The organism is Amycolatopsis ruanii (genome assembly GCF_003385175.1).
Classification (GTDB): domain Bacteria; phylum Actinomycetota; class Actinomycetes; order Mycobacteriales; family Pseudonocardiaceae; genus Amycolatopsis_E; species Amycolatopsis_E thermalba.
This window is the reverse complement of the sequence record NZ_PQHY01000003.1, coordinates 55,257-169,303: the sequence shown is the minus strand read 5'-3', so window position 1 is coordinate 169,303 and position 114,047 is coordinate 55,257. Positions and strand designations below refer to the sequence as shown.

Genomic DNA, 114,047 nt, shown 5'->3' with positions numbered 1-114,047 from the left:
TCCTGGAGCTGGCGGTGGAGAAGATGGCACGGCGGTTCCCGGGACTGGCGGACGCGTCGATCGCGAGCACCTACGCGGGGTGTTACGACGTGACGCCGGACTTCAACCCGGTGATCTCCCTGACGCCGGTCGGCGGGCTGGTGGTGGCGGCGGGGTTCAGCGGGCACGGGTTCAAGATCTCGCCCGCGGTGGGGGCGCTGGTCGCGGACCTGGTGGTGGACGGGAAGAGCGGGGACCCGGACGTGCCGGAGACGGATTTCCGGTTGTCGCGGTTCGCCGAGGGCGCGTTGCTGACCAGCCCGCACCCGTATGTGGGGGCGGGGGAGATGCGCTGAGTATCATCGGTGGATGGGCGGGCAGTCGTGAGCAAGGACGAGGCACCGGCCGGGCCGGCCGCGGTGTGGGTGGACAAGCCGGCGCCGCGGCAGGGCAGGCTGGAGCGGGCGATCGCCGGGCAGGTGCGCCAGCTGCGGCACGCCCACGGCCACACGCTGGCCGAGCTGGCGGCGCGCACGGGCATCTCGGTGGCGATGCTGTCCAAAATCGAGAACGCGACGATTTCTTGTAGCCTGACGACGCTCGACCGCCTGGCCGACGCGTTCGACGTGCCGGTCACCGCGCTGTTCCGGGCAGCCGACACCCAACGCGAGGCGGTCTACACCCCGGCGGGCGCCGGAGCGCGAATCGTGCAACGCGGAACGCGGGTGGGCCACGACTACACGTTGCTCGGTGCGCTGCGGGGGCCGCACAAGCGGATGGAAGCGCACATCGTCACGCTGACCGAACGGAGTGAGGAGTTCCCGCTCTTCCAGCACCCCGGAACGGAGCTGCTGTACATGCTGGAGGGGGAGATGGTGTACGGCCACGGAGAGGCCAGCTACACCATGCGCCCCGGCGATGCGCTGCAACTGGACGGTGAAGGGGTGCACGGACCGCGGGAGCTGGTGAAGCTGCCGATCAGGTTCCTGTCGGTGGTGGCGTATGGGGAGGTGGCACCGGAGGGGTGAGCCCGGTCCGGTGGTGACACACAACCGGCGGGCGGGAACGGGAGTGGCACGGCAGTCGGCTGGCCGTGCGGCAGCCGAGTGCCGGCGGCCGGCAACGGTAGTGGTCCGGCAGTCGGCCGGCCGCGCGGCAGCCCTGCGAACCGGCGGCCGGCAACACAAGCGGCCCGACTACGCCCCGGGGCCGCGCGGCAGCCTTGCGAACCGCAAGCCGGCAACGCAACAGCACCGACTACCCCAACCAGACCTCCCCCGCCCCCGATCCACAGCCGGTCTTTGGTCGCCGATCAGGCGTGTCAAGGTACTCTTTCCCGCCTTGACACGCCTGCTCGGCGACTGAAACACAATCAGGCATCGGGGGCGGGGGTGGTCGGAAGGTGACCGTTCGGCGCCGTGAGGCGCTTCCCGCCCGCAGGGCGGACTCCCCGCCTGCCCAAAAGCAAGACTAAAGATCAAAAGATGTCCTCGCCGGACGGGCAGGCTCCGGGATGACGGGGGACCGTTGTTGTCTCACCTCGGGCAGGTGGTCGCCGGGTGGTCATCCCGTCGCCTTCCGGTTTGTGCATATCACCTTGAGCCAGGGCCGCAAGGTTGGCATGGTCGGCCGCCGGTTGGCGGCCCGGGTTGCGGCCCTGGCTCAAGGTGATCGTCACGTGTCAGGCGACGGGATGACCACCCAGCTTCGTGGGTGCACTGCACGGCGCTGGCGCGCCGTCAGCGCCGGGCGCAGCTGAAGCTGCTCGCTGTGGCTGGATCACCGCCTCGGTAGCGGGGCCAGGCCGGGTACTCGCACAGTGGGCGGGTCCGGCCCGTTGCCGCGTCGGTCACCACTGGGGTCACCGGCGCCGCCTGGTGTTCGGTCCAGGTTTCCAACGCGGTCAGCGAGTCCCAGGCGGCTGGGAACGCGGCTCCCACATTGGCGTGGTTCGCGCCGGGGACGAGGTAGAACCGCGCGAAGGAATCCGTTGCCCGCTTGCCCAGCGTGCGTTCCACGCGCTGGAAGTAGTCTACTGTGGACCGATGGCTCACCAGCTCGTCCGCCGTGCCGTGCAGCAGCAGGAGTTTGCCGCCGGCCCGGGCGAACGGGCCCAGGTCCGCGTTGTTCACGTCCTGCAGCGCGGTCAGCTCGCTGATCCGCTCCCGCCACGGGCCCGGGCGGCGCGGGTCCAGCGTCAGCGCGTCGAAACCGGGGTTCCGCGTCACGAAGTACCGTGCCCACTGGTCCCAGAATTGCACCCCGTACCCCGCGGCCGCCGGCATCGGGGTGGCCGGGGCGACCGTGCCCATGCCGAGCAGTGGTGTCGTCATCGCGGCGCCGGACAGGAACGGGAAACCGGGGTAGCCGCGCTCGCCGCTCGCCACGCGGTACTTCCACCGCAGCGGCTCCGAAAGCGCCTTCACCGCCCCGATCTGCACGTCCGACAAACACGCGTCACCCGTGTCCGCCCCGCCGGGGCAACGCAGCACCCGCGGGTCGAACCGGCACCCCGCCTCGTCCGAGACCACGCCGTCGCGCAGGCCATCCTGGCCGTCACAAGCCCGGATCACGCTGCGGTACAACAGAGCCTGCTTCGCCGGGTTCGGGAACGCGCCCGGCTGGGACAACACCTGCGCCTGGTAGCCGAAGAACAAATCCAGGCTCGCCGCGTTCCACGCCGGGTACACCGAGATCACGCCGTCGAAATCGGCCGGCCACCGTTGCGCCACGGCCAGCGCCTCCCGGCCACCGGTCGACCCGCCCGCGAAATAACTGTACGACGGGCGCGCCGAATACCGCTGCGCGATCACGAACACGGCCGCGTCCCGGGTCTTCTTGAGCGCGTCGCCGGAGAAGTTGCGCACCGCCTCGTCGTTCACCCCGAACGAGCCGTCGAGCGAAGGAGCCGGGACGTGCGTGGGCGAGGCCTGGTGGCCCGAATCGCTCGCGAAGGTCGCGTAGCCGCGGGCCAGCGGAGTGGCCCCGCCCACCGGTCCAAAGGGGACGTTCCCGGCCACGTTCGGGATCGTGCCGTTGTACCCGCCGCCCCCGAACATCAGCGCCTTGCCGTTCCACTCCGCCGGCAACGCGACCCGCATCCGGATGTCCGGCGCCGCCGGATCCACCGGGTGCAGCGCCGCGTCCACCTGGCAGTACCCGCCGGTGACCTGCGCCGCGGTCACCGTGCCGCCGCTGGTCGGCAGGCCGATCGCGGCGGCCGGGATCGCCAGCCCGGCCAGCTCCGTGCACCGGGCCACCGGATCCGCGTGCGCCGGTGCGGCCAGTGCCGCGGCCGCCAGCGCCGGAACGAGCACGGCAACAGACCTTCTCATCGACGATCCCTCCCACCGTTGCGAGATCGCCAGGGTAGGCAGCGGGCGGGACGACTCACCATGTCGGCGCACCACACCGTCGGTCAGGGCGTCATGTGCTTGATCGACACGACGGGCCCACGAGCTGGTAGCTCCGCGTCAGGCCGGATCCGTGAAGCGCGGCGCCCGCTTCTCGAACGACGCCGTCACCGCCTCGACCTGGTTGGGGCTGCCGATCAGCGCCGTGATCTCCCGCTGCTCGGCCGCGAAGCCGGCCTCGGGGTCGCGCGGCAGGTCCAGCAGGCGCTTGGCCGCGCGGATGGCGTCCGGGCTGCGTCCGGCGATCGACCGGGCCAGCTCCAGCGCCTCCGCCCGGGGATCGCCGGCCACGCGCGTCGCCAGGCCCAGCGCGACCGCCTCCTCCCCGCTCACCACGCGGCCGGTGAACGTCAGCTCCTTCGCCACGTCCCGGCCGACCAGCTCGGGCAGCACCTGCGTGCCGGTCATGTCCGGGATCAGCCCCCACTTGATCTCCAGGACCGACAGCTTCGCGTCCGGCGCGACGATCCGGATGTCCGCGCCCAGCGCGACCTGCAGCCCGCCGCCCAGCGCGTGCCCGGTGATCGCGGCGATCACCGGCACCGGCAGCTCGGTCCACACGTGGGCCGCCCGCTGCCCGGTCGCCTTGGCCGGCCCGTCCGACGGCGGCAGGTCGACGTCCGCGCTGATCCGGTCGCCGGAGCGCATCGCCTGGAACGCGGCGAAGTCCAGGCCCGCGCAGAAGTCCGGCCCCTCGCCGGACAGTACGACAGCCCGCAGCCCCGGCTCGGACTTCAGCCGCTCCCCGGCGCGCGCCAGGGCCGCGAACATGGCGGGGTCCAGGGCGTTGCGCTTGTCGGCACGGTTGAGCCGCACATCGGCGACGCCCTGGCTGATCTCGATGCTGACGCGGTCCATGGCGCCAGTCTCACCCGGAGGGGGTGGCGGGGACAAGATCACCCCGCCACCCCACCGCGGTCAGCGGCCCGCGATCAGCGCGAGGTCCGCCAGCAGGATCCGCTCCAGCTCCGGCGCGAACCCGGCCCGGCGCACCGCGTCCGCGGCCTGGTCGAAGTGCCCGGCGTCCAGGTGCCGCAGGATCGTCGCCGTTTGCTCGGGGCGCGCCCCGGCCTCCGCGACCAGCACCCGCACCCCCGTCACGTCGACCACGACCTCGAACTTCGCCGACGCCGACGCCGTCCCACCCGGACCGGTCGCCGTCGCCACGAGTTCGTGCGTGCCCGCGGCCAGCGACCGCGGGTCCAGCGGCGCCGCCGGGTCGATCCGCGCGCCGTCCAGCGTCACCGAGACGGCCGAAGCGTCCCGCGCCGACACCGCGACCGGCGCCGGCACGTACCGCCGCAGCTGGCCCGGCACCGAGACCGTCACCGAGGGCGCGGCCTGGCCCGAGCGCCACCCGGCCAGCTCCCCGGCCCGGTCGGTGATGATGGCGTCCACCCCGGCGTCGGCCAGCTTCCGCCGGGTCGCCGCGTCGTTCACGGTGTAGGGCATGACGGCGATTCCCGCCGCGTTCAACCGGGACACCGCGTCCGGCCGGGTCAGGAGCGCCGCGGCGGACGGGTTGTAGGTCACCACGCCGAACGCCTTCGCCGTCGCCACCGGATCGGCGTCCACCGCACCCCGCAGCAGGCCCAGCGGGATCTCCGGCGCGATCGCGCGAGCGTCCCGCAGGACCTGCTCGTCGAAGCTCTGCACCAGCACCTGCCGCGTCATGCCGCGGCTGCGCACCTCGTCCAGGATCCGCGCGGTTTCCGCGCGGGTCTCCGGGCCCTTGATCTCCAGCAGCAGCGTCGATCCGCTGGTGCGGATCAGGTCCAGCACCTGCCCGAGCGTGGGCACCTTCTGCCCGGCGAACGCCGGTGAGAACCACGCCCCGGCGTCCAGCGCGGTCACCTGCGCGGCGGTGAGCGTCGAGATGTCGCCGGTGCCCTCGGTGGTCCGGTCGACGGTGTTGTCGTGCATGACCACCGGCACGCCGTCGCGCGTGGTCTGCGCGTCGATCTCCACGTACTCGGCGCCCGCGCGGACCCCGGCCTCGACCGCGGCGAGCGTGTTCTCCGGCGCCACCGCGGAGTAGCCGCGGTGGGCGACCGTGAGCGGCAGCGCGCCGTCCGGCTGGGTCACCGGCAGCGGGTCGAGCTGGGTGACCACGACGTCGTCCACGCTGATCTTCGCGCCGTCGGCGATGAACCCGAACACGCCCGACGCGCTGCGCCGCAGCTTCGTCGTGCTCAACACGGTCGTGCCGTCGAAGCTCCAGGTGGCGCGGCTGCCGTGCACCTCGATCGCGACGCGGATGTCGCGCCCGGTGCCGGCGTCGTGCGGCGCGGCGGCGGTGTCGGTGACGTTCCAGGTGCTGGCCTCGGTGCGCTGCGCGAACTCGATGCCGTTGGTGGCGGTGGAGGCCGACCGCATGATCGCCTGGCTCCACGGCACGGCCCCGTCCGGCGCGGTGTCGAGGACGAGGCCGGCCCAGCGGCTGGAGTTGGTGATCGCGTCGAACCGGATGGTGGCCTCGGCGCGGAAGTCCTCCAGGTGGGTGCCGAAGGTGATCCGGGACAGCGTGCCGGGCGCGGTGTTGGTCAGCTTCCCGCCGCTGACCTGCCAGGTGCCGGCGACCGGGGTCCACCCGGCGGGCAGCGCGGCGCCATCGAAGGACTCGCGGACGACGACGTCGCCGGGCTCGCCGCCGCCGAGTGTGGGGACCAGCGCGGCGGCGAGGCCGAGGGCCAGCGCGGCCGCCACCGGACGGTGGGGAGTGCGTCTCATGCGCCGGACGCTATGTCCGGATTGTGGCCGGATGGTTGATCTTTGCTGGCCGTCCGGCGACGATCAGCGCACGACCCGGGCCGAGCCGCGCTCGATGAGTTCCGCGCTCAACCGCACGGTTTCCCGGGGCCGGTCCGGGTCCGCGATCCGCCGCAGCAGCAGCTCCACCCCGGCCGTGCCGACGTCGTCGGCGGGCAGCCGGATCGTGGTCAGGCCCGGCTCCAGGTAGGCGGCGAACGGGTGGTCGCCGTAGCCGAGCACGCGCACGTCCTCGCCGACGGTCAGCCCGCACTCCCGGACCGCCTTGTAGACCCCGAGCGCGAAGTAGTCGTTGCCGGTGACCACCAGGTCCGGGTGGTGCTCGCGGGTGATCAGCCCGGCCGCGAGCCGGTGGGCGTCGTCCGGGCGCCACGGCAGCGCCGCGTCCCGCGTCCGGTGCCCGGGCACCTTCAGCACCAGCGAATCACCGCCGAGCGCCCGCCGGAACCCGGCGATGCGCGCGGCCACCGTGCTGATCTCCAGGTCCTCCTCGAACAGCCACGCCGGCCCCGGCCCGGCCACCCGGGACACCGCGTCCGCCACCGCCTGCTCGACGTCGATGCCCACGAAGTCGAACCCCAGCTCCGGGATGTCGCGGCTGAGCAGCACCACCGGCAGCCCGGCCGCGGACAGCTCCGCCCACACCCCGGGCCGGTGCTGGATCGGCACCGCCAGCACCCCGTCCACGCCGAAGCGCAGCAGCTGCTGCACCGCGCGTTCCTCGTTGTCCTCGTTCTCCTCGGTGACCAGCAGCAGCACCGAGTACCCGGCCACCCGGCACTGCCGCTCCACCGCGGAGATCAGCGCGGCGTAGAACGGGTTCGACGGGTTGGTGATCACCAGCGCGAGCACCATCGTGGTGCCCGAGACCAGCGACCGGGCGTGGCTGTTCGGCACGTACCCCAGCCGACGGGCCTCGGCCACGATCATCTCCCGGGTGGCCTCGCTGACCTGGTCCTTGCCCGACAGCGCGCGCGACACCGTGTTCGCGGACAGACCGACCCTGTCCGCGACGTCACGCAACGTGACCCGCCGAGCGCGCACCACCAGCCGACCTCCGGATCAACCCTTGCCAACAAGATAGATGCGCAGTTTCCCGGTCGCGCCGGGACCCACGGTGCAGCTCACCCGCAGCCACTGGCCGAACCCGCTCACCGGCCAGGTGATCAGGCCGGGGGAGTCGATGCGGTGCTCGGCCTCGTCCAGCGGGCACCAGTGCAGCCCGTCGGGGGAGATCTCGGTGCGGAAGACCAGCGGGCCGTCCGCCTCCAGCGCCTGCACGAAGAACCGGGCCTCGGCCGCCCACGGGAGTTCGTACGGTTCGGTCGCGAAGTCCTCGCGCACCACGGTGTTGCGTTCCAGCACAGCCGTCATCGTCGAGCGCATGTCGTGCCTCACCACTCCACCGAGATCAGGACCGAGTCCAGGAACAGGAAGTTGCGCACGCCGCAGTGCGTGCGGACCGAGAAGTAGAAGTTGAGCAGGTTGTCCAGCGTGCCGTAGCGGTCCGGGTACGGCGGCACCGGCACGTCGCGCATGTCCATCACGCGGTCGTTGAGCTGGAGCTCCACATTGGACCGCGTGCTGGTGTCGATGTCCCACCGCAGGTAGTGCCAGTTGATCTTGGTCGGCACCTCGTTGACGCACATCTCCAGCGGCTCGCCGAAGGTGCGCCAGTCGTCCGGGTCCGGCGCGGTGAAGTCGGCGGCGTAGGGCAGGGCGAACTTGCCCTCCTGGTGGTCGCGCGGCGTCGGCTCCGGCACCACCGGGTACATCCAGCGGTTCGTCATCTCGCCGTCCAGGTTGGTGTTCTGGTAGCGGATGACGTTGTGGTAGCGCAGGCCGCCGTCCGAGCAGATGTCGGTGGCGACGGTGAACGCGCCGAACTGCGACTCCGACGGGTGCCGGTTGCCGTCCCAGTGCACCGACGCGGGCGCCTCGTGCCCCACGGTGGCCTCGGCCTTGAACGCGAAGTGGGTCTCGATCCGCACGCGGCCGCGGCCGGCCATCGTCAGGCGGCGGATGCCGGTCGCGGTGTGGCCGGGGTAGGGGCGGGTCGCGAGCTTGAGCGCGTAGTTGCCGCTCAGCGTCCCGTGCGTGCCCACGTCGAAGAACGTGCACGAGGACAGCTGCGGCGGGCGGAAGTCGCGCATGTGGTCGTCCACGGTGTCCAGGTCGCCGCGCCCGTCGTAGTTGCCGAGCAGCTCGGTCCAGCCGTGCGTGGTGGAGTCGAACCGGTCGAAGCACAGCACCCGGGACAGCGGGTTGTACTTCGCCAGCGCCGTCTCATTAACGTTCATGGAAGTCAAAGCGGTTCCTTGTCTCTTGACCGCAGGGAAAGCGAACTCGTAGCCTGTCGCCACCATGAACGTTAATGTAGACGTTCGCGAGACGCAACGAAGGGTCGGCGATGAGACTCCGGATCAGCCGGGCCACGGTGGGCTCGACCGTGGGCACGGCACTCGAGTGGTACGACTTCTCCCTCTACGGCACGGCCGCCGCCCTCGTGCTGCCGCAGGTGTTCTTCCCCTCCGGTGATCCGGTCGTCGCGACCCTGTCGTCGCTGGCCACGTTCGCCGTCGGCTTCTTCGCCCGCCCGGTCGGCGGCGTGATCATCGGCATCCTCGGCGACCGCGTCGGGCGCCGCACGATGCTGTTCGTGACCCTGATGGTGATGGCCGTGGCGTCCACGCTGATCGGCCTGCTGCCCAGCTACGCCACCGCCGGCGTGTTCGCGCCGGTCGCGCTGGTGCTGCTGCGGGTGGTGCAGGGCCTGGGCGCCGGTGGCGAGTACGCGGGGGCGATGCTGCTGTCCGCCGAGCACGCCGAGACCAGGGCACGCGGCATCAACGCCAGCGCGCCGACGCTGGGCAACGCGGTCGGCTCGCTGGTGGCGACCGGCGTGTTCTTCCTGACCTCGGCGCTGATGTCCGATGCGGACTTCACCGGCTGGGGCTGGCGGATCCCGTTCCTGCTCAGCTGCCTGGTCGGCGTCGCGGGCGTGATCGTGCGGCTCAAGGTGCCGGACAGCCCCGAGTTCGAGCGCGCCAAGAAGGAGGGCCACAGCACGCGGGCGCCGCTGCGGGCGCTGTTCGCCACGTCCGGGCGGAAGATCCTGCCCGGCATGCTGATCTCCGTCGCGCCCAACGTGATCAGCTACCTGCCCTCGGTGTACGCGCTGAGCTACCTGTCGAAGGAGGTCGGCACCGCGGCGTGGGTGGGGCTGCTCGGCATCGTCATCGCCAACGCGCTCAAGGTGGTCACCGTGCCCACCGCGGGCTGGCTGTGCGACCGGTTCGGGCGGCGGCCGGTGATGATGACCGGCGCGACCGCGGCGGCGCTGCTGTTCTACCCGTTCTTCTTCCTGCTCGACACCGGCACGCCGGTGGTGATCTGGGCGGCGCTGGTGATGCTCTACACCCTGTGCAACGACCTGACGCTGGCCTCGCAGGCGACGATGATGTCCGAGCTGTTCCCGGTCGGCTACCGCTACACCGGCGTGACGTTCACGCGCGAGATCGCGGGCGCGCTCGTCGGCGGGTGCATCCCGTTCGTGGCGGCCGCGCTGACCTCGGCGTCCGGCGGGCAGACCTGGCCGATCGCGCTGGTGTGCGGGCTGTTGTGCCTGCTGTCGGTGCTGGGCGCGCGGTTCATCGCCGAGCCGGAGCACCTGCGCCGCCGCGACGCCTCGCCGGTGCCGACTGCGGCGGGAGGGTGACGCCCGGCACGCCGGCACGTACCATGACGCCAACCCGACCGGACGTTCGGTAATTCGAGGCGAGGAGGCCGAGGTGGGCGCGTTCCCGATGACGCTGGACGCCGGCACCACGACGAGCCTGGAGTCCTGGCGCGACCTGCTGGCCCGCGCGTTCGTGCCGCTGGACGTCGTTTCGATCGGGAACCGGTTCCACGGGCGGGTGGCCGCCCGCCCGATGGCCGACCTGCAGGTGTCCGTCGTCAGCTCGACGCGCCAGGTCACCCGCCGGACCCGGAGCCTGATCCGGCGCGGGGCCGGCGACCTCTACAAGGTGGGGCTGCAGCTGCGCGGGCACGGCGTCGTCCAGCAGGACGGCCGCACCGCGCGGCTGGCGCTCGGCGATCTGACGGTGTACGACACGAACCGGCCCTACGACCTGGTCTTCGACGACGACTTCGAGATGCTGGTGCTGGTCGTGCCGCGGCGCCGGCTGAAGCCGCGGGCGCCCCGGGTGGACGATCTGACCGCCGTGACGATCCCCGGCTCGGGTGGCAGTGGCGCGCTGACGTCGGCGTTGCTGCGGGGGCTGGATCCGCGGGTGGCCCAGCCCGGGCCGGAGGCGGCTTTCCTGTCCGATGCCGCGGTGGACATGCTGGCCGCGTGTTTCGCCGCGCAGGGCGAGCCGCCGGCGGACACGGTGGTGACGGCCGCGCAGCGCTACATCGAGGAGCACCTGTCCGACCCGGGGCTGTGCCCGGCCGAGGTGGCCGCCGCGGTGCACGTGTCGCTGCGCCAGCTGCAGAAGCTGTTCGAACGCCGCGGCGCGACGATCACCGGCTGGATCCGGGACCGCCGGCTGGAGCGGTGCTGGCACGACCTGGCCGACCCGGCCCTGGCGACCCGCCCGGTGGCGGCGATCGCGGCGTCGTGGGGCCTGGTCGACGCGGCGCAGTTCAGCCGCACCTTCCGCGCCCGGTACGGCCGCACGCCGCGGGAGCACCGGGCGCAGCTGGTGGCGGGGTAGCGGACGCCGGTGTTCGTGCAGCGGGTCCGGCTGGCCCCGGACGCGGACGGCGGGCGCTACCCGTTCACCCTGCCCGCGGTGGCGCACCTGTCCCGCTCCGGCGGCCTGCCGCTGGCACCCGGGGTGACCTTCCTGGTCGGCGAGAACGGCAGCGGCAAGTCCACCCTGGTCGAGGCGCTGGCGGTGGCCGCGGGCTTCAACCCCGAGGGCGGCAGCCGGAGCTTCCGGTTCGCGACCCGCGCGAGCGAGTCCACCCTGGGCGACCACCTGGTCCTGACCTGGGGCGCCGTCAAGCCGCGCACCGGGTTCTTCCTGCGCGCCGAGTCGTACTACAACGTGGCCTCCGAGATCGAGCGCCTCGACCGCGACCCGGGATCGCCGCCCCTGCTGCCCGCCTACGGGGGCGTTTCGCCGCACGAACGCTCGCACGGGGAGTCGTTCCTGGACCTGGTGACGCACCGGTTCGGTCCGCACGGCCTGTACCTGCTGGACGAGCCGGAGGCGGCGCTGTCGGTGCGCGGGTGCCTGGCGGTGCTGGCGCGGCTGGCGGAACTCGCCGAGCAGGGCAGCCAGATCGTGGCGGCCACGCATTCCCCGATCCTGCTCGCGCTGCCCGGTGCCACGATCTACGAGATCGGCGACAGCGGGGAGATCGAGCAGGTCGATTACGAGGACGCCCTGCCGGTGCGCCTGACGCGGGATTTCCTCGCCGCGCCGCAGCGGTACCTGCGGTATCTCCTCGCCGGGGAGTGAGCCGGTGCGCGCAGGCACAAGAGCCGTGCGCGCAGACGCAAGACCGGCCGGTGTGACGTGCCGCATCCTCGGGGCAGGCGACCCGTCCGGGTCGTGATCGACGCCGATCGCCGAGGAGCACCGCCCGTGACCACCACCGAGACCTTCCCCAGCCAGCTCTTCCTAGCCGGCCAGTGGCGCGACGGCACCGGGGGCACGTTCGCCGACCTCAACCCGGCGACCGAGGAGAAGCTGGCCGACGTCGCCGCCGCGTCGCCGCAGGACGTGGATGCCGCCGTCGCCGCCGCCCGCGCCCAGCTGTCGGGGGAGTGGGCCGCCCTGCCCGGCTCGCAGCGCGGCCGGATCCTCAACCGCGTCGCCGACCTGATCGACCGCGACGCCGAGCTGCTGGCCCGCCTCGATGCCCTCGACATCGGCAAGCCCCTCGGCCAGCCGGCCGTGCTCGACATGCCCAACGCCGCCCGCACGTTCCGCCACTTCGCCGGCTGGGCCGACAAGATCACCGGCCAGGTCATCCCCACCGACGGCTACCTGGGCCGCCCCACCCACTCCTACACCCGCCGCGAACCCGTCGGCGTGATCGCCGCGATCATCCCGTGGAACACCCCGCTGATGATCACCGCGTGGAAGCTCGCGCCCGCGCTGGCCGCCGGCAACACCGTCGTGGTCAAGCCGCCGGAGGACGCGCCGCTGTCGATCCTGCACCTGGCCAAGCTGCTGAAGGAGGCCGGCCTGCCCGACGGCGTGGTCAGCGTCCTGCCCGGCCTGGGCGAGGTCACCGGCCAGGCGCTCGTCGACCACCCGGACGTCGACAAGATCAGCTTCACCGGCAGCCCCGAGGTCGGCCGGCACGTCGGCGTCGCCGCGGCCCGGTCGTTCAAGCGCATCACCCTGGAGCTGGGCGGCAAGTCACCGCAGATCATCCTCGCCGACGCCGACCTCGAAGCGGCCATCGGCGGCACCGCGATGGGCCTGTTCTTCAACCAGGGCCAGGTCTGCGCGGCCGGCACCCGCGTGCTCGTGCACCGCTCGCTGTACTCCGACGTGGTCGACGCCCTCGCCGGCGCCGCCAACCAGCAGGTCCTCGGCGACCCGCTCGACCCGGCCACCACGATGGGCGCGCTGGTCAACAAGAAGCAGCAGGAGCGCGTCCTCGGCTACATCGAGAAGGGCCGCGCCGAGGGCGCCCGGCTCGTCGCCGGCGGCGGCCGCCCCGAGCGGCCCGGCTTCTTCGTCCAGCCGACCATCTTCGCCGACGTGCACAACGACATGACGATCGCGCGCGAGGAGATCTTCGGCCCGGTCGGCTCGGTGATCCCGTTCGACGACCCGGAAGAGGCCGTCCGCATCGCCAACACCACCACCTACGGCCTCGCCGCCACCATCTGGACGCGTGACGTCAGCGCCGCGCACACCCTGGCCGGGCAGGTCCGCGCCGGTGCGGTCGGCGTGAACGGCTGGGCGCCGATCGACGCGGCCCTGCCGTGGGGCGGCATGAAGTCCAGTGGCGTCGGCCGCGAGCTGGGCTGGAGCGGAATCCTCGCCAACACCGAGGAAAAGGTCGTCACCGTAGTCCTTTGAGGACACTTCGGCTCGAGGAGGAGCGAAGCATGCCCATCACCACCAAGGTGTCCCTGGTCCGCCAGGCCCCCGGCACCTACGAGACCGCCACCGTGGAGCTGGACGACCCGCGCCAGGGCGAGGTCACCGTCAAGCTCGCCGCGTCCGGCCTGTGCCACTCCGACGACCACGTCGCCACCGGTGACGTGCCGGTCGCCGTCTACCCGTACGTCGGCGGGCACGAGGGCGCCGGTGTCGTCACCGCGGTCGGGCCGAACACGCCCGGCTACGAGGTCGGCGACCACGTCGTGTTCTCGTTCCTGCCCGCGTGCGGCAAGTGCGAGTTCTGTGCGCAGGGGCTGTCCAACCTGTGCGACCTGGGCGCGTCGCTGCTGACCGGGGCGCGCGCGGACGACCCGGCGAGCTTCCGGATGACCGAGAACGGCAACCCGGTCGGGCAGCAGTGCGGCATCTCGACGTTCGCCGAGTACACCACCGCGTCGGTCGACTCGGTGGTCAAGATCGGCAAGGACATCCCGCTCAAGGCCGCCGCGCTGGTCGGCTGCGGCGTGCCGACCGGGTGGGGTTCGGCGGTGAACTCGGCGAACATCAAGCCCGGCGCGACGGTGATCGTGATGGGCATCGGCGGGATCGGCGCGAACGCCCTGCAGGGCGCGGCGCACGCCGGCGCGAAGACGATCATCGCCGTGGACCCGGTGCAGTTCAAGCGCGACAAGGCGAAGGTGTTCGGCGCGACGCACGCGTTCGCCACGATCGAGGAGGCGGCCGACTTCGCTCGGTCGCTGACCAACGGGCAGGGCGCGGACGCCACCATCGTCACCATCGGTGTCGTGCAGGGTGATCACGTGGGCCAGGCGCTGGCGTCGATCCGCAAGGCCGGGACGGTCGTGCTGACCGGGCTGGGCAACATCACCGAGGCCGGGGCGCCGATCGCGCTGGGCGACCTGACGCTCATGCAGAAGCGGCTGCAGGGCTCGCTGTTCGGCGAGTCCAACCCGCGCCGCGACATCCCCAACCTGCTGCGCATGTACCAGGCGGGCCAGCTCAAGCTCGACGAGCTGATCACGACGGAGTACCGCCTCGACGAGGTGGCGCAGGCGTACGAGGACATGCACGCCGGCCGCAACATCCGCGGCCTGGTGGTCTTCGACTGAGACGGCGGACGGCCCGGCGCCCGACGGGGGCGCCGGGCCGTCCGTGTTCACCCGTTGACTTCGGCGATCAGTTTCGCCAGCGCTTCCGCGGTCAGCGGGCTGCCCGGGAAGGCGGACATCCGGCTCAGGGGCAGGCTGCCCACCAGCGAGATCGTCGCGGGGTCGGCCACCAGCCGTCCGATCGGGCCGCTGCCCGCGGCCGCGGCGAAGGCCTGTCCCAGCAGTTCGGCGCCGCGTGGGTCGGCGAACCATTCGGCCACTGTGGACTCCCCGGTCAGCGGTACCCGCACGTCGTCGCCGGTCACCTCGGCCATCGCCGTCGTGTGCAGGTCGCGTGAGGACGAACCGACCGCGCAGTGGTACTCGCCGCCCTCGACGATCCACCGGTGCAGGCGCGTGTCCCAGTAGGCCAGGTCCTCGCGGGCGATGTGCAGCACCACCTCGGCCGTCTCACCCGCCGCGATCGGCACGCTGGCGAACGCTTTCAGCTCCCGCGGTGCGCGGCGCACGCGCGAGCCCGGCACGCTCACGTACACCTGCACCACTTCACGCCCGTCCCGGTCGCCGGTGTTGGTCACCGGCACCCGCACCTCGATGCCCGCGTCCGTCGCGGTCGCGCGCGCCTCGCCGTACTCGAACGTGGTGTACGACAGCCCGAAACCGAACGGGTAGGCCACCTCCAGCTCGCGGGCGTCGAAGCCGCGGTAGCCGACGTGGATCCCCTCGCCGTAACGCACGTGCCCGTTCTCGCCGGGGAAGTCCAGGAAGGACGGATGGTCGGCGAGCCGGACCGGGATGGTCTCGGCGAGCCGTCCGGACGGATTGACGCGTCCGAAGAGGACGTCCGCGATCGCGCTGCCGCCGGCCTGGCCGAGCAGCCAGCCCTCCACGATCGCCGGCACCGCGGCCTCCCACGGGCGGGTCAGCACCACGGTGCCGTTGGACAGCACCACGACCGTGCGGGGATTCACCGCCGCGACGCGCTCGATCAGTTCGCGGTGCGTCGCGGGCAGGTCCAGGCTTTCCCGGTCGGCGCCCTCGGTTTCGTGCTCGCTGCCCACGAAGACCAGCGCGACATCGCTGTCCGCGGCGAGCGCGACCGCCTCGTCCACGTCGTCGTAGCCGGGGGCGAAGCGCACCGGCGCCGATCCGGCGAGCGCGGTGAGGGCGCCGTCGAGCCGCGTCGGCGTGATCTGCGAGCTGCCACCGCCCTGGTAGCGCGGGGTGCGGGCGAACTCGCCGAGCACCGCGAGCGACTGGCCCGCCCGCAGCGGCAGCACCCCGCCCTCGTTCTTGAGCAGCACGATCGCGCGTCCGGCGATCTCGCGGGCGAGCGCGTGGTGGGCGTCGGCGTCGTACCCGGCCGGCTCCCGCTCGCCGGCGCGCTCGACCAGCGCGCGCACCCGGTCCGCGGCCGTCCGCAGGGCCGCGGGGTCGAGCCGCCCGTCCGCGACGGCCTCGGCCAGGGCGCGGTCGCCGGTGTCGTCGGGGCCGGGCATGGTCAGGTCCAGCCCCGCGGCGACGGCGGCCACCCGGTCCGCGACCGCGCCCCAGTCCGACACCACGACACCCTCGAACCCCCACTCGTCGCGCAGGACCTCGGTCAGCAGCCAGCGGTTCTGGCTCGCGTGGACGCCGTTGATCCGGTTGTACGAGCACATCACGGTCCACGGCCGCGCCTGCGTCACCACCCGCTGGAACGCGCGCAGGTACATCTCGCGCAGCGTGCGCTCGTCGACGTCGGCGCTGATCCGCATGCGGTCGGTTTCCTGGCTGTTGACCGCGAAGTGCTTCAGCGACGCGCCCACGCCGCGGCTCTGCAGACCGCGCACCCACTCGGTGGCGAGCACGCCGGTCAGCAGCGGGTCCTCGGCGAAGTACTCGAAGTTGCGGCCGCCCAGCGGGGTGCGCTTGAGGTTGATGCCCGGGCCGAGCAGCACGGCGACGTCCATCGCGCGGCACTCGTCGCCGAGCGCCTCGCCCATGCGGCGCAGCAGATCCGGGTCCCAGGTGGAGGCCGTCGCGACGGCGGGCGGGAAGCAGGTGGCCGGGCGCCCGGTGACCACGTCGTGCTCGCTCGCCTGCAGGCGCACGCCGTGCGGGCCGTCGGTGACGGTGATCGACGGCAGGCCGGCGGCGGGGGTGGTGTGCCAGAAGTCGTTGCCGCTGGTGAGGGCCGCCTGGTCGGCGACGGTGGGATCAGGCTCCACGTGGCGTCCTTACCTAGTACCTAGTAGGTACTCGGTAACCTAGGATGCCGGCATGGCGGCAGTCAACACACGGCGGGAGCGGACGCGCCTGCCCGCGGCGCAGCGGCGCCGGCAGATCCTCGACGTGGCGACGCGGCTGATCGGGGAGGGCGGGTTCTGGGCGCTGTCGATGCAGGACGTGGCCGACGCGTGCGGGCTGACCGTGCCCGGGCTGCTGCACCACGTCGGGTCGAAGGACGGGCTGCTGCTGGCCGTGCTGGACCACCGGGACGCCGAGGACTTCCGGTCGCTGGCCGGGCAGCTGGGCCTGTCCGAGGGGGCCGGGGGCTGGCCGCGGGGGATCTCGCTGGCCGAGGCGTGCGAGGCGCTGGTCCGGCGCAACGCCACGCAGCCGGAGATCGTGCGGCTGTTCTCGGTGCTGCAGGCCGAGTCGCTGGCGCCCGGCCACCCCGCGGCGGCCTACTTCGCCGCCCGGCAGGAGCGGGTGCTGGCCGAGTTCACGGCGATGGTGACCGGCCGCGTGCCCGATCCGGAGTCGCTGGCGCGCCAGGTGATGGCGGTGATGGACGGGCTGCAGATCCAGTGGCTGCGCGATCCGGCCGGCATGGACCTGGTGGCGGAGTGGCGAGCCGCGGCGGCGCGGTTGTTCGCGGGGCCGTGAGGGCGGTGAGGGCCATGCCGGTTGTGAGCGGTGGGCCGCCGGGGGTGGCGGCCCACCGAACCGGTCAGCCCACCGCCACGGGCGTCTCCGCCGTCGCGCGGGCTGCGGCTTCGCGCTCGGCGCGGCCCCACGTCTCGCGCGTCAGCAGCGCCGACACCAGGCCCAGCGCGGAGTAGGCGAGGAACAGCAGCGCCGGCCCGAGCCAGCCCAGCCACAGGAACAGCAGCGTCGTCACGAACGGCGTGACCCCGGAGATCATCGCCGAGATCTGGTACGCCAGCGACGCCCCCGAAGAGCGCGTCTTCGCCTGGAACAGCTCCGGGAACCACGCGCCCTGGGCCCCGGCGAGCGCGTTCTGGCACACCGCGTACGACACGACCACCGTGACCACGATCGCGATGATCGACGCCGTGTTGACCAGCAGGAACATCGGGATCGCCCACAGCGCGCCGAACAGCGTGACCCACAGGTAGACCGGGCGTCGCCCGATGCGGTCGGTCAGCCCGCCCCACGCGACCGTCGCGCCGATGCCCACCGCCGAGGCGATGCACAACGCCATGATCGTCTCGCCGCTGGAGGCCAGCTCCGCCGACTTCAGGTACGAGATCATGTACGTGATGGCCACCGCGTAACCGGCCGTCTCGGCGATCCGCAGCCCGATGCCGCGCAGCACGTTGCGCCAGTCCTCCCGCAGCACCTGCACGATCGGCGCCTTCACGATGTCGCCGCTGTCGCGCACGTCCTCGAACACCGGCGACTCCGGCACCTTGGCCCGCACGATCAGGCCGACGATCACCAGGATCAGGCTGGCCAGGAACGGCACCCGCCACGCCCAGTCGCCGGAGAGGTTCACCGACACCAGGAACACCAGGTTCGCCAGCAGCAGCCCGATCGGGAACCCGGCCTGCACGATGCCGGTGAACGCGCCCTTGCGGCGCCACGGCGCGTGCTCGTAGGTCATCAGGATCGCGCCGCCCCACTCGGCGCCGTAGGCCACCCCCTGGATGATCCGCACGGTCACCAGCAGCGCCGGGGCGAGCACGCCGGCCGTCTCGTACGTCGGCAGCAGGCCGATCGCGAACGTGGCCAGTCCCATCACGATCAGGGACGCCACCAGCACCGGCTTCCGGCCGATCTTGTCGCCGAGGTGCCCGCCGATGATGCCGCCGATCGGCCGCGCGACGAACCCGACACCGAGCGTGGCGAACGCCGACAGCGTGCCGATCACGGGCGAGGCGTTGGGGAAGAACGCCGGTCCGAAGTAGAGGGCCGCGGCGGTGCCGAAGCCGATGAAGTCGTAGCTCTCGATCACGGCCCCGGCGGTGGAGCCCCAGGCGACGCGGCGCGCATCGGGCGTGCCGTGCACCGGGCCGCGCATGGTGAGCGCTTCGCTGCGCATTGTCGATTGCCTTCCTGTCAGGGGCCACCACGACCCTACGTCGTCGTGCCCGCCTGTTAACAATGCAGGACATCGTGCGTTGCTGAGGCAGGTATGTCAACAGTGCGCTTCGGCATCTACCTGCATGTCACCGGCGAATTCTGCGGAAACCTTGCCTGTTGACACTTCTCTGTTAACATTCCCGCTCATGAAACGAACCGGATGGCCGGGCTGCTCGACGATCAGCTTCCGGCACCTGCCACTGCCGTCGGCGCTGGCGGTCATCGCGGAGTGCGGGTTCGGCGAGATCGACCTCGGCGCGCTGCCGGGGGTCTGCGACCACGTGCCCTACGACCTGACCGACGACGCGGTGCGCGCCGTCGCCGCCGAGGTGGCGGCCTCCGGGCTGCGGGTCCGGTCGGTCAACGGCGACATCGGTGACCTGAACCGGCCGCACGACGAGGCCGAGCGGGCGGCCCACCTGCGCCGCCTGCTCGACCTCACCGCGGCCTGCGGGGCGGACGCGCTCGTGCTGCCCTGCGGCGCCCAGTCCCACGACCCGGTCGCGACCCTGGACGAGGACCTCGACCTGATCGCCGCCCAGCTGCACGGGGCGGCCGAAGCCGCGGCCGGGCACGGCGTCGCCATCTGGGTGGAGGCCCCGCACTTCCACCGCCTGTGCTGGAACACCGGCCTGGCCGGGCTGCTGGCGGACCGGCTCGACCCGGCCGTGGGCCTGGTGCTCGACACCAGCCACATCGTGGCCTCCGGCGGTGACCCCGCCGCCTACGCCGAGCGGTTCGCCGGGCGCATCGCCCACGTGCACCTGCGCGACGCCACCCCGGGCCACATCAACCACAGCATCGGCAACGGGGTGGTCGACTTCGCGGCCACCTTCGCCGCGCTGCGCGCCACGGGCTACCAGGGCGCCAGCTCCCTGGAACTGGAGACCCGGGACGTCACCGACGACGAACGGCCGGCGGCCGCGGTCAAGGCCGCGGCCTACATCGCCGGCCTGTGAACCCCACGCGAGGAGAAACCGACATGCCTGACACGCAGCGCACCGCCGTGATCACCGGGGCCGGCGCGCCCCGCGGGATCGGCAAGGCCACCGCCGCCCGCCTCGCCCGCGACGGCTGGGCCGTGGCCGTGCTGGACCTGGACGAGCCGGCCGCCAAGACGGTCGCCGACGAAATCGCCGCCGAGACCGGCGCGCCGGTGTTCGCCCACCGGGTCGACGTGGCCGACGAGCCGTCCGTGCTCGCCGCCTACCAGGCCGTGCGCGCCGAGGTCGGCGCCGGACGGTTGCCCGCGGTCGGCGCGGTGGTCAACATCGCCGGCATCACCTCGCCGGTGCCGTTCCTGGAGACCACGCTCGAGCTGTGGAACAAGGTGATGGCGGTCAACGCGACCGGCACCTACCTGGTCACCAAGGCGTTCCTGCCGGACCTGATCGAGGCCGGCTGGGGCCGGATCGTGAACATGTCCTCGGTGTCGGCCCAGCAGGGCGGCGGCGTGTTCGGCCGCACCCCGTACAGCTCGGCGAAGGCCGCGATCCTCGGCTTCACCAAGGCGCTGGCCCGCGAGCTGGGTGACGCCGGGGTCACCGTCAACGCGGTCGCCCCGGGCGCGGTGGACACCGACATCCGCGTCGGCACCACCGACGAGCTGGAGGCCGCCATCGTCAAGGGCATCCCGCTCGGCCGTCAGGCCACTGTGGACGATGTCGCCGCGGTGATCGCGTGGCTCACCAGCGAGGACGCCGGTTACCTGCAGGGCACGACCATCGACATCAACGGCGGCTCGTTCCTCCACTGAGGACGGAGAACGCGATGACCTACCTGAGCAACGATCCGGCGAGCTTCGCCGAAGACGCCCTGGCCGGGTTCTGCGAGCTGCACGCCGGCACCGTGCGGCGCGTGCCCGGCGGGGCGGTGCGCCGCGCCCGTCCGGCGCGGCCCAAGGTGGCCGTGCTGCCCGGCGGCGGGTCCGGCCACTACCCGGCCTTCTACGGCATCATCGGGCCCGGCCTGGCCGACGGCGCGGTGAGCGGCAACCTGTTCACCTCGCCGTCGTCCCAGGACGCGATCTCGGTGGCGCGGGCGGCGCACTCCGGCGCCGGTGTCGTCTTCGCCTACGGCAACTACGCCGGGGACGTGATGAACTTCGGCCTGGCCACCGAACGCCTGCGGGCCGAGGGCATCCGGGCGGAGAACGTCGTCGTCACCGACGACATCGCCAGCGCGCAGCGGCCGGGTGAACGCCGCGGCATCGCCGGGGACTTCACCGTCTTCAAGGTGATGGGCGCGGCCGCCGAGGAGGGCCTGGACCTCGGCGAGGTGGTCCGCGTGGGCCGCAAGGCCAACGACGCGACCCGCACGATCGGCACCGCGTTCGCCGGCTGCACGTTCCCCGGCGTGGACGCCCCGCTGTTCACCGTGCCGGACGGGCACATGGGCCTCGGGCTGGGCATCCACGGCGAACCCGGCCTGCGCGACGTGCCGCGGCAGTCCGCGCGGGAGCTGGCCGGGGACTTCGTGCGGCGGATCCTCGCCGAGAAACCGGCCGGGGCGGGGGAGCGGATCGCGGTCCTGCTCAACGGACTCGGCTCGGTCAAGCACGAGGAGCTGTTCGTGCTGTGGACCGACGTGAGCCGGCTGCTGCGCGACTCCGGCCACACGCTGGTGCAGCCCGAGGTCGGCGAGCTCGTCACCAGCCTCGACATGGCCGGGGTGTCGCTGACCGTGACCTGGCTGGACGACGAGCTGGAGCGGCTGTGGACCGCGCCCGCGTGGACACCCGCCTTCCGCCGCGGCGCCATCACCGTGGACACCGGTGAGGAGGCCGTCGCGGAGGTGACCGACGACGCCCCGCGCTTCGCCGAGGCCTCCGCCGAGTCCCGGGAACTGGCCGCGTCCGTGCTCGACGGGCTGCGCGCGGTCCGGAAAGCCCTGCACGAAGCCGAATCCGAGCTGGGCGCCATCGACGCGGTGGCCGGCGACGGTGACCACGGCCGCGGCATGGTCCGCGGCATCGACGCCGCCGTCACCGCCGCGGAGGCCGCCTGGCACGCGGGCGCCGGGGCCGGTGACGTGCTCGCCGCTGCCGGGGACGAGTGGGCCGCCCGCGCGGGAGGCACCTCCGGGGTCCTGTGGGGCGCCGGGCTGCGCGCGGCGGGCGAGGAAATCGGCGGCGGCGCGATCGACGCCCGCGCCGCCGTGACCGCGTTCGCCGAGCGCGTGATGTCCCTCGGCGGCGCCGAACCCGGCGACAAGACCCTGGTCGACGCGCTGGTGCCGTTCCGGGACCGGCTCGAATCCGGCACCTGGGCCCAGGCCGCGGCGGCGGCCGAGGAAGCCGCGCGCGCCACCGCGGACCTGGTGCCGCGCAAGGGACGGGCCCGCCCGCTCGCCGAACGCAGCGTCGGCACCCCCGATCCGGGAGCCGTGTCGCTGGCCCTGATCGCGCGGACAGTTTCGGACTACCTGGCAGGAGGGACGCGGTGAACTACCGCATCGTGGTCGGCTGCGACGACGCCGGCCTGGACTACAAGGAACAGCTCGCCGCGGACCTGCGGGCCGATCCGCGGGTGGCCGAGGTGATCGACCTCGGCGTGCACCGCGGCGCCGACGACGTGCACCGGCCCTACCCGGAGATCGGGCTCGCCGCGGGCGAGGCCATCCGTGACGGCGAGGCCGACCGGGCCGTGCTGGTGTGCGGCACCGGCATCGGCATGGCGCTGTCGGCCAACAAGGTGCCCGGCGTGCGGGCCACCACCGCGCACGACTCGTTCTCCGTCGAACGCTCGATCCTGTCCAACAACTGCCAGGTGCTCACGCTCGGGCAGCGGGTGATCGGGCTGGAGCTGGCGCGGCGCCTCGTGGCAGAGTGGCTGGGATACACCTTCGACGAGCGGTCCGCCAGCGCGGCGAAGGTATCGTTGATCAGCGAGTACGAACGGTGTTGACGACCAGCCCGGGGAGGGCGCGCGTGGTGAAGGAGCCGAACCGCAACCTGCGGCAGATGGCTGTCGACACGCTGCGCCAGGCCATCACGACCGGCGAGTTCCCGCCCGGCAGCCACCTCGGCGAGGTGCAGGTCTCCGAGCAGCTCGGCATCAGCCGCGGCACCCTGCGCGAGGCGTTCCGCCAGCTTCAGCAGGAGGGGCTCGTCGAGTACGGCGAGCGCGGCCGCGTCACCGTCCGCTCGATCAGCGAGAAGGACATCATCAACACCTTCACCGTCCGGGCCGCGCTGGAGGCGCTGGCCGGCGAGACGCTGGCGTCGAGCTACTACCGCGAGGAGCACTGCCGCCGCCTGCGGGCCGCGGTCGACCGGATGGCGCGCGCCACCCGGGTGTCGCTGGAGGCCCAGATCGAGGCCGACCTCGCCTTCCACGAACTGCTGGTCGAGCTCACCGACAACGACGCGCTGGTGCGCTCGTGGAAGCTGCTCGAAGGACCCATCCGCATGTGCATCATGTACCGCGGCCTGGAACGCGCCCTGTCCAACATGAGCCCGGGCCGTCACCTGGAGATCGTCACGGCGATCGAGTCCGGCGACCCGGTCAAGACGCAGAGCGTGATCTCCGAGCACATGGTCGCCACCGCGCAGGCCCTGCTGTTCGGCACCGTGCGCACCCGCCCGCGCATCGAGATCACCGGCGAGAACTGACTCCTCTTCCCGGGCGGTCGTCCCGCCCGCATCACGGAAGCGATCACTCATGACTGCATCGATCGCGCCGTCGGCCACCCGTGCCGAGCGCGTCGCCGCGGCGGCCCACCGCATGCGGCACCACATCCTGAACATGGGCCAGGCCCAGGGGCAGGGCTACGTCGGGCAGGCGCTCGGCGCCGCCGACCTGCTCGCCACCGTCTACACCGATCAGCTGCGGCTGCGGCCGGAGGATCCGGAGTGGCCGGAGCGGGACCGGTTCCTGCTGTCCACCGGGCACTACGCGATCGGACTGTACGCGGCGCTGGCCGAAGCCGGGGTGGTGCCGGTCGAGGAGCTGGAGACCTACGGCTCGGACGACTCGCGCCTGCCCATGTCCGGCATGGCGACCTACACGCCGGGCATGGAGATCTCCGGTGGCTCGCTCGGCCACGGGCTCACCGTCGCCGTCGGCATGGCGCTCGGCCTGCGGTTGCAGGGGTCCGCCGCGCGGGTGTTCAACTTCCTCTCCGACGGCGAGCTGGACGAGGGCTCCACGTGGGAGGCCGCGATGGGCGCCGCGCACCACCGGCTCGGCCTGCTCACCGCGATGGTCGACATCAACGCGCTGCAGGCCGACGGCCCGACCGCCGGGGTGCTGCGCACCGAGCCGGTCGTGGACAAGTGGGCGGCCGCGGGCTGGTTCGTCCGCCGCGTGGACGGCAACGACATCCCCGCCCTGCTCGCCGCCTTCGACGAGATCGCCGAGCGGGCGCGGCCGGACGGGCAGCCGTCGGTGCTGCTGTGCGACACCCGCATCGGCCGGGGCGTGCCGCTGCTGGAGACCCGGGAGAAGGCGCACTTCATGCGCATCGACGAGCACGAGTGGGACATCTGCCGCGGGCAGCTGGACGAAGGAGCGCGGGCGTGACCACCACCAAGCGGCTGACCACGTCGGCGATGATCGCCTCGTTCGCCGACCCCGGCCAGAAGACGACCAGCGCGCCGTTCGGGCACGCACTGGCCGCGCTCGCCGAGCGGGACAGCCGGGTCGTCGGGCTGACCGCCGACCTCGGCAAGTACACCGACATGCACGTCTTCGCCCAGGCCCACCCGGACCGGTTCTTCCAGGTGGGCATGGCCGAGCAGCTGCTGCTCGGCGCCGCCGCCGGGATGGCCGAGGTCGGGCTGGTGCCGTTCGCGTCGACCTACTCGGTGTTCGCGGCGCGGCGGGCCTACGACTTCCTGTGCCTGGACATCGCCGAGCCGAACCTCAACGTCAACGTCGTCGGCGGATTGCCCGGCCTGACCACCGGCTACGGGCCGAGCCACCAGGCCACCGAGGACATCGCGATCTTCCGCGGCATGCCGAACCTGACGATCGTGGACCCGTGCGACTCGGTCGACATCGAGCAGGCCGTGCCGCAGCTGGCCGCGTGCGAAGGCCCGACGTACCTGCGGCTGCTGCGCGGCAAGGTGCCGACGGTGCTGGACGAGTACGACTACCGGTTCGAGCTCGGCAAGGCCGCCGTGCTGCGCGGCGGGAACGACGTCGTGTTCGTCTCCAGTGGACTGATGACGATGCGGGCCCTGCAGGCGGCGGAGAAGCTGGCCGCGCACCGGGTCGACGTGGCGGTCGTGCACGCGCCGACCATCAAGCCGTTCGACTCGGAGACCGTGCTGCGGGAGATCGCCGGGGACCGGCTGGTGGTGACGCTGGAGAACCACACCGTGGTGGGCGGCCTGTTCGAGACGGTCGCCTCGGCGGCGGTGCGGGCCGGGGTGGCCGGCCGGATCGTGCCGGTCGCGCTCCCGGACGAGTTCCTGGCCGCCGGCGCGCTACCGACGCTGCACGACCGGTACGGGCTGGCCACGGACCGCGTGGTGAAGCGGGTGCTGTCCGAGCTGGGCTGAGTCCGCCCCGGTGCGTCGGGTGAGCGGGGCGCGGCCGGTGGGTCGGTTCCGGGGTGGGGTCGGCTCGTCTGGTGGGCTCGGGCGGCGGTCGGGTGTGGGTGTCCACCGTGGCCGGTTCCGGGTCGGGCCCTCCGGCCGGGCTGGGCTGAGTCTGCGCCCCGGTGCGGTGGGGTGGTCGGGGTGCGGCCAGCGGCGTCAGCCCCCGCCGGCCCGGGACATCCCTTGAACGCCGTGCGCTACCCCCGGACGGGGGTAGCGGCCACGCCGGGGAGTCGACTTGCCCTGGTCGCGCGGGTACCGTGGGGCGACCGACGATGGTGTGGTGCGAGGAGGACGGACGCCGATGTCTGACGCCCGCTCGGTGCTGCATGAGGAGTTGGCGGGAGCCGCCCGCGCGGCCGGGTTGCCCGTGGTGTTCGGCGGCGAGGTGGCCGACCAGCAGCTGCGGTTGTCCGGCTTCGTCGGGACCCGCACGACCGCGCTGCACAACCTGGACGTCCTGCCGGGCGCCGGACTGGGCGGCCGCGTGCTGATGCAGGGCCACCCGATCTCCGTGAGCGACTACGGCAGCGCCCGCACCATCACCCACGACTACGACCGCCCGGTGCTCGCCGAGGGGCTGGCGTCGATCATCGCCGTGCCCGTGCGCAGCGGTGGCCGCTGCCGCGGCGTGCTGTACGGGGCGGTGCGGCGGCCGGTGACGTTCGGCGACCGCGTCCGGGACGCCCTCATGGAGTCCGGCAGGCGGCTGGCCCGCGAGCTGAGCGAACGCGACGAGCTGACCGCCCGCCTGGACTCGCTGTCCCCGGGAGCCACCCGCGAGGAGCTGCGCTCGGTGCACTCCGAGCTGCGGGCCATCGCCGGGGCCCTGCCCGACCCGGAAGCACGCCGCCGGATCTACGCGGCCGCGCAACGGCTCGTCGACCTCGGCGAGGGCAGGCCCGCCCCGGGACCGAAGGTGCGGTTGTCCACCCGGGAGACCGACGTGCTCGCCCAGGTCGCCCTGGGCTTCACCAACGGCGAGGTCGCCGAGCGGCTGTCGCTGTCGCGGGAGACGGTGAAGGCCTACCTGGGTTCGGTCATGCGCAAGCTGGACGCCCACACCCGGCACGAGGCCGTCGTCAAGGCGCGCCGGCTGATGCTGCTGCCGTGAGCGAGCCGGTGGCGCCACGCGGCGCCACCGGCTTCCTCAGGCCTAGACCGCGGTCGGTTCGCCGGCCTGCTCGGCGGTCATCACGGTGCCGCGGGTCTCCTTGAGCGCCAGCGTGGACACCAGCGAGATCAGCCCGGTCACCGCGAGCATCACGCCGACGGCGATGCTGCCGAAGCTCGCGGTCAGGTTGGGCGCCACCAGCGGCGGGATCGCGCCGCCCAGCACACCCGCCAGGTTGTAGCCCAGCCCCGCGCCGGTGTAGCGGAAGCGGGTCTGGAACAGCTCCGGCAGGAACGAGCCGGCCGGCCCGTACGCCACCGCGAAGATCATCAACGTGCCCACCACGCCGATGCCGAACGCGACCGGGCTGCCGGTGTCCAGCAACGGGAACAGCACCAGCGACCACGCCACGCCCAGCGCCGAGGAGTACACGATGACCCGCCGCCTGCCGAGCCGGTCCGACAGCACCCCGGCCACCACGATGACGATCCCGAACACGACCGCCGCCGCGATGCCGATGCCCAGCACCACCGGACGGGTCAGCCCGGTCTTCGTGCCGTAACTGGTCAGGTACGTCGTGCCCATGTAGAAGAACGCGAACAGCATCGTCAGCGAACCGGCGGACAGCAGGATCTCCCGCGGCTGCTTGCGGATCGCCTCCAGGAACGGCAGCCGCTTCGGCCGGTCCAGGTCGGCGGTGCCACCGGCGGCGACGAAGGCCGGCGTCTCGGCGATGCTCATCCGCACGTAGAAACCGACGGCCACCAGCAGGATGCTGACCAGGAACGGCACCCGCCACCCGTAGTCCAGGAACGCGGCGTCCGCGTCGCCCATCACCAGGTTGGTCACCAGGAACGTGCCGCTGGACAGCGCGAACGCGATCGCCGGGCCGAGCTGCGGGAACACCGCGTACAGGCCCCGTTTGGCCGGCGGCGCGTACTCCGCCGTCAGCAGGGTCGCCCCGGCCCATTCGCCGCCGACCGCGAGCCCCTGCGCGAACCGCAGCACGACCAGGATGATCGGCGCGGCCACCCCGATCGTCGCCGCGCCGGGCAGCAGTCCGATGAGGACCGTGGCGATGCCCATCAGCAGCAGCGTGGAGATCAGCGTGCGCTTGCGGCCGATCCGGTCGCCGTAGTGTCCGAAGAGGATCGCGCCGACCGGCCGGGCGATGAACGCGACGGCGAACGTGGCGAACGAGGCCACGGTCCCGGCCGTGGCGCCCAGCGCGGGGAAGAACACCTTCGGGAACACCAGCGCGGCGGCGGTGCCGTAGATGAAGAAGTCGTAGTACTCGATGGTCGTCCCGACGCAACTGGCCACGGCCACCTTGCGCATCGGGACCGCCGGGGTCTGGCTCGACACGGGTTCTCCTCGTCGTTGAGGTCTGATGGGCAGGAATGGTCCGGTATGGACAAACCGGGCGCTACCCCCATCCGTGGGTATCGCCCCGGCGGGGGCCGGCGGCATGATGTCGGGCAGCCCGAGCGAAAGGACACCAAGCGGTGAACGCGACCGATGCCTACCGTGCGAGCAGGGACCAGTTGGTGGCGCTGCGTACCGACCACGCCCGCGCCGTGGCCGAGTTCCGCTGGCCCGAGCTGGGGGAGCGGTTCAACTGGGCGGTGGACTGGTTCGACGCGATCGCCCGGGACAACGACCGCCCCGCGCTGGTGATCGCCGAGGAGGACGGGTCCACCACGGAACGGTCCTTCGCGGAGATGTCGCGGGCCTCCGACCGGCTGGCCGCCTGGCTGCGGGAGCGGGGCGTGCGCCGCGGCGATCCGGTGCTGCTGATGCTCGGCAACCAGGTCGAGCTGTGGGAGTCGATGCTGGCGATCATGAAGCTGGGCGCGGTGATCCTGCCGACCACCAGCGCCGTCGGCCCCGCCGACCTGACCGACCGGATCGCCCGCAGCGGCGCGAAGTTCGTCATCGCCAACGCCGCCGACACCGGCAAGTTCGCCGACGTGCCCGGCGACTACACCCGGATCAGCGTGGGCGAGGCGGACGGCTGGGCCGATCTGCGCGCCGCCGCGGACCTGCCGCACACCCCGGCCGGGCACCCCGGGACCGCGCCGACCGACCCGCTGCTGCTGTACTTCACCTCGGGCACCACGTCCCGGCCGAAGCTGGTGGAGCACACCCAGGTGTCCTACCCGGTCGGTCATCTGTCCACGATGTACTTCCTCGGGCTGCGGCCGGGCGACGTGCACCTCAACATCTCCTCGCCCGGCTGGGCCAAGCACGCCTGGTCGTGCTTCTTCGCGCCGTGGATCGCCGAGGCGACGATCTTCGTCTACAACTACCGCCGCTTCGACGCGGTCGCGTTGCTGGAGCAGCTGCGGACGCGGCGGGTCAGCTCGTTCTGCGCGCCGCCGACGGTGTGGCGGATGCTGATCAACGCCGACCTCGGCGAGCGACCGGCCGCGCTGCGCGAGGTCATCGGGGCGGGTGAACCGCTCAACCCGGAGGTGATCGGGCAGGTCCAGCGCGCCTGGGGCCTGACGATCCGGGACGGGTTCGGGCAGACCGAGACCACCGCGCAGGTCGGCAACACGCCGGGGTCGGCGGTCAAGGCCGGGTCGATGGGCCGCGCGCTGCCCGGCGTGCCGGTCGTGCTGGTCGACCCGGCGAGCGGGCGGCCGCTGGACGGTCCCGGCGAGGGCGAGATCTGCCTGGACCTGTCACGCGAGCCGGTGAACCTGATGACCGGCTACCGGGGCGACCCCGAGCGCAACGCCGAGGCCATGGCCGGTGGCTTCTACCACACCGGTGACGTGGCCACGATCGACGACGAGGGCTACATCACCTACATCGGGCGCACCGACGACGTGTTCAAGGCCAGCGACTACAAGATCAGCCCGTTCGAGCTGGAGTCGGTCCTGATCGAGCACCCGGCCGTGGCCGAGGCCGCGGTGGTGCCCGCGCTGGACCCGGTGCGGCTGGCCGTGCCGAAGGCCTACATCGCGCTCGCGCCCGGCCACGAGCCGACGAAGGAGACGGCGCTGTCGATCCTGCGGCACGCCCGGGAGAACCTGGCGCCCTGGCAGCGGGTGCGGCGGATCGAGTTCTTCGAGCTGCCGAAGACGATCTCGGGCAAGATCCGGCGCGTCGAGCTGCGGTCCCGGGAGGACGAGCTGGGCACCGGCAGCCCCGCCGAGTGGCGCGACGACCAGTTCCCGGACCTGCGGGCCTGAGGCCCGCCTCCCTCGCGCAGTAGGTTGGAGGTGAGCAACCAGTGAGGGAGGACGAACGTGGGTCTGAAAGTCGGCTACAAGGCCTCGGCGGAGCAGTTCGGTCCGCGGGATCTGGTCGAGTACGCCGTGCGGGCCGAGGAGCTGGGCCTGGACTCGGTGATGGTGTCCGACCACTTCCTGCCGTGGCGGCACGAGGGCGGGCACGCGCCGTTCGCGTTGTCGTGGATGTCGGCGGTGGCGGAGCGGACCAGCCGGGTGCAGATCGGGACGAGCGTGCTGACCCCGACGTTCCGGTACAACCCGGCGGTGATCGCGCAGGCGTTCGCGACGATGTCGTTGCTGTCCGGCGGCCGGGTCGTCCTCGGCGTGGGCACGGGCGAGGCGCTGAACGAGATCGCCGTGTCGGGCCGGGAGTGGCCGGAGTTCAAGGAGCGGTTCGCGCGGCTGCGTGAGGCGATCAAGCTGATGCGCGAGCTGTGGACGAGCGACAACGTGGCGTTCGAGGGCGAGTACTACACGCTGGTCGACGCCAAGATCTACGACCGGCCGGAGCAGCCGGTGCCGGTGTACGTGGCCGCGGGTGGCCCGGTGGTGGCGAAGTACGCGGGCCGCGCCGGGGACGGGTTCATCTGCACGTCGGGCAAGGGCATGGAGCTCTACACCGACAAGCTGATGCCCGCGGTGGCCGAGGGCGCCGCGGCGGCGGAGCGGGACGTCGCGGGCATCGACAAGATGATCGAGATCAAGATGTCCTACGACCGGGATCCGGAGAAGGCGCTGGAGAACACCCGGTTCTGGGCGCCGCTGTCGCTGACCCCGGAGCAGAAGCACTCGGTGTCCTCGGCGGAGGAGATGGAGCGGCTGGCCGACGAGCTGCCGATCGAGCAGGTCGCCAAGCGGTGGATCGTGGCGTCGGACCCGGACGAGGCGGTCGCGCAGATCAAGCCGTACCTGGACGCGGGCCTGAACCACCTCGTGTTCCACGGCCCGGGCCACGACCAGGAGCGGTTCCTGAGCCAGTTCGCGGAGGACGTGCTGCCGCGGCTGCGCGCCCTGGGCTGAGGCGTTCGCCGCTCACGGGCTACGTGTCCGTGAGCGGCGCCGCACTCGGGCGACCGGCCGGTCCTGCCGGGGCGGTTCTTGCCGCGGTTCGCCGCTGAGGCCGCGTGCTCTTGGGCTGGAGGCACCCGCCGCTCGCGGGCTGCCTGCTCGTGAGCGGCGCCGCGCACCCGGGACGCCCGCCTGGGCCATCCGCTGGTTGCCCGCCACCCCGTCGCCCGCGGGCCCCGTGTCCGTGAGCGGCGTCATGGTGCGGGCCCTCCTCCGGCGAGAGTAATTTCGGGAATTAGCGAAATGTCGAAGGACGGTGCGGGTGCTCCCTGAGTGCAAGGCCCTGGCGAACGAGACGCGGCTGCGCATCCTGGAGTGGCTCAAGGACCCGGCGGCGCACTTCCCGGCGGCCGGGGAACCGGCCGGGCCGGGGGTGTGCGTCGGGCTGATCCAGCAGAAGGCCGGGACCTCGGCGTCGACCGTCTCGGTGCACCTGGCCATCCTGCAGCGCGCCGGTTTCCTGCTGGCCACGCGGCAGGGCCAGTGGACGTACTACCGGCGCGACGAGGACCGCATCCGCGCCTTCACCGCGACCTGTGACCCGGAAAAGGTGAGCCCGTCATGTCCCCAGTCCTGTCCGTCCTGGACCTCGCGCCGATCGCGCCCGGCCAGACCGCGCGCGAGAGCTTCGCGGCCAGCGTGGCGCTGGCCCAGGCGGCCGAGCGCAGCGGCTACCGGCGGGTCTGGGACGCCGAGCACCACAACATGGCGTCCATCGCCTCCAGCGCGACCAGCGTGCTGATCGGGCACGTCGCCGAGCACACCTCGACGATCCGCCTCGGCGCGGGCGGCATCATGCTGCCCAACCACTCGCCGCTGGTGATCGCCGAGCAGTTCGGCACCCTGGGGACGCTGTTCCCCGACCGCATCGACCTCGGGCTCGGCCGCGCGCCGGGCAGCGACCAGCAGACGATGGTGGCGCTGCGGCGCGATCCGATGTCGGCCGATTCGTTCCCGCAGGACGTGCTGGAGCTGCAGGCCTACCTGAGCGGCAAGGCCGTGCAGGGCGTGCGGTCGGTGCCGCGGCCCGAGGGCGTCGTGCCGCTCTACATCCTGGGCTCGTCGCTGTTCGGGGCGCAGCTGGCCGCACAACTCGGGTTGCCGTACGCGTTCGCGTCGCACTTCGCGCCGGACTCGCTGCACCAGGCCGTCGCGCTGTACCGCGAGCGGTTCCAGCCGTCGGAGCAGCTGGCCGAGCCGTACGTGATCGCCGGGGCGAACGTGTTCGCGGCGGAGGACCACGACGAGGCCGAGGCCCAGCGGACGGTGGCCTACCGGGCGCGCACCCGCGCGATGCTGTCGCAGGGCCGCGCGGGCGCCAACTTCACCGACGCCGAGATCGACGCGTTCCTGGCCTCGCCGCGCGGCCGCGGCCTGGCGGGGATGACGCGCTACACCGCGGTCGGCACCCCGGCCGAGGTGCGGGCCTACCTGGCGGACTTCGCAACCGACGCCCAGGCCGACGAGCTGATCCTGGCGCACCACGCGCACGACGTCGCGGACCGGGTCCGCTCGATCGAACTGACGGCGAACGCCATGACCGCGGTCGCCTAGCGGCCCGCCCCTCCGGCCGCCGGGTAATATCGGCCGGGTTGTTGAGCAGACAGCGACCGGGTGCGGGCCCGGTGCTGTCATCACTGGTCGCTCGCCCCGTATCCGCAGGTGGTAGGGAAGGACGCGACCAGGATGAGCGACGGTGCGGCAGGCCAGCTCGAGCACCTCGACGAGGTGACCCGTGCTCTCGAGGAACTGGCCGGCACGGTCGGGAACACGGACGACTTCGACGCGCTGCTGCGTGTGGTCTGCGAGCAGGTCGTCCGTGTGGTGCCCGGGGCCGACATGGCTTCGATCACGGTGCTCGACGGGTCCGGCGCGCGGTCGGTCGCCGCGACCGACGACCGCGCCGCGCGGATCGACGAGGCCCAGTACGCCGAGGACGACGGCCCGTGCCTGCGCGCGGCGCGAACCGGCCAGGTGGTCCGGGTCGAGGTGAGCACGGCGCGGCAGTTGTGGCCGCGCTTCTCCGCGGTCGCCGCCGGGGACGGGGTGGCGAGCTACCTGGCTTCGCCGCTGCAGGTGCGCGACGAGGCGATGGGCGCGATCAACCTGTTCGGGTTCGGCGAGCACGGGTTCCGCGACGTCGACCAGAAGTACCTGGAGCTGTACGCGACGGTGGTCGACACGGTGCTGCGCCTGTCCCGGCGCGCGCTGCGCACCCAGGAGCAGGTGCGGCAGCTGCGCACGGCCATGCGCACGCGCGGGGTCATCGAGCAGGCCAAGGGCATCCTGATGGCGGCCAGGCGGATCAGCGCCGACGACGCCTTCCAGCTCCTGGTGGGTCAGTCGCAGCGGGAGAACGTCAAGCTGCACACCATTTCGGCGCGGTTCGTCGCCGAGCACTCCGGCCACGAGGTGGACCCGGACGACAGCCTGCCGAACTGAGCGCTCAGGCCGTCGGGGGAACCGCGCCGGTGATGGTGAAGACCCGGTCCAGGCCGGTCAGTTCCAGCGGCCGCAGCACCCCGCGGTTCGTGGCGACCAGGGTCAGGTCCTGCCCGGCGGCCGCGCACTCGCGGGACACCTCGACCAGCAGCGCGAGCCCGCCCGAGTCGAGGAAGCCGACCTGCTGGAGGTCGAGCACCACGGCGCGCGGCGGGGGCACCGGCGCGCCCGCCCGGGCCGCGTCCAGACCATCACGCAGATGGATGACGGTGCCGGCGTCGATTTCACCCGTCACGGTCACGACGAGGGCGTCCGGGCGGTAGGCCCACTCCACTTTCAGGTTCGTCACGGGACCTCCTGGCAAGCTCGTCGGCTCGCGAAGAACAGGGCGGGACGCGGACGACGCGCACCGCGGGCGGGACATGGCGAGCCACAGCTGCTTGTATAACCGTGACCTGGCCGACCTTACCCCATCGCCCGGCTAGGCTTGCCCGGCGCGGGCGGTGGGCCGCGCGGAGGAGACGAGGTTGTCATGAGCGAAACGGTCCTGTCCGCGCCCGAGGTGCTCTCGATCGCGCAGGAGCTGGCCGAGATCGGCAGGCTCGTCGATGACGACGACGTGAGCGCGACCCTGTCCCGCTACGTCGCCCGGGCCGTCGCGCTGCTGCCCGGCTGTGACCGCGCGACCATCACGGCGCGCACCGACGTGGGCACCGCCGAGGTGCTGGCGGCCGCCGGGAAGCCGTTGCCGGAGCCGCCGACCGACGGGTCCGGGCCGGACCCGGTCACCGAGGCGCTGACCTACCGCGAGCCCCGGCGCCTGGACGACACGGCGACCGACCGGCGCTGGCCCGCCTACGGCGCGCACCTGCGGCGGCACGGGTTCGGCAGCGCGCTGACGCTGCCGCTGCCCGGCACGGAGTCCGGGGCCGCGTTCAGCGTGCTGTCCACCGAGCCCGGCCGCTTCGGCGATGGCTCGCACGACCTCGCGCTGCTGTTCACCCTGCACGCGGGGGTGGCGTTCGACAACAGCGCGCTCTACCACGACAACATCCGCCTGCTGGGGCACGTGCAGACCGCCCTGCGCACCCGGACGGTGATCGCGCAGGCCCAGGGCCTCCTGATGCGCCACGACGACCAGTCCGCGGACGAGGCGCTGGCCGCGTTGAAGCGGATGTCGCAGCAGCGGAACGTGAAGTTGCGCGACGTGGCGGCCGCCCTCGTGGCGGCTCACCACGCCGGCCGGCTGGCCGACGTGCTGCACGCGCGCTGACGGCCCGCCGGCCTCCCTCCTCGTCCCAACACCTTGCGGGAGCCGGCGCCGCGGATCACCGCTCCGCGGCGCGCCCGCGGGCCAGGCCGGTCAGCAGAGCCCCGGCCAGCGTCGTGCCCAGCAGGACCACCGTGCCCGCCGCGGCCAGGAACACGTGCCCGCGGTCGGCGAGCGCGAAGATCCGCGTCGGCAGCGTCTGCCAGTCCGGTGGGTACAGCATCATCGTCGCGCCCAGCTCGCCCAGTGACATCGCCAGCGCCAGGCTCGCCGAGGCCACCATCGACGGCAGCAGCAACGGCAGGCGCACCCGCAGCAGGACCCGGACCGGGCCGGCGCCGAGGCTCTCCGCCACCAGCGCGAGCTGCGGATCCGCCCGGCGGCACGCGGCCGACACCGTGCTGTAGGTGAACGGCAGCACGATCAGCAGGTGCCCGAGCAGCACGATCCACCGCGTCCCGTTGAGCAGCACCGGCGGCCGGCTGAACGCGACCAGCAGCGCCAGCCCGAGCACCACCGACGGCACCGCGATCGGCAGGTGGAACAGCGTGTCGGCCAGCCGCCGCAGCCGGGGCGGCGCGGACGCGGCGGCCAGCGCGGCCCACGTGCCCAGCAGCACCGACCCGGCGGAGGCGATCAGCCCGGTCTGCACGCTCACCGACAGGCTCGCCAGGTTCTCCCCGGACAGCGCCTCGCCGAGGTGCGCCGCGGTGAACGCGCCCGGCAGTACCCCGGTCCACGAGCCCGCGACCGCCGCGAGCACGATCATCACCAGCGGCGCCGCCACCACGACGGTGAACAGCACCGCGAACACCACGCGCACGGCGATCCGGCTACCCCGCGTCCACAGCAGCACGGCGGTCTCCCTTCGACAGCGCCCACCGGTGAGCGCGGTAGAGCAGCAGCGAGAACACCACGTTCACCACCGCCACGACACACGCCGCCGGGTAGTCGAACGTCACGATCCCCTTGGTGTAGACGAGAACGGGCAGCGTGGTCACGTCCTTGGCGCCGATGAACAGCACGATGCCGAACTCGTTCATCGCCAGCAGCATCGTCAGGCACGCGCCGGACGCGAGCCCGGGCAGCGCCCCGGACAGCAAGACCTGCCGCAGCACCCGCCACGGGCCGGCGCCCAGGCTCGCCGCCACGTTCAGCTGCGCCGCCGGGATCTGCCCGAACGCCGCGAGCGCCGGCCGCAGCACGAACGGCGTGTAGAACGTGATCTCGGCCAGCAGCACGCCCCACGGCGAGTACAGGAACCCGGCGCCGGGGAAGATCCCCGCGCTGCCGTAGAGGAACGTCAGCGACAACGCGATGAGGAACGACGGGAACGCCAGCATGGTGTCGGCGAGCCGGGACAGCGCCCGGGCGCCCGGGAACGGCACGAACGCGATCACCAGCGCCAGGAACGTGCCCAGCAGCACGCAGCCGGCCGTGGTGCCCAGCGCGATCGCCACCGTCCGCCACGCGGCGCGGAGGAACTCGGCCGACCCGAGCACCTCCAGCCACACCGCGAACCCGGCACCGCCGTCCTCGGCGGTCAGCGACTGGCGGACCACCAGGGCCAGCGGATAACCGAAGAACGCCACCACCACGAGCAGCGGCGGCACCAGCCAGGCCGCTACCCGAGCGGGACGACCGGGCAACCGTCCGGAATGGACACCCCGACCCGCTGCCCGACGCCGGGCAGCCCGTCCACCGTCGCGACCTCCGCGCGGACCGGACAGGACCCCGACGTCAGCTCCAGGTCGAGATCGAGCCGGAAGCCACTGCCACGCCATTGCACACCCTTCAAGGTCGCGGGGAACAGTTCGCGGCCCGGCGCGTGCACGCCGAGCCGGTGCGGCCGCACCCCGAGCGCGACCGCACCGCCGGGGACACCGGTGACCGGTCCGGCGGGCAGCTCGCGCCCGCCGAGCCGCACGGTGACCAGGTCGTCGCCGTCGTGGCGCACGAGTTCGACCGGGATCAGGTTGGCCGCGCCGAGGAAGCTCGCGGTGAACTCGCGCGACGGCCGGTGGTAGAGCCGGCCCGACGGCCCGGCCTCGACCAGCTTCGCGTCCCGCATCACGGCGATCCGGTCGGCCAGCGCGAGCGCCTCACCCTGGTCGTGCGTGACGTGGATCAGCGTGGTGTCCGGCTGCTGCGCCCGCAGCCGCAGCAGCTCGGCGACCATGTCCTCGCGCAGCGCCGCGTCGAGCGCGGACAGCGGCTCGTCCAGCAGCAGCACCGGCGGCCGGATCGCGAGCGCGCGGGCGATCGCCACCCGCTGCTGCTGGCCGCCGGACAGCTCCCGCGGGTAGCGCCGGGCGTAACCGGCCATGCCGACCAGCTCCAGCGTCTCCCGCACCCGCTCGCGGACCTCGGCGCGGGGCAGGCGCCGCGCCCGCAGTCCGAACGCGACGTTGTCGGCCACCCGCAGGTGCGGGAACAGGGCGTAGTTCTGCACCACGACACCGAGGCCGCGGCGCGACGGGGGCAGATCGGTGATGTCCGCGCCGTCGAGCAGCACCCGGCCCGCGCTCGGCCGGACGAACCCGGCGATCGCCTTCAGCGCGGTGGACTTGCCCGAGCCGGACGGGCCCAGCAACGCCAGCGTCTCGCCCCGCCCGACCGTCAGGTCCACTTCGGACAGCGCGCAGGTGCGTCCGTAGTGGACGGACACCCCGCGCAGCTCGATCGCCGGTGTCACCGCCCGACGGCCTTCCGGTAGGCGTCCAGGTCGGCGTCCAGGCCGGCCAGCACCGCGTTCCAGTCCGGCTGCCAGATCTCCACGCCCTGCAGCACCGCCTTGATCCGGTCGGCCTTGGGCCCGCTCACCCCGCCAGCCGCCCGGCCGGGCAGCCCGTAGGCGTCCACGGCGGTCGCCTGCACCTGGGGCGAGAACAGGAAGTCCACCAGCTTGCGCGCGTTGTCCGGGTGCGGCCCGCCCGCGACCTGGCCGGCGTAGTAGGGCAGCGCGAACGTGGACCGGGTGCCGGTCGCGTCGGCCGGGAAGAACACCTCGAACCCGCCGCTCGCCTCGATCTCGGCGAGGTTCATCTGCACGTCGCCGTTGGCCACCAGCAGCTCGCCCTTGGCGACCTTGGGCTGCAGCTTCCCGGTCGACGACGACGGGCCGACGTTGTTGGCCTGCAACCTCGCCAGGTAGTCCAGCGCGCCCTGCTTGCCGAAGACGTGCTGCAGCTGGAGCAGCACCGCGGTGCCGTCGCCCGCCTCGCCGGGGGTGGAGTACTGCAGCTTGCCCCGGTACTTCGGGTCGAGCAGGTCGTCCCAGGTCCGCGGCGCCGGCTGCCCCGTGGTGGCGATGAAGCACAGGTAGTTGTTGATCATCGGCGCGTAGCCGGAGCCGGTCAGCAGGTTCTGCGACGCGGCCCGCTGGATGAACGGCGGCAGCGTCACCAGGACGTCGGCCTGCGGGTTGGCCCGCTCCTTCTCCACGCGCGAGGTGACCTCGCCGGAGCCGGCGGTGACGACCTGGACGGTGATGCCCGTCCGGGCCGTGAACTCGCCGAACCGCTGGGCGTACCAGTCCTCCAGGCCGTCGGCGGTGTAGAGGGTGACGACGTCGGTGCCGTTGCCGCCCGCCGTGCCGCCACAGGCGGACAGCACGGCCATCAGCACGGCGGCGAGCGCGACGCTCAGTTTCCTTCGCACGGGAGCACTCCTAACGCGGTGGGGAGATCGGAGACGGAGTCCAGGACGTGGGTGGCGCCGGCCGCGCGCAGGTCGGCGGCGGTCCCGGCACCGGTCAGCACCCCGGCGGCCACCGGCGCGCCGGAGCGCAGCGCGGTGCGGATGTCGGACGGGGTGTCGCCCGCGACGGCCACCGCGCGCATGTCGGTGACCTCCAGGCGCAGTGCGGCGGTCAGCACGAGATCGGGGAACGGGCGGCCACGCACGCCGGGGCCCGGGGCGAGCGCGAGGTCGGCGAGGTCCTGCCAGCCCAGCGCGTCCAGGATCGCGTGCTGGGTGCCGGCGGCGAACCCGGTGGTGAGCGCGACCTTGACCCCGGCCGCCCGCAGCACGCGGATCGTGTCCGCCGCGCCGGGCAGCGGCACGCAGTGTCCGGTGTGGACGAGTCCTTCGTAGACGCGGCGGAACTCGTCGTTCGCCCGCTGGGCGAGGGTTTCCTCCCCGAGCAGGGCGCGGAACACGGTGATCTTCGACTGGCCCATGGTGCGCCGGACGTGGTCCAGCATCGGCGGGTGCCGGTCCGCGGGCACGCCGACGGCGGTGATCGCCGCGGTGAAGGCCCGCTCGACGAGCCCGTCGTCGGCGACCGTGGTGCCGGCCATGTCCAGCACGACCAGCTCGGGGGTCACAGCCCGGCCTCCTTCGCGGTGTCCTCGGCGATCGCGGGCGCGCACGTCATCCCGACGCCGCCCGGCCCGGTGACCAGCCAGGCGTTGTCGGCGACGCGGGCGCGGTGGACGACCACCGACGGGTCGGCGGACTGCGCGTAGACACCTGCCCAGCGGCGCACGATCCGGGGGAGCGGCCTGCCCAGCAACGCCCCGGCGACCGCGCTCAGGTGGTCGTAGGGCGCCTCCTCGACGTCGAACGGGAACGGCTCGTCGTAGCCGTGCGTGTCGCCGATGGTGAGCCCGCCGTCGCGGCGCTGCACCATGAGCAGCTGCATCGCGTGCGCCGCGGCGACCTCGTTCTGCGGCTGCTCGCGGTTGAGGGCGGTGAGCGCGTCGCCGCGGTAGGCCGGGTAGTAGCGGAAGCTGTCCCCGTCGGCAACCGACGTGGTGAGCGGCTCACCCAGCGGTTCGGTCTGCGCCATCTGCAACCGCACGCGGCGCACGGGCAGATCCGCGGCCAGCTCGCGGACCAGGCCACCGAGCCGGGCGCCGGTGCACAGCAGGACCAGGTCGCCGTCGTGCCGGTCGCCGTGGTCGTCGAGCACGCCGAGCCGGGTCAGCGCGCGGACCTCGCGGCCGGGCAGCCAGGTGTAGCGGCCGCTGGTCGCGAGCGCGGCGCGCAGCGCGGGCTGTGCCGTGCGCGGTTCGACCGCCGCGTCCTGCGGGCACCACAACGCGCCCAGGAAGTCGCCGCGCAGCGCGGGGTTCAGCGCTCGCGTCTCCGTCGCGTCGAGCAGTTTGAACTCGCGGTCGGCCGGCGCCGCGGCGGCGACGGCGTACTCGGCCTCGGTCCGCAGCACGGTGAGGGAGCCGTTCGCACGGAACCCGAGCCCGGGTGTCCGCGCGCCGACCTCCTCCCACAGCCGGCGCGCCCGCAGCGCCGTCTCCAGCTCCATCCCCGGGGCGCGGCCGCTGACCCACACCAGCCCGAAGTTGCGCACGGACGCGCCCCGCGCCTCGCGTTCCCGTTCGATCTGGACCACGTCGTGGCCGCGCCGGACGGCCTGCCAGGCGTGCAGGGTGCCGAGCACCCCGCCACCCACGATGAGAATTCGCACGACGCAACCTTCGCCGCCGGTCGTGAACGGTCCGTGGCTTCGGAGCCAACGCGCGATGAAGATTGGACTGGATGAGTTATCGTTTCGTGATCTAGCTGTCCGGGCCCAGGCGGGTGACGAAGCTGAGCCGGTCACCGCGGAACAGCGACCGCACCCGCTCGAACGGCGTGCCGTCCGGTTCCCAGGACACGCGGTGCAGCAACAGCATCGGCAGGCCGGGCGGGGTGCCGACCAGCAGCGCCTCCCGCGGGGTGGCGAGCACGGTCTCCACGCGTTCCTCCGCGCCGGCGAAGACGACGCCGAGTTCGTCCCGCAGGCACGCGTACAGCGAGCCGGCCGGCTCGAAGACGTCCAGCAGGTCCGGGAAGCGGGCCGAGACCAGGAACGTGGACTCCAGGCCGACGCGTTCCCCGTCGGCGAGCAGCACCCGTTCCAGGTGGACGACCTCCGCGCCCGGCTCGATGTGCAGCTCGCGGGCCAGGTTCTCGTCCGCGGGCAGGTGTTCCAGCGTGATCAGCGCGCGGCCGGGGTCGACGCCCTGCTGTCGCAGGCCTTCGGTGTAGCTGACCAGGGCGAGGCGTTGCACCAGCTTGGGGCCCGCGACGAAGGTGCCGCTGCCCTGGCGGCGGCGCAACCTGCCGTCCAGCACCAGATCGGCGACGGCCTGCCGCACGCTGGCGCGCGAGACGTCGTACCGTTCGGACAGTTCGCGCTCGGTGGGGAGCGCGGCGCCTTCGCCCAGCTCGGCGATCAGCTCGAGCAGCCGGACCTTGAGCGCGTAGTACCGCGGGACGCGGCCGTGCTCCGGGATGCCCGCACGCACGGGCCGATCGGCGGACGCGGGCTCACCTGACACGGAACGCGAGCATACGGCAGCGTTGTGGCGGGCACCCGTGCCGCGTGCTGCGGCATACCGAGAGGTGCGGCCTGGCCACCCGCCACGACAAGCTTGCCTTCGACCGAGGCGCGCTGGTGATCAGTGCCGCACCAGTAGCCGGCTCATCAGCGGCAGGTGGTCCGACGCCGCCGGGTTCCCGTCGAGCACCCGCGTCACCAGCGGCGACACCGAGCGCGACGCGTAGACGTAGTCGATCCGCCGGTCCGGCGCCTCCGCCGGGTAGGTCGCCCCGCCGCCCTTGCCGGACACCGGCCAGGCGTCGGTGAAAGCCGCGTTCAGCGTGGCGATCTCCGGGGCCTCCGGGAGCGCGTTCAGATCACCCACGAGCACCGCCGGGGCGGTGTCGCCGATCAGGTCCGCGATCTGCCGCGTCTGCTCCAGGCGGTCGGTCTGCGCGCTGGCCGCCAGGTGCGTGTCGTACACGTGCACCGTCACCCCGCGCACGTCCACCACCGCGTGCAGCAGCCCGCGCTGCTCCTGGCCCGGCGAACGGAACAGGTACGTGTTCTCCCACGCGGTGATCGGGTAGCGGGACAGGATCGCGGTGCCGTACTGGATCCGCGGGCTGCCCGCGGCCGGCGGATCGCGGTCGATGTTCGCGCCGAAGACCACGTGGTAGCCGAGCATCCGGGCCAGCTCGCTCGCCTGGTCGGCCCAGTCGCTGCGCGCCGAGTAGTGCCGGTCCACCTCCTGCAGCCCGACCACGTCGGCGCCGCTGTCCCGGATCACCCCGGCCACGCGCGCGAGGTCGAGCACGTCGTCGGTGCCCTGCGCGTGGTGGATGTTGAAACTCAGCACGGACAGCACCCGCTGCCGCGGCTCGCTCGCGTTCGCGGGCAGCGCCGCCGCCAGGACTGCCGTCAGCATCAGCACGATCGTCACGATTCTGCGCACCCGGCGATCTTCGACCGGGCACATGAGGACGCGGTGAACGAGCGGCGAACGTTTCAGCGCTGGCCGGCGTCGGGTGCCGTAGGACTTCCCGAACCGAGCCACCCCGCCGTCCAGCCGGCCGACCTGGTCCTGGCTGTCGCGTTCCCGTCCGAAGTGGACCCGGCCGGGGTCGGTGGTGATCGGGACGACGCTGCGGCTCACCGAAACCCGCGGCTCGCGGAGGTGGCCGTGCCGCGCCCACTCCGCGCGGAAGATCGCGGTCTGCTCGGCCTGCAGCTCGTCGAACGGCACCCCGGTGTCCTCGGTGAGCAGCGTCGAACTCATCAGGTTCAGTCCCTGCCCGGCGGCCAGTTCGCGGGAGGTTCCTGCCGCGGCACGGAACTCCCGCGGCTGAGTACGACTCGCGCGCGTGAACGTGGAACTCGCGCGCGCGAGCGGGGGACTCGCGGCGCAGAGCGGGGGACTCGCGGCGCAGAGCGTGGGACTCGCGGCGCCGAACGTGGGACTCGCGGCGCCGAACGTGGGACTCGCGCCACCGAGCGGGGGACTCGCGCCACGGAGCGGGGGACTCGCGGCGCCGAGTGTGGGACTCGCGTCCCCACCCATCTCCGCCCGGTCCGGCCAGGGCTGATGCAGCCTCCGAAACCCCGGTGTTGACACCTCGCCAAGCGGGTGTCACTATTCCCGGCAGCCCCTTGGAATCGTTTCCACCACGGAGCGTAACGAACTGGAAACGTTTCCAAGGCAACGGACGACGACGGAGCGACAATGACGTCTACACGGGCCACGCTGCTGCAGGTGGCCGAACGAGCCGGGGTGTCCCTGGCCTCGACCTCCCGTGCCCTGCACGGCACCGGCGCGAGCCCGGCCATGATCGAGCGCGTCCGGGCCGCCGCGGAGGAGCTGGGCTACAGCCCGGACGCCATCGGCCGGTCGCTGCGGATGAAGAAGACCTTCCAGATCGCCTTCGCGGTCGCCGACATCGGCAACCCGGTCTACGTCGAGATGATGCGGGCCATCCACGAGGTCCTCGCCCCGCACGGGTACCGCGTCGTGGTCATGACCACCGGCGACACCTCCACCTCGACCACCGACCTGGTCCGCAGCCTGAACAGCGGCTTCGTCGACGGCATGGTCATCAGCCCGCTGCGCACCGACGACCGCCTGATCGAGGCGATCCAGCAGGCCGCCGTCCCGGTCGTGGTCATCGGCCGCGCCCTGGACGCCCACGGCATCAGCTCGGTCTCCACCGACTCCGCGGGCGGCATCGGCCAGGCGGTCCGCCACCTGCAGGACCTGGGCCGCCGCCGGATCGGCTTCCTCAACGGCCCCCTCGACACCACCCCCGGCCAAGCCCGCCAGCGCGGCTTCCAGGAAGCCATCCGGGCCGACAGCCCCACCGAGATCGCCGAGGACTTCACCGTCGCCGCCGGCCTCACCGCCGCGCGCCGCCTCCTCACGAACGCCCCGGAACGCCTCGACGCCATCGTCGCGGCCAACGACCTGCTCGCCATCGGCGCCATCCACGCCATCCGCGAACTCGGGCTGTCCGTTCCCGGCGACATCGCGGTGACCGGCATGGACGACACCGAGATCGGCCGCGTCTTCCACCCGACCCTGACCAGCGTCTCGCTCGGCAGCACCGAGCGCGGCCGCGCCGCCGCGCAGCTCATGCTCCGCCTCGCCGACGACGACGGCCAGGACGCGCAGCAGGTCACGGTCGGCCCGGAGCTGATCGTGCGTGGTTCCACCGTTCCCGCCGCCGGCGGGCTCACCGAGGGAGGCCGGCGATGACCCTGGCCGCGGACACCCGCGCCCCCGCACCAGCCCCGGCGCCCCGCAAGCGCGGCAAGGGCACGATGGCCCGCTCCCGCCGCCGCGAGGCGATCGCGCTGGTGATGCCGTCGCTGATCCCGATCCTCGTGCTCAGCGTCGCGCCCCTGGTGATGGGCCTGGCCCTGGCGTTCACCGACGCCCGCCTGGTGCGCGACCCGGACTACGACTTCACCGGCATCGACAACTTCACCAAGCTCGCCGGCAACGCGTTCTTCTGGGACAGCCTGCGCATCGGTCTCATTTGGACCGTCGGCGTCACCCTGCTGCAGCTGGCCGCGTCGATGGGCCTGGCGCTGCTGCTCAACTCCGGACTGAAACTGCAGGGCCTGACCCGCGTCCTCGCGCTCATCCCGTGGGCCATGCCGCCGGTCGTCGTCGCGATCATGTGGCAGATGATCTACTCGGCCAACGGCGGCCCGCTCAACGCCTTCCTCGGCAGCGTCGGCCTGCCCGCCGACACCAACTGGCTCGGCGACTTCTCCACCGCCCTGCCCGCGGTGATCGTCGTCGGCGTGTGGGTCGGCATGCCGCAGACCACCGTCACGCTGCTGGCCGGCCTGCAGCAGATCCCCCAGGACCTGCACGAGGCCGCGGCGGTGGACGGCGCGGGCGCGTGGCGGCGGTTCACCGCGGTCACCTGGCCCAGCCTGCGGCCGATCGTCACCTCGATCACGTCGCTGAACTTCATCTGGAACTTCAACTCGTTCTCGCTGGTCTACGTCCTCACCGAGGGCGGGCCGGGCGGAAAGACGATGGTGCCGGTGCTCTTCATCTACCTCGAGGCGTTCAAGAACCGCAACATCGGCTACGCGGCGGCGATGGGCCTGGTGCTCGTGATCATCGTCGTGCTGCTGCTGGCGATCTACCTGCGGTCGCAGTTCCGCGACGACCGCGCCGAGCGGGGGCGGTGACGAGATGCGCGTCCTGCTCCGTCCCGCCCAGTACCTGGCGCTGGCGGCCTACATCCTGTTCCTCGGCTTCCCGCTGCTGTGGCTGATCTCGGCGTCGGTGAAGTCCTCCGGCGAGCTCAACTCGCTCTCCGTGAGCCTGCTGCCGCAGCAGTGGCACTGGGACAACTACTCCGACGCCCTGGACCGCCAGGGCCTGGTGCACTCGGCGGGCAACAGCCTGGTCGTGGCGCTGGTGTCCACCGCGCTGGTGATCCTCATCGCGCTGCCGGCGTCCTACGTGCTGGCCCGGCTCAAGGGCAAGATCCGCGCCGCCGGCGTCGGCTGGATCCTGGTGTCCCAGGTGTTCCCGGTGGTGCTGGTGATCCTGCCGCTGTTCCTGATCCTGCGCACCATCGGGCTGGCCGACAGCCTGGCCGGGCTGACGCTCGTGCACACCACCTACACGCTGCCGTTCGCGTTGTGGATGCTGCAGGGCTACGTCGCCGCCATCCCGGTCGACCTGGAGGAGGCCGGCGCGATGGACGGCGCCGGCCGGTGGACCGTGCTGCGCCGGATCGTCTTCCCGCTGCTGATGCCCGGCATCGTCGCCACGGCGATGTTCAGCTTCGTCTCCTCCTGGAACGAGTTCTTCTTCGCGCTGGTGCTGTTGCAGTCGCCGGAGAACTACACCCTGCCGATCACGCTGAACATGTTCATCGGCGGTGAGGGCAAGGTGTCCCTCGGACCGCTCGCCGCGGGCGCCGTGCTCGCCGCGATCCCCAGCATCGTCTTCTTCACCATCCTGCGCCGGAGGCTCACCAGCGGGCTGATGGCGGGGGCGGTGAAGGGATGAACCCTGAGAAAACGAAAGGTCGGTCAATGAAGTCTCGACGTGTGGTGGTGGCCGCGCTCGCGGCAGCCGCGAGCCTGCTGTTCACCGCGTGCTCCAGTGGCGGTGACAGCGCCGGCGGCCCGGTGACGCTGAAGTTCCAGTCCCTGTCCGACCAGCCCGCGGCCATCGCGGCGACGAACAAGATCGTCGACGACTGGAACAAGGCGCACCCCGACGTCAAGGTCGAGGTCGTGCAGGCCGGCTGGGACGGGGTCTACGACAAGCTGATCACCCAGTTCAACGCGGGCAGCGCGCCGGACGTCATCCACTACGAGGCGGCCGGGGTCGTCCCGTTCGCCAGGGACGGCTACCTCGCCGACCTCACGCCCTACCTGTCGGAGCAGAAGAAGACCGACATCCCCAAGGGCGTGCTGGACTCGGTGACCGTGGACAACCAGGTGATCGCCTACCCGACCGAGCTGCAGTCCTACGTGGTCTTCGCCAACCGCGCCCTGCTGCAGAAGGCCGGGGTCACCATCCCCACCGGCGACACGATGACCTGGGACCAGTTGCGCGAAATCGCCAGGGCGACCACCCGCGACGGCGCCTTCGGTCTCGGCTGGGGCCTGTCCAGCCCGACCGCCGCGATGGTCGCGCTCGCGCCCGGGTTCGGCGGCAAGTACTTCGACGGCACCGGCACCGACGCGAAGATCAGCGTCGGCCAGGGTGAGATGGCGCTGCCGCAGCTGGTGGACGCCATGGCCCACCAGGACAACTCGATCCTGCCGGTCACGCTGACCCAGTCCGGTTCCAAGGCGCTGGCGCCGTTCTACGCCGGGCAGACCGCGATGACGATCCAGGGTTCGTTCCAGGCCGCCAACATCGCCAAGGACGCGCCCGCCGGATTCGACTGGATCGTGCTGCCGCCGCTGGCCGGCCCCGCCGGTCCCGCGCAGGCCGCCAACCCGCAGACGCTGTCGGTGAACAAGGACTCCGCGCACGTCAAGGAGGCCGCCGAGTTCATCGAGTTCTTCACCAGCACCGAGAACCTGGCCGCGCTCAACGAGGCCGACGCGCTGATCCCGGCGACCACCTCGGCCCGCGAGGCGCTGACCACCAAGCTCGGCGCGCAGAACGGCTGGAAGGAGATCCTGTCCTCGGGCCAGTACCTCACCTCCGCGCCGTACCTGTTCGTCGACAAGTACGCGCAGTGGAAGGACACCGTCGCGACCCCGGCCTACCAGAAGTTCCTGGCCAAGCAGATCGACGCGGCCGGCCTGTCGAAGGAACTCACCGACGGCTGGAACAGCATCAACCGGTGACCGACCGGTCCTCGACCATCGAGAAGGGAAACGTGAAGCCGGTGACCTGGCTGGAAGACCGAGCGGTGGCGGTGCTCACCGGCGCGGCCGTGGGGGACGCGCTGGGTGGCGCCACCGAGGGGTGGACCCCGGAACAGATCGAGGAACGCCACGGCGGCCGGGTGACCGGCATCGTCGGTCCGTGGTTCCCGAACTGGCGGGACGCGCGCCCGATCGCGCCGTACCACAAGGGGGACGGGCACGTCACCGACGACACCCTGATGACCCGCGCGCTCGTCGAGGTGTACGCGAAGCGCCGCGCGCACCTCGACGCGTACGCGATGGCCGAGGACCTGGTGCCGCTGATGATCGGCGAGCCGCGGTGGGTTCCCGAGCTGGAGTCCACCGCGCTGCTGCTGCAGCGGGTGTTCCTGGCGGAGAAGTGGATCGTCGCCCGGCTCCACTACGGGCACGTCGACCCGCGGGAGGCCGGGGTCGGCAACGTGGTCAACTGCGGCGCGGCGATGTACGTGGCGCCGGTCGGGCTCGCCAACGCCGGGGACCCGCGCGGTGCCTACGCGGAGGCGATCGACCTGACCGGCGCCCACCAGTCCAGCTACGGCCGGGAGGCGGCGGGCGTGTTCGCGGCGATGGTCGCGGCGTCGGTCGCCCCCGGCGCCACGCTGGACGACGTCGTCGCGGCCGCGCTCGACGTGGCGCACGACGGCACCGCCGCCGCGCTGCGGGCGGTGGTGGACGCCTTCGACGGCTGGACTTCCGCGCCGTCGGACGACGAGGAGGAGCGGGAGCTGGCCCGGCTGATCCGGGACACGGTCGCGCCGTACGACTCGGTGGGGCCGGAGTACCGGCAGATGTCGATGGACGCGCGGCGCCCGTCGCGCACCAAGTCGATCGAAGAGCTGCCGGCCGCGCTCGGGTTCGTGCTCGGCCACCGCGGCGACTACCGCGGCGCGGTGCTGGGCGCGGTGAACTACGGCCGGGACGCCGACTCGATCGCCGTGATGGCCGGCGCGGTGTGCGCCGGTCTCGGCGGCACCGCGGCGGTGCCGGCGGAGTGGATCGACGCGATCGGCGAGGCGAGCCGCATGGACCTGCGGGAGACCGGCCGGCTGATGGCCTCGGCCGCGGCGGACATCCTGAAGGCCGACCGGGAACGCGCCCTGGCCCGGCTGTGGGCCCTGGACGAGCTCGACCAGGCGGGAGCCGGGTCGTGAGGCTGACCTGGGCCCAGCCCGAGGACCTGCTCGCGCACGAGCTGGTGCAGTCCGCTGTGGAGGGACGTGACGTCACCGCGATCCGCGACCGCTGGGTCGCGGCCGGTGGCGACCCGGTGCCCGCCGCCAGCGGAGCGGGGCCGAACCCGGCGCCGCCGGAACTGCGGGCCCTGGCGCGGAACCTGCTCGACGAGCTGGCCGCGCTGCCCACGCCACCGGCGCCGCACGAACCGGACGACTGGGACGCGATCGTCGCGGTGCTGCCGCCCGCGCCGGAGCTGCCCGGCGGCAGCGGGCGCGTGCTGGACGCGTGGACCGGCCGCGCCGCTGGCTGCCTGCTCGGCAAGCCGGTCGAGAAGATCCCCCGCGAGGGCATCGAGGAGATCCTGCGCGCCACCGGCCGCTGGCCGCTCGACCGGTGGTTCACCGCGGTGGGCCTGCCGGACGAGGTCGCGCGGCGGTGGCCGTGGAACCGCCGCTCCGCCCCGACCTCGCTGGAGGAGAACATCGACGGGATGCCGGAGGACGACGACCTCAACTACCCGATGCTCGCGCTCACGCTCCTGGAGCAGCGCGGCCGCGGGTTCACCACCGACGACGTCGCCCAGCTGTGGCTGGACAACCTGCCCGCCGGGCGGGTGTTCACGGCCGAGCGGGCCGCCTACCGCAACATCCTCGACGCCCGCCCGGTGCCCGAGATCGCCACGCACCACAACCCGTTCCGCGAGTGGATCGGCGCGCTCATCCGGACCGACGTGTTCGGCTGGGTCTCGCCCGGCGACGTGCGGGCCGCGGCCCGGCTGGCCTGGACCGACGCGCGCCTGAGCCACACCCGCAACGGCGTCTACGGCGCGATGTGGGCCGCCGCGCTCGCGTCGGCGTCGATGGTGTGCGACACCGTCGACGAGGTCCTCGACGCCGCGGAAACCGTGGTTCCGCCGGACAGCCGGCTGGCGCGGGCCGTCCGGTTCGGACGGTCGCTGGCCGGTCTGGGCACCAGCGCGGGACTGGACCGCCTGCACGCCGAATACGGTCACCTGCACTGGGTCCACGTCCTCAACAACGCCGCCGTGATCGCCTTCGCCCTCGCCGGGGGTGGCGGCGAGTTCGGGCCGAGCGTGTCCACCGCCGTCACCGCGGGCTGGGACACCGACTCCGCGGCCGCCACCGTCGGCGGGGTCGTCGGCGCCCTGCACGGCGTGCCCGAGCAGTGGGCGAAACCGCTGGACAACCGCATCGCGACGTCCCTGCCCGGCGGGGAGCGGCGCATCACCGACCTGGCGGCCAGCACGGCCGCCCTGACCGTGGAACGAGGTGCCGCATGACCGGGCAGGTCGTGGTCGTCGGCTCGGCCAACGTCGACCTCGTCGTCGACGTGCCACGCCATCCCGGCGGCGGGGAGACCATCCTCGGCGGCGACCTGCGCCGCACTCCCGGCGGCAAGGGCGCCAACCAGGCCGTCGCCGCCGCGCGCGCCGGGGGAGCGGAGACCACGTTCGCCGGCGCGCTGGGCACCGACGAGTCCGCGGAGCTGCTGCTGACCTCGTTGGAGCGGGCCGGGGTCCGGACCGATCTGGTGTCGCGTGTGGACGCTCCCACCGGCACCGCGCTGATCACCGTTTCGCCTGATGGCGAGAACGCGATCGTCGTCGCGCCGGGTGCCAACGCGCGCCTGGAGCTGACCGCCGCCCAGGTCGAGCGGATCGCGCACGCCGACGTCGTGCTGGCCCAGCTGGAGATCCCGCTCGGCACCGTCCGCGCGGCCGCCGCCGCGCGACGCCCCGGCGCCGTGATGGCCCTCAACGCCGCGCCGTCCCGGGACCTGCCCGCGGACCTCTGGGACGCGCTGGACCTGCTCGTCGTCAACGAGCACGAGGCCGCCGACCTCGCGCACACCGACGGCACCCCGGAGGACCTCGCCAAGGTGCTCCTGGAGCGCGTGCTCGCCGTCGTCATCACCCTCGGCGCCGACGGTTCCCTGGTCGCCGAACGCGACCGGCCCACCGTGCGGGTGCCGGGGATTCGCGTGGAGGCCGTCGACACGACCGGCGCCGGGGACACCTTCTGCGGTGTGCTCGCCGCCGGGCTGGCCCGCGGCCTGGCCCTGCCCGAGGCGGCCCGGCTCGCCGGTGTCGCGGCCGCGCTCGCGGTCACCCGGCCCGGCGCGCAGGACGCCGTCCCCACCGCCGCGGAGGTCGAGGAGAGCTCGCGATGACCTACACCTTCGACCCGCTCGTGCCGCGCCCGATCGACCGGCCCACCGACGTCCCGCTCGGCCCGCTCACCGAGGAGCAGCTGATCGCGCTGGACGAGGCGAAGATCTTCGCCGGCCCGCCGGACCCGGCCGACCGCCCAGCGTGGCGGGAACGGCTGCGCGAGTGGCGCGAGGACGCCCGCCGCCGACACGGCTACACCGGCGCCGCCTACGAGCGGCCGGGCGCGGCGTGGGCGGCGCGGTGCCGCACCGTCGCGCAGGTGTGGCTGTGGGACGAGCTGCTGTACGACTTCGAGCAGGGCCGGTTCACGCCCGAGCGGTTCCTCGCCGACGCGCGGGAGCGGTTCGCCGGGCTGGACGCGGTCGTGCTGTGGCACGCCTACCCGGTGATCGGCCTGGACGACCGCAACCAGTGGGACTTCTACCGCGACGTGCCCGGGCTGACCGATCTCGTGCGGCAGTTCCACGACGCCGGCCTGCACGTGTTCGTCGACTACAACCCGTGGGACGTCGGCACCCGCCGCGGCGGCGAGGACCTCACCGAGCTGGCCTCTCTGGTCGCCGACCTCGGCGCGGACGGTGTCTTCCTGGACACCCTGAAGAAGGCCGAACCGGAGTTCGTCGAGGCCCTGGAGCGGGCCAGGCCGGGGATCGTGCTGGAGGGCGAGTCGAAGCTGCCGGTCGAGCGCATCGAGGACCACGCGTCGTCGTGGGCGCAGTTCTTCGCCGACTCGCCGGTGCCCGGTGTGCTGCGCGCGCACTGGTACGAGCGGCGGCACATGCAGCACCACGTCCGCCGCTGGCACCGCGACCACACCGAGGAGCTGCAGTCGGCGTGGCTCAACGGCGTCGGCGTGATGGTGTGGGAGGTCGTCTTCGGCGTGTGGGTCGGCTGGTCGCGCCGGGACGCGGCGACCGTGCGGCGCATGGTCACCGTCCAGCGCGCGGCCGAGGAGCTGCTGCTGCACGGGGAGTGGACGCCGCTGGCGGAACTGGCGCCCGGCGCCGAGGAAGCCGGGGTGTACGGCTCCCGCTGGGACCTCGGTGACCAGACACTGTGGACGGTCGTCAACCGGAGCGACCAGGACTACACCGGACCGGTCGCTCCCGGAATTCCGTTGCTGGGTCCGGGTGTGCCGGCGCGGGGGATCGCGGCGTTCCTGCGTTCGGGGACGGAACCGGCGTGGGTGAAGGACCTGCCGGACGTGCCGCACGACCCCGACGCCCGGTTCCCGCACCGCCTCGCCGTGCGCAAACAGCCGGCTCGCAGCAGCGGCACGCCCGCCCCGGACGCGGTGGTCGTGCCGGCCGGGCCGTACGTGCTGACCGTCCGCTACCGCGCTCGCGAAACCGGGATGTATCAGGGCGCGCCGTACGTCGGCGAGTGGAAGCCGCTGCCGCCCCGGCTGCACGACGCGCGGACCCTGCAACGGGACGGCGTGCTCGCCAACCCGGTGGCCGTCGCCGCGACCGAGGTGACCAACGCCGAGTTCACCGAGTTCCTGGAGCGGACCGGCTACCGGCCCGCGCAGCCGCACCGGTTCCTGGCCTGGAACACCGACCCGGACGCGCCGGTGACCCATGTGGATCTCGACGACGCCCGCGCGTACTGCGCGTGGCGCGGCGGGCGGCTGCCCACCGAGGACGAATGGCAGCTCGCGGGCGAGACCGGCCGGCTGCGCCGCGGCGAACCGGCCGTGTGGAACTGGACCGAGAGCGAGCACTCCGACGGCCGCACCCGGTTCGTGATGCTCAAGGGCGGCTGCGACTACCACGCGGAAGGCTCCGACTGGTACGTCGAAGGCGGCCGCCGCGACCCGGACTACAGCGTGAAGCTGCTCCTGCCCGGGCTCGGCCTGGCGCGCAGCGCGTCGGTCGGGTTCCGGTGCGCGTGGGACCTGCCGGAGGTGACCGCGTGACCGTCTCCCGCGACCCCGCCGCCGGGGCACTCGCTGGGTTGCGCGTCGTCGACGCCGCCACCCTCTTCGCCGGGCCGATGGCCGCCATGCACCTGGGCGACATGGGCGCCGAGGTGATCAAGGTCGAGCACCCGGGGCGACCGGATCCGGCACGCAACCACGGCGTCGCCAAGGACGGCGTCAACCTGTGGTGGAAGACGCTCGGCCGCAACAAGCGCACGATCACCGCCGACCTCGGCAAACCCGGCGGCCGCGAGGTGTTCCTGAAGCTGGCCGAGCGGTCGGACGTGATCATCGAGAACTTCCGGCCCGGCACGCTGGAGCGCTGGGACCTGGGCTACGACGAGCTGTCGGCGCGCAACCCGCGGCTGGTGCTCGCCCGCGTCACCGGGTTCGGGCAGATCGGGCCGTACCGGCGGCGGCCCGGGTTCGGCACGCTCGCCGAGGCGATGAGCGGGTTCGCGGCCGCCACCGGGGAACCGGACGGGCCGCCGACGCTGCCGCCGTTCGGGCTCGCCGACGGCATCGCCTCGCTCGCCACCGCCTACGCGATCATGGTGGCGCTCTCGGCGCGGGAACGGACCGGGCGCGGGCAGGTGGTCGACACCGCGATCGTCGAGCCGATCCTGGCGATGCTCGGGCCGCAGATCACGCGGTGGGACCAGCTGCGTTCGGTGCAGCCGCGCACCGGCAACCGGTCGGTGAACAACGCGCCGCGCAACACCTACCGCACCGGCGACGGGCAGTGGGTCGCGGTGTCCACGTCGGCGCAGTCGATCGCCGAGCGCGTGATGCGGCTGGTGGGACGGCCGGACCTGATCGACGAGCCGTGGTTCGCCAGCGGCGCCGAGCGCGCGAAGCACGCCGACGAGCTGGACGAGGCGGTGGGCGCGTGGATCGGGCGGCACACGCGCGACGAGGTGATCGCCGAGTTCGAGGCGGCGCAGGCCGCGGTGGCGCCGATCTACGACGCCGCGGACATCGTCGAGGACCCGCAGTTCCGCGCGCTGGGCACCATCCACGAGATCGAGGATCCGGAGCTGGGGCCGACGCTGATGCAGGGGCCGATCTTCCGGCTGTCCGGCCACGACGGGGTCGTCGCGCACACCGGGCGGGCGCACGGCGCCGACACCGACGAGGTGCTGGGGGAGCTGGGTTTCCCGGCGGACGAGGTGGCGCGGATGCGTGCGGAGGGGGCGGTATGAGCGCGCCGGCGTTGACCCTGCTGTACGTGCCCGCCGACCGGCCGGACCGGGTGGCGAAGGCGCTGGATTCGGCCGCGGACGTCGTGCTCGTCGACCTGGAGGACGCCGTCGCGCCGTCGCGCAAGGACGAGGCGCGGGCCCACGCCGTGCGGTTGCTGTCGGAGCCGCTCGGGCGGCGGGTGCAGGTGCGGATCAACCACGCGAGCACCCCCTGGCACGCGGCGGACCTGGCGGCACTGGCGGGCCTGCCGGCCGAGGTGGGCGCGCGGATCCCGAAGGTCGAGTCACCGGAGGAGATCCGCGCGCTGGCCGGCGCGTTGCCCGGTCGCGAGCTGCACCCGCTCATCGAATCCGCGCTCGGCGTCGAGCGGGCGCTGGAGATCGCGACGGCGTCGCCGCAGGTCGCCTCGATCGGCCTCGGCGAGGCTGATCTGCGGTCCGACCTGGGCGTGACCGACGAGGCGGGGCTGGCCTGGGCGCGCAGCCGGGTCGTGGTCGCCGCACGGGCGGCGCGCCTGGTCCCACCGGTCATGTCGGCGTACACCAACGTGCGCGACCTCGACGGGCTGGCGGCGTCCTGCCGGGCCGGGCGGGCGCTGGGATTCCGCGGCCGGACGGCCATCCACCCGGCCCAGCTGGACACGATCCGGGCCGCGTTCCTGCCCAGCGCCCAGGAAGTCTCCCGGGCCCGCGAGGTGCTGTCCCGTTTGGACGACGCCACCGCGGCCGGCGTGGGAGCGATCGCCCTGACCGACGGCACGTTCCTGGACGTCGCGATGCTGGAACAGGCCCGCACTGTGCTCGCGCTGGCGGGGGAACGGCCGGACGTCACGGCCTGATCCCCGGGTTTTCCGGGCACGGAGGAGCATCGAGGTCACCTCGACCGGGGCGTATCAGCAACGCATCCAGACGCACCTCCGTGCCTGACGCCATTGGCTCGAGCAGCTGGGACGGCTGTGACCGACCCGGCCACGGCTGCGCTGCCCGGCTGGGCACTGGAGCCGTGGCTGGGGGTGGTCTGCGTGCGCGGCGGTGGCCGCTGGGCTGTTCGCGCCGCGGCCGGGCGGCTGGGCTGGACGCTGGGGCTGGGCCGTCCGCGCGGATGAGCCCGCCCGGCCGTGGCCGGGCGGGCTGAGAAGCCTGCCGCCGAAACCGGCAGCGGCGTCTCGATCGCACCTGCTTCAACGGCCGATCACCTCCGCTCAGCTCTGCCCGGCCCCGCCGCCCTGCGTCGCCGCTTCACGACGGCGCAGGGCGGTTTCGTGGCGTGGCCGTGCCGTCCGCGGCGGTCCCGGGCCGCTTCGTGGCGCGGCCGTGCTCTCCCGCGGCGGTGCTGCGCCGCCCGACGGTGGTGCCGGGCCGCTTGGCTGGGCGGTGGTGGCTTCTCGCTCATACCCGGCCAGCCACCCGCCGCCGGGACACTCGCCGCCAGCAGCCCTGCCGGACTCCCCTCAGGCGCGGCGGCCCAGGAACGCCAGCATCCGCGTCTGCTCGTCCGCGTCCGGCGGTGCCGTCACCTCCGGGCCGAAGAACCCCGGCCGCCGCACCACGTGCTGCCGCGCCCAGTCCGCCGCCAGCGCCACCAGGTCCGCGTCGAGCCGGACGTCCAGCTTCAGCGCGTGCCCGATGTCCCACGTGTGCACCACCGTGTCGGTGATCATCAACGGCACCACCGCGGCCAGCGGCACCTCGCCGATCCCGGTGATCCGCGTGGTCCGCGCCAGCGCCTCCCCGGTCAGCGCGGGCACCGACGCCGCCCGCGCCTCGCGCCACCTCGCCACCGGGTCGTCGCCGGCCAGCGTGCCCGGCGCCGGCGCGCCCGGCGCGCCCGTCCGCTCCGGGTCCGGCTCGCCGGTCGCCCACGCCCGCATCTGCCGCTGACCCCAGATCACGTGCCCGGCGACGTCCCGCACCGTCCACTCCGCACACATCGACGGCGCGTCCCACCGCTCGTCCGGCACCGCCGCCAGCACCGCGTCCAGCCCGTCCTGCGCCCGCCGGTACCGTTCCATCAGCTCCATCGCCGACTCCTTTCCTCGATACCCCGAGGACGAACGGCGGCGGCCGGACTCGACACCCCACGGGCGCGAATTCTGGACCCTCCCGTCGCTGGAGGCCTTAGGTTGGCGGTCATGACGCCCTGCGCCGAGTGCGGAGCACCCGGGAAACCGTGTGCGGAGCTGTTCCACACCGTGCTGGCACTGGACCACTCCCGGCGCCCACCGTGGGGACCGCTGCACGGCGTCACCGTCGCCTGCTTCCTGCTCCAGCACCCCAGCCGGCTGCCGGAGCGGGACCGGGCCCGCGTCTGGCAGGTCCTGCGCACCTACCTCGACGAAGGCGCCACCGGCCTCGCGACGCTCACCGCCCGGGCGCGCCGCGCCAACTCGCACCGGAACCGGCGCGCCGCAGCTCCCGGTGCGCCGCCTCCGCCGCCCGGACCGGCGCCCACGTCGTTCAGCGTCACCATCGCCGATGTCGCCCAGGACGGCACGTTCCCCGCCGCCGGCTTCCCGGAACGCGTCCGCGCCTGGGCGCTGGCCACCGTCACCGCCTGGGGCAACGGCTGACACGCGACTACCGCAGCGCGTCCACCACCCGGGAAGCCGCCTCGGCGAGCAGCTTGTTGTCGTGCTCGGCATCCGGGGTGCCGCGGCTCGACATCAGCGCCAGCACGATCGGCGCGCCCGTCGGCGGCCAGATCACCCCGATGTCGTTGCGCGTGCCGTAGTCACCGGTGCCCGTCTTGTCCGCCACCGGCCACTCCGACGGCACCCCGGCGCGGATCAGCTCCGCCCCGGTCCGGTTCCGGCGCATGATCCCCACCAGCAGGTCGCGCTTGTCGGCGGGCAACGCGTCTCCCAGGAGGAACGCCCGCAGGCTGCCGGCCATCGCGCGCGGGGTGCTCGTGTCCCGGATGTCGCCGGGGATGGCCGAGTTCAGCTCGACCTCGAGCCGGTCCGGATGGGTCGTCGTGTCGCCGATCTCGCGCAGCACCGCCGCCAGGCCCGCCGGGCCGCCGAGCTCGGCGAACAGCAGGTTCGCCGCCGTGTTGTCGCTCTGCAGCAGCGCCGCCTCGGCGGCCTCGCACACCGTCACGCTCCGCCGGTCCTTCGTGATCGGCGAGTTCGGCTGGATGTCCGCATCGGTGTAGGTCACCACCTTGTCCAGATCGACGTTGCGCCGCAGCACCGCGCCCGCCAGCAGCGACTTGATCGCCGACGCGTAGTTGAACCGCTCGTCGGCCCGGTGCGCGATCTCCCGCCCGGTCCCGGTGTCGATCGCGTACACCCCGAGGCGCGAGTCGAACCGCGACTCCAGATCGGCGAAGGACACCTGCGGCACCTGCGCCGCGGGCGAAGCGGGGGGTGGCGGCGGTGGCGCGGCAGCACACGCACCCACCAGGCCGAACACGAGCAGAACCACCACGGCACGAAGAGTTCGAACAACCATGGCCCCAGCCTTCCGCGTCCACTCGATACCGTCGAAGACCAAAACGAAGGTTTCCATGCGGATCCGGCATAAGATGCCCGGTGTGGATCTCGTCGGTGCCTGCCGGGCGTTCGTCAGCGTCAGCGAGCGGGGCAGCTTCACCCTCGGCGCGGCCGCCGCCGGCATCCCCCAGCCGGTCGCCAGCCGGCGCATCGCCGCGCTCGAACAGCACCTCGGCGACCGCCTCTTCGACCGCTCCACCCGGCGTGCCGTGCTGACCCCGTTCGGCCGCGACGTGCTCCCCGCCGCCGCGCGGCTGGTCCGCCTCGCCGACGCCTTCGAACACGACGCCCGCCGCGCACGCCGCCGCCCGTTGCGGCTCGCCGTCCCGGACTGGTGCTCCGCCCGCGACCTCGCGCACCTGGACGCCGAGGCCCGTGACCACGACCTCGTCCTCGACTTCCGTCCCGCCCCGCCCGCCGAACGCGCCGGTCTCGTCCGCACCCAGCAGGTCCGCGCCGCCCTCACCGCGGTCCCGGCCGACGAGGCCTGCTGGCAGGTGCCCCTCGGCGTGGCCGCCGCCGTGCCACCCGCCGCGCACACCGTCTACCTGGAAACGCTGCGCGTCGGCCGCGGCGAGGACGGCCCGGCGCGGCGCGTGTGGCTGCAGCCCGAGGACGACGTGCCGCACATCCGGGACCGGCTGCTCCACCTGCGCGACGCGCTCGGCCTGCGGCCCTCGCAGGTCGTCACCGCGGAGTCCCTGGTCACCGCGGTCGCCGACGTCCTCGGTTCCGCCGACCTGCTGCTCTGCTCGGCCGCGCAGGCCGCGGACCTGGACCTGCACTGGCGGCCGCTCGGCGAGCTGCGGCTGGTCCGCGGCTACGCCCTGGCCGTGACGTACAGTGACGACACCGAGCGCCTGCGGCCGCTGTCGCGGTCGATCGGCCGATGCCTGGGGGAGACGTGAGCACCGAAGCGCTGCTGCGCGAGCTGCGGGACCTGCTCGACGACGCGGGGCTGCGCGGCTCGTTCCTGGTGCGGGACCTGCGCGGCGGCGAGGAGATCGCGATCGAGCCGGACGCGCAGTGGCCGTCCGCGTCGCTGGTCAAGATCCCGCTCGCGGTCGCCACGCTGGAACGGATCCGGCTCGGCGAACTCGACGGCGCCGCCACGCTGGACATCGAGCCCGGCCGCATCACCACGCCCGGGCCGACCGGGCTGAGCCGGTTCCGCCACCCGGCGCGCATCGCCGTGGACGACCTCCTCTACCTCAGCACGGCGATCAGCGACGGCGTCGCGGCCGACGCCCTGTTCGGTCTCACCCCGCCGCCGGAGGTGGCGCGGATCCTCAAGGGGTTCGGCATCGAGGGCATCACCGTCCGGCACCCGATGCAGGAGCTGGCCGACACGCCCGCGGAGCGCTTCGACCGCGGCGAGGTGCACCTGGCCTACGCGCTGGCCGTCGACGCGGGCACCGCCGGGCGCGGGCACCGCATCCCGCAGCTGGACGTGACGCGGGCGAGTTCCGGTTCGGCCCGGGCGTTCGCGGACCTGCTGCAGGCGCTGTGGACGCCGTCGGCGATTCCGGCCGGAGTCGCCGCGCGGGTGCGGGAACTGATGCGGCACAACGTGGTCCGGCACCGGCTGGCGCCGGACTTCGTCTCCGACGCGACGGTCTGGTCGTCCAAGACCGGCACGCTGCTGACGCTGCGGCACGAGATCGGGGTGGTCGAACACGCCGACGGGCAGGCGTTCGCGGTGGTGGCACTGACCGAATCCCGCGTGGCGGCCGCGCAGCAGCCCGGCGCGGAGGCGGTGATGGCGCGGGTGGCGCGCCGGCTGCGGGACCAGCTGCGCCTCGGCCACTGACCAGCCACTACGCCAGGTGGATGCGACACGAGTGGCTGAGTGGCTCAGCCACTTGGCCAGTGGTGCCCGAGGTGGCATTGGTCGAGTGGCTTGACCACTGGGCCTGTCGAGTGAAGGAGGAATGGTCCAGTGGTTCAGCCACTTAGCCACTCGGCCACGCATCCAGTCGGCCCTCGGCTTCTGCGAAAGCGGCCGGGTGGTCCAGTGGCTCAGCCACTGGACCACCCGGGTAGCTGGACAGGCGCCCGGTTGCCCCGTCGGGCGGCGAGGCCGGGCGGGCGCTAGCCCAACGCCACGCGTAGCGCCCGTCCCATCGCGGCGGAGTCGTGGTTGGGCTCCACGCCGTCGACGATCAGTACCGTGCCCGGGAGGTGGTCGGCGCGCAACGGCACGATCTCCTGGTACGCGGGCGAGTCGTACCAGGCTCGGGCGTCCTCGACGGTCGGGAAGCCGAGCATCACCAGGTGGCCCGGCCACTCACCCTCGCGGACCTCGACCGGCGCGCCGTGCACCAGGAACCGCCCGCCGAACGGGTCCAGCGTCGCCTGGATGCGCTCCAGGTACTCGGCCACGTCGGGGTGCGGCTCGGCGGGCAGCAGGTGGGCCAGTGCGTAGGCGGTCATCGGATCCGTCCTTTCCGGAAGTGATGACCCCATCCTGCGGCAGCCCGCGCCGGGCGTCGATTACCTCGCAGGTAACGTCAGGACGTCGCGGCGCCTGCTGCGAGCCGCACGTCACGACGTGGCCGGCGCCTGCTGTGGGCCGGACGTCAGGACCTCGCCGGCGCCTGCTGCGCGCCGAACGTCACGATGCCCAGCGCCTCCGCGCCGGACGTCAGGACGTCGCCAGCGCTGCTGGGGAGCCGGACGTCACGACGTGGCCCGCGCCTGCTGCGGGCCGGACGTCGGGACGTCGCCGGCGCCTGCTGCGAGCCGCACGTCAGGACGTCGCCAGTGCCTGTTGCGCGCCCGGGTGCAGCGGCACCGGCTCGGTGCGCGTGGCGTTCTCCCGCGTGATCTCCTTCGCCGACGGGTGCACGCTCTCCAGGTCCGCCCGCTTGTCGAACATCAGCTTCGTGATCGCGCACGCGTCGCTCGCCGGGAAGTCCTCCCGCACCAGCAGCAGGTTCGGCACCACGATCGTCGGGACGTCCGCGGGCTGCCCGTACGTCGCCGCGGGGATCGTGCCCGTGTCGTACACCGTGTTGATCTGCTTGAGCGCCGCCAGCTGCGGGGTGATGTCGATGAACTTCACCTGCCCCTTCATCGTCGTGGTGATGTCGGTGATCTGCGCCGTCGGCAGCCCGCCGGACCACACCAGCCCGTCGATCGTGCCGGACTTGATCCCGTCCGCGGTCTTGGCCAGGTCCAGCCGCTGCGCCTGCACGTCGGTGTCCGGGTTCAGCCCGGCCGACTGCAGCAGCCGGTTCGCGATCACCTCGGTGCCCGACTTCGGCGAACCCGTCGAGATCCGCTTGCCGCGCATGTCGGCGATGCTGTTGATGCCCGAGTCGGTGCGCACCAGCACCTGCGTCGAGTTCGGGTAGAGCCGCGTCAGCGCCTGCACCTTCTGCGGCTTGCCCTCGAAGCTGCCCTTGCCCTGCACCGCGTCGGCCGCGGTGTCGGCCAGCGAGAACGCGATGTCGTAGGTGCCGTCGACCAGCTGCTGGATGTTCTGCACCGACGCGCCGGTCTCCGCCGCGGTCGCCTTCAGCCCGGTGTTGTTGCTGATCAGCTGCGCCAGCCCGCCGCCGAGCACGTAGTACACGCCGCCGCTGTTGCCGGTGGCGATGGTGAGCCTGCCGCTGCCGGCCTCACACGCCTGGCTCCCGCCCGCCGCCGGCTGGTTCGGTTGCTTCCCGCCGCAGCCCGTCGCGACCAGGGCCATCGCCACCAGCGCCGTCAGCAGTCGTTTCATGCCGCCTCCTTCGGATCACGAGATGCGCGGCCGTCGCGGCCACGCCGAAGGCCAGGCCCGCCACGATCGGCCCCGGCTCCAGGTAGAGCAGGCACACCGCGGCGGGCACGAAGAGCGCGCGCACCGCCGGGTGGACCGGGCCGAACAGCCACCCGCCGGTCACCACCCCCAGCGCGGCGACGGCGAGCGCGGACACCGCCAGCACCCACACCACCGTCACGCCATCCGACTGGAGCAGCAGCGCCGCCCCGTTGTCGGTGAGCACGAACGCGATCGGCACCAGGAACGCCGGCAGCGTGTACTTCCAGCACTGCCACATGGTCGCCATGACCCGGCCGCCGGTGATCGCCGCCGCCGCGACCGCCGCCAGCGCCGTCGGCGGGGTGACCTCCGACAGCACCGCGTAGTAGAAGATGAACATCGCGCGCTCGGCCGGGGCCACGCCCAGCGTCTCCAGCGCGGGCGCGATCACCACCCACGCGATGATGAACGACGCCGTCACCGGAACCGCCAGCCCGAGCACGCCGACCGCGACCGCGGACAGCAGCACCGTCAGCGCCAGCACGACCGTGGCGTTGTCGGTGACCGCCCGCGCCACGTCGACCAGCGCGTCGGCGAGTTCCAGGCCCAGCCCCGTCTTGGTGATCGTCGACGTGATCACCCCGGCCGCCGCGCACACCGCGATGACCGGCAGCGCGCCCCGCACACCGCGGGACAGCGCGCCCACCATGTCCACCGCCCAGCCGCGCAGGTCCCGCCGCCGCGCGATCAGGGCGAACAGCGCCGCCACCCCGGTCGCGTACACCACGGCCGCGAACGGCGGGATGTCCAGCGCCAGGAACACCACGATGATCGCCAGCGACAGGAAGTGGTAGCCGCCGCGCAGCAGCAGCCGCCACGGGTCGCCGCGCTCGACGTCCACCGGCTTGGCGTGGAAGCGGCGGGCGTCGGCCTCCATCGCGAACACGATGCCCAGGTAGTACAGCAGCGTCGGCACCGCCGCCCAGATCAGCACCGTCAGGTAGGAGGTCTGCAGGTACTCGGCGATGATGAACGCCGCGGCGCCCAGCGTCGGCGGCGACAGGATCGCCCCGATGCCGGACGCGGCGAGCAGGCCGCCGGCGTTCTCGCGCGGGTAGCCGGCGCGCTGGAGGATCGGCCAGGTGATCGAGCCCAGGCTGACCGCGGTCGCGGTGCCCGAGCCGGACACCGTGCCCAGCAGGAACCCGGACAGCACCGTCGTCCGGCCCGGCGCCGTGCGGGAGCGGCGGAACGCGGCGAAGGAGATGTCGACGAAGAACCGCCCCGCGCCGGAGGCCTCCAGCACCGCGCCGTAGATGGTGAACAGCACGATGTAGCTGGCGGCCACGTCCAGCGGGGTGCCGAAGAAACCGCTCGCGTCGTTGTAGAGGGCGTTGATGATCTGGCTGAAGTCCACGCCGGCGTGCGCGATGCCCCAGTTCGGCGGCAGGTAGCCGCCGTAGTAGGCGTAGGCGAGGAAGAGCAGGCAGACCAGCGGCAGCACCCAGCCGGTGGTGCGGCGGGTCGCCTCGAGGACGAGCAGGAGCAGCAGCGCGCCCGCCACGATGTCGAGCGTGGACAGCTGCCCCTGGCGGTCGAGGAAGTCGTCGTAGCCGATCAGCACCGGGTACAGGCCCACGACCAGCGCCACCACGGCCAGCGCCCAGTCCAGCAGCCACGGGTTGTCCGGGGTGCGCCGCGACCGGGCCAGCGGCCGGTAGCACAGGAACACCAGCGGCAGGGTGCAGCCGAGGAAGATCACCAGGTAGAACTGGTTGCCCTTGCTGTAGGGGAAGAAGACCTGTTTCAGCACGAGCAGGGCCACGCCGAGCGCGGCCAGGTACACCAGCAGGTCGGGCCCCCGCGACAAGCGCCGCGCGGGCCGCTCTTCGTCGTGCTCGGCGACGATGTCGCCGATCTCGTCGCCCTTGACGGCCTTGGTCATCACCGCTCCTTTGCGATGATCACACCTTAGGTCGCGCACCGGTCATACGGAAGGTTTCGCCGGTGCCCGGCCGCCTGCTACGGGACGTGCTCGCCGGTGACGTACCGCTACCGGCGCGCTCGCCGGGCCGGAGTGCTCCAGTGTGGACGGTCGTGGCGTCAGGCGTGGTCGCCGAGGTTCCACTCCCAGCCGTTGAACCCGTCGAGCCCGTACGGGGCCAGCACCAGGCGCCCGGTGGTGTTGCGGGAGTCCAGGACGATGGTGCCGTGGTAGTTCTGGCCCGGCGACAGGGCGAGGGGGAACAGCTTGCCCCGCGACAGGCAGCCGATCGCCGGTGCGCTGCTGAGGCTGCCGCCGGTCTCGGTGACGCCGTCGGGGCCGATGATGGCGAAGTTGTTCGGGTTGAGCACGCTGCCCGCGAAGTCCCCGCCCATGGACGGGGACGTGGTCACCGTCAGGTCGAGGAAGATGAAGCGCCCGTTCTCCGGTTCCTGCGCGTACGGCTCGGTGCAGCGGCCGCCGACGGTGACCTTCGTGAGGGTGAAGACGACCTCCGGCTGACCGGCGCGGCTGCCGTACCCGACGGCCTCGCCGATCTCGACCTCCACGTTCTGCCGCGGGTTGACCGGGACCGTCGGCGTCGGTGACGTCGAGGTCGACGGGCGCGGCCGGGAGGTGCCGGCGGGCGCGGCCTTCGTGGTGCCGCCGTCGCGCGTGACGGCGAGCGTGACCCCGACCGACACCCCGGCGACGACGAGCGCCCCGGCGATCGCGAGCGCGACGATGGCGCCGATGTTGCGCCGCGGCGCGGGCGGCTGCGGCCACTGCGGGTACTGGTAGGGGTCGAAGCCGGGGGGCTGACTGGTCACGAAGATCCTCCTGATCGCTGCCCGGCTTGTCGCGGCGTGGCGGATCTTCGTGACCAGTTCCCGGAATACCGGGTGGTTCGTCCGTTTCGGACGGCCTCGGCGCCGGCTACCGGTCGTCCGGCAGGTGCCGCCAGTGCTCGGCCGCCTGCGTCATGTCGCGGCGCAGGTGCTCGAAGAACCGTCCGGTGTCGCGCAGCCGGTCGCCCGCGGGCGAGGCGCCGAAAACCTCGGCACCGCGCCACGCGTAGTCCGCCCACAGCGCCATCGACCGGACACTGGCCAGCCACGCCTGGTACCAGACGTGCTCGTCGATGACGTACCGCTCGCGGCGGCCGTCGCGTTCGCGCCGGGCCAGTCCCCGCTCCGCGAGCCAGCGCACGGCCGTGGAGACCGACGCGGGGCTGACCCGCAGCCCGGCGACGAGTTCGGCGGCGGTGAGGCTGCCGGTGTCGCTGGTGAACAGGCGGACGAGGACCTTCGCCGCCATCGGCGGCACACCGGTCTGGACCATCATCGCGGCGAAGTCCTGCTCGAACCGCCGCGGGTCGCCGCCGCCCCGGGCCGCGGGCGGCTCCGGCAGCGGGGCCGGGCGGCGGCGGTGGGCACGCCAGGCGGTGGCCTGCTGGGCGCGGTCGGCGCGGTAGCCGTGGGCGCCGCCGTTGCGCGCGACCTCGCGGACGATCGTCGATCCGGGCCGCCCGAGCCTGCGGCCGATCTCGGCGTAGCTCAGCCCCATCGCCAGCCCGGCGGCGATGCGGCGGCGTTCGCCGAACGTCAGCCGGGCGCGGATCGGTGCATTCAGCTCCAGGCTCATTGCATCGATCGTAGTCGGCCTACCTGGAAAATCCTTGCCGCCCGGTTGCTTCGAGTGCGAATCCGCTCCTAGCGTTCGCGACGTGCTGAAGCGACTGACGTACCCCGACGGACACCGCGGGTGGCTCGCGACGAGCCACGAGCTCGTCCGGCAGGTGCTGGCCGATCCCCGGTTCAGCGCCCGCTCCGACCTGCGGCACATGCCGGTGCCCGGCGCGCCCGGCAACCAGGCGCCCGCGCCGCCCGGGATGTTCAACTCGATGGACCCGCCGGAGCACACGCGCTACCGCCGGCTGCTCGCCGGCCAGTTCACCGTCCGCCGCATGCGGCAGCTCGAACAGCGGGTGCGGGAGATCAGCGACGAGCACCTCGACGCGGTGGCGCGGCAGAGCGGCCCGGTGGACCTGGTGCGCGCGTGGGCGCAGCCGATCCCCGCCCAGGTCATCTGCGAACTGCTCGGCGTGCCCTACGCCGACCGCGCCCGGTTCCACGGGCACGCGCTGGACCTGTTCCGCCTGGACCGGACGCCGGAGCAGACCGCGGCGGCGTACTCGGCGGTGCACGAGTTCGTGCGCGACCTGGTGGCGGCCAAGCGCGCCGCGCCTGCCGACGACCTGCTCAGCGGGCTCACCGCCAGCGACCTCACCGACGAGGAGCTGGTCAACATCGGTTTCGCGCTGCTGGGCGCCGGCCTGGACACCACGGCCAACATGCTCGCGCTCGGCGCGTTCACCGCGCTCACCCACCCCGGCGCGTCCGAGGTGCTGCGTGCCGAGCCGGACCGCGCGATCGAGGAGCTGCTGCGCTACCACAGCGTGATCCCGTTCACCGTGCGCGCCGCGCTGGAGGACGTCGAGCTGCACGGTGAGCGGATCACGGCCGGCGAGTGCGTCACCCTGTCGCTGCCCGAGGCCAACCGCGACCCCGCGCACTTCGCCGACCCCGACGTGCTCGACCTGCTCCGCCACGCCGCCGGGCACGTCGCGTTCGGACACGGCGTGCACCAGTGCCTCGGCCAGCAGCTCGCGCGGGTGGAGTTGCGGGTCGCGCTGCCCGCGCTGCTCACCCGGTTCCCGGCGCTGCGGCTCGCGATCCCCGCCGCCGACGTGGTGATGCGCGCGGACAACCTGGTGCGCGGGGTGGTCGAACTACCCGTGGTCTGCGAGGACTGAGCGGTGACGGCTCACCGCGACGGGGGCGCCCCACCCGGCCCGCCACCGGCGGACGGCGTGGTCCGCGTGTCCACGCGCACCGCGAGGCTCACGGTGTAGCCGCTGCCGACGTCACCGGTCACCGTCGCCAGCTGGGACGCGCCGCCGTCGTCGCCGAAGACGTTGTCGCTGGACAGGCTCACTTTCTGCAGGTTGGCGACGGAATCCTCGTACCCGGGCTGCTGGTAGACGGCCTCGCACGCGTCCTGCGGCAGCGCGACCTGCGAGGTGGCGATCGCGTTCGAGGAGTCGGTGATGCTCGCCTGGTCCGGGTAGACCTCGAAGTGGATGTGCGGCCACCGGCCGTCGTAGCAGGCCGGGAAGATGCTGGTGAACGTCACGCGCCCGGCGCCGTCGGCGATCTGCACGCCGCGCAGGAAGTTCTCGTTCTCGATGCCGTCGGAGTACATCGAGTACCCGCCTTCCCGGGTGCAGTGCCACACGTACACCGCCACCCCGGTGAACGTGGCGCCGCCGTTGGCCAGATCGGCGATCGTCAGCTCCAGCGTCATCGGCACGCCCTCGGCCGTGCCGCTGGACTCGCCGAAGCTGGTACGGATGTCGCCGCGCACGATGCCGCTCTGCGTCAGCACGTCCGGGCCGTTGGAGCCGTCGCCGGGGTAGGGGCCGGCGGTCTCGTCCGGGATCTCCCCGGCTGCCGACGCCGGGGATGACGCCGCGGACGACGTCGTGGTCGGCGAGGAGCCGGAGGACGTGGCGCCGCACGCCGTCAGCGCGACGCCGGCCGCGCCGATGCCGAGGAAGCGCAGCGCCCGGCGGCGGTCGAACAGGGTGCCGAGGTCGAAGCCCAGCCCCTGGTCCACGACCTCTTCGTGCGGACGGGGGAGCGGGCGGCCCTGGTAGGCGGGTTCGTCGTGTCGCATGGGCACCATCGTCGGGTCTCGTGCTGTGCGCCGGGTTTGCCTAGTCTGTGAGCCCGCCGTGCGTCGTGGGAACACCGGCGCTCAGATGAGCGGCCGCCAGTGCCCGCGTGCCCTCGATCGCCGGGCCGTTCGGGCAGCGCCACGGGAAAACCCCTGGGACTGATCACCGCACCGGCCAGACTGGCCGGGCACGCCGCACGTCCCGGGGCCGGAACCCGAAAGGTGACACAAGCGTCGATGGTGTTTCGGTTCGGCTTCACGCTCGGCAGCGTGGAGGCCGTCGTCGCCGGGCGGGCGCTGGGCGTGGACGTCCGCGTGTTCCCGCTGCGGATCAGCCACACCACCGTGGACCCGCTGCGCTTCGCCCGGCTCGCGATCCGGGTGCACGACGACCTCGAGGGCCGCGGCCTGTCCACTCGCGGCGAACCATCCGCCAGGCGCCGGGCCAGGACCGGCTGGGGTTCTCCCTCTTCCCGGACGAGGACCTGGTGCCCCGCCTGGCCGGCGCGCTGCCCCCGGCCGGCCCCGCGCCCGGCGGCCCGCTGACGGTGTCCCGCCACGAGGACCGCCCGGACACCGAGGCCGGCCGGTGCCTGGTCCAGACCACCACGGACGCGGCGGGCACCGCCGCCGCGCGGTACGTGCCGGCCACGTTCGCCGGGGTGGCCGACGCCGTCCGGGACGTGATCGCGACCGTCTACTGAGGAAGGCGCGGGGATGACCGAGGACGCGCGCGAGGCCGACCAGGCGGTCGCGCTGAAGCGGCTCGCGTCGAACGGCGGGTTCGCCGTGGACGAGCGGACCGGCGAGAAGATGATCCAGGCGCTGCAGGACATCGTCGACGCGCTGGAGGCCCGCTGGCCGGCGCTGCAGCGGTTCGCCGGGTCGCCGCGGCTGAGCAGCACCGCCACCGCCCGGTGGGTGTCGGCCGTGATGGTGCGGACCGCCGGCGACGACCGCGGCCTGCTCACCCGGCTCCAGCAGGCCAGGGCCGAGCTGCCCACCTACATCGAGGCGATCCGGCTCGCCCAGGAGAACTACCGGCCCGCCGACGGCGACACCGCGGCCACGCTGCACCGCTACCGCGCCTGACCAGGAAAGGGAAACCATGGCGGAGCTGTCCGGCGCCGGAGCCGGCATCCAGGACGTCACCGCGGACCCGGGCTCGCCCTGCTACATCGGCCCCATCGGCCACGACCACACCTCGGGCGACGAGATCCGCGCGCAGGTCACCCGCGAGGTCGACGACGAGGGCGTGGAGATCCGCGACCACGGCGGCGCGCCCAGCTCGGTGTGGGACAACGCCTCGCACGAGGACATGCTGCGCGTCATCAACGACAACGCCGACTCCGCCGCGGTCACCGTCACCTCGCCGAAGTCGGCAAGTGGCTCGGCGCCACGGCCAAGGGTGCCACGCTCACCGGCCGCCAGCAGGAGATCCACTCCCAGGCGCTCAACGAGACCCAGATCACCGACCCGGTCGTCTACGCGCGGCAGGCGCAGCTCGACGAGCAGGCGCTGCGGCAGCAGGCCGCGCGGATCATGACCCAGTACGACGAGACCGTCGGCGCGGCCACCCTCACCCCGGCCTTCCCGGCGCCGCCCTCGCTCACCGGGCTCACCGCGCTGCAGTCGATGTTGCGGCCGGCCACGGCGATCCCGGACACCGCGGTCGGTACGGCGAGCCTGCGGTCGGCCACCGATGCGGCGGGGGCGGGTGCCACCGCGGACCTCGGCGGGACTGGCGCTGTCCCGCCTGCCCGCGGTGCCGGAGCGGTCGACATGCCGGCGGTGTCCGATGTGGACTTTCCCGCGGGCGCCGCCGAGTACCGGGCGAGCGTGCCGGACCTGCCGGACACCACGGTCGCGTCCTCGGCGGTGGATCCGGCCGCCCGGGTGTCGGCCATCGGGTACTCGGGCGGGGTCAACGGTGACAGCATCGCCAGCCGTCTCGGTGGTGTCCCACCGGCCGGGAACCCGTTGCGCGGGCTGGATTCCCTCGGTGGCACCCCTCCCGGTGGCACCGGCGCCAAGGGCAGTGGCGGTGCGGCCGCGCTCAAGGGGCTCGGTGGCGGCGCAGGTGCTGGGGGTCGGCGGAGCGGGCACGAGCGCCGGCCGTCTCGGCGCGGGGCGCGGGTCCGGCGCAGTGGCGATGGCCGGTGAGGAAGCCGCGGCGGCCCGCGGCACGGTGGGCGCCGCGGGCGCGGCCGGCCGCCCGGGCACTCCGGCCGCGGGCGGCATGGCCCCGCACGGCGCGAAGGGCAACGGCGACGACTGGACGAAGAACAAGGACGAGCAGGAGGAGCGGTCACCGGCCGCGCTCGGCCACTGCGGCCGCGGCCGTGGCCGGGCGCAGCCGCACCGCGCGCACGGCGGCGCCGCCGAGCAGCAGGAACACCGCGACCAGCAGGTACACCGCCCCGGGCGTCCAGGACGCGTCGAGCAGCCACCCCGCGACGACCGGCGACAGGATCGCGCCCATCCGGCCGATCCCGATGCCCCAGCCCACCCCGGTGGCGCGCACCGGCGCCGGGTAGATCGACGGGGTCAGCGCGTACAGCCCGGCCATGCACCCGTTGACGAACAGCCCGATCAGCAGGCCCACCCCGAACGCGAGCGCGAGGGTGCCGGTAGCCGGGACGAAGACGCTGAGCAGGACCGCGGTGACCACCGCGTAGCCGGTGAGGACGTGCTTGAGCGGGAACCGGGACGCCAGCAGGCCGAGCAGTGCGGTGCCGAAGATGCCGCCGAGGTTGAGCAGCACCCCGCCGGTGATGCCCTGCGTCGCGGACAGGCCCGCGTCGACCAGCAGTTTCGGTGTCCAGCTCGTCACGAAGTAGAACCCGAACATCACCAGGAAGAAGCTGAGCCAGCTGAGCAGCGTGTTGCGGCGCAGGGCCGGCGACAGCAGCTGCGCCACGCCCACCGACGGGCGGACCGGCGCGGGCGCGTCGGGCAGGGTGTCCAGCGGCGGCTGCTTCATCGACGCCAGCAGCTTGTTCAGCCGCGCCAGCGCGCCGGGGGAGCGGCGGACGAGCAGGAAGTCCAGCGACTCCGGCAACCGCCACAGCACCGCCCCGATCAGCAGCGCGGTCGCGACCGCGCCGAACAGGAACACCGCCCGCCAGCCCGCCGTGCCCTGCAGGACGGCCGCGACGATCCCGCCCAGCGTGGCGCCCACCGCGTACCCGGTCGAGTTCAGGCTCACCGCCAGCCCGCGCCAGCGCGCGTTGGCGTACTCGGCGGCGATCACGTTGCTGGCGGCGAGGATGCCGCCGATGCCGATGCCGGTCAGCACCCGGGTCAGGCCGAGCTGCACCGCGCTCTGGCTCGCCGCGGACAGGAACATCCCGCCCGAGGACAGGGCGAGGCAGCCGAGGATCAGCGCGCGGCGGCCGAACCGGTCGGCGAGCGGGGCGAGGAACAGCGAGCCCGCCGCCATCCCGGCCAGCCCGGCGGACAGCAGCAACGCCTGCGCGGCCGAGGACAGCTGCCACTCCCGGGACACGCCGCTCGCGGTGAACGACATGACGAGCACGTCGAAACCGTCGAGAACGTTGAGGAGAACGCAGATTCCGATGGCGGACCACTGGAACGACGACATGGGGCTCGCGTCGAGACGAGCCCGGATCATCTGACCACTCATGCTGGGCCTCACTGCCGGTCGAGTGCGGATTGTCAGCGTGGAGCTTGCGAATCCGGGCACTACGGGCACAACGGCGATCTCATTGAATGAGAACCCGCTGGACCGGCGGAGGCCGTGGTGGATCTCGAACCGGACGCCCCGGCGCCGGCCGTCACCGGGATCAGCAGGCACGGAGCTCACGCAGCGCGCGTCGCCCACGCTGGGGCCGTGGGAGCCGGCGCGACGGCAGGCTGATGCACAACTGGTTCGAGCGGGCGTCCGGGGGCCTGCACCAGCGGCTGACGGCCTGACGCACGCGGGTGCCCCGGAGCCCCGGGGCACCCGCCGCGGTGGTCAGCCCGGGAGCAGCTCGCTCAGCTCCTCGGCCGGGTGGTGCGGCGTGGCCGCCGGGTCCGCGGGCGCCGGCGCGACGGCAGGCTGGCCCACAACTGGGTCGAGCGGGCGTCCGGGGAGCTGCACCAGCGGCTGACGGCCTGACGGACGCGGGTGCCCCGGAGCCCCGGGGCACCCGCCGCGGTGGTCAGCCCGGGAGCAGCTCGCTCAGCTCTTCGGCCGGGTGCTTCGGCGTGGCGGCCGCCGGGTCCGCGGGCGCCTCGACGGTGCGCGGCGCGGGGTTGCGGTTGATCAGCAGGCGGAACACGTCGGGCCGGGAGTAGTGGCCCACCGGGTCCGCGGCGGACTTCGCGATCGCGATCAGCGCGGGGTCGAGATCGGCGTACAGGATGCCCTCCTCGGTCTCCGCGAGCGGCTCGGCCAGCGGCGTGCCCTCGGGGCCGAAGATCCGCGCGAAACCGCCGCCGCGCCGCAGTAGTTGCCGCTTGGCTTCGGTGTCGCAGAAGACTTCGTGCGCGGCCTCGCCGATCACCGAACACGCGGCGAGCACGAACGCCTGGCCCTCGACCGCGTACACCAGGCTGGCGGCGGTGTTGACCTCCGGGCCGAGGGCGGTCGCGGCGCCGCGGTAGACCGAAAAGCTCGGCCACGACGCGACGTGGATCTCCTCGCCCAGGCTGTACATCGTGTACTTGGTGAGCGGCTGGAAGTGCTCCCAGCAGTTCAGCCCGCCGAGCCGGCCCAGCGGGGTGTCGTGCACCTGCAGGTCGCTGCCGTCGCCCTCGCCGTACACCGAGCGCTCCACGTGCGTCGGCTTGAGCTTGCGGCGCACCGAGATCAGCTCCCCGGTGCCGGAGATGAAGGCCTGCGCCATGTAGAGGCTGCCACCGTCGCGTTCGCTGAAGCCGAGCACCACGTGCACGCCGTTGTCGGCGGCGGCCCGGCGGATCCGGCGCATCTCGTCGCCGTCGCGGGTCATCGAGCCGGCGGCGTAGCGGGGCACGAACGCCATGCCCGCGGCGGGGGAGTCGAGCCAGATCCACCACGGGTAGCCGGGCACGAACGTCTCGCCGAACGCCACCAGCTTCGCCCCGCCGCGCGCGGCCTCGCCGATCAACGCGATCGTCTTCTCGACGCTGCCGGCCAGGTCCAGCCACACCGGCTCCGCCTGCACCGCCGCGACCCGCACCGTGCTCTCCATGACGCCTCCTCCGCTCCGGGTTGCTGGAGGGCATTCTGCGGCGGCCGGGCGCCGGGGGAACCGACCGCGTGTGCCGGGGTCACTGACCGCGTGTGCCACCCGGGGTCGTGCCGAACTCGGCGCGGAAGGCGCGGTGGAACCCGGACTCGCTGTCGAAGCCGCAGAGCGCGGCGACGGTGGCGACCGGCCGGTCCGGGTGTTCGAGCAGCAGCGCGCGGGCGTGATCGAGGCGGATCCGGCGAATCTCGGCGGCCACGCTGTCCGGCGCGAAGACCCGGTACAGGGTGCGGCGGGAGACACGGCAGGCCCGCGCGACCCGGTCCACGTCCAGGCGGGGGTCGGCCAGGTTGCGGCGGATGAACGCGACGGCCCGTTCCCGGACGAGGGCGCGCGCCGGATCGGGCCCGGGCTCGGTGCGGGCCGCGAACGAGGCCGCCGCGGACAGCAGGCCGAGGGCGTGCGGCAGGAGCGGGGCGGAGGTGTGCGGGCTGTCCTTGGCGGCGCCGGCCAGGGAGGTGAAGAAGGCGGGAACCACCTGGCCCGGCCCGGGGCCGAGCGCGCGGGCGGTGAGGGCGCGGGTGTCGCGCAGGGCCAGTTCGTGTTTGGGCACCTGGACGACCAGCTGCCGGAAGTCGTCGTCGAAGCGCAGGGTGTAGGGGCGGGTGCTGTCGTAGAAGGCCATGTCGCCGCTGGTCAGTTCCGCGCCGCGCTCGTCCTGCTCGACGCGCCCGCGGCCGTGGAGCTGGATGCTGGCGAGCAGGTACTCGTCGGCGCCGCGGGCGATCAGGCTGCGGGTGCGGCGGACCACCTGCCCGCCGGCGACCACAGTGGACAGTTCGAGCGTGCCGACGGGCACGTGCTCGATCCGCCCGGCGAACGCGCCACCGGCCACCGGAGCGGCGCTCAGCTGGACGAACGTCTCGCAGATCATCTCCCGCCAGTAGGCGAACGCCTCCGCCGCGGGCACCTGCGCGGTGCTCAGCTCCACCCGGGACTGCCGGTCCATCCCGGGATTGTCGCCCCGCGCGGGCCGTCTGTCGAGCCCGGCGCGCTTGACGCGAATTAGAACCTGTTCTACCTTCGCCAGGTCGGCGTCTGTAGAGGTGAAGGTGGGCAATGATGCGAACCCGTGCGGCCGCGCTGCTCGAACAGCCGGGCAAGTGGCAGATCGTGGACATCGACCTGGACGAGCCGAAGGAGCACGAGGTCCGGGTCCGTTTCGTGGCGGCCGGGCTGTGCCACTCCGACGACCACGCGACCACCGGCGACATGCCGACCCCGCATCTGCCCCTGATCGGCGGGCACGAGGGCGCGGGTGTGGTCGAGGCGGTCGGCCCCGGGGTGCGCAACCTCGCCGTCGGCGACCACGTCGTCGCGCAGTTCGTGCCCTCCTGCGGGCGCTGCGAGGCCTGCTCGTCCGGCCGCGGCAACCTCTGCGACCTCGGCATGTACGCGCTGAGCGGCTGCATGGCCGACGGCACCTACCGGGCGCACCTGGACGGCGCGGACGTCGCCCAGATGACCATGGTCGGCACGTTCGCCCAGCACGCGATCGTCCCGGAGTTCTCCCTGACGAAGATCGACCCGGAGATCCCGTTCCACGTCGCCGCCCTGCTGTCCTGCGGCGTGCCCACCGGCTGGGGCTCCGCCGAGTACGGCGCGGAGGTCTCCGCCGGTGACACCGTGATCGTGATGGGGGTCGGCGGTGTCGGCATGAACGCGGTGCAGGGTGCCCGCGCCCGGGGAGCCGCGCACGTGCTCGCGGTCGATCCGGTCGCGTTCAAACGCGACAAGGCGCTGGAGTTCGGTGCGACGAAGGCGTTCGCCGGCATCGACGAGGCCGCCGACTTCGCGCGGTCGGTCACCAACGGGCAGGGCGCGCACTCGGCCATCGTCACCGTCGGCGTCACCACCGGCGACCACGTGGCCCAGGCGGTCAACGCGATCGGCAAGTTCGGCACCGTCGTGGTCACCGGCATCGGCGACGTCAAGGACGAGGGCCTGCCGATCAACCTGTGGGCGCTGTCGATGATGCAGAAGCGCATCCAGGGCGTCATCTTCGGCATGGGCACGCCGGCCTTCGAGATCACCCGGCTGGCCCGGATGTACCAGGCGGGCACGCTCAAGCTCGACGAGCTGATCACCACCACGTACCGCCTGGACGAGGTGAACCAGGCCTACGCCGACATGCACGCCGGGCGCAACATCCGCGGCGTCATCCTGCACGAGAGCTGATCAGCCCTTCGGCGGGCGCAGGCACGCGGCGGCGACGACGCCGGCGGTGACGATGCCCGCCAGGGCCAGCAGGCTGAACCACATCCCGTCGGCGAACGCGGCCCGGGCGGCGTCGGCGATCGGCCGGCCCGCCGGGCCGGACTGTCCGGCCACCGCCAGCGCCCCGGCGAGCGAACCGTCCGCGGCCTCCCGCGCCGCCGCGGGCAGGGCCTCGGTCGCCGGGCGCACCGCCGGGGTGTAGGTCGCCGACAGCACGCTCCCGGCGAGCGCGATCCCCAGCGCCGCCCCGATTTCCCGCGTCGCGTCGTTGACCGCCGAGGCCACGCCGTACTTGTCCGGCGGGACGTTGTCCAGGATCGCGCTGGTGGCCGCGGGCGCGGTCAGCCCGAGCCCGCCGCCCAGCACGCACACCGCGACCGCCAGTTCCGGGTAGGAGCTGTCCGGCCCGAGCCGTCCCAGCAGCAGCACGCCGGCGACCACGACGAGCAGCCCGAGGCACGTCAGCGGGCCGAGCCCGAGCCGCCGCGCGATGGCGGCCGAGGCCATCGACAGCGGCAGCAGCGACACCGCGATCGGCCACAGCACCAGGCCCGACTCCAGCGGCCCGTACCCCTGCACCAGCTGCAGGTACTGCGCCAGCACGTACAGCGCGCCGAACGCGGCGGTGAACTGCACGGTCACCGACACCGACCCGGTCGCGAAGGCCCGGTTGCCGAACAACCGCACGTCCAGCAGCGGAGCCGCGTGCCGCGCCTCGACCCACGCGAAGACGCCGGCGAGCACCACCCCGGCGGCCAGCGCCACGATGACCTCGGCGTCGGCCCAGCCCACCTCCGCCGCCCGCAGGATGCCGAACACCAGCGCCCCGATGGACACCGCGCCGAGCACCGCGCCGGCCGTGTCGAACCGGTGGGGCACCCGCTCGCGCGAGGTCGGCACCGTGACGCAGGCCAGCGCCAGCAGCAGGGACAGCGCGGCCGGGCCGAGGAACACCGAATGCCACGAGAAGTGCTCCAGCAGCAGCCCGGCGACGATCAGCCCGCCGAGACCGCCCAGCCCCGCCACGGCCGCCCAGATGCCGATCGCGTGGCCGCGCCGCTCCGGGGGGAAGCTCGCGTTGATGATCGACAGCGTGGCCGGCATGATCATCGCCGCGCCCAGCCCGGTCAGCGCCCGCGCGGTGATCAGCCAGGCCGGCGATTCGGCGAGCAGGGGAGCGGCACAGCTGAGTGCGAACACCACCAGCCCGATGACCAGCACGCCCCGGCGGCCGTGGCGGTCGCCCAGCGCGCCCATCGGCAGCACCAGCGCGGCCAGCACCAGCGTGTAGACGTCCACGATCCAGGTCTGCTGCGCCTGCGTGACCCCGGTGTCGGCGGCCAGCGCGGGCAGGGCGGTGTTGACGATCGTGACCATGGCGATCACCAGGCCGACCGCCGAGCACATCACGGCCACGGTCCAGGCCCGGCGCGCGGCGGACGACGACGAGACCTCGGACCGTGCGACGACGCGCATGCCACCTCGCTCGGCAGGAAACGAAACTGTCGGTATCGTAGCAGTACTGGCAGTTCTGAAACCAGGTCTGGGAGGATCCGGGCGTGACGACGCAGCAGGTGCCGGGCCGGCGTGATCCGCGGCTGGACCGGTCGCGGTCGGCGATCCTGTCCGCGGCCGTCGCCCTGCTGGCCGAGGGCGGCGTCCGCGCGGTGACGATCGAGGCGGTCACCTCGCGCAGCGGCGTCGCGCGATCCACGCTGTACCGGCACTTCCCGAACAACACCGAACTCCTGGCGGCGGCCTTCCAGGAGCTGCTGCCGCCGCTGGACGCGCCCGCCGAGGGCACTCCGCGCGACCGGTTGCTCCGATTGGTGCTGGCTCAGGCCGCGCAGATCGAAGGGGCGCCGGCGATGGCGGCACTGGTCTGGATGGCGGCGATCGGCCTCGGTGGCCCGCCCGACGAGGGGGAACGCGGCCGCCTCGCCGAGCTGCGCGACCACGTCGTGGACACCTACCGCCGCCCGTTCGACGTCGTCCTCGCCGACTGCCTGCCCGGTGACCCCGACGTCGACTTCGCGGCCGCCCGGCTCGTCGGCCCGCTGCTGTTCAACGCCCTGATCCTCCGGCGGCCCAGCGACGAAGCCTTCTGCGCGCGCCTGGTGGACGACTTCCTCGCTCGTCCGTGATCACCGGAGCTGCTACTCTTAAATCACTCAGTTGATTTAAGAGGGGGCTCCGCATGGATTTCGACCCGGCCGCGCTGCGCGCCAAGTACCGCGCCGAACGCGACCGCCGCATCCGGCCCGACGGCGCCGCCCAGTACCGCAGCACCGAGGGCGCCTTCGGGTACTACGCCGACGATCCCTACGCCGACCCCGGATTCACCCGCGAGCCGCTGCACGACACGGTCGAGGCGGTGGTGATCGGCGGCGGCTTCGGCGGCCTGCTCGCCGGTGCCCGGCTGCGTGAGGCCGGGGTGGAGAGCATCCGGGTCGTCGAGAAGGCCGGCGACTTCGGCGGCACGTGGTACTGGAACCGCTATCCGGGCATCCACTGCGACATCGAGTCCTACGTCTACCTCCCGCTGCTGGACGAGCTGGGGTACGTGCCGGAATGGCGGTACGCCCCGGGCGCGGAGATCCTCCGGCACGCGCAGGCGATCGGACGGCACTACGACCTCTACCGCGACGCGTGTTTCCAGACCGGCGTCACGGAGCTGCGGTGGGACGATCCGGAGTGGATCGTGGCCACCGACCGCGGCGACCGGATCCGCGCCCGCTACGTGGTGGTGTCGGGCGGCACCCTGGACCGGCCGAAGCTGCCCGGCATCCCCGGGATCGAGACGTTCACCGGCCACACCTTCCACACCAGCCGGTGGGACTACGGCTACACCGGCGGCGACGCGGACGGTGGCCTGACCGGGCTGGCGGCCAAGCGGGTCGCGCTGATCGGCACGGGCGCGACCGCTCTGCAGGTCGTGCCGCACCTCGGCCGCGACGCCGCACACCTCTACGTCTTCCAGCGCACGCCGTCCTCAGTGGACGTCCGCGCCAACCGGCGGACCGACCCGGAGTGGGCCGCGTCCCTGGAGCCGGGCTGGGCGGCACGCCGCCGGGAGAACTTCCTCCGCGTGATCACCGGATATCCGGTGGCGGAGGACCTGGTGGCCGACTCGTGGACCAGCAGCGCCGGGCTGCTGGGCAACCTCACCCCCACCGCGATGCGCGCGATGACCCCCGAGGAAGAGGAGCTCGCCGACTTCCGCAAGATGACCGAGCTGCGCGCCCGTGTGGACGCGATCGTCGAGGACCCGGCCACGGCCGAAAAGCTCAAGCCCTGGTACCGCTACGCGTGCAAGCGGCCCGGGTTCAGCGACGAGTACCTGCAGACCTTCAACCGTCCCAACGTGACCCTCGTGGACACCGCCGACTTCGGCGGAGTGGAGCGGATCACCGGCAGCGCGCTGGTCGTCGGCGGCGAAGAGTACGAAGTGGACTGCATCATCTTCGCCACCGGGTTCGAGGTCGGCAAATCCGACGTCCTGACCGGGCGGCTGCCGGTCTTCGGCCGGGACGGCCGGTCGCTGCTGGGCAGCTGGCGCACCGGGCCGCGCACGCTGCACGGCTTCTACAGCCACGGGTTCCCGAACCTGTTCCACCTCGGCCCGCTGCACAACGCCAGCTCGGTCAACTTCGTGCACGTCCTGGACGAGCAGGCCACGCACGTCGGCGCGGTGGTCGCCGAGTCCCGCAAGCGCGGCGTGCCGGTCGAACCCACCGCGGCGGCCGAGGAGGCGTGGCTGCGCACGATCGAGCGGACCGCGCCGGACCTGGAGCGGTTCCTCGCCGACTGCACACCCGGTTACTACAACAACGAGGGCAAGCCGCGGAAACGGCAGTCCTTCGGTGAGGGGCCGGTCGCGTTCCACGAGCTGCTGCGCGCGTGGCGCCAGGGGCCGGGCATCGAAGAGGTCCTCGGTGGGTAGCCGGATCGTCCCGCCCGCCCCGATGCGCGGCTCGAACGGGGTCGCGTTCGGGCCGGACGGTCGGCTGTACGTCGCGCAGTTCCTCAGCGGACTGATCAGCGCGGTGGACCTCGCCTCGGGGGAGACCGAGGTGGTGGTGGGCCCCGGCAGCCCGGTGCGCTCGCCGGACGACCTCGCGTTCGGCGCCGACGGGTCGATGTACGTCACCGACCTGGTGCCGGGCCGGGTGTGGCGGCGCGCGCCGGACGGGCGGTACACGCTCGTGTCGGACGACGTGGCGCTGCCCAACGGCATCGCGTGCGCCGGGAACCGGTTGTTCGTCAACGAGATGCGGATGGGCGGCCGGGTGCTGGAGCTGTTCCCCGGCGGCGGGGAGCCGGTGGTGCTCGCGGACGGCCTGGCGATGGGCAACGCGATGCAGCTCGGACCGGACGGGTTCCTGTACTACCCGCACATGGCCACCGGCGAGGTGTTCCGCGTCTCGCCGGACGGCGTGCCGCCGGAGCTGGTGGCCTCCGGCGTGCACGAGCCGGTCGCGGTGCGGTTCGACCGGGGCGGGACCCTGCTGGTGCTGTCGCGGGGCGCGGCCGGGATCGTGACGCGCATCGGGGCGGATCGACGGTCCATTGTGGAGACCGGGATCGCCGGTCTGGACAACGCCGCGTTCGACGACGACAACCGGATGTTCGTGTCCAGCTTCGCCGGCGGCGGAATCGCCGAGGTGCACCCGGACGGCCGCACCCGCCAGATCGTGCCGCCCGGGCTGGCCGGCCCGTTCGGGGTGGCCGTGGATTCGGGCGGCACGGTGTTCACGGGCGACCACTACCGCGTCACGAGCGTGGCCGCGACCGGCGTGACGATGCGGGAGCTGCTGGTGTTCAGCCACGGCATCGTCGCGGACGGGTCACTGCTGCACGTGACGTCGCAGTACGGCGACGTGCGCACCTACGACCCGGCGCTGCGCACGGCGCGGACGCGGGCGGCGGGGCTCGCGCAGCCGATGGGCCTCGCGGCGGCGGACGGAATGCTCGTGGTGGCCGAATCCGCGGCGGGCCGCGTGGTGGCGATCGACGCGGACGACGAGCTGAGCGTGCTCGCCGAGGGCCTGGCACGCCCGGTGGACGTCGCGACGGCCGGCGGCGTGTGGTACGCCAGCGACGAGACGCGGGGCACGGTGGTGCGGCTGCCGGACGCGGTGCCGGTGGCGGAGGGACTCGACGCGCCCCAGGGGATCGCGGTGCGGGATCAGGAGCTGTTCGTGGTCGAGGCCGGCGCGCGACGGCTGACGGCCGTCGGTCTGGGCACGGGGGAGACCCGGGTGGCGGTGGCGGACCTGGCGGTCCTGCCTCCGGCGGGGGAGCCGTTGTTCGCGCACGGGATGCCGGGACTGCCGGGGCGCTTCGCGGGCGTCGCGGTCGCTCCCGATGGCGCGTTGTACGTGGCGGCCAACGGTGAGGGCACCGTCGTGCGGGTGCCGCCCGGTGGGTAGGTTGGGCCCGTGGGGACAGCGGAGGACGAGCCGGACTGGAGCAGGTGGCAGCGGCCCGGGCCGACCGCCCGCCAGCGGCGCCACGACGTCCTGCTGGCCCTGCTGGTCCTGCTGACCTCGGCGGGCATGCTCGTGCTGGTCAACAGTATGGGCGCCTACGTGTTCGAGTCCGCGCCCGCCCTGACCGAACAGCTGCTGTGGACCACGGCGCTCACCCTGCCCCTGGCGCTGCGCCGCCGGTTCCCGCTGGTCGTCCTCGCCGTGGTGGGTGTGGTGTTCATCGCCGCGCAGGTGCGCCGGATCGGCGACGGGTTCATGCCCTCGGTCGCGTTGTTCCTGGCGATCTACAGCGCGGGCGCGTGGTCGCGCAACCGCCGGTGGGCCCGATGGACGCGCATCGGCGTGATCGTCGCGATGTTCACCTGGCTCGCCGTGGGGCTGATCTGGTTCCTCGTCGAGCCCGCGCCGTTCCCCGACGCGCGCGGGCCGCTGGACCCGGTGCTGGCGACCGTGCTCTACCAGGTCGTGTTCAACCTGATGTTCTTCCTGGCGGCCTACTTCTTCGGCGACCTGGCGTGGCGGTCGGCGCGCGGCCGGGCCGAGCTGACCCGCCGCGCGGACCAGCTGCGGGCCTCCCAGGAGGAGAACGCCCGCGGCGCCATCGTCGCCGAACGCATCCGCATCGCCCGCGACCTGCACGACGTCGTGGCCCACCACGTGTCCGTCATGGGCATCCAGGCCTCCGCCGCCCGCCGGGTCCTCGGCACCGACCGGGAGCTGGCCGCCTCGGCCCTGCACACCGTCGAGGAGACCGCGCGCACCGCGATCAGCGAGCTGCGCGGGCTGCTCGGCGTGCTGCGCGCCGATCCCCAGGGCGAACCGGACCCCGCCGCGGACCACGAGGCCTCGCCGGGGCTGGCGGAGCTGCCGCGGCTGGCTGCCGCCACCAGGGCGGCCGGGATCGAGGTGCGCTACGGCGAATACGGGCAGCCGCGCCCGGTCCCGGAGAGCGTCGCGCTCACGGCGTACCGGGTCGTGCAGGAGGCACTGACCAATGTGGTCAAACACGCCCGCGCCCGCAGCGCCGAGGTGCGGGTGCGGTTCCTCGACGCCAGCCTGGAGATCGAGGTCACCGACGACGGGCGGGGCCGCGATGTCACGTCCGAAGGCGGGTTCGGCCTGCTCGGCATGCGGGAGCGGACCGCCGTGCACGGCGGCGAGTTCGAGGCCGGCCCGCGCCGCGACGGCGGGTTCCTGGTCCGCGCGAGCCTGCCCATCCCGGCCGCCGACCGTGAGGAGCTGACGCGACCGTGACCGACACGCTGCGGGTGGTGCTCGCCGACGACCAGGACCTGGTGCGGGCCGGCTTCCGGGTCATCCTCGGGACGGAGCCCGGCATCGAGGTCGTGGGCGAGGCGCGCGACGGCGCCGAGGCCGTCGCGGTCGTCGCGCGCACCGGCCCCGACGTGGTCCTGATGGACGTGCAGATGCCCGGCCTCGACGGGCTGGAAGCCACCCGCCGCATCCTCGGCGACCGGCCCGCCGACGCGGGCGTCAAGGTGGTCATCCTGACCACGTTCGACCGCGAGGACTACCTGTTCGAGGCGCTGCGCGCGGGAGCGAGCGGGTTCCTGCTCAAGAACGCCTCCCCGGAGGACCTCATCGAATCGGTCCGCGTGGTCGCCCGGGGCGACGCCCTGCTCTCCCCGGCCGTGACCCGGCGGGTGATCAGCCGGTTCACCACGCCCGCGCCGGCGACCGGGCACCGCCCGCCCGAGCTGACCGATCGCGAGTTCGAGGTCCTGGTGCTGATGGCGCGCGGCGCGAGCAACGGCGAGATCGCCGCCGAACTGGTCCTCGGCGAGACCACCGTCAAGACGCACGTGTCGCGGATCCTGCGCAAGCTCGGCCTGCGCGACCGCACGTCCGCGGTGGTGTTCGCCTACGAGCACGGCATCGTCGCGCCCGGCACCGCCTGAGCCGGGTCCTCCGCCAGGAGGACCCGCGAATTCGGCCGCCGGCCGGACGACCGGGACGCCGCGCTCGCCTAGCGTTTCCGGACATGTTGACCCTGACGTCCCTGTCCCGGAGCTTCGGCGGGCACCGCGTCCTCGACGACGTGTCCTTCGAGGTCCGCCCCGGGCGCATGACCGGCTTCCTCGGCGCGAACGGCTCGGGCAAGACCACGACCATGCGCATCGTGCTGGGGGTGCTGGCCGCGCACGGCGGCACCGTCGCCTGGTGCGGCCGCCCGATGACCGCCGCGCAGCGCCGGCGGTTCGGGTACATGCCCGAGGAACGCGGGCTCTACCCGAAGATGAAGGTCGCCGAGCAGATCGCCTGGCTCGGCCGCATGCACGGGCTCGGCGACACCGCGGCCCGCAACGCCACCGCCAAGCTGCTGGAGCAGCTGGAACTGGCCGACCGGGCCGGCGACCGGCTCGAGGAGCTGTCCCTGGGCAACCAGCAGCGGGCCCAGGTCGCGGCCGCCCTCGTGCACGAGCCGGACATGCTGATCCTGGACGAGCCGTTCTCCGGGCTGGACCCGCTCGCCGTCGACATCGTGCTGGGCGTGCTGCGGGAGCGGGCCGCCGCCGGGGTGCCGGTGTTGTTCTCCAGCCACCAGCTCGCGCTCGTCGAGCGCCTGTGCGACGACGTGGTGATCATCTCCGGCGGGGCGATCAAGGCGAGCGGAACCCGCGACGAGCTGTACGCCCGGTACGGGACGGCGCGGTTCGAACTCGTCGTCGCCGGGGACGCCGGATGGGTGCGCGACGAGCCGGGCATCGACGTCGTCGAGGTCGACGGCCCGCGGGCGGTGTTCGACCTGACCGGCGACGCCGGTGGGGAGCAGCGGGTGCTCGCCTCGGCGTTGCGGCGCGGGGAAGTGCGCGGTTTCGTGCCGGTCGTGCCCTCGCTCGAGGAGATCTTCAAGGAGGCCGTGTGATGACGTCCGTGACCGACCGCGCCTCGTTCTGGGTGCAGACCCGGCTGGTTGCCGAGCGCGAGATCGCCATGTTCCTGCGGTCCAAGGGGTTCTGGATCGGGCTCGTCGTGACCGTGGCCGAGCGGTTCGCGGCGGCCGTGCTGCCGTCGGTGTTCGCGGGCGGCCCGCCGTCCGTGGCGGCCGTGGGACCGGCCGCGGTGCAGTCGGTGTCCGGTGCCGGCCTGGACGTCCGGGAGGTCGCCGACGTCGCCGCCGCCCGCGACCCGGTGCGCACCGGGGACGTCGATGCCGCGATCCTGACCGACGCCGGCGGGATTCGCGTGCTCGGGCTGTCCAGTCCGCCGGACGACGTGGTGCAGGCGCTGAGCGCCGCGCCACCGGTGGAGCTGCTCGAACCCGGTGCCGTGGGGCAGGGCGCGCAGCAGCTCGTGATCCTGGTGTTCGCGCTGGTGTTCCTCATGATCGGCCTGGGCGGCATGGCGATCGCGCAGAGCACGGTCACCGAGAAGCAAACGCGGATCGTGGAGATCCTCGTGGTGACCGCGCCGGTGCGGGCGCTGCTGGCCGGGAAGGTCCTGGGGCACACCGCGCTCGCGGTGGGACAGCTCGTGGTGCTCGCCGTCGCCGCGCCGGCCGCGATGTCGCTGGGCGGTCAGACGGCGCTGCTCGGGGTGTTGGCGCCCGCGCTGGGCTGGTTCGTGCCGTTCGTGTGCGTGGGTTTCGTGTTGCTGGCGGGGATGTGGGCGGTCGCCGGGGCGGTGGTGAGCAGGCAGGAGGACCTCGGATCCAGCATCGGCCTGGTCATGCTGCTGGTCATGGGGCCCTACTTCATGGTGATGGTGTTCTCGGACAACGCCGCGGTGATGGCGGTCCTGTCCTACGTGCCGTTCTCCGCCGCCGTCGCGATGCCGGTCCGCATGTTCACCGGCGACGCGCACACCTGGCAGGCGCTGCTCTCCCTGGGGGTGCTGTGCGCGTCGGTGGTGCTGGTGGTGCTGCTGGCCGCCCGCCTGTACTCGGGCGCGCTGCTGCAGATGGGCGGCAAGGTGGCGCTGCGCCGGGCGTGGCGCAGCGCCACCTGACTCACTTCGACTGCGGCAGCGTGACCCTGCCCCGGCGGGCGCGCGGCGCCGACGGCGGCGGCACGACCGGGCCGATGTCGCCGTCGGGCGCCTCGTCCAGGTCGACGATCACCGGGGCGTGGTCGCTGGGACCGGTGCCCTTGCGCGCGTGGCGGTCCACCCACGCCGCCGCGACGCGCCCGGCGACCGGGGCCGAGGTCAGCACCAGGTCGATGCGCATGCCGAGGTCCTGGTGGAACATCCCGGCGCGGTAGTCCCAGTAGGTGAAGACCCGCTCGGAGGGCCAGCGGTCGCGGACGACGTCCCGCAGGCCGAGATCGGTCAGCGCGGCCAGCGCGGCGCGCTCGGGCTGCGTGACGTGCGTGTGGCCCTCGTAGGCGGCGGGGTCGAACACGTCGGCGTCGGTGGGGGCGATGTTCATGTCGCCGCAGAGCATGGTGGCGTCCGGGCCGCCCGCGACGACGTCGCGCAGCGCGGCGAGCCAGGCCAGCTTGTACTGGTAGTGGTCGGAGCCCGGGGTGCGGCCGTTGGGCACGTACAGCGAGTGGATCCGCACGCCGCCGCAGGTCGCGGCCACCGCGCGGGCCTCCGGGTGCGGGAAGCCCGGCGCGCCCGCCACGCCGGTGACGACGTCCGCCAGACCGACCTTGGACAGGATCGCCACACCGTTCCAGCGCGGTTCACCGGCCAGGGCGGTCTCGTAGCCGCGGGCGGCGAGCTCGTCGCCGAGCAGGTCGCGGAAGGCGTCGTCGGACAGCTTCGTCTCCTGCAGGCACACCACGTCCGGCTGCCGCTGGTCCAGCCACGGCAGCAGCCTCGGCACCCGCTGCTTCACGGAGTTCACGTTCCAGGTCGCCACACGCACGGTGTCCACGCTAGTGCGGATCGGCCCGCGCCGCGTCCCGCAAGAGAGGACGCGTCAGACGGTTTCCCGGCCGGGGCGGCCCGAGGCGGCCGCCCCGGTTCAGCCGTCCACGAGCAGGCCGCGCAGGGGGCCCTGCAGCCGTTCCGCGCGGCGGGACACCCCGGGGAGCAGCACGAGCCGGTGCGTGCGCGGTTCGCCACGGCGTTCCCGCTCGGCCTGGTCCTCGGCGATCGGGCGCCACAGGGTGTCGACGACGTGCGCCGGGTCGGTGTCCAGCTCCGGCGCGGGGCGTCTCAGGTGCTCGGCCCACAGGCGCAGGCGCGTGGCCCGGATCAGGTCGCGGTCGTCGGTCGCGACGTTGACCTCGGTGTCGTTGAACAGGGAGTGCTCGTTGAGGTTGGCCGAGCCGATCGTCATCCACTCGTCGTCGACGATGCCCAATTTGGCGTGCACGTACACCGGCGCGGCGGAGTCGCCGTCGTGGCTGCTGATCGTGGTGGCCAGCGGGCGGCGGTTGCCGTCGTCGGCGTCCAGCAGCCGGCCGAGCTGGCCGCGGGTGGTGTCCGCGCCGTTGCTCGGTTTGCGCGGCAGCAGCAGGACCACGCGGAAGTCGTCGTCCGGCGGGTGGCACAGCTTGTCGATCAGCACCTCGGCGATCTCCGGTGACCAGAGGAACTGGTTCTCCAGGTACACCAGCCGCCGGGCCGAGCGCAGGGCGCGCAGGTAGGCGTCGAGGATGGTGAACTCGCCCCGCGGGGCGAAGGCGTAGGTCTTGTCCGGCACCGTGCGCAGCAGTTGCACGTTGCTGGTGCCGGCCGGCTCCGGCACCGCGGGACGGGGCAGGTCCTCGCCCGCCACCTCGGTCCACCGCTGCCGGAAGTGCTCGGCCACGTCGGCGACGACCGGTCCGCGCAGGCGGGTCATCAGGTCGTGCCAGCCGATCGGCCGGTCCGGCGGGTGTTCGGGGCTGTCGTGGCGATCGCCCTCCAGCGCGGTGAAGTCCACCCCGCCGACGAAGGCGACCTCGTCGTCGACGACGACGAGTTTCTCGTGGTGGCAGTGCATCGTCCGTTCGCGCCCGTCGAGAACGCACCGGACGGCGGTGTTTTCGGTGAACTTGCGCCGCTCCGCGCGGACGAGCCCGCGGGTGGGCTGGAAGGCGGGCACCGGCGGACCGGCCCACACGAGCAGCCGCACGTCGACGCCGCGCTGGGCGGTCGAGGCGAGCAGGTCGCGCAGGGTCGGCGCGTCCGGTTCGCGGGTGAGGCGGAAGTCCGGGCTGGCGTGCCAGTTGGCGATGTGGACGTGGGACTTCGCGCCGCGGATCGCGGCGGCGATGGCGGGCAACGCTTCTTCCCCGTCGACCAGCACCTCCAGGCGGTTGCCGTGCCGGATGGCGGCGCGCCCGCCGAAGCGGTCCTCGGCGCCGGTGGGTTCGAGGACCTCCCCCCAGCCGAGCCGGCGCAGGCGGCGTTCGTGGTGGGAGCAGAGCGCGTGTTCCAACCCGTCGCCGAGCCGTTCGTCCACCTTGTCCAGGAGCGAGCGGAACGTCTTCATTCCTCCCATGTCACTACAGATCGGGCCACTCCGCCGGGCAAGATGGGCGGATGACCGAGTGGCGGCGGCAACGCGAGGCGCTGCGCGGCTGGGAAGGACGGTGGTCCGCGGACTTCGCCGAGCGCGGCCACGCGGTGACGATCGAGGTCGAACCCGGTGCGGAGCCCCCCCACCGGCGCGCGGTGGCAGCGCGCGGACACCGGTGCGATCCAGCAGGAGATCCGGTTCGTGCCACCCGGCCCGGCGAGCCCGGTCCTGGGAGCGGGACCGGCGGCAACGGCACTGGCTCTCGGAGGTGGACCTGGCCGACCACGCGATCGCCGTGCTGACCGCCCTTCTCCGTCGACCGCTGGCCTCCTGTCAAGCCCTCCGCGGCGACGAGATGAAGTTCACGCCCCATACCTAGCGCTCGTTCAGTCGCGTTATCGTCGCCCCTACCCAGGGACACCGGAAGGGGCTGACGCAATGGTGCGCACGCGGTTCTGCGACGTCTTCGGGGTCGAGTACCCGATCGTGCAGGGCGGGATGCAGTGGGTGGGCCGCGCGGAGCTGACCTCGGCCGTGGCGAACGCCGGCGGGCTCGGCTTCCTCACCGCGCTGACGCAGCCCACGCCCGAGGATCTGGCGAAGGAGATCGCCCGGTGCCGGGAGATGACCGACAAACCCTTCGGCGTCAACCTGACCATCCTGCCCGCCATCAACCCGCCACCGTACGCCGAGTACCGCGATGTCATCGTCGAGTCCGGGATACCGGTGGTGGAGACCGCGGGCTTCAACCCGGCCGAGCACCTGCCGGCCTTCCGCGCGGGCGGGGTCAAGGTGCTGCACAAGTGCACCAGCGTCCGGCACGCCGTGAAGGCCCAGGAACTCGGCGTGGACGGCATCTCCATCGACGGCTTCGAGTGCGCCGGGCACCCGGGCGAGGACGACATCCCCGGCCTGGTCCTGATCCCGGCCGCCGCGGAGAAGATCACCATCCCGATGATCGCCTCCGGCGGGTTCGGCGACGCCCGCGGGCTGCTGGCCGCGCTGGCGCTGGGCGCGGACGGCATCAACATGGGCACCCGTTTCCTCGCCACGGCCGAAGCCCCGGTGCACGACAACGTCAAGAAGCGGCTCGTCGCCAACAGCGAGCGGGACACCGAGCTGATCTTCCGCCCGCTGCGCAACACCGCCCGCGTCGCCCGCAACTCGATCTCCACCGAGGTCGTCTCGATCCTGAACCGGGGTGGGAAGTTCGAGGGCGTGCGCGATCTGGTCGCCGGCGCCCGCGGCCGCCGCGTGTTCGAAGACGGCGACCTCGAACTGGGCATCTGGTCGGCGGGCATGGTGCAGGGCATCATCGACGACGTGCCCACCGTGGCCGAGCTGATCGAGCGCATCGTCACCGAGGCCCGCGACCTCATCGGACGGCTCGCGAGCGTCCTGAACTGACCGTCGCCACCGGGCGACTGGTCGCGCCGCCGATCATGCCCGGGTGGGACGGGTTCAGCGTCCGGTCCTGGTTGCGCGACCACTACGACGCCCCGGTCTGGGGCGACAACGACGCGAACCTGATGGCGTTCGGCGAGTGGACCAAGGGCGAGCCGCGGGACGGCCGGGACCTGCTGTTCCTCAAGGTGGGCACGGGGGTCGGCGCCGGGCTGATCGTGCGCGGCCGGGTGCTGCGCGGCCGGCAGGGCGCGGCCGGCGACATCGGGCACATCCACGTCACCGACGACCCCGCCGCCGGGTGCCGGTGCGGCCGCACCGGGTGCCTGGAAGCCGTCGCCAGCGGGTGGGCCATCCTCCGCCGGGCCACGGAGCGCGCGGCGGACAGTCCGGTGTTGTCGGCGGTGCTGCGGGAACGCGGCGAGATCAAGGGCGGCGATCTCGGCGAGGCGGTGCGGGCGGGAGATCCGCTGGCGGTCCGGCTGGTCGACGAGGCGTCCGAGGTGATCGCCGGGGTGACCGCGAACCTGCTGAACTTCTGCAACCCCGCCGTGCTCGTGGTGGGCGGCGGCGTGCTGCGCACCGGGACGCGGTTCCTGGACCAGTTGTCGCGCACGGTGCTCCAGCGGTGCACCGATCTGGTGCGGCGTGACCTGACCATCCGGGCCGCGTCACCGGACCACCTCGAAGGCGTCACCGGCGCCGGTCTGCTGGCCGCGGAGAACCTGCTCGCCCCGCCCGCGCTCAGCCGGTGGATCGACCGGGGCACCCCGCTCGGGCAGGCCGCTCTGCTCCAGCGGTTCTCGGCCGACCTGGCCTGACCGCCCGTCCCGGCCCGGCAGCACGAGCGCGCGCCCGGCCTCGCCGAACACCTCGCGCATCCAGCGGTGCTCCGGGTCGTCCTCGTGCATCGGGTGCCACCACAGCGCCTCCACCAGCGGAACCGGTTCGAACGGGCACGGCAGCACCCGCACCCCGTCCACACCGGACAGCCGCGCGGCGAGGTGCCCCTGGATCAGGCCGATCCGCTCCGTGCCGGCGACCAGGTGGGGCAGCGCGAGGAAGCTCTCCACCACGGCGGTCACCCGCGGCTCGATCCCGAGCGCCTGCAGCTGCCGCGCGACCGTGGTGAACGCCGTCGCCGACAGGTAGGTGAACACCCACGGCAGCTTCCGCAGGTCGTCCATCGTCAGGACGTCGCCGACCCGCTCGTTGCCCGTCGCGACGACGCAGCACCACGTGTCGGAGAACAGGTCGGCGTGCGGGGTGCCGTGCAGGAACCCGTGCGGCAACAGCACCGCGTCGGCCCCGCGCAGGCTCTCCGGCGCCTGGTCCACAACGGACGGTGTGGTGGGCTCGAACCGCAACCGCATCCCCGGCGCGCGCTCGTCCAGGATCGCGCCGACCGCGCCGCCCAGGACGGCCATCACGTAGTCCGACGCCAGGATCCGGAACTCCCGTCCGGAGGTGGCCGGGTCGAAGCCCGGGTGACGGCTGAACGCCTGCCGGACCCCGGTCAGCGCGGCCTCGGCGCGCGGGCGCAGCTGCGCGGCCAGCGGAGTCAGCTCGTAGGCGTTGCCGTTGCGGACCAGCAGCTGGTCGCCGAAGTGCCGGCGCAGCCGGGCGAGCGAGGAGCTGAGCGCGGGCTGGCTGAGCCCCAGCCGCCCGGCGGCGCGCGTGACGCTCTTCTCGCCGAGGCGCTCGTCGAGCGGGACGAGGAGGTTCAGGTCCAGGTTCGTGAGGTTCACGGTCTCCCTCTCCGTTCGCCGTTGACTCGGGGACGCGGAGCAGTCTAACCTCAAATCAGAATCATCATGTTAAATTTATTTCTGATCGACCACTGGAGGTCGCCGTGCACTTCTCCGCGTTCCTGACCACCCGGTCCTCCGGTCCCGCCGACGACCGGCCCGTCATCAGGGCGATGGTCGACCACGCGGTGGAGGCCGAGCGGCTCGGTTTCGACGCCGTCTTCCTGCCCGACCACCACTTCACCGGCTACGCGCCGCCGGCCAGCGACCCGATGATGTTCGCGGCCTACCTCGCCGCGAAGCTGCCCCGGTTGCACTTCGGGTTCTCCGTGCAGACCATCCCGCTGCACCACCCGGTGCGCTTCGCCGAACGGCTCAACCTCATCGACCAGCTCACCGACGGCAAGGTCCTCGTCGGCACCGGCAGCGGGACCACGCCCGAGGAGATGATCGGCCTGGGGATCAACTACCGGGACACGGCCGGACTGTCGGTGTCCAATCTGGAGATCGTGGAACGCCTGTGGGCCAAGCAGATCTCCGATCCGCCGGTCGAGTTCGACAACGGGCACTACCGCGGCTCAATCGTCTCCCGGATCGTGCCCGCCCCCTGTTCCCCGGAGGGCCCGCGGCTGATGTCGGTCGCGGCCCGCCCGTCGAGCACGCAGCGCGCCGCGGACAAGGCGCAGCCCGCGTTCATCCTGGCCTTCACCCCGCCGACCATCGACGACGGACGGCCGCTGGAGCACCTGCGCCGCTACTTCCAGGCCTACCGCGAGGCGCTGGAGGCGGCCGGGCACGACGAGGCACGCGTGGCCCGTGCCCTGGACTGGACCACCCACACCTACCAGCACGTGCACGTCGCCGAGACCGACGAGCAGGCCGAGGAGGAGCTGCAGCTGCTCATGGAGCAGTACCAGGAGGCCATCGAGCGCGAGCACGTGGCGAACCTGGCCGCGGAGCGGATCACCGGCGTGACCATGCCTCCGCCGCCGGACGCCCGCAAACCCGGCTATCAGCGCACCTGGTGCCTGTGGGGCAGCCCGGAGACCGTCACCGAGCACCTGCGTGAGATCGCGGGCATCGGCATCGGCAACGTGCTCGGCGGGTTCCTCGGCGGCCCGCTGACCCCGGAGCGGGTCGCCCTCGGCCGCCGGTCGATGGAGCTGTTCGCCACCCGCGTCATGCCGCACTTCCGGACGGCGGCGTGACCGGCGCCCTGGATCCGGCGCGCCGGGCGGCCCTGACGGCGGGGGAGACCGGGTACCGCACCCCGGCCGAGCCCGCCGCCGGGCTGCGGCCGATGTACCTGGTGGACGGTCCGCTCGGCCTGGTCAGCCCCACTTTCGACGAGCGCGAGACGTCGCTGCTGCTGCCGAGCGGGATCGCGCTGGGCGCCACCTGGGACCCGGACGTCGTGCGGTCGGTCGCGGCCGCCGAGGGGGCGGAGGCCCGCCGCCGCGGCTTCGACGCGGTCTACGCCCCCAACCTCAACCTGGCCCGCACCGGGTTGTCCGGGCGGACGTTCGAGATGCTGTCGGAGGACCCGCTGCTCGCCGGGGTGCTGGGCGCGGCGTTCGTCGAGGGCCTGCAGGGGCAGGGCGTCGCCGCGGTGCCGAAGCACCTGGTGTGCAACGACACCGAGACCGAGCGGCAGCGGATGAGCGCCGATGTCGACGACACGGCCCTGCGCGAGGTGTACCTGCGGCCGTTCGAGCTCGCCGTGCGCGCGGGGGCCTGGGCGCTGATGACCGCCTACAACCGTCTCAACGGGACGCCGTGCGCGGCGCACACCGAGCTGCTGGCGATCGTCAAGGGCGAATGGGGGTTCGACGGGCTGGTGATCTCCGACTACTTCGCCCTGCACGAAACCCTCGGGCCCGCGCTCGCCGGGCTCGACCTCGAGATGCCCGGCCCGGCGATCCACTTCGGAGCCCGCTTGGCGGAGGCCGTCGAGCGTGGGGAAGTGCCGCAGGCGCGTGTCGACGACGCCGTGACCCGGTTGCTGCGGCTCGCCGGGCGGGTGGGCGCGCTCGAGGGCAGCGAGCGGCAGGTCAGCGCTCCGGCCGTGCCCGCGGGCCGCGCACATGAGGTGCTGGTGGAGGCGGCCGTGGCGGCGTTCGTCCTGTGCCGCAACGAGGACGTGCTCCCGCTGGACCCGGCGGTCCGGCGGCTCGCGGTGATCGGGCCGAACGCCGACCGGCCGTGCTTCCAGGGCGCGACGTTCGGCCGCATCCGTCCCGGCGGGGGTGTCACCACGCCGGTGGAGGCGGTGCGCAAGCGCTTTCCCGGCGAGGTGGTGCACGAGCGCGGGGTGGACGGGGTGCCACCCGCGCCGCTGGGCGGGTTCGCCGTGTCCACTCCGGACGGACGGCCGGGTGTGCTGCTGGAGCACTTCCGGGGTGGGGAGCTGGTGCTGTCCGAGGTGCGTGCGGACAGCACGTTCATCTGGTTCGGTGACGTGCCGGGCGCCGGGCCGACCACCGAACCGGGGACGCTGCGGCTGACCGCGGTGTTCACGCCTCCCGTCGAGGGGCGGTGGACCTTCGGGGCGGGTGGTTCCGGCGCCACCACGCTGTCGGTCGGCGGGACGGTGCTGGCGTCGCAGCCGGCCCCCGCCCCGGGTGATGTGATGGGGCAGGTCGCGCGCGCGGAGACCACCGGCGCCGGCATCGAGCTGCGGGCCGGGGAACCGGTGACCGTGGTCGCCGAGATGGTCTCGGCGGGCAGCCGGGTGCAGGCGCTGACAGTGTCCTGCACGCCGCCCTCGGCGCCCGGGGCGCTGGAGCGGGCGCGGCGGCTGGCGGCGGAGGCCGACGCGGTGGTCCTCGTGGTCGGGGACGAGCTGGAAACCTCGCGGGAGAGCCGGGATCTGGCCTCCTCGGCGCTGCCTGCCGCGCATCGGGAGCTGATCCGCGAGGTCGGCCGGGTCAACCCGCGGACCGTGGTGGTCGTGAACGCGGGCCGGCCGGTGGACGCGCCGTGGGCCGGGGACGTCGGCGCGGTGCTGCAGGGCTGGTTCGCCGGGCAGGGCTTCGGGGAAGCGCTCGCGCGGGTCCTCGCGGGCGACGACGAGCCCGGCGGGCGGATGCCGGTGACGGTCCCGCTGCGCGACGAGGACCGGTCCACGCACGGGGAGGTGCTGGTCGCGGACCTGCGCCGGGACTACACCGCCGCCGAGCCGACGGGCTACCGGCACCTCGCGCGCAGCGGCACGCGGGCGCGGTTCGCGTTCGGCTCCGGGCTCGGTTACACGACGTTCCGCTTCGGTCCCGCGGCGGTGGACCGAGCCGGGGTGCGGGTGCCGGTGACCAACACGGGACCGCGGCGGGGGCGCGAGGTGGTGCAGGTCTACGTCCGGGCACCAGGAGAGGAGGATGCGCGACTGGCGGGATTCACCGGCGTGCGGCTGGACCCGGACGAGACGGCGGAGGTGACGGTCCCCCTGGACGAGCGAACGTGGCACCGCTGGCGCGAGGGCCGGTGGGTGGTGCCGCCCGGGGTGCACGAGGTGCTGGTGGCACGATCCGCAGAGGAGATCACCCAGGTCCTGCACCGCGAGTGGTGACCCGGTGGTGGCGGCGCGAGGGCCGGTGGGTGGTGCCGCCCGGGATGCACGAGGTGCTGGTGGCACGATCCGCAGAGGAGATCACCCAGGTGCTGCACCGCGAGTGGTGACGGTGGGGGGACCCCGCGTCCCCCCACCCACCGGTCAGCCGAAGCTCATCTTCACGTCGCTGACGTACCAGGTCGCGTCCAGTTGCCGCAGCGCGAGGCTGAGCCGGACCGACTCGGCCCCGGTGGCGCCGATCGACTGCAGGTCCCGCAGCGAGTGCCCGTTCACGAGCACGTCCGTGTCCGGCACGAGAGCGGTCGCGCCCTGCGGGGTGACCTCGGCGACCGTGACCTGCGCCGGCAGGGTCACGACGTCCTTCCGCCACGCCTCGCGCAGGCCGTCGAGCGTGGAGCCGGCTTGGGCGCACGTCTCCGGGCTCACCCGCTTCGGGGGCTCCGTGCCCTCGTCGACCATCAGCTCACACGCCGCGTCGTACCGGTTCTCCAGCACCGCGCTCACCCACGCCGCGGTCACCGCCGCCGGCGTCGTGGCAGCGGCGCCGGCCGCCGGGGACGAGGGCGCGGTGGCCGCCGGCGCCTGGCTGCCACAAGCCGTCACGACGAACACCGTCGCGACACCGAGGACCATGCGTACGCCCCGCACGCGGCCGGGGCTGTCATTCCTGGAAATGGGACTTCTCCGCTCGAACTCGGGTTGGGGAAGCGGACGATACTCCGCCCCCGATCGCGTCCTTAGTGGACCAGCGACCGCGCGGCAGGCGGCGTAAGCGGTGCGCCCGAACAGCTCAGCGCGTCAGAGCCCGGCCGCGATCTCGCCGATCGCCCGCAACGACGTCATCGAATCGGTCGTCGGCACGTACTCCAGCCCGAACGGTCCCGCGTAGCCCAGCTCCCGCAGCTCGCGCAGCCGCGCCGCCCAGTCGACCGTCCCGGTGCCCGGTTCGGTGCGATCGGGCAGGTCGGCGATCTGCACGTGCGACACCAGGTCCATCGCACCGGCCACCTCCCGCGCCGGCGTCTCGCCCATCTGCAGCGAGTGGTAGGCGTCGTAGAGCAGGGCGAGCCCGGGCGAGCCGACCTCGCGCACCGCGGCCAGGCACTCGGCCGTCGTGTCGAACAGGGTGCCCGGGTGGTCCACCTTCGTGTTCAGGTTCTCCAGCACGATCGTGACACCGCGCGCGGCGGCGATCTCGGCGCCGGCCTTCAGCGCCTCGACCACGATGCCGTGCTGCACGGCCCGCTTCAGGTACGGCAGGCCGACGCCGGAACCGGTCACGATCCGGGTGCAGCCCAGCCGGTTCGCCACCGCCACGGCCTCGCGCACGTGCGCGAGGAACCCCTCGTGCGTCTTCGCGTCCGCGAGCGTCAGCCGTCCCTCGATCAGCATCGTGTGCAGCGTCGAACCGGTGGACGCGAGGGCCTTTTCGAGGTGGTCGAGGTCCTTGTCGCTGTGCGACCAGATCTCCACGACGTCGAAACCGTGGTCGGCGGCCGCGCGGACGCGGTCCCCGGGGTCGTCCCCGGCTTCGCGGAACAGCAGCTCGATGTTGACGGACAGGGGAAGTGACACGGGATCTCCCAGTTTCAGTTGCGGCCGAACAGACGTTGCGCGTACCAGCCGTTGAGCATCGCGCTGCGGGCCGGGTTGGGCGTCTGCTCGCTTTCGAACACCGCCCAGCCGGACCAGTCGCGCAGCAGCGCGGCCACCGCGGGGAAGTCCACCAGGCCGCCGCGCGTGCCGCATTCGTAGAACCAGCGCTCGATCTCCCGGGCGCCGCCTTCGGACAGCATGCTCGCCTCGGCGTGCGGGGCGAACCGCTCACCGGTCTCGTCGACGTGACGGGTGTCCTTCAGGTGCAGGTGGTCCACGCGGTCGAGGTGGTCGCCGAGCACCCGTACCGGGTCGAGCCCGGCGACCGTCAGCTCGGCGGTGTCCACGGTGAGCCCGACCAGGGCCGGGTCGGTGCCCTCCAGTAGCCCGGCGAGCACCTTCTCGTCGGCCGCCGCGGACAGGCAGTCCACGTGCAGCGACACGCGCACCCCGGACTCCGCCGCCATCGCGCCGACCACGTTCCACCCGTCGGCCGCGTCGGAAAGGCGGCCGTCGGTCAGCGTGCCGTGCGCGGGCAGCGCCCGCACCACCAGCCGGTCGGCGCCGGCGTCGGCGAGGAACTCCGCGAACGGCCGCAGGGACTCCGCGATCGCGGCGTGCTGGGCGTGGTCCAGAATGGACCGTCCGCGGCTCAGCTCCTCGTCCACCGGCTCGCCCGGATCGACGTAGTAGGAGCACACCCGCAGCCCGATGTCCCGCACCAGGGCGAGGAAGGCGGCGGTGGACCCGTAGGTGGCCGCGATCGAGGAGGGCCGGCCGAGCGGGTCCCAGCGGCCGGTGCCCGCCCGCAGCTCGACGCCGGTGAAGCCGCACGCGGCGATCACCTTCAGCGCGCGCCGGTGCTGCTCGGGCCGGGTGAAGTCGTCGAAGTTCGGCTTCCACTGGTTGATGGCGTATCCCAGGCGGACGGTCATGCGGAGATCTCCGAGAGGACGGTGCGGGCGTACCACATGGACAGTGCGGTGGCCTCGGCGTAGTCGCCGCCGATGTTGGCCTTGTCGTGCTCCACGGTGATCCAGCCGGTGTAGCCGGTGTCCCGGATCGCGCGCATCAGCCGCGGGAAGTCGACCAGCCCGCCCTCGGTGCCCATCTCGTGGAACCAGCGGTCGGTCTGCGGAGCCATCAGCTCGGCGTCCGGGCTGTGCCGGTACGCCTGTGTGGTGTCCACCTGGCGGGTGTCCTTGAAGTGGAAGCCGGAGCAGCGCTCGTGCAGGTCGAGGAACAGCGCGACCGGGTCGATGCCGGCGATGCAGTGCTGGGCGGTGTCGCAGAAGAAGCTCACGTACCGCGGGTCGGACCAGTCGTAGAACTTGCGGATGTCGGCCTCGGTGCGGATGGCGCAGAAGAACTCGTGGTGGGCCGTGGTCCGCACCCCGAACTCGGTCAGCGTCATCTCGCCGACGCGGCTCCAGCACTCCGCCGCGGCCTTGATCTTGTCGTCGGTCACCGGCGCGGCCGCGGTGTAGAGGCTCGCCGGCATCACGATCAGGTTCTCGATGTCGAGCGCCTGCCACATCCCCAGCATCCGCCGCGTGCTCTCCACGATCTCGTCGTGCGTCTCGCGCACGTGCGGATCGGCCAGGCGCGGGTCGTACATGATGCCGCGGAACAGGTTGACGATCTTGTCGATGCCGTGGTCGCGCAGGTAGTCCTGGTAGTTCGCGACCGAGCCGAACATGCCGCTCAGCGCGAAGACCTGGAAGTCGAACATGTCCAGGCCCGCGAAGCCGACCGCGCTGATCTGCTTCACGAAGTCGTCCATGTGGCGGCGGGCCGAGTACTGCGTCACCGGGCCACGCGGGCTGTCCACCCGCCAGTGGTCCATGTAGCTCCAGCGGAGCGTGGTCATCGTCGATCAACTCCGAAACGTCGGGTGCACCAGTGAAACATAATTATTATTCTGATTCTAGTCTGCGGTCCGGCAGGGCCAGCGCGTACGCGAACCCGGCCGCGAAGCACATCGCGGCGGTCGCGAACACCGGCGCGTAGGACCCGCCCGCGGCCCGGGCGACCCGGGCGCCGAGCACGGCCGCGCCGACCGTGACCCCGGCCTCCCGCACGAACGCCAGTCCCGCGGTGACCGCCCCGGCCCGCCGGGCCCCGCCCGCGTCCTGCGCCACCACGACGACGATCTGCATGAACAGCCCGGTGCCGAGCCCGAGCAGCGCAAGCAGCGCCGCGACGACCGGCAGGGGCGCCTCGCCGATCGACGCCAGTGCCGCTGCCGCGCCGCCGGACAGCGCGCACCCCGCGACCGGGAAGGGCCGCCACGCGCCCCATCGGCGCACCGCGAACCCGGACGCGTTGACCCCGGCGACGATCCCGGCGGTCACCGGCAGCAGCAGGAGACCGCCGGTGGTCGCCGAGGTCCGGTACACCTCCTGCACCCAGGTCGGCACGTAGGCCAGCACCCCGAACAGGCCGATCCCGCCGGCCAGGGCCAGCAGGCAGCACAGCAGCACCGTGCGGTCCCGCGCCAGCGTCACCGGCAGGACCGGATCGGCAGCCCGGCGCTCCCAGGCCAGCGCGGCCGCGGCGACCACCGCCGTGCCCGCGGCCGCCGTCACCGTGGCCGCGTGCCAGCCGGTTTCGGCGACCGCGGTGGTGACCAGGACGAGCCCGCTGGCCGCTGCGGCGAGCAGTACGGCGCCGGTGGTGTCGAACCGCGCCGGCGCGTCCGGCCGCCGCCCGGCCGGGACCGCGACGAGCACGAGCGCCGCCGCGGCCGCGCCGAGCGGGAGGTTCAGCCAGAAGATCCAGCGCCATGAGGCCAGGTCGGTCAGCCAGCCGCCGAGCAGGGGCCCGGCCACGGTCGCCACGGCGTACACCGCGCCGAGCGGCCCCAGGAACGCGGTCCGCTCCCGGGCCGGCACCGCCCCGGCGACGACCGCCTGCGGGAGCACCAGCAGCCCGGCGCCGCCGAGCCCCTGCGCCAGCCGCGCGGCGGCCAGGAACTCGACGTTCCCGGCGAGCCCGCAGGCGCCGGAGGAGATCACGAAGACGCCGATCGACAGCGCCAGCACCCGGCGGTGCCCGAAGCGGTCGCCCAGCGCCCCGGCGGCCGGCATCGCGGCGGTCAGGGCCAGCGCGTACGCGGTGACGACCCACGAGACGCGCGACGGCGCGCCCAGTTCGGTCACGATCGCCGGCAGGGCGGTGGCGACGATGGTCTGGTCGAGCGCGCCGAGTGCGGTGACGAGGACGAGGCAGGCGAACAGGGCACGGCGCCCGGTGGCGGTCGTGGACACGGGAAGACTCCTGGAACCGACGGCGGCGACCGGGCGCGGGGAGGGGTCGGCTCCCCGGCGGGCGGCTCGGCGGCACACCCCGCCGTCACCGGGAGTATGCACCACGTGCGCACCGGTCCGGCGCGCTCGGCGACGCGTTTCCGCAGGTCAGTCCGGCGGCATCGCTGTCGTGGATAAGCAGAATCCGAACTACGAATTTCCTTTATGCTGTCGGCGTGCCGCATCGTGGTCGGTGTCTTCCCCGGCGCCACGACGGCGCCGTTGTGCGCAAAGGAGCGGCACTGTGGACATCACCAGCGACGTCACCGCCCGGGTGACGCCCGGGCGCGCGGTCCGGCTCGGATGGCGGGAGAAGCTCGGCTACGGAGCCGGCGACCTCGCCTCGAACCTCTCCTGGAACCTCGTCGGCGGGTTCCTGCTCTACTACTACACCGACGTGGCCGTGGTGCCGGTCGCCGCGCTCGGCACCCTGTTCCTGGTCGCCCGCCTGCTGGACGCGATCATCGATCCGGCGATCGGGGTCCTGGTCGACCGCACGCGGTCGCGCTGGGGCAAGGCCCGTCCCTACCTCGTCTTCGCGTCGATCCCGTTCGGCGTCCTCGGCGTGCTCACCTTCACCGTCCCCGACCTCGGCGACGCCGGGAAGCTGATCTACGCGTTCCTCACCTACCTCACGCTGGGCCTGCTGTTCTCGCTGGTCAACGTCCCGTACAGCTCGCTGCTGCCGATGATGACGCGGGATCCGCAGGAGCGGATGCAGATGGGCGGGCTGCGCGCGATCGGCAGCTCGGTCGGGTCGATCATCGTCACCGCGGGCACCACGCCGTTCGTGGCGCTGCTCGGCGGCGGCGACGAGCAGCGCGGCTGGACCATCGCCACGCTCATCTTCAGCGTGCTCAGCGTCGGCTTCTTCGTGTTCACCTTCCTGGTCTGCAAGGAGCGCTACGCCCTGCCGCCGGAGACCGACTCGCTGCGGCCGCGCGACGCGCTGCGCACCCTGTGGGGCAACCGCGTCTGGAAGATCACCTTCGTCTACGGGGTGCTCAACTTCGTGCGGCTGGGCATGGTGCTCGCGGTGACCGTCTACTTCGCACTCGCGGTGCTGCACGCGCCGTGGGCGATCTCGGTGCTGCTGCCGCTGGTGTCCGGCGCGATGATCGTCGGCGGTGTCGTGGCCCCGGCGTACTACCGCCGGTTCGGCAAGCGGCGCGGCAACATCCAGGCGCTGGGCGTCGGGTTCGTCTTCTGGGCCGCGATGATCCCGCTGGAGAGCAGCTTCCCGGCGTTCCTGACCTGCTACATCATCGCCACCCTGGCGATCAACCTGTCGATGGTCTCGATGTTCACCATGGTCGCCGACACCGTCGAGTACCAGCAGTGGCGGTTCGGCACCCGCAACGAGGGGCTGCTGTCCTCGGGCATCAGCTTCGCCACCAAGGTCGGCTCGGCGATCGGCGCGGCCGCCGTCGCCTACGGCCTGGGCGTCGCGGGATACACGCCGGGCGAGGCGAACGGCTCGGCGCTGACCGCGATCCGGGTGATGTTCTACGGCGCCCCGCTGCTGCTGATCGTGCTGCAGGCGCTGACGATGGCGTTCTGGGACCTCGACGGCAAGCACGAACGCATGGCCGAGGAGATCGACCGCGCGACCCGCGCGAAGGAGGAGGGCTGACGTGAACCCCTTCGACGGCGCCGAGTTCCGGCGCGCGTTGAGCCACTACCCGACCGGTGTCTGCGTCATCACCGCCGGCACCGGCGCCGGGATGGTGGTCGGCACGTTCACCTCGGTGTCGCTGGACCCGCCGCTGGTGGGGTTCCTGCCCGACCGGGCCAGCACGTCGTGGCCGCGGATCCGCGAGACCGGCCGCTTCTGCGCCAACGTCCTCGCCGCCGGCAGCGAACAGCTGTGCCGGGACTTCGTGCGCAAGGCGCCGGACCGGTTCGCCGTGCACGGCCTGCCCGGCCCGGCGCTGTTCGGGCCGCGGCTGTCCGGCACGGTCCTGCGGGTCGGCTGCGACATCGAAGCGGTGCGGCCGGCCGGTGACCACGAACTGGTGCTGGGCCGGGTGCGTGAGCTGGAGGTCGAGCCGGACGCGGGGGAGCCGATGGTGTTCCTGCGCGGCCGCTACGCCGCGGCGGCGGTGCCGGCGTGATCCCGGTGTCGCCCGCGGTGACCGCGGTGCCGTACGGTCGGCCCGTGGAGAGCGTCAACGCCCGGGTCCGGGAGCCCAAGCAGGAGCGCAGCCGGCTGTCGTTCGACAAGGCCCTCGACGCGGTGATCGCGTTGCTGGTCGAACGCCGCTCGGACTCCTTCACCCTCGCCGACGTCGCCCAGCGCGCCGGGGTGTCCACCGGATCGATCTACGGCCGGGTGAGCAGCAAGGACGACCTGATCCGCACCGCGCACGCCCGCGAGATGGAACGGATCGGCGACGAGCAGCGCGCGGCGTTCGCCGAGCCGGCCCCGGCGGGCGAGACGTTCGGCGAGGCGGTCGAGCGGGTCATCGGCACGGCGGCCGAGCTGCTGCGCCGCAACGCGCCGGTGCTCGGCCCGTTCATGCTGCTGGCCAACACCGACGCGCAGATCGCCGAGCTGGGCGGGGCCGCGCACGCGGAGCTGCGGGAGGCGTTCGTCGCCGCGCTGGCCGAGCGGGCGGACGAGATCAGCCACCCTGAGCCGCGCCGGGCGCTGGAGTGGAGCTTCACCGTCGTCTACAGCGTGCTCGCCCGCTGGCTCGCCCTGGGCAGCACGCAGCAGGCGTCCGGCGAGGGGGAGTGGTCCGGCATCCTGGCCGACCTCGCCCGGATGGTGCTGGCCTTCCTCACCCAGCCCGCGGCACCGCGGAAGAGCCGCCGGCGCTGACGCTTCCCGCGGGGAGACCCTGGCATTTCCCGGCGCTGGAAATTAGAATCATCATGCTGAATATGAAAGTAGAGGAGAACCCGTGAGCGCCCCTCCCGACCGCCCGCGCCGCGGCGTGAGCCTGTACTCCTTCCAGGAGGAGTACTTCCTGCGCACGATGTCCGTCGAGGACTGCGTGGCCGCCTGCGCGTCCCTGGGCGCACTGGGGATCGAGATCATCCCGGAGCAGTCGATCCCGGGCTACCCGGTGCTGACCGGCGAGTTCGTGGCGCGCTGGCACGACTGGATGGCGACCTACGGGACGACCCCGGTGGCCACCAACGCCTTCCTCGACACCAAGCTCCACGCCGGCCGCTGGCTCACCCTCGACGAGCAGGTGGCCTCGGTGCGGCGCGACATCGACATCGCCGTCCGGCTCGGGGCCGGCATCGTCAAGGCCACCATCAACTTCTCGCCCGAGGTGATGGCCGCCGCCGCGCCCTACGCCGAGGACCGCGGCGTGCGGCTGCTGCTCGAGGTGCACGCGCCGTTCCACTTCACCCACCCGTGGATCCTCGAACACCTCGCAGTGATGCACCGGTGCGGCCCGCACGTGCTCGGGCTGATGCCGGACATGGGCGTGCACGTCCGGCGGTTCCCCCGCGTGGTCAGCGAACGGGCGCTGCGCGACGGCGCCCGGCCGGATCTCGTCGACTACATCGTGCGGACCTACGACGACCACGGCGACACCCACGCGCTGATGGACATCGTCAACTACCGCGGCGGCGGGCCGGTCGAGTTCGGGCTGGCGCGCCAGGCCACCCACTACATCTGGACCGAACCGAAGGACATGCTGGAGCACCTGCCGTTCATCGGGCACGTGCAGGCGAAGTTCTACGAGATGACCGACGAGGGCACCGAGTACAGCATCCCCTACGAGGAGATCGTGCCGGTGCTCGCCGCCGGCGGGTTCACCGGCTACCTGTCCAGTGAGTACGAGGGCAACCGGCACATCCAGGACGCCTTCCCCGTCGACAGCGTCGAGCAGGTGCGCCGCCAGCAGGAGATGCTGGCGCGGCTGCTCGGCGAGACCCCCTGAGGAGATCGCAGTGTTCGACCAGTACATCGTGTGCGGGCTGCGCGCCCGTGGCCGGTCCGGCGGGGAGGTGGAGGTGCGGATGCCCTACTACCGCGGGCTCTTCCTGTCCATGGTGGAGGCTGTCGACCTCGTCCTGGACGGCACCCCGGTGCCGCCGGAGCGCACCACCTTCACCGTGCACGGCAACACCTACACCTTCGCCGAACTGCCCCGGATCACCGACGATCGGTGGGAGATGGGGGAGCGGGCGGTGCTCGGCTTCACCACCGGCGAGCCGCTGGCGCCGGGCGAGCACGACGTGGCCGTCTCCGTGCGGCTGCGGATCTCCTACATGCCGGTGCCCGGTGGCGGGCGCGACCGCAAGCGGCTGGTCCTGGCATGAGGACGTTTCCCTCCACAGTGGACGTGGCGATCGTCGGGAGTGGACCGTGCGGGGCTGCCTACGCGCGGATCCTGTCCGAGACGCGACCGCACCTGCGGCTCGCCACGTTCGAGGCCGGGCCGTTGCTCGCCGATCCGCCGGGCGTGCACGTGAAGAACATCGCCGACCCGGCCGCGCGGGAACGGGCGCAGCGGCGCTCGGAGGGGCCCGGCGGTCCGGGGCGAGGGCGCCCGGGGACCTTCGTGCTCGGGGGCGAGGAGCTGCCCGCCGCGGCCATGTCGAGCAACGTCGGCGGCATGGGCGCGCACTGGACGGCGGCCTGCCCGCGTCCCGGCGGCAGCGAGCGGATCGGGTTCCTGCCGGATCTGGACGACCTGCTCGACGAGGCCGAACGGCTGCTCGCGGTGTCCGCGCACGCCTTCGACGACGCGCCCTTCGCCGCCGAGGTCCGCAAACGGCTGGCCGCGGCCTTCGACCCGGGCCGGAGCGAGGAGCGGCGGGTGCGGCCGATGCCGCTGGCCGTGCGGTGCGCTCCGGACGGCTCGCTGACCTGGTCCGGGGCCGACGTCGTGTTCGGCGAGGCGACCCGGCGCAACGAGCGGCACACGCTGTTCCCGGAAGCACTGGTGACGCGCGTGCTCGTGGCGGACGGGCGGGCCGCCGGTGTGCTCGTCCGCGACCTGCGGGACGGTGGCGAGCACGAGGTCCGCGCCGCGCGGGTCGTGGTGGCCCTGGCCGCGCTGCGGACCCCGCAGCTGCTGTGGGCGTCCGGGGTGCGGCCGCCCGCGCTCGGGCGGTACCTCAACGACCAGCCGCAGGTGGTGTTCGCGGTGCGGCTGCGCGATGCCGGATCCCTGGAGACCGATCCCCGGGGCCGGTCCCGGATCGTGCGGCAGAGCGGGGTGAGCTGGGTGCCGTTCACCGACGCCGAACCCTTCCACGGCCAGGTGATGCAGGTCGACGCGTCCCCGGTGCCGCTCGCGCCGGACGACGTGCCCGCGCCCGGATCGATCGTCGGGCTGGGCTGGTTCTGCGCCAAGGACGTGCGGGCCGCGGACCGCGTCGCGTTCGACGACACCGCACGCGACGGCTACGGCATGCCCGCGATGCGCATCCACTACCGGCTCACCTCGCGGGACGAGGCCGCGCTGGAGGCCGCCCGCACCGCCGTGCGCCGGGCCGCGGCCGCGCTCGGCGACCCGCTGGACGAGGAGCCGATCACGCTCCCGCCCGGATCTTCCCTGCACTACCAGGGGACTGTCCGGATGGGACGGTCCGATGACGGGACGTCCGTGTGCGACCCGTCGTCGCGGGTGTGGGGTGTCGACGGCCTGCACGTGGCCGGCAACGGCGTCATCCCCACCGCGACCGCCTGCAACCCGACGCTGACCTCGGTGGCGCTGGCCGTCGCCGGCGCCCGGCACATCGCCCGCACCCTACCGGCAGGAGCCTGACGTGGACATCAGCAAGATCGCGACGGTCGGCATGGTGACCGACCTGCCCGGCGCGGTGGCCGTGTGGTCGCGGCTGCTGGGCGCGGAACCGGCGTTCGTCGACGGCGACCGGTGGGCCCAGTTCGACGTGGCCGGGGCGCGGGTCGCGCTGTCCGGGACCGACAGCGTGACGTCCCGGCCCGCGTTGCTGCTGCGGGTCCCCGACCTGGCCGCCGCCCGAGCCGAGGCCGCGGCAGCGGGCCTGAAGACCGGCGAGGTCGAGGAAGGCCCGCACGAGCTGCGGTGTCTGGTGTGGACGGCGGAGGGTACCGAGATCGTGCTGCACAGCGCGAAGGCGGGCTGACCCCACCCGTTCGTCGGCATGTGGGTCACCGCCGACGTCCGCGACGGCGTGCTCCACCACGAGCACCTCGTCCTCTGCCGGGAAGGGTGACCCGCTCGCCCGGGTTACCCTGGCCGTATGAAGAGGACGTCGTTCGCGAACTGGCCGTGCTCGATCGCCCGCACCGTCGACCTGCTGGGCGACGCGTGGACGCCCCTGGTGCTGCGCGAGGCCTTCTACGGCGTCCGCCGGTTCGACGACTTCCAGCAGTCGCTGGGCATCGCCCGCAACACGCTCACCGACCGGCTGCGCCGGCTCGTCGAGCAGGGGCTGCTGGAGCGGCGGCCCTACCAGGACGAGCCGCGCCGCCACGAGTACCTGCTCACCGAGAAGGGGCGGGACTTCTTCGGCGTGCTGGCCGCGTTGTCCCGGTGGGGCGACCGGTGGCTCGCCGGTGACGAGGGCGCGCCGATCACCTTCCACCACGAGCCGTGCGGCCACGACACCCACGCCGAGGTCGTCTGTGCGCGGTGCGGCGAGCCGCTGCGCGCCGACGACACCCGGATGCGGCTCGGCCCCGGGTTCCCGGAGCGGCTCCGGAGCAGGCCGGACGTGCGCGACAGGTTCTTGACAGGCTGAGTCTTATTACGCAACTCTAGTGGCCGGACCCCGCGACGAGGAGGACGGCCGCGATGGAGTGGACGGGCGCGCGCTACGCGGACACGCCGACGGTGGAGGTGCGCACCTGGATCGACGCGCCGCCCGAGCGGGTGTGGGCCCTGGTCTCCGACATCGGGCTGATGCCGGAGATGAGCGACGAGTTGCAGTCCGTCGACTGGCTCGACGGCGCCACCGGCCCCGCGCCCGGCGCCCGGTTCGTCGGGCGCAGCAAGCACGAAGCGTTCGGGGAGTGGGTGACCACGTCGGAGATCGTCGAATTCGAGCCGGGCCGGGTGTTCGCCTGGGCGGTCGGGGACCCGGACGAGCCCAGCGCGACCTGGCGGTTCCGGGTGGAACCGCGGGACGGCGGCACGGAGCTGTCGCAGTGGATGCGCCTGGGGCCGGGGCGGTCCGGGTTGTCCGTGGCGATCGACCGGATGCCGGACAAGGAACAGAAGATCGTCTTCGTGCGGCTGCGCGAGTTCGAGCGCAACATGACCGCGACGCTGGAGTGCCTGAAGAAGCGGGCGGAGGCCTGATGCGCACCGCGACGACCGTCGAAGCGTCGAGCGGCTTCGGCGAGGTCGCGGATTTCGTGGTGGAGGCGGAGAAACTCGGCCTCGACATCTGCTGGGTCGCCGAGGCGTGGGGCTCCGACGGCCCGTCCGCGCTCGGCTACTTCGCCGCGCGCACCGAACGGATGCTGCTCGGGTCCGGCGTCATGCAGGTCGGCACCCGGACGCCGGTGGCGGTGGCGCAGACCGCGATCACACTGTCCAATCTGTCCGGTGGACGGTTCGTGCTGGGGCTGGGCGCGTCCGGGCCGCAGGTGATCGAGGGCCTGCACGGGGGGCCGTTCGCGCGGCCGCTGGCCCGGGTGCGGGAGACCGTGGAGATCGTGCGCCGGGTGATCGAGGGCGGCAAGATCTCCTACTCCGGCACGGAGTTCCGGATTCCGCTGCCGGGCGGGGAGGCGGTGCCGATGCGGCTGTCGATGCGCGCCGAGCACGAGATCCCGGTCTACCTGGCGACCCTGTCCCCGGCGATGCTGCGGCTGACCGGCGAGATCGCCGACGGGTGGCTGGGCACCAGTTTCGTGCCCGAGGGTGCGGGTGAGGCGTATTTCGCGCACCTGGACGAGGGGCTGGCGCGGAGCGGGCGCACCCGCGCGGATCTGGACGTGTGCCAGGGCGCGGAGGTGGCGTTCGCGCCGGACGAGGATGCGCTGCGGGCGATGGTGGCCGGCCGGAAGAAGGAGCTGGCGTTCAGCCTGGGCGGGATGGGTTCGGCGTCGGCCAACTTCTACAACCGGGCCTACAGCAGGCAGGGCTGGGCCGAGGTGGCGGCCGAGGTGCGGCAGCGGTGGCAGGCCGGGGACCGCGACGGGGCGGCCGCACTGGTGACCGACGAGATGGTCCTCGCCACGACGCTCATCGGCACCGAACCGATGGTGCGCGACCGGTTGCGTGTCTGGCGGGACGCGGGCGTGGACACGGTGCGCCTGTACCCGGCGGGGGACACCCTGGAGGCGCGCCTGGCAACCCTGGCCCGGGCGATCGAGCTGGTGCGTTCGGTGTGAGGTTTCGCTTGCAGCGAAAGGGCTTTCTCCATCGTCGCCCCGGTGTCTAGGGTGGACGTTGGGGGTGGTCATGGAAACTCTGACCGGAAGTGCCGCTGGGGTCCCGTACACGGCGTTGCCGCCGGCCGTCGACGGTCCCGCGCCGTTGATCGTCACCTGGCACATGCTCGACGCGCCCCGCACGGACGCGGCGTTCGCGGCCGCGCTGCCGATGCGCGGGGTGCCGGCGTGGCGGGTGCACCTGGGCATGCCGATGTGCGGCGCGCGGATGGTCGACGGCCGGGTCGGCGCGGTCGTCGAACTCGCCCGGCGGGATGCGTTGCTGGCGTTCCTGGCGCCGTTCGCCCGGCAGGCGGCCGAGGAGTTCCCGGCCGCGTTGGAGGCGCTGCGCCGTCAGTTGCCGGTCGACGACGGTCCGGTGAGCGTGCTCGGCGCCTCACTGGGTGGGGCGGTGGCGCTGAACGTGCTTGCCACGCAAGCGTTTCCGGTCCGCGCGGCGGCGCTCGTCAACCCCGCGGTGCGGCTGCGATCGGTGGTCCCGCTGACCGACGGGCTCGCCGGACACCCGTACCACTGGACCGAGGAGGCGCACCGGGTGGCGGAGGAGTTCGACTTCGTCGCCCGCGCCGGAGAAATCGCGGCGGAACTGCCACTACTGGTCGTCAGCGGGGAGCTGGACCACCCCGTCCTGCGCGCGGACGCCACCGCGCTGGTCGGGGAGCTGCGCGCCCACTCTGGTGGGGCCGAGCTGGTCACGGTGCCGGAGCTGGCGCACCCGCTGGCCGAGGAACCGGGCCTGGACCCGGCACCGCAGCTACCCACGGCCAAGTCGGTGGACGAGATCCTGACGAGGTGGTTCTCCCGGCAGCTCACGAACTGAAAAGCCGCCCGACGGGATCCCGGCCGAGCAACGCACCACCCATGAAGCACGGTTCCCGCCGGCCCGGAAGGCGCCGGCCCGGAAGACGGTGGTCCGGAAGGCGCCGGCCCCCAGGAGCAACGGCGGGGCCGGCATCCCGCACCTCGGCTGCCCACGTCGTGGGGCCGAAACGGGCGCCCCCGACCGGCGGCGGCAGGTGAGCAGCGCGCGGTTCGGGCCCGCGGCGCGGGCCGCCCGGCAGGCGAGCAGCGTGCGCACCAGCGCTGGCTCGCTCCGGAGCAGCGGTTCCGCACCACCAGCCGCCCGCCAGCGGGCGCCCCAGGCGCACCGTCCGGCGATCACTGCTCCCAGGTCACCAGCAGCCGCTCCGGGCCGCGGGTCGACAGGCCCTCCTTCCAGTCCACTCCGGACTCGCCGTCGGCGAGGCGCAGGTCCGGCAGCCGGCGCAGCAGCGTGTCCAGCGCGACCTGCAGCTCCATCCGCGCCAGTGGCGCGCCCAGGCAATGGTGCACCCCGTGCCCGAAGCCGATGTGCGACGTGTCCTCCCGGCGCAGATCGAGCACGTCCGCATCGGGGAAAGCGCTTTCGTCCCGGTTCGCCGACGCCAGCGCGGGCAGCACGGCCTCCCCGGCGCGCACCAGCACCCCACCCAGCTCGATGTCCTCCGTCGCGTACCGGGCGATGCCCGCGCCGATCCCCAGCGGCACGAACCGCATCAGCTCCTCGACCGCCTTCGGCACCAGGCTCAGGTCCGCGCGCAGCATCGCGAGCTGGTCCGGGTGCGTCAGCAGCGTGTAGACGAAGTTGGGGATCTGCGACGCGGTCGTCTCGTGCCCGGCGATCAGCAGCGCCATCGCGAGCCGGACCAGTTCCTCTTCGGACAGACGATCCTCGTTGTCCCGCGCGGCGACCAGGCCGCTGAGCAGATCGTCGCGCGGCTCGGCGCGGCGCTGGGCGATCAGGCCCTCCAGGTAGGCGTGCATCTTCCCCGCGCAGTCGGCCACCTCCTCCGGCGGGAACCTCGTCGTGGACAGGAACGCGTCCGACCAGTACCGGAAATCCCCGCGGTCCGCGTACGGGACGCCCAGCAGCTCGCAGATCACGGTCACCGGCACGGGCAGCGCGAACGCCTCCACCAGATCGGCGAGCGGGCCGGCGGCCAGCATCCCGTCGACCAGCTCGTCGGCGATCTGCCGCACCCGCGGCCGCAGCTGCTCGATGCGCCGCACCGTGAACGCCTTCGTGACCAGGCGGCGCAGGCGGCTGTGGTCCGGCGGATCCATGCTCAGGATGCTGCCGGGCAGCGAGGGTTGTGGCCGCATCCGCGGCTCGTCGTGCTCCAGGCTCGCCGCGCGGCTGAACCGCGGGTCGCCGAGGACGACCTTCACGTCCTCGTAACGGGTGGCGAGCCAGCCCGGCTCGCCGTAGGGCAGCCGGACCCGGCTCAGCGGCTGGTTCGCACGCAGCTCGGCGAACATCGGCTCCACCTCCAGCCGTTCCGGCGTGCTGAACGGGTAGTTCCGGGGCTCCGCGGTGGTCATCACCAACTCCTCGGCAGTCAACTTCGCCCGAAATATTCCGACATGTGGTGTTTTTCCAACACCTGTTGGAGTCAATGAGACTGATCCGGTGTCCGCGCCGCAAGTACCCGATCGCCGCAGCCGCCGGTCACGCTCCGCGCTCGAGGCCGCGCTGCTGGAGCTGATCGCCGAGCGCGACCTCACCCAGATCTCGGTGTCCGACCTGACCAAACGCGCGGACGTGAACCGTTCCACGTTCTACGAGCACTACGCCGACGTGCACGACCTGGCGGCCGCCGCGTGCACGGACATGTTCGACGAGCTGGTCGCCGCGGCGCACGTGCTGCTGCCGAACGAGGACCCCGCGCCGATCGCGGCGCTGGCGCGGATCTTCGAGCACGTCGCCGCGCACGCCCGGCTGTACGGCGCGTTGCTCGCCGGCAGCGCCCGGGTGATCAACCACCTGCACCACCGCCTCGCCATCGCGATCCACGTGCGCCTGACCGGCACCGGAGCGCCCACCCACGCCGACGACCCGGCGGAGATCCCGCACGACCCGGCCGCGGCGCTGCTGGCGGGCGCGCTGCTGGGGACGGTGATGGACTGGCTGCGCCGGGGCTGCCCCGGCACAGCGGAGGGCATCGCGGCGGAGATCTGGCCGCACCTGGTGGCGGCGGGATCGGCCGGCCGCTGACTAACGGTCCACTGTGGATGCCTGGCGGCGGGGTGTGGCGCCGTGGGCGTTTCGCGGTCATGATGCTCGTTCACCGTTTTCACTGGGGGAGTGTGAAATGGGTGGATACGAGGTAGATCCCGGCGCGCTCGAATCGGGGATCGGCCAGGTCGTCGAACCGGCGATCGGCCTCGCGCGGGAGCTGATCGCGCGGCTGGAGCAGTTCGCCCAGCTCGACCGGAACCACCTGACGGGCCTGGGTGCCCTGTCCGGGCCGGCGCAGGTGCTCGGTGATCCCCACGCTCAGACCGGCCGCCTCCACCTGCTTGCTCACCTGCGCGAAGCCGTCGGCGCATGCGGTCATCAGATCCACGAGGCCGCGCCGCGCCTCTTCGATGATGGTGGAGTAGGCGACGAGCGCCTAGGCGAGCACGAGCAGGCTGTCCCGTTGCCCCTCGGAGTGCTCACCGCGATCACCGGCGCGGTCGTCACGGTGGCTACGGGCGGCGCGGCGCTGCCGGCGTTCGCCACGGCCGTGCTCGCGGCCGGGGACGAGGCCGGCAAACAGGCGGTCGCGCTCGACGGCGTCTCCTACGCTTCCGTGGCCGACACCCGCTCCAGGCGCGCCTGAACGGCTGAGCAACGCCCCGGCGGCACCGGTCGTGGGCCTGCCGCGGCGTGGCGACACCGCGACCGCGGCTAAGGTGGCCGGGTGAGTGCGACCCTCCAGGCGAAGGACCTGACCGCGGCACACGGGCACCGCACCCTTTTCGCCGGCCTCGACCTGGTCGTCGCGCCGGGGGAGGTCGTGGGGCTGGTCGGCGTCAACGGGGCCGGGAAGTCCACGCTGCTGCGGATCCTCGCCGGGGTGGACAAGCCCGAGGCCGGCGAGGTCCGGCTCACCCCGCCGGGCGCGACCGTCGGGTACCTGCCGCAGGAACCGGAACGCAGGCCGGGGGAGTCGGTGCGCGAGTTCCTCGCCGGGCGCACCTCCGTCGCCGCCGCGCAGGCCGAGCTGGACGCGGCGACCGAGGCCCTGACCGCGGGCGCCGACGGGGCCGACGACCGCTACGCCGCCGCGCTCGACCGGTGGCTGGTCCTGGGCGGCGCGGACCTCGACCACCGGGCCGAGGAGGTCGCCGTGGACCTGGGGCTCTCGGTCGGCCTCGACCAGCCGATGACGTCGCTGTCCGGCGGGCAGGCCGCCCGCGCCGGGCTGGCCTCGCTGCTGCTCAGCCGCTACGACGTGTTCCTCCTCGACGAGCCCACCAACGACCTCGACCTGGACGGCCTGGCCCGGCTGGAGCGGTTCGTCACCGGGCTGCGCGCGGCGACCGTGCTGGTCAGCCACGACCGGGAGTTCCTCGCCCGGACCGTCGACCAGGTGCTGGAGCTGGACCTGCCGCAACAGCAGGTGCGGCTCTACGGCGGCGGGTACGAGTCGTACCTGGAGGAGCGCGCCGTGGCGCGGCGGCACGCGCGGGAGAACTACGAGGAGTACGCGGCGACGCGCGCGGCGCTGGAGACGCGGGCGCGCACGCAGCGGGCGTGGATGGAGAAGGGCGTCCGCAACGCGCGGCGCAAGACCGGGGACAACGACAAGGCCGGCCGCAAGTTCCGCGCCGAGTCCACCGAGAAGCAGGCCGCGAAGGCCCGCCAGACCGACCGGATGATCGAGCGGCTGGAGGCCGTCGAGGAGCCGCGCAAGGAGTGGGAGCTGCGGATGGAGATCGCCGCCGCGCCGCGGGCGGGCGCGGTCGTGGCGGCGCTGCGGGGAGCCGTGGTGCGGCGCGGCGGGTTCACGCTCGGGCCGGTCGACCTGCAGATCGACTGGGCCGACCGGGTGGCGATCACCGGGGCGAACGGGGCCGGGAAGTCGACGCTGCTGGCGGCGCTGCTCGGCCGCGTCGAGCTGGACGCCGGGGCGGCGTCGCTGGGGTCCGGGGTGCAGGTCGGCGAGGTCGACCAGGCGCGGCGGCTGTTCCTCGGCGACCTGCCGCTGGCCGAGGCGTTCGCGCGGGAGGTCCCGGAGCTGGCCGACGCCGACGTCCGGACGCTGCTGGCGAAGTTCGGCCTGGCGGCGGCGCACGTGCGGCGGCCCGCGGCGACGCTGTCCCCGGGCGAGCGGACGCGGGCGGCGCTGGCGTTGCTGCAGGCGCGCGGGGTGAACCTGCTGGTGCTCGACGAGCCGACCAACCACCTCGACCTCCCGGCGATCGAGCAGCTGGAGTCCGCATTGGACGGTTACCCGGGCACCCTGCTGCTGGTGACGCACGACCGGCGCATGCTGGAGGCGGTCTCCGTGACCCGGCGGCTGGAGGTCACGGAGGGCAAGGTGACGGAGCTCTGAGCCGGTCGGGCTCGGGCTGAGGACCCGGCGCGCGCCCGGGGCAGGTGCACGTCGGCGGCCGGGTGGAGGGCGAGGCCGCCGAGGTGCCACCTGGTCTCGGTCGCATCTGGCGCGGGCTGGTCCCGCGCGGTTGGCCGTGTGCTCGGGGCAGGTGTGCGCGGCGGGTGGAGGACGGCACGGTCGCCGAGATCCGCGCCGATCGGGCTCGGGCGTGGCGGCCGGGTGCGGGGCTTGCCTGCTCGGGGCAGGTGCAGGCCGGTGACTGGAGGCTGGCCCGGTCGTCGAGGGCTGCGCCCGCTGGGCTCGGGCGTTGCGGCGCCCGCGGCCCGCCGCCTGGTCGGCGCACTGGCCGGCCGGGCCCGGTAGCCGGGCGAGCCCGCCTCACACCCACGGCCCGCCGCGCGCCCGCCGAGCCCGAGGTGCATCGCGGGCTGAAACATCCGCTTCGCGCTCTGTTCATCCGGATGACCGGCCCGCTCCACCGGCGGCGGTTAGACAGTGTCCGTGCCGATCACTCCATCAGGTGACTTCCACCGCCGCCGGTTCCTGGCTTCCGCGTCCGCCGTCGCCGGGGCTGCCGCGCTGTCCCAGCTGCCCGCCGCCCTCGCGGCCGCCGCGCCCCGGCCGGGCGGTGGCGAGTACCCCTTCAAACTGGGCGTCGCCAGCGGGGAACCGGCCCCGACCGGCGCCGTGCTGTGGACGCGGCTGGTGCCGGAGCCGTTCACGCCGGGCGGTGGCATGCCGCCCAAGGCCGCGCCGGTCGACTGGGAGGTCGCCGCCGACGAGCGGTTCACCCGCGTCGCCGCGCGGGGGAGCACCTGGGCGCTGCCGCAGCTGGCCCACTCGGTGCACGTCGAGGCACGCGGCCTCGCGCCCGACCGCGAGTACTTCTACCGGTTCCGCTACCGCCACGACATCTCCCCGGTCGGCCGCACCCGCACCACCCCCGCCCCGGGCTCCCCAGGCGGCACGCTCGGCTTCGCGTTCGCCTCCTGCCAGTCGTGGGACAGCGGCTACTACCCCTCCTACCGCCACATGGCGCAGGAGGACCTCGACCTCGTCCTGCACCTCGGCGACTACGTGTACGAGGGCGGCATCCCGGCCGACGGCGGCTACCGCAAGGTGACCACCCCGGACGTGCTGCGCACCGTGCCGCAGGACCTGGAGCGCTGGCGCATGCAGTACGCGCTCTACAAGAGCGACCCCGACCTGCAGCTCGCGCACGCGCGCTTCCCGTGGCTGGTGGTGTGGGACGACCACGAGGTCAAGAACGACTACGCCAGCACCCGGCAGGAACACGCCGGCGACATCGCCGCCCTGCGCGCCGCCGCCTACCAGGCCTGGTACGAACACCAGCCGGTGCGCCCGCCCGCGAACCCGGCGTCGGCGGGCGGCCCGCGGATCTACCGCCGCCTGCACTGGGGCGGGCTCGCGCAGATCGACATGCTCGACGGCAGGCAGTACCGCGACGTCCCGCCGTGCGGCTGGGGCGAGGCCGACGCGTGCCCGGCCGCCTACGACCCGTCGGTCACCATGCTCGGCGCGACCCAGGAACGGTGGCTCTACGAGGGTTTCGCCGCGTCCCGTGCGCGCTGGAACATCCTGGGCAACAACGTCATGCTCGCCCGCCTCGACCACGACGGCCCAGGCGGCTCCCGGCTGTGGCACGACGCGTGGGACGGCTTCCCCGCCGCCCGCAAGCGCCTGACCGACGCGTGGCAGCAGCACGACGTGCGCAACCCGGTCGTCGTCACGGGCGACTGGCACTCCACGTTCGTCAACGACATCCACGCCGACTTCGACCGTCCCGGCTCGCCGGTGATCGGCACCGAGATCGTCGGCACCTCGATCTCGTCCAATGGGGACGGTGCGGTGTACGGGCCGTACTACGGGCCGATGATCCAGTACAACCCGCACATCAAGTTCTTCGACGGCGACCGCCGCGGCTACGTGCGCTGCCGGGTCGGCAAGAAGGAGTTCCGCAGCGACCTGCGGATGGTCTCCACGGTGAGCCGCGCCGACGCGCCGGAATCCACAGTGGCCTCGTTCGTGGTCGAGGACGGCCGTCCCGGCGCGGTCCGGGTCTGAGGGAAGGAAACCGATGAAACGACTGCTGGTGCTGATCTTCGCCCTGGTGGTGGCCGGTGGCGCGCTGCCGGCCGCGGCGGCGTCGCGGGTGCAGCCGCTCGAGCACGCCCACGCCCACAACGACTACGAGCACGACCGCCCGCTGGCCGACGCCCTCGGCCACGGGTTCACCTCCGTCGAGGCGGACGTGTGGCTGGTGGACGGCGAGCTGCGGGTGGCGCACGACCTGGTCGACGCCCGGCCCGGCCGGACCCTGACCAGCCTGTACCTCGAACCGCTGGCCGAGCGGGTGCGCGCCCACGGCGGCCGGGTGTACCCGCGGTGGCGCGAGTCGTTCCAGCTGCTGATCGACATCAAGAGCGACGGCCCGTCGGCCTACCAGGCGGTGGACGCGGCGCTGCGTGAGTTCCGGTTCATGCTCACCCGGTGGACCGGCGGGCGCGAGCACGACGGCGCCGTCGAAGTGGTCATCAGCGGCAACCGGCCACGCGCGGAAATGCTGGCGCAGCGCACCCGTTTCGCGGGTTACGACGGGCGCTTGGGCGACCTCGGCACCGGGACGCCGGCCACGTTCATGCCGCTGGTGAGCGACAACTGGGCCAACGCCTTCACGTGGCGGGGCGTGGGCCCGATGCCGGCGGCCGAGCGCGCCAAGCTGCAGGGCATCGTCGCGCAGGCGCACGCCGCCGGGTACCGGGTCCGGTTCTGGGCCACCCCCGACACCCCGGGCGCCGCGCGGGAGGCCGTGTGGCGGGAACTGCTGGCCGCCGGGGTGGACCACATCAACACCGACGACCTGGCCGGCCTGCGGGACTTCCTGCTGACCCACGACCCGGCCGAGCGCCGGGCGGCGTGATCGCGCGCCGAGGGGCACGCGGCGGGTAGCGCTCTTGAGCCGCACGCCGGGGATGGCTACTCTCCAGTAGGTAGCCGCTTCCCACGGAGGAAGACCATGCGCGCTCCCGCCTTCCTGCTCGGCGCCGTCCTGCTGGCCGGTCTCCTCACCGGGCCGCCGGCCGCGACCGCGGCGCCCGCGCTGCGGGAGGTCCTGCTCGTCGGCAACAACTGGGAGGGCACGGCCGACGTCCTCGCCGCCACCGGGGACTTCCACCGCATCGGCCGCATCGACGTCATCCCGGACCGGGACGAGCGGCTCCGCGAGATCCACCTCGACCCGGTCCGGCTCGCGTTCTTCCTGGGCATCCGGCACACCGTCGGGGAGGGGCACGACCAGTTCGCCGACGACATGTACGCCACGCCCGACGGCTCGG

General features: G+C 73.1%; 107 protein-coding genes and 1 pseudogene (2 of these 108 cut by a window edge). 69 read left to right on the top strand and 39 right to left on the bottom strand.

From position 1 onward, the window contains the following. Positions 1-335 carry the 3' portion of an NAD(P)/FAD-dependent oxidoreductase gene (locus D0D28_RS02795; RefSeq protein WP_240323064.1) on the top strand. The gene continues 847 nt to the left of window position 1, outside the view, so the window shows 335 of its 1,182 coding nt (coding positions 848-1,182); its start codon lies beyond the left edge, outside the window; it ends in the stop codon at positions 333-335. A 27-nt stretch (positions 336-362) separates the two neighbouring features. Beyond that, complete coding sequence (locus D0D28_RS02790; RefSeq protein WP_116109596.1) at positions 363-1,007, top strand: helix-turn-helix domain-containing protein; 645 nt, start codon at positions 363-365, stop codon at positions 1,005-1,007. A 711-nt stretch (positions 1,008-1,718) separates the two neighbouring features. Here the strand turns inward: D0D28_RS02790 and D0D28_RS02785 are convergent. The 6 genes from D0D28_RS02785 to D0D28_RS02760 form a co-directional block, all read right to left on the bottom strand. Beyond that, a complete protein-coding gene (locus D0D28_RS02785) occupies positions 1,719-3,314 on the bottom strand; it encodes a tannase/feruloyl esterase family alpha/beta hydrolase (protein ID WP_205413172.1) in 1,596 nt (531 codons plus the stop codon). Positions 3,315-3,452: 138 nt separating this feature from the next. Beyond that, on the bottom strand, positions 3,453-4,250 hold the full coding sequence (locus D0D28_RS02780; RefSeq protein ID WP_116109594.1) for a crotonase/enoyl-CoA hydratase family protein: 798 nt from the start codon (positions 4,248-4,250) through the stop codon (positions 3,453-3,455). A 60-nt stretch (positions 4,251-4,310) separates the two neighbouring features. After that, on the bottom strand, positions 4,311-6,122 hold the full coding sequence (locus tag D0D28_RS02775; protein WP_116109593.1) for a glycerophosphodiester phosphodiesterase: 1,812 nt from the start codon (positions 6,120-6,122) through the stop codon (positions 4,311-4,313). 63 nt (positions 6,123-6,185) lie between these two features. After that, positions 6,186-7,208, bottom strand: a complete 1,023-nt coding sequence (locus D0D28_RS02770) for a LacI family DNA-binding transcriptional regulator (RefSeq protein ID WP_094005184.1) — start codon at positions 7,206-7,208, stop codon at positions 6,186-6,188. 15 nt (positions 7,209-7,223) lie between these two features. After that, positions 7,224-7,535, bottom strand: coding sequence for a hypothetical protein (locus D0D28_RS02765; RefSeq protein WP_233157227.1), 312 nt, complete (start codon positions 7,533-7,535; stop codon positions 7,224-7,226). A gap of 20 nt (positions 7,536-7,555) precedes the next feature. After that, positions 7,556-8,461: a DUF6772 family protein gene (locus tag D0D28_RS02760; protein WP_094005182.1), complete on the bottom strand. Its 906-nt coding sequence runs from the start codon at positions 8,459-8,461 to the stop codon at positions 7,556-7,558. 110 nt (positions 8,462-8,571) lie between these two features. Between D0D28_RS02760 and D0D28_RS02755 the strand changes: the two genes are divergently transcribed. The 5 genes from D0D28_RS02755 (at position 8,572) to D0D28_RS02735 (ending at position 14,370) form a co-directional block, all read left to right on the top strand. Continuing rightward, complete coding sequence (locus D0D28_RS02755; RefSeq protein ID WP_094005181.1) at positions 8,572-9,879, top strand: MFS transporter; 1,308 nt, start codon at positions 8,572-8,574, stop codon at positions 9,877-9,879. 73 nt (positions 9,880-9,952) lie between these two features. Next, positions 9,953-10,882 carry a helix-turn-helix domain-containing protein gene (locus D0D28_RS02750; RefSeq protein WP_116109592.1) on the top strand — a complete coding sequence of 310 codons (930 nt, stop codon included), beginning with the start codon at positions 9,953-9,955 and terminating at the stop codon, positions 10,880-10,882. Between the two features lie 9 nt (positions 10,883-10,891). After that, positions 10,892-11,635 carry an AAA family ATPase gene (locus tag D0D28_RS02745; protein WP_116109591.1) on the top strand — a complete coding sequence of 248 codons (744 nt, stop codon included), beginning with the start codon at positions 10,892-10,894 and terminating at the stop codon, positions 11,633-11,635. Positions 11,636-11,761: 126 nt separating this feature from the next. Further along, positions 11,762-13,216, top strand: a complete 1,455-nt coding sequence (styD, locus tag D0D28_RS02740; protein ID WP_116109590.1) for a phenylacetaldehyde dehydrogenase StyD — start codon at positions 11,762-11,764, stop codon at positions 13,214-13,216. A gap of 29 nt (positions 13,217-13,245) precedes the next feature. Further along, a complete protein-coding gene (locus tag D0D28_RS02735) occupies positions 13,246-14,370 on the top strand; it encodes an NDMA-dependent alcohol dehydrogenase (RefSeq protein ID WP_094005177.1) in 1,125 nt (374 codons plus the stop codon). A gap of 47 nt (positions 14,371-14,417) precedes the next feature. Here the strand turns inward: D0D28_RS02735 and D0D28_RS02730 are convergent, their stop codons facing one another. Beyond that, entirely contained in the window at positions 14,418-16,580 is a 2,163-nt protein-coding gene (locus D0D28_RS02730) for a glycoside hydrolase family 3 C-terminal domain-containing protein (RefSeq protein ID WP_116109589.1), read from the bottom strand. A gap of 52 nt (positions 16,581-16,632) precedes the next feature. Between D0D28_RS02730 and D0D28_RS02725 the strand changes: the two genes are divergently transcribed. Next, positions 16,633-17,241 (top strand): TetR/AcrR family transcriptional regulator, encoded by a 609-nt coding sequence (locus tag D0D28_RS02725; protein ID WP_116109588.1) that lies wholly within the window; start codon positions 16,633-16,635, stop codon positions 17,239-17,241. A 64-nt stretch (positions 17,242-17,305) separates the two neighbouring features. Here D0D28_RS02725 and D0D28_RS02720 read toward each other — a convergent pair whose 3' ends face one another. After that, complete coding sequence (locus D0D28_RS02720; RefSeq protein WP_094005174.1) at positions 17,306-18,640, bottom strand: MFS transporter; 1,335 nt, start codon at positions 18,638-18,640, stop codon at positions 17,306-17,308. A gap of 187 nt (positions 18,641-18,827) precedes the next feature. Between D0D28_RS02720 and D0D28_RS02715 the strand changes: the two genes are divergently transcribed. From D0D28_RS02715 to D0D28_RS02680, 8 genes are all read left to right on the top strand, one after another. Continuing rightward, complete coding sequence (locus D0D28_RS02715) at positions 18,828-19,640, top strand: sugar phosphate isomerase/epimerase family protein (RefSeq protein WP_094005173.1); 813 nt, start codon at positions 18,828-18,830, stop codon at positions 19,638-19,640. Between the two features lie 23 nt (positions 19,641-19,663). After that, positions 19,664-20,437 (top strand): SDR family NAD(P)-dependent oxidoreductase, encoded by a 774-nt coding sequence (locus tag D0D28_RS02710; RefSeq protein WP_094005172.1) that lies wholly within the window; start codon positions 19,664-19,666, stop codon positions 20,435-20,437. Between the two features lie 14 nt (positions 20,438-20,451). Beyond that, positions 20,452-22,125, top strand: coding sequence for a dihydroxyacetone kinase family protein (locus D0D28_RS02705; protein WP_116109587.1), 1,674 nt, complete (start codon positions 20,452-20,454; stop codon positions 22,123-22,125). Beyond that, positions 22,122-22,586 carry a ribose-5-phosphate isomerase gene (locus D0D28_RS02700; protein ID WP_094005170.1) on the top strand — a complete coding sequence of 155 codons (465 nt, stop codon included), beginning with the start codon at positions 22,122-22,124 and terminating at the stop codon, positions 22,584-22,586. Before D0D28_RS02705 ends, D0D28_RS02700 begins: the two co-directional genes overlap by 4 nt. Before the next feature lie 56 nt (positions 22,587-22,642). Further along, a complete protein-coding gene (locus D0D28_RS02695) occupies positions 22,643-23,293 on the top strand; it encodes a GntR family transcriptional regulator (protein WP_240323063.1) in 651 nt (216 codons plus the stop codon). A gap of 49 nt (positions 23,294-23,342) precedes the next feature. Then, the gene (locus D0D28_RS02690; protein ID WP_116109586.1) at positions 23,343-24,203 is read left to right on the top strand and encodes a transketolase; all 861 of its coding nucleotides are present in this window, start codon (positions 23,343-23,345) and stop codon (positions 24,201-24,203) included. Then, a complete protein-coding gene (locus tag D0D28_RS02685) occupies positions 24,200-25,186 on the top strand; it encodes a transketolase family protein (RefSeq protein ID WP_094005167.1) in 987 nt (328 codons plus the stop codon). The genes D0D28_RS02690 and D0D28_RS02685 overlap by 4 nt, the downstream gene beginning before the upstream one ends. Positions 25,187-25,529: 343 nt before the next feature. Continuing rightward, the gene (locus tag D0D28_RS02680; protein WP_116109585.1) at positions 25,530-26,339 is read left to right on the top strand and encodes a helix-turn-helix transcriptional regulator; all 810 of its coding nucleotides are present in this window, start codon (positions 25,530-25,532) and stop codon (positions 26,337-26,339) included. A gap of 42 nt (positions 26,340-26,381) precedes the next feature. On the opposite strand, the gene D0D28_RS02675 is transcribed toward D0D28_RS02680, so the two are convergent. Then, positions 26,382-27,704, bottom strand: coding sequence for an MFS transporter (locus tag D0D28_RS02675; RefSeq protein ID WP_094005165.1), 1,323 nt, complete (start codon positions 27,702-27,704; stop codon positions 26,382-26,384). A 140-nt stretch (positions 27,705-27,844) separates the two neighbouring features. Here D0D28_RS02675 and D0D28_RS02670 point away from each other — a divergent pair, with 140 nt between their 5' ends. The 4 genes from D0D28_RS02670 (at position 27,845) to D0D28_RS02650 (ending at position 33,091) form a co-directional block, all read left to right on the top strand. After that, positions 27,845-29,539 (top strand): AMP-binding protein, encoded by a 1,695-nt coding sequence (locus tag D0D28_RS02670; protein ID WP_116109584.1) that lies wholly within the window; start codon positions 27,845-27,847, stop codon positions 29,537-29,539. A 57-nt stretch (positions 29,540-29,596) separates the two neighbouring features. Then, entirely contained in the window at positions 29,597-30,601 is a 1,005-nt protein-coding gene (gene fgd / locus D0D28_RS02665; RefSeq protein WP_094005163.1) for a glucose-6-phosphate dehydrogenase (coenzyme-F420), read from the top strand. 609 nt (positions 30,602-31,210) lie between these two features. Beyond that, positions 31,211-32,203 (top strand): LLM class flavin-dependent oxidoreductase, encoded by a 993-nt coding sequence (locus D0D28_RS02655; protein WP_116109583.1) that lies wholly within the window; start codon positions 31,211-31,213, stop codon positions 32,201-32,203. A 132-nt stretch (positions 32,204-32,335) separates the two neighbouring features. Continuing rightward, positions 32,336-33,091: a GAF and ANTAR domain-containing protein gene (locus D0D28_RS02650; protein ID WP_094005160.1), complete on the top strand. Its 756-nt coding sequence runs from the start codon at positions 32,336-32,338 to the stop codon at positions 33,089-33,091. Between the two features lie 4 nt (positions 33,092-33,095). On the opposite strand, the gene D0D28_RS02645 is transcribed toward D0D28_RS02650, so the two are convergent. Further along, on the bottom strand, positions 33,096-33,440 hold the full coding sequence (locus D0D28_RS02645; protein WP_094005159.1) for an STAS domain-containing protein: 345 nt from the start codon (positions 33,438-33,440) through the stop codon (positions 33,096-33,098). Positions 33,441-33,623: 183 nt separating this feature from the next. On the opposite strand from D0D28_RS02645, the gene D0D28_RS02640 reads away from it, so the two are divergent. Continuing rightward, positions 33,624-34,364 (top strand): GAF and ANTAR domain-containing protein, encoded by a 741-nt coding sequence (locus D0D28_RS02640; RefSeq protein WP_116109582.1) that lies wholly within the window; start codon positions 33,624-33,626, stop codon positions 34,362-34,364. 55 nt (positions 34,365-34,419) lie between these two features. Here the strand turns inward: D0D28_RS02640 and D0D28_RS02635 are convergent, their stop codons facing one another. The 8 genes from D0D28_RS02635 to D0D28_RS02600 all read right to left on the bottom strand — a co-directional run bounded on the left by D0D28_RS02635 (position 34,420) and on the right by D0D28_RS02600 (position 41,905). After that, on the bottom strand, positions 34,420-35,217 hold the full coding sequence (locus tag D0D28_RS02635; RefSeq protein ID WP_116109581.1) for an ABC transporter permease: 798 nt from the start codon (positions 35,215-35,217) through the stop codon (positions 34,420-34,422). Further along, positions 35,195-35,974: a 2-aminoethylphosphonate ABC transporter permease subunit gene (locus D0D28_RS02630; RefSeq protein ID WP_430732341.1), complete on the bottom strand. Its 780-nt coding sequence runs from the start codon at positions 35,972-35,974 to the stop codon at positions 35,195-35,197. Before D0D28_RS02630 ends, D0D28_RS02635 begins: the two co-directional genes overlap by 23 nt. A gap of 11 nt (positions 35,975-35,985) precedes the next feature. Then, positions 35,986-37,056: an ABC transporter ATP-binding protein gene (locus D0D28_RS36505; RefSeq protein WP_240323061.1), complete on the bottom strand. Its 1,071-nt coding sequence runs from the start codon at positions 37,054-37,056 to the stop codon at positions 35,986-35,988. Further along, positions 37,053-38,021 (bottom strand): 2-aminoethylphosphonate ABC transporter substrate-binding protein, encoded by a 969-nt coding sequence (locus D0D28_RS02620; RefSeq protein ID WP_116109579.1) that lies wholly within the window; start codon positions 38,019-38,021, stop codon positions 37,053-37,055. Before D0D28_RS02620 ends, D0D28_RS36505 begins: the two co-directional genes overlap by 4 nt. Then, the gene (locus tag D0D28_RS02615) at positions 38,006-38,689 is read right to left on the bottom strand and encodes a phosphonatase-like hydrolase (protein ID WP_094005154.1); all 684 of its coding nucleotides are present in this window, start codon (positions 38,687-38,689) and stop codon (positions 38,006-38,008) included. Before D0D28_RS02615 ends, D0D28_RS02620 begins: the two co-directional genes overlap by 16 nt. Next, on the bottom strand, positions 38,686-39,789 hold the full coding sequence (locus D0D28_RS02610; protein WP_116109578.1) for a TIGR03364 family FAD-dependent oxidoreductase: 1,104 nt from the start codon (positions 39,787-39,789) through the stop codon (positions 38,686-38,688). Before D0D28_RS02610 ends, D0D28_RS02615 begins: the two co-directional genes overlap by 4 nt. Before the next feature lie 91 nt (positions 39,790-39,880). Further along, complete coding sequence (locus D0D28_RS02605; protein WP_094005152.1) at positions 39,881-40,645, bottom strand: GntR family transcriptional regulator; 765 nt, start codon at positions 40,643-40,645, stop codon at positions 39,881-39,883. A gap of 120 nt (positions 40,646-40,765) precedes the next feature. After that, complete coding sequence (locus tag D0D28_RS02600; protein ID WP_240323060.1) at positions 40,766-41,905, bottom strand: endonuclease/exonuclease/phosphatase family protein; 1,140 nt, start codon at positions 41,903-41,905, stop codon at positions 40,766-40,768. A 444-nt stretch (positions 41,906-42,349) separates the two neighbouring features. Here D0D28_RS02600 and D0D28_RS02595 point away from each other — a divergent pair, with 444 nt between their 5' ends. From D0D28_RS02595 to D0D28_RS35470, 11 genes are all read left to right on the top strand, one after another. Next, the gene (locus tag D0D28_RS02595) at positions 42,350-43,375 is read left to right on the top strand and encodes a LacI family DNA-binding transcriptional regulator (protein WP_094005150.1); all 1,026 of its coding nucleotides are present in this window, start codon (positions 42,350-42,352) and stop codon (positions 43,373-43,375) included. Further along, complete coding sequence (locus tag D0D28_RS02590) at positions 43,372-44,328, top strand: carbohydrate ABC transporter permease (RefSeq protein WP_094005149.1); 957 nt, start codon at positions 43,372-43,374, stop codon at positions 44,326-44,328. Before D0D28_RS02595 ends, D0D28_RS02590 begins: the two co-directional genes overlap by 4 nt. Before the next feature lie 4 nt (positions 44,329-44,332). After that, on the top strand, positions 44,333-45,160 hold the full coding sequence (locus D0D28_RS02585) for a carbohydrate ABC transporter permease (protein ID WP_094005148.1): 828 nt from the start codon (positions 44,333-44,335) through the stop codon (positions 45,158-45,160). A 26-nt stretch (positions 45,161-45,186) separates the two neighbouring features. Beyond that, positions 45,187-46,461 carry an ABC transporter substrate-binding protein gene (locus tag D0D28_RS02580; RefSeq protein WP_167481446.1) on the top strand — a complete coding sequence of 425 codons (1,275 nt, stop codon included), beginning with the start codon at positions 45,187-45,189 and terminating at the stop codon, positions 46,459-46,461. Then, a complete protein-coding gene (locus tag D0D28_RS02575) occupies positions 46,458-47,675 on the top strand; it encodes an ADP-ribosylglycohydrolase family protein (RefSeq protein WP_240323059.1) in 1,218 nt (405 codons plus the stop codon). The genes D0D28_RS02580 and D0D28_RS02575 overlap by 4 nt, the downstream gene beginning before the upstream one ends. Then, positions 47,672-49,000 carry an ADP-ribosylglycohydrolase family protein gene (locus tag D0D28_RS02570; protein WP_116109577.1) on the top strand — a complete coding sequence of 443 codons (1,329 nt, stop codon included), beginning with the start codon at positions 47,672-47,674 and terminating at the stop codon, positions 48,998-49,000. Before D0D28_RS02575 ends, D0D28_RS02570 begins: the two co-directional genes overlap by 4 nt. Then, positions 48,997-49,890 carry a ribokinase gene (locus D0D28_RS02565; RefSeq protein WP_116109576.1) on the top strand — a complete coding sequence of 298 codons (894 nt, stop codon included), beginning with the start codon at positions 48,997-48,999 and terminating at the stop codon, positions 49,888-49,890. The genes D0D28_RS02570 and D0D28_RS02565 overlap by 4 nt, the downstream gene beginning before the upstream one ends. Beyond that, positions 49,887-51,809 carry an SUMF1/EgtB/PvdO family nonheme iron enzyme gene (locus D0D28_RS02560; protein ID WP_116109575.1) on the top strand — a complete coding sequence of 641 codons (1,923 nt, stop codon included), beginning with the start codon at positions 49,887-49,889 and terminating at the stop codon, positions 51,807-51,809. Before D0D28_RS02565 ends, D0D28_RS02560 begins: the two co-directional genes overlap by 4 nt. Further along, entirely contained in the window at positions 51,806-53,014 is a 1,209-nt protein-coding gene (locus tag D0D28_RS02555) for a CaiB/BaiF CoA transferase family protein (protein WP_116109574.1), read from the top strand. Before D0D28_RS02560 ends, D0D28_RS02555 begins: the two co-directional genes overlap by 4 nt. Further along, the gene (locus tag D0D28_RS02550; protein ID WP_116109573.1) at positions 53,011-53,853 is read left to right on the top strand and encodes an HpcH/HpaI aldolase/citrate lyase family protein; all 843 of its coding nucleotides are present in this window, start codon (positions 53,011-53,013) and stop codon (positions 53,851-53,853) included. Before D0D28_RS02555 ends, D0D28_RS02550 begins: the two co-directional genes overlap by 4 nt. Before the next feature lie 117 nt (positions 53,854-53,970). Further along, positions 53,971-54,120 carry a hypothetical protein gene (locus D0D28_RS35470; protein ID WP_162830962.1) on the top strand — a complete coding sequence of 50 codons (150 nt, stop codon included), beginning with the start codon at positions 53,971-53,973 and terminating at the stop codon, positions 54,118-54,120. A 345-nt stretch (positions 54,121-54,465) separates the two neighbouring features. Here D0D28_RS35470 and D0D28_RS02545 read toward each other — a convergent pair whose 3' ends face one another. Beyond that, positions 54,466-55,035, bottom strand: coding sequence for a TIGR03086 family metal-binding protein (locus D0D28_RS02545; protein ID WP_094005141.1), 570 nt, complete (start codon positions 55,033-55,035; stop codon positions 54,466-54,468). Positions 55,036-55,146: 111 nt separating this feature from the next. On the opposite strand from D0D28_RS02545, the gene D0D28_RS02540 reads away from it, so the two are divergent. After that, entirely contained in the window at positions 55,147-55,584 is a 438-nt protein-coding gene (locus D0D28_RS02540) for a DUF5946 family protein (protein ID WP_116109572.1), read from the top strand. Between the two features lie 7 nt (positions 55,585-55,591). Here D0D28_RS02540 and bla read toward each other — a convergent pair whose 3' ends face one another. Beyond that, the gene (gene bla, locus D0D28_RS02535) at positions 55,592-56,467 is read right to left on the bottom strand and encodes a class A beta-lactamase (protein ID WP_116109618.1); all 876 of its coding nucleotides are present in this window, start codon (positions 56,465-56,467) and stop codon (positions 55,592-55,594) included. A gap of 73 nt (positions 56,468-56,540) precedes the next feature. Between bla and D0D28_RS02530 the strand changes: the two genes are divergently transcribed. Together D0D28_RS02530 and D0D28_RS02525 are read left to right on the top strand one after the other, a co-directional pair. Beyond that, positions 56,541-57,416 carry a LysR family transcriptional regulator gene (locus tag D0D28_RS02530; RefSeq protein ID WP_116109571.1) on the top strand — a complete coding sequence of 292 codons (876 nt, stop codon included), beginning with the start codon at positions 56,541-56,543 and terminating at the stop codon, positions 57,414-57,416. Continuing rightward, complete coding sequence (locus D0D28_RS02525) at positions 57,413-58,318, top strand: serine hydrolase (protein ID WP_116109570.1); 906 nt, start codon at positions 57,413-57,415, stop codon at positions 58,316-58,318. The genes D0D28_RS02530 and D0D28_RS02525 overlap by 4 nt, the downstream gene beginning before the upstream one ends. A 281-nt stretch (positions 58,319-58,599) precedes the next feature. On the opposite strand, the gene D0D28_RS02520 is transcribed toward D0D28_RS02525, so the two are convergent. From D0D28_RS02520 to D0D28_RS02500, 5 genes are all read right to left on the bottom strand, one after another. Further along, positions 58,600-58,941 carry a DUF1330 domain-containing protein gene (locus tag D0D28_RS02520; protein ID WP_116109569.1) on the bottom strand — a complete coding sequence of 114 codons (342 nt, stop codon included), beginning with the start codon at positions 58,939-58,941 and terminating at the stop codon, positions 58,600-58,602. A 316-nt stretch (positions 58,942-59,257) separates the two neighbouring features. Then, on the bottom strand, positions 59,258-60,235 hold the full coding sequence (locus D0D28_RS02515) for a TAXI family TRAP transporter solute-binding subunit (RefSeq protein WP_094005136.1): 978 nt from the start codon (positions 60,233-60,235) through the stop codon (positions 59,258-59,260). Next, positions 60,132-62,201 carry a TRAP transporter permease gene (locus D0D28_RS02510; protein ID WP_116109568.1) on the bottom strand — a complete coding sequence of 690 codons (2,070 nt, stop codon included), beginning with the start codon at positions 62,199-62,201 and terminating at the stop codon, positions 60,132-60,134. The genes D0D28_RS02515 and D0D28_RS02510 overlap by 104 nt, the downstream gene beginning before the upstream one ends. A gap of 158 nt (positions 62,202-62,359) precedes the next feature. Beyond that, positions 62,360-63,070 (bottom strand): hypothetical protein, encoded by a 711-nt coding sequence (locus D0D28_RS02505; protein WP_116109567.1) that lies wholly within the window; start codon positions 63,068-63,070, stop codon positions 62,360-62,362. A 106-nt stretch (positions 63,071-63,176) separates the two neighbouring features. Next, positions 63,177-63,884 (bottom strand): helix-turn-helix domain-containing protein, encoded by a 708-nt coding sequence (locus tag D0D28_RS02500; RefSeq protein WP_116109566.1) that lies wholly within the window; start codon positions 63,882-63,884, stop codon positions 63,177-63,179. An 82-nt stretch (positions 63,885-63,966) separates the two neighbouring features. Between D0D28_RS02500 and D0D28_RS02495 the strand changes: the two genes are divergently transcribed. After that, positions 63,967-65,055 (top strand): cytochrome P450, encoded by a 1,089-nt coding sequence (locus D0D28_RS02495; protein ID WP_346009471.1) that lies wholly within the window; start codon positions 63,967-63,969, stop codon positions 65,053-65,055. A gap of 11 nt (positions 65,056-65,066) precedes the next feature. Here the strand turns inward: D0D28_RS02495 and D0D28_RS02490 are convergent, their stop codons facing one another. Further along, the gene (locus D0D28_RS02490; RefSeq protein WP_116109564.1) at positions 65,067-65,978 is read right to left on the bottom strand and encodes an intradiol ring-cleavage dioxygenase; all 912 of its coding nucleotides are present in this window, start codon (positions 65,976-65,978) and stop codon (positions 65,067-65,069) included. 237 nt (positions 65,979-66,215) lie between these two features. Between D0D28_RS02490 and D0D28_RS02485 the strand changes: the two genes are divergently transcribed. The 4 genes from D0D28_RS02485 (at position 66,216) to D0D28_RS02470 (ending at position 68,141) form a co-directional block, all read left to right on the top strand. After that, positions 66,216-66,524, top strand: coding sequence for a hypothetical protein (locus D0D28_RS02485; RefSeq protein ID WP_240323056.1), 309 nt, complete (start codon positions 66,216-66,218; stop codon positions 66,522-66,524). Between the two features lie 2 nt (positions 66,525-66,526). Next, positions 66,527-66,682 carry a hypothetical protein gene (locus D0D28_RS36500; protein WP_240323055.1) on the top strand — a complete coding sequence of 52 codons (156 nt, stop codon included), beginning with the start codon at positions 66,527-66,529 and terminating at the stop codon, positions 66,680-66,682. A gap of 13 nt (positions 66,683-66,695) precedes the next feature. Next, positions 66,696-67,070, top strand: a complete 375-nt coding sequence (locus tag D0D28_RS02480; RefSeq protein ID WP_116109563.1) for a hypothetical protein — start codon at positions 66,696-66,698, stop codon at positions 67,068-67,070. A 201-nt stretch (positions 67,071-67,271) separates the two neighbouring features. Then, positions 67,272-68,141 carry a hypothetical protein gene (locus D0D28_RS02470; protein WP_162830961.1) on the top strand — a complete coding sequence of 290 codons (870 nt, stop codon included), beginning with the start codon at positions 67,272-67,274 and terminating at the stop codon, positions 68,139-68,141. A gap of 145 nt (positions 68,142-68,286) precedes the next feature. Here the strand turns inward: D0D28_RS02470 and D0D28_RS02465 are convergent, their stop codons facing one another. The 3 genes from D0D28_RS02465 to D0D28_RS02455 all read right to left on the bottom strand — a co-directional run bounded on the left by D0D28_RS02465 (position 68,287) and on the right by D0D28_RS02455 (position 72,164). After that, positions 68,287-69,624, bottom strand: coding sequence for an MFS transporter (locus tag D0D28_RS02465; RefSeq protein ID WP_205413171.1), 1,338 nt, complete (start codon positions 69,622-69,624; stop codon positions 68,287-68,289). A gap of 520 nt (positions 69,625-70,144) precedes the next feature. Further along, complete coding sequence (locus tag D0D28_RS02460; protein ID WP_116109559.1) at positions 70,145-71,158, bottom strand: carbon-nitrogen hydrolase family protein; 1,014 nt, start codon at positions 71,156-71,158, stop codon at positions 70,145-70,147. A 79-nt stretch (positions 71,159-71,237) separates the two neighbouring features. Continuing rightward, complete coding sequence (locus D0D28_RS02455; protein ID WP_116109558.1) at positions 71,238-72,164, bottom strand: helix-turn-helix domain-containing protein; 927 nt, start codon at positions 72,162-72,164, stop codon at positions 71,238-71,240. A gap of 110 nt (positions 72,165-72,274) precedes the next feature. On the opposite strand from D0D28_RS02455, the gene D0D28_RS02450 reads away from it, so the two are divergent. Next, a complete protein-coding gene (locus tag D0D28_RS02450; RefSeq protein WP_094005124.1) occupies positions 72,275-73,393 on the top strand; it encodes an NDMA-dependent alcohol dehydrogenase in 1,119 nt (372 codons plus the stop codon). Here D0D28_RS02450 and D0D28_RS02445 read toward each other — a convergent pair whose 3' ends face one another. Beyond that, positions 73,394-74,908 carry an MFS transporter gene (locus tag D0D28_RS02445; protein ID WP_116109557.1) on the bottom strand — a complete coding sequence of 505 codons (1,515 nt, stop codon included), beginning with the start codon at positions 74,906-74,908 and terminating at the stop codon, positions 73,394-73,396. A gap of 83 nt (positions 74,909-74,991) precedes the next feature. Between D0D28_RS02445 and D0D28_RS02440 the strand changes: the two genes are divergently transcribed. From D0D28_RS02440 to D0D28_RS02410, 7 genes are all read left to right on the top strand, one after another. Continuing rightward, positions 74,992-75,576, top strand: a complete 585-nt coding sequence (locus D0D28_RS02440; RefSeq protein ID WP_116109556.1) for a TetR/AcrR family transcriptional regulator — start codon at positions 74,992-74,994, stop codon at positions 75,574-75,576. A gap of 53 nt (positions 75,577-75,629) precedes the next feature. Next, positions 75,630-77,375, top strand: a complete 1,746-nt coding sequence (locus D0D28_RS02435; protein WP_116109555.1) for a flavin-containing monooxygenase — start codon at positions 75,630-75,632, stop codon at positions 77,373-77,375. Further along, positions 77,368-78,864 (top strand): hypothetical protein, encoded by a 1,497-nt coding sequence (locus D0D28_RS02430; protein WP_240323054.1) that lies wholly within the window; start codon positions 77,368-77,370, stop codon positions 78,862-78,864. Before D0D28_RS02435 ends, D0D28_RS02430 begins: the two co-directional genes overlap by 8 nt. A 9-nt stretch (positions 78,865-78,873) precedes the next feature. Next, positions 78,874-80,178 carry a sensor histidine kinase gene (locus tag D0D28_RS02425; RefSeq protein ID WP_233157218.1) on the top strand — a complete coding sequence of 435 codons (1,305 nt, stop codon included), beginning with the start codon at positions 78,874-78,876 and terminating at the stop codon, positions 80,176-80,178. Beyond that, on the top strand, positions 80,175-80,843 hold the full coding sequence (locus tag D0D28_RS02420; RefSeq protein WP_094005119.1) for a response regulator: 669 nt from the start codon (positions 80,175-80,177) through the stop codon (positions 80,841-80,843). The genes D0D28_RS02425 and D0D28_RS02420 overlap by 4 nt, the downstream gene beginning before the upstream one ends. An 83-nt stretch (positions 80,844-80,926) precedes the next feature. Continuing rightward, entirely contained in the window at positions 80,927-81,811 is an 885-nt protein-coding gene (locus D0D28_RS02415; protein ID WP_116109553.1) for an ABC transporter ATP-binding protein, read from the top strand. Beyond that, complete coding sequence (locus tag D0D28_RS02410) at positions 81,811-82,893, top strand: ABC transporter permease (protein ID WP_116109552.1); 1,083 nt, start codon at positions 81,811-81,813, stop codon at positions 82,891-82,893. Before D0D28_RS02415 ends, D0D28_RS02410 begins: the two co-directional genes overlap by 1 nt. Position 82,894: 1 nt before the next feature. On the opposite strand, the gene D0D28_RS02405 is transcribed toward D0D28_RS02410, so the two are convergent. Further along, entirely contained in the window at positions 82,895-83,767 is an 873-nt protein-coding gene (locus D0D28_RS02405) for an exodeoxyribonuclease III (RefSeq protein ID WP_116109551.1), read from the bottom strand. A 90-nt stretch (positions 83,768-83,857) separates the two neighbouring features. After that, positions 83,858-85,315, bottom strand: a complete 1,458-nt coding sequence (locus tag D0D28_RS02400; RefSeq protein ID WP_116109550.1) for a phospholipase D-like domain-containing protein — start codon at positions 85,313-85,315, stop codon at positions 83,858-83,860. A gap of 465 nt (positions 85,316-85,780) precedes the next feature. Here D0D28_RS02400 and D0D28_RS02395 point away from each other — a divergent pair, with 465 nt between their 5' ends. Next, positions 85,781-86,749 (top strand): NAD(P)H-dependent flavin oxidoreductase, encoded by a 969-nt coding sequence (locus D0D28_RS02395; protein WP_116109549.1) that lies wholly within the window; start codon positions 85,781-85,783, stop codon positions 86,747-86,749. 35 nt (positions 86,750-86,784) lie between these two features. Continuing rightward, positions 86,785-87,408: pseudogene (locus D0D28_RS02390) on the top strand (ROK family protein); the annotation flags it as partial. A gap of 9 nt (positions 87,409-87,417) precedes the next feature. Here the strand turns inward: D0D28_RS02390 and D0D28_RS02385 are convergent. Further along, complete coding sequence (locus D0D28_RS02385; RefSeq protein ID WP_240323053.1) at positions 87,418-88,494, bottom strand: LysR family transcriptional regulator; 1,077 nt, start codon at positions 88,492-88,494, stop codon at positions 87,418-87,420. A gap of 104 nt (positions 88,495-88,598) precedes the next feature. Here D0D28_RS02385 and D0D28_RS02380 point away from each other — a divergent pair, with 104 nt between their 5' ends. Both D0D28_RS02380 and D0D28_RS02375 read left to right on the top strand, forming a co-directional pair. Then, positions 88,599-89,702, top strand: a complete 1,104-nt coding sequence (locus tag D0D28_RS02380) for an LLM class flavin-dependent oxidoreductase (protein ID WP_116109547.1) — start codon at positions 88,599-88,601, stop codon at positions 89,700-89,702. Next, positions 89,699-92,059, top strand: a complete 2,361-nt coding sequence (locus D0D28_RS02375; RefSeq protein WP_116109546.1) for a beta-glucosidase — start codon at positions 89,699-89,701, stop codon at positions 92,057-92,059. Before D0D28_RS02380 ends, D0D28_RS02375 begins: the two co-directional genes overlap by 4 nt. 144 nt (positions 92,060-92,203) lie before the next feature. On the opposite strand, the gene D0D28_RS02370 is transcribed toward D0D28_RS02375, so the two are convergent. The 5 genes from D0D28_RS02370 to D0D28_RS02350 all read right to left on the bottom strand — a co-directional run bounded on the left by D0D28_RS02370 (position 92,204) and on the right by D0D28_RS02350 (position 96,927). After that, on the bottom strand, positions 92,204-92,695 hold the full coding sequence (locus tag D0D28_RS02370) for a hypothetical protein (RefSeq protein WP_094005110.1): 492 nt from the start codon (positions 92,693-92,695) through the stop codon (positions 92,204-92,206). A 165-nt stretch (positions 92,696-92,860) separates the two neighbouring features. After that, positions 92,861-93,637, bottom strand: a complete 777-nt coding sequence (locus D0D28_RS02365; protein WP_198958199.1) for a TIM barrel protein — start codon at positions 93,635-93,637, stop codon at positions 92,861-92,863. Between the two features lie 14 nt (positions 93,638-93,651). Then, positions 93,652-94,593, bottom strand: a complete 942-nt coding sequence (locus tag D0D28_RS02360; RefSeq protein ID WP_116109545.1) for a sugar phosphate isomerase/epimerase family protein — start codon at positions 94,591-94,593, stop codon at positions 93,652-93,654. Further along, the gene (locus D0D28_RS02355) at positions 94,590-95,528 is read right to left on the bottom strand and encodes a sugar phosphate isomerase/epimerase family protein (RefSeq protein WP_116109544.1); all 939 of its coding nucleotides are present in this window, start codon (positions 95,526-95,528) and stop codon (positions 94,590-94,592) included. The genes D0D28_RS02360 and D0D28_RS02355 overlap by 4 nt, the downstream gene beginning before the upstream one ends. A 46-nt stretch (positions 95,529-95,574) precedes the next feature. Beyond that, positions 95,575-96,927, bottom strand: coding sequence for an MFS transporter (locus D0D28_RS02350; protein ID WP_162830960.1), 1,353 nt, complete (start codon positions 96,925-96,927; stop codon positions 95,575-95,577). A 283-nt stretch (positions 96,928-97,210) separates the two neighbouring features. Here D0D28_RS02350 and D0D28_RS35465 point away from each other — a divergent pair, with 283 nt between their 5' ends. From D0D28_RS35465 to D0D28_RS02295, 11 genes are all read left to right on the top strand, one after another. Continuing rightward, the gene (locus tag D0D28_RS35465) at positions 97,211-98,599 is read left to right on the top strand and encodes an MFS transporter (RefSeq protein WP_158224419.1); all 1,389 of its coding nucleotides are present in this window, start codon (positions 97,211-97,213) and stop codon (positions 98,597-98,599) included. A gap of 1 nt (position 98,600) precedes the next feature. Further along, a complete protein-coding gene (locus tag D0D28_RS02340) occupies positions 98,601-99,080 on the top strand; it encodes a flavin reductase family protein (protein ID WP_116109542.1) in 480 nt (159 codons plus the stop codon). Positions 99,081-99,124: 44 nt separating this feature from the next. Next, complete coding sequence (locus tag D0D28_RS02335; RefSeq protein ID WP_240323052.1) at positions 99,125-99,790, top strand: TetR/AcrR family transcriptional regulator; 666 nt, start codon at positions 99,125-99,127, stop codon at positions 99,788-99,790. Between the two features lie 82 nt (positions 99,791-99,872). After that, on the top strand, positions 99,873-100,868 hold the full coding sequence (locus D0D28_RS02330) for a sugar phosphate isomerase/epimerase family protein (RefSeq protein WP_116109541.1): 996 nt from the start codon (positions 99,873-99,875) through the stop codon (positions 100,866-100,868). A 10-nt stretch (positions 100,869-100,878) separates the two neighbouring features. Continuing rightward, positions 100,879-101,250, top strand: coding sequence for a C-glycoside deglycosidase beta subunit domain-containing protein (locus tag D0D28_RS02325; RefSeq protein WP_094005102.1), 372 nt, complete (start codon positions 100,879-100,881; stop codon positions 101,248-101,250). Next, entirely contained in the window at positions 101,247-102,704 is a 1,458-nt protein-coding gene (locus tag D0D28_RS02320) for a GMC oxidoreductase (protein WP_116109540.1), read from the top strand. The genes D0D28_RS02325 and D0D28_RS02320 overlap by 4 nt, the downstream gene beginning before the upstream one ends. A 1-nt stretch (position 102,705) precedes the next feature. Further along, a complete protein-coding gene (locus D0D28_RS02315) occupies positions 102,706-103,047 on the top strand; it encodes a VOC family protein (RefSeq protein WP_116109539.1) in 342 nt (113 codons plus the stop codon). Positions 103,048-103,164: 117 nt separating this feature from the next. Continuing rightward, positions 103,165-103,665 carry a winged helix-turn-helix transcriptional regulator gene (locus tag D0D28_RS02310; RefSeq protein WP_094005099.1) on the top strand — a complete coding sequence of 167 codons (501 nt, stop codon included), beginning with the start codon at positions 103,165-103,167 and terminating at the stop codon, positions 103,663-103,665. A gap of 53 nt (positions 103,666-103,718) precedes the next feature. Continuing rightward, a complete protein-coding gene (locus tag D0D28_RS02305; RefSeq protein ID WP_094005098.1) occupies positions 103,719-104,225 on the top strand; it encodes an SRPBCC family protein in 507 nt (168 codons plus the stop codon). Beyond that, positions 104,225-105,265 (top strand): LLM class flavin-dependent oxidoreductase, encoded by a 1,041-nt coding sequence (locus D0D28_RS02300; protein ID WP_116109538.1) that lies wholly within the window; start codon positions 104,225-104,227, stop codon positions 105,263-105,265. Before D0D28_RS02305 ends, D0D28_RS02300 begins: the two co-directional genes overlap by 1 nt. 70 nt (positions 105,266-105,335) lie before the next feature. Beyond that, positions 105,336-106,145 carry an alpha/beta hydrolase family protein gene (locus tag D0D28_RS02295; RefSeq protein ID WP_116109537.1) on the top strand — a complete coding sequence of 270 codons (810 nt, stop codon included), beginning with the start codon at positions 105,336-105,338 and terminating at the stop codon, positions 106,143-106,145. A gap of 338 nt (positions 106,146-106,483) precedes the next feature. On the opposite strand, the gene D0D28_RS02290 is transcribed toward D0D28_RS02295, so the two are convergent. After that, positions 106,484-107,686, bottom strand: a complete 1,203-nt coding sequence (locus tag D0D28_RS02290) for a cytochrome P450 (protein ID WP_116109536.1) — start codon at positions 107,684-107,686, stop codon at positions 106,484-106,486. 88 nt (positions 107,687-107,774) lie between these two features. Between D0D28_RS02290 and D0D28_RS02285 the strand changes: the two genes are divergently transcribed. The 6 genes from D0D28_RS02285 to D0D28_RS02260 all read left to right on the top strand — a co-directional run. Continuing rightward, positions 107,775-108,359: a TetR/AcrR family transcriptional regulator gene (locus tag D0D28_RS02285; RefSeq protein WP_116109535.1), complete on the top strand. Its 585-nt coding sequence runs from the start codon at positions 107,775-107,777 to the stop codon at positions 108,357-108,359. 97 nt (positions 108,360-108,456) lie between these two features. Further along, positions 108,457-108,969 (top strand): hypothetical protein, encoded by a 513-nt coding sequence (locus tag D0D28_RS35990; RefSeq protein WP_205413170.1) that lies wholly within the window; start codon positions 108,457-108,459, stop codon positions 108,967-108,969. Between the two features lie 81 nt (positions 108,970-109,050). Then, entirely contained in the window at positions 109,051-110,688 is a 1,638-nt protein-coding gene (locus tag D0D28_RS02275; RefSeq protein ID WP_116109533.1) for an ABC-F family ATP-binding cassette domain-containing protein, read from the top strand. Between the two features lie 504 nt (positions 110,689-111,192). Further along, on the top strand, positions 111,193-112,776 hold the full coding sequence (locus D0D28_RS02270) for an alkaline phosphatase D family protein (protein WP_116109616.1): 1,584 nt from the start codon (positions 111,193-111,195) through the stop codon (positions 112,774-112,776). Positions 112,777-112,789: 13 nt separating this feature from the next. Beyond that, on the top strand, positions 112,790-113,632 hold the full coding sequence (locus tag D0D28_RS02265) for a phosphatidylinositol-specific phospholipase C/glycerophosphodiester phosphodiesterase family protein (protein ID WP_094005089.1): 843 nt from the start codon (positions 112,790-112,792) through the stop codon (positions 113,630-113,632). 96 nt (positions 113,633-113,728) lie between these two features. Then, positions 113,729-114,047, top strand: partial view of a YncE family protein gene (locus D0D28_RS02260; protein ID WP_094005088.1) — the 5' end (the start) only. It continues 902 nt past the right edge of the window; 319 of the gene's 1,221 nt are visible here — the first part of the coding sequence; it begins with the start codon at positions 113,729-113,731; its stop codon lies off the right edge, out of view.

What these genes read in the sequence shown, in the direction of transcription:
- D0D28_RS02560 (WP_116109575.1), top strand. Translation starts at nt 49,887, where the DNA reads ATGACCTACACCTTCGACCCGCTCGTGCCGCGCCCGATCGACCGGCCC.
- D0D28_RS02600 (WP_240323060.1), bottom strand. Translation starts at nt 41,905, where the DNA reads ATGAGTTCGACGCTGCTCACCGAGGACACCGGGGTGCCGTTCGACGAG.
- D0D28_RS02415 (WP_116109553.1), top strand. Translation starts at nt 80,927, where the DNA reads ATGTTGACCCTGACGTCCCTGTCCCGGAGCTTCGGCGGGCACCGCGTC.
- D0D28_RS02540 (WP_116109572.1), top strand. Translation starts at nt 55,147, where the DNA reads ATGACGCCCTGCGCCGAGTGCGGAGCACCCGGGAAACCGTGTGCGGAG.
- D0D28_RS02785 (WP_205413172.1), bottom strand. Translation starts at nt 3,314, where the DNA reads ATGAGAAGGTCTGTTGCCGTGCTCGTTCCGGCGCTGGCGGCCGCGGCA.
- D0D28_RS02310 (WP_094005099.1), top strand. Translation starts at nt 103,165, where the DNA reads ATGAAGAGGACGTCGTTCGCGAACTGGCCGTGCTCGATCGCCCGCACC.
- D0D28_RS02410 (WP_116109552.1), top strand. Translation starts at nt 81,811, where the DNA reads ATGACGTCCGTGACCGACCGCGCCTCGTTCTGGGTGCAGACCCGGCTG.
- D0D28_RS02650 (WP_094005160.1), top strand. Translation starts at nt 32,336, where the DNA reads ATGAGCGACGGTGCGGCAGGCCAGCTCGAGCACCTCGACGAGGTGACC.
- D0D28_RS02585 (WP_094005148.1), top strand. Translation starts at nt 44,333, where the DNA reads ATGCGCGTCCTGCTCCGTCCCGCCCAGTACCTGGCGCTGGCGGCCTAC.
- D0D28_RS02775 (WP_116109593.1), bottom strand. Translation starts at nt 6,122, where the DNA reads ATGAGACGCACTCCCCACCGTCCGGTGGCGGCCGCGCTGGCCCTCGGC.
- D0D28_RS02445 (WP_116109557.1), bottom strand. Translation starts at nt 74,908, where the DNA reads ATGCGCGTCGTCGCACGGTCCGAGGTCTCGTCGTCGTCCGCCGCGCGC.
- D0D28_RS02545 (WP_094005141.1), bottom strand. Translation starts at nt 55,035, where the DNA reads ATGGAGCTGATGGAACGGTACCGGCGGGCGCAGGACGGGCTGGACGCG.
- D0D28_RS02500 (WP_116109566.1), bottom strand. Translation starts at nt 63,884, where the DNA reads ATGAGCCTGGAGCTGAATGCACCGATCCGCGCCCGGCTGACGTTCGGC.
- D0D28_RS02515 (WP_094005136.1), bottom strand. Translation starts at nt 60,235, where the DNA reads ATGAAACGACTGCTGACGGCGCTGGTGGCGATGGCCCTGGTCGCGACG.
- D0D28_RS02490 (WP_116109564.1), bottom strand. Translation starts at nt 65,978, where the DNA reads ATGCGACACGACGAACCCGCCTACCAGGGCCGCCCGCTCCCCCGTCCG.
- D0D28_RS02395 (WP_116109549.1), top strand. Translation starts at nt 85,781, where the DNA reads ATGGTGCGCACGCGGTTCTGCGACGTCTTCGGGGTCGAGTACCCGATC.
- D0D28_RS02355 (WP_116109544.1), bottom strand. Translation starts at nt 95,528, where the DNA reads ATGACCACGCTCCGCTGGAGCTACATGGACCACTGGCGGGTGGACAGC.
- D0D28_RS02320 (WP_116109540.1), top strand. Translation starts at nt 101,247, where the DNA reads ATGAGGACGTTTCCCTCCACAGTGGACGTGGCGATCGTCGGGAGTGGA.
- D0D28_RS02765 (WP_233157227.1), bottom strand. Translation starts at nt 7,535, where the DNA reads ATGACGGCTGTGCTGGAACGCAACACCGTGGTGCGCGAGGACTTCGCG.
- D0D28_RS02710 (WP_094005172.1), top strand. Translation starts at nt 19,664, where the DNA reads ATGCCTGACACGCAGCGCACCGCCGTGATCACCGGGGCCGGCGCGCCC.
- D0D28_RS02305 (WP_094005098.1), top strand. Translation starts at nt 103,719, where the DNA reads ATGGAGTGGACGGGCGCGCGCTACGCGGACACGCCGACGGTGGAGGTG.
- D0D28_RS02295 (WP_116109537.1), top strand. Translation starts at nt 105,336, where the DNA reads ATGGAAACTCTGACCGGAAGTGCCGCTGGGGTCCCGTACACGGCGTTG.
- D0D28_RS02455 (WP_116109558.1), bottom strand. Translation starts at nt 72,164, where the DNA reads ATGGACCGGCAGTCCCGGGTGGAGCTGAGCACCGCGCAGGTGCCCGCG.
- D0D28_RS02590 (WP_094005149.1), top strand. Translation starts at nt 43,372, where the DNA reads ATGACCCTGGCCGCGGACACCCGCGCCCCCGCACCAGCCCCGGCGCCC.
- D0D28_RS02435 (WP_116109555.1), top strand. Translation starts at nt 75,630, where the DNA reads ATGGATTTCGACCCGGCCGCGCTGCGCGCCAAGTACCGCGCCGAACGC.
- D0D28_RS02705 (WP_116109587.1), top strand. Translation starts at nt 20,452, where the DNA reads ATGACCTACCTGAGCAACGATCCGGCGAGCTTCGCCGAAGACGCCCTG.
- D0D28_RS02370 (WP_094005110.1), bottom strand. Translation starts at nt 92,695, where the DNA reads ATGGTCCTCGGTGTCGCGACGGTGTTCGTCGTGACGGCTTGTGGCAGC.
- D0D28_RS02530 (WP_116109571.1), top strand. Translation starts at nt 56,541, where the DNA reads ATGCCCGGTGTGGATCTCGTCGGTGCCTGCCGGGCGTTCGTCAGCGTC.
- D0D28_RS02460 (WP_116109559.1), bottom strand. Translation starts at nt 71,158, where the DNA reads ATGGAGAGCACGGTGCGGGTCGCGGCGGTGCAGGCGGAGCCGGTGTGG.
- D0D28_RS02755 (WP_094005181.1), top strand. Translation starts at nt 8,572, where the DNA reads ATGAGACTCCGGATCAGCCGGGCCACGGTGGGCTCGACCGTGGGCACG.
- D0D28_RS02595 (WP_094005150.1), top strand. Translation starts at nt 42,350, where the DNA reads ATGACGTCTACACGGGCCACGCTGCTGCAGGTGGCCGAACGAGCCGGG.
- D0D28_RS02360 (WP_116109545.1), bottom strand. Translation starts at nt 94,593, where the DNA reads ATGACCGTCCGCCTGGGATACGCCATCAACCAGTGGAAGCCGAACTTC.
- D0D28_RS35990 (WP_205413170.1), top strand. Translation starts at nt 108,457, where the DNA reads ATGGGTGGATACGAGGTAGATCCCGGCGCGCTCGAATCGGGGATCGGC.
- D0D28_RS02465 (WP_205413171.1), bottom strand. Translation starts at nt 69,624, where the DNA reads ATGAGTGGTCAGATGATCCGGGCTCGTCTCGACGCGAGCCCCATGTCG.
- D0D28_RS02300 (WP_116109538.1), top strand. Translation starts at nt 104,225, where the DNA reads ATGCGCACCGCGACGACCGTCGAAGCGTCGAGCGGCTTCGGCGAGGTC.
- D0D28_RS02565 (WP_116109576.1), top strand. Translation starts at nt 48,997, where the DNA reads ATGACCGGGCAGGTCGTGGTCGTCGGCTCGGCCAACGTCGACCTCGTC.
- D0D28_RS02290 (WP_116109536.1), bottom strand. Translation starts at nt 107,686, where the DNA reads ATGACCACCGCGGAGCCCCGGAACTACCCGTTCAGCACGCCGGAACGG.
- D0D28_RS02265 (WP_094005089.1), top strand. Translation starts at nt 112,790, where the DNA reads ATGAAACGACTGCTGGTGCTGATCTTCGCCCTGGTGGTGGCCGGTGGC.
- D0D28_RS02735 (WP_094005177.1), top strand. Translation starts at nt 13,246, where the DNA reads ATGCCCATCACCACCAAGGTGTCCCTGGTCCGCCAGGCCCCCGGCACC.
- D0D28_RS02485 (WP_240323056.1), top strand. Translation starts at nt 66,216, where the DNA reads ATGGTGTTTCGGTTCGGCTTCACGCTCGGCAGCGTGGAGGCCGTCGTC.
- D0D28_RS02655 (WP_116109583.1), top strand. Translation starts at nt 31,211, where the DNA reads ATGTCCCCAGTCCTGTCCGTCCTGGACCTCGCGCCGATCGCGCCCGGC.
- D0D28_RS02720 (WP_094005174.1), bottom strand. Translation starts at nt 18,640, where the DNA reads ATGCGCAGCGAAGCGCTCACCATGCGCGGCCCGGTGCACGGCACGCCC.
- D0D28_RS02400 (WP_116109550.1), bottom strand. Translation starts at nt 85,315, where the DNA reads ATGAAGACGTTCCGCTCGCTCCTGGACAAGGTGGACGAACGGCTCGGC.
- D0D28_RS02550 (WP_116109573.1), top strand. Translation starts at nt 53,011, where the DNA reads ATGAGCGCGCCGGCGTTGACCCTGCTGTACGTGCCCGCCGACCGGCCG.
- bla (WP_116109618.1), bottom strand. Translation starts at nt 56,467, where the DNA reads ATGGTTGTTCGAACTCTTCGTGCCGTGGTGGTTCTGCTCGTGTTCGGC.
- D0D28_RS02450 (WP_094005124.1), top strand. Translation starts at nt 72,275, where the DNA reads ATGATGCGAACCCGTGCGGCCGCGCTGCTCGAACAGCCGGGCAAGTGG.
- D0D28_RS02680 (WP_116109585.1), top strand. Translation starts at nt 25,530, where the DNA reads ATGTCTGACGCCCGCTCGGTGCTGCATGAGGAGTTGGCGGGAGCCGCC.
- D0D28_RS02510 (WP_116109568.1), bottom strand. Translation starts at nt 62,201, where the DNA reads ATGACCAAGGCCGTCAAGGGCGACGAGATCGGCGACATCGTCGCCGAG.
- D0D28_RS02695 (WP_240323063.1), top strand. Translation starts at nt 22,643, where the DNA reads ATGGCTGTCGACACGCTGCGCCAGGCCATCACGACCGGCGAGTTCCCG.
- D0D28_RS02580 (WP_167481446.1), top strand. Translation starts at nt 45,187, where the DNA reads ATGAAGTCTCGACGTGTGGTGGTGGCCGCGCTCGCGGCAGCCGCGAGC.
- D0D28_RS02640 (WP_116109582.1), top strand. Translation starts at nt 33,624, where the DNA reads ATGAGCGAAACGGTCCTGTCCGCGCCCGAGGTGCTCTCGATCGCGCAG.
- D0D28_RS02760 (WP_094005182.1), bottom strand. Translation starts at nt 8,461, where the DNA reads ATGAACGTTAATGAGACGGCGCTGGCGAAGTACAACCCGCTGTCCCGG.
- D0D28_RS02480 (WP_116109563.1), top strand. Translation starts at nt 66,696, where the DNA reads ATGACCGAGGACGCGCGCGAGGCCGACCAGGCGGTCGCGCTGAAGCGG.
- D0D28_RS02715 (WP_094005173.1), top strand. Translation starts at nt 18,828, where the DNA reads ATGAAACGAACCGGATGGCCGGGCTGCTCGACGATCAGCTTCCGGCAC.
- D0D28_RS02725 (WP_116109588.1), top strand. Translation starts at nt 16,633, where the DNA reads ATGGCGGCAGTCAACACACGGCGGGAGCGGACGCGCCTGCCCGCGGCG.
- D0D28_RS02690 (WP_116109586.1), top strand. Translation starts at nt 23,343, where the DNA reads ATGACTGCATCGATCGCGCCGTCGGCCACCCGTGCCGAGCGCGTCGCC.
- D0D28_RS02520 (WP_116109569.1), bottom strand. Translation starts at nt 58,941, where the DNA reads ATGACCGCCTACGCACTGGCCCACCTGCTGCCCGCCGAGCCGCACCCC.
- D0D28_RS02780 (WP_116109594.1), bottom strand. Translation starts at nt 4,250, where the DNA reads ATGGACCGCGTCAGCATCGAGATCAGCCAGGGCGTCGCCGATGTGCGG.